Source organism: Pseudoalteromonas distincta (assembly GCF_000814675.1).
Classification (GTDB): domain Bacteria; phylum Pseudomonadota; class Gammaproteobacteria; order Enterobacterales; family Alteromonadaceae; genus Pseudoalteromonas; species Pseudoalteromonas distincta.
In genome coordinates this window covers 57,672-173,014 of record NZ_JWIG01000030.1, presented here as the reverse complement: position 1 = coordinate 173,014, position 115,343 = coordinate 57,672, and the positions used below count along the sequence as shown (strand labels likewise).

94 protein-coding genes and 3 pseudogenes (1 of these 97 only partly in view) are annotated in these 115,343 nt (G+C 39.7%); 27 read left to right on the top strand and 70 right to left on the bottom strand.

Features of this window, described 5'->3' with window-relative positions; all coding sequences use genetic code 11:
- Positions 1-785, top strand: the 3' portion of a protein-coding gene (locus tag QT16_RS19990) for a M20 metallopeptidase family protein (protein WP_039490437.1). Its footprint begins 526 nt before the window's first position; the window shows 785 of its 1,311 coding nt (coding positions 527-1,311); its start codon lies beyond the left edge, outside the window; the stop codon is at positions 783-785.
- Between the two features lie 67 nt (positions 786-852).
- Here the strand turns inward: QT16_RS19990 and QT16_RS19985 are convergent, their stop codons facing one another.
- The 4 genes from QT16_RS19985 to pomA all read right to left on the bottom strand — a co-directional run bounded on the left by QT16_RS19985 (position 853) and on the right by pomA (position 5,246).
- Complete coding sequence (locus tag QT16_RS19985) at positions 853-2,793, bottom strand: DNA topoisomerase III (protein ID WP_039490448.1); 1,941 nt, start codon at positions 2,791-2,793, stop codon at positions 853-855.
- A gap of 42 nt (positions 2,794-2,835) precedes the next feature.
- Complete coding sequence (locus QT16_RS19980) at positions 2,836-3,351, bottom strand: hypothetical protein (RefSeq protein WP_024603830.1); 516 nt, start codon at positions 3,349-3,351, stop codon at positions 2,836-2,838.
- 204 nt (positions 3,352-3,555) lie between these two features.
- Positions 3,556-4,476, bottom strand: a complete 921-nt coding sequence (locus QT16_RS19975; protein WP_024597196.1) for a flagellar motor protein MotB — start codon at positions 4,474-4,476, stop codon at positions 3,556-3,558.
- A gap of 2 nt (positions 4,477-4,478) precedes the next feature.
- The gene (gene pomA, locus QT16_RS19970; protein ID WP_024597197.1) at positions 4,479-5,246 is read right to left on the bottom strand and encodes a flagellar motor protein PomA; all 768 of its coding nucleotides are present in this window, start codon (positions 5,244-5,246) and stop codon (positions 4,479-4,481) included.
- Between the two features lie 321 nt (positions 5,247-5,567).
- Here pomA and QT16_RS19965 point away from each other — a divergent pair, with 321 nt between their 5' ends.
- The 3 genes from QT16_RS19965 to dxs all read left to right on the top strand — a co-directional run bounded on the left by QT16_RS19965 (position 5,568) and on the right by dxs (position 8,668).
- Positions 5,568-5,810, top strand: coding sequence for an exodeoxyribonuclease VII small subunit (locus QT16_RS19965; RefSeq protein ID WP_002961738.1), 243 nt, complete (start codon positions 5,568-5,570; stop codon positions 5,808-5,810).
- Positions 5,811-5,812: 2 nt separating this feature from the next.
- Entirely contained in the window at positions 5,813-6,700 is an 888-nt protein-coding gene (gene ispA / locus QT16_RS19960; RefSeq protein WP_039490432.1) for a (2E,6E)-farnesyl diphosphate synthase, read from the top strand.
- Between the two features lie 105 nt (positions 6,701-6,805).
- A complete protein-coding gene (gene dxs, locus QT16_RS19955) occupies positions 6,806-8,668 on the top strand; it encodes a 1-deoxy-D-xylulose-5-phosphate synthase (protein ID WP_039490430.1) in 1,863 nt (620 codons plus the stop codon).
- Between the two features lie 73 nt (positions 8,669-8,741).
- Here the strand turns inward: dxs and QT16_RS19950 are convergent, their stop codons facing one another.
- The 14 genes from QT16_RS19950 to QT16_RS19885 all read right to left on the bottom strand — a co-directional run bounded on the left by QT16_RS19950 (position 8,742) and on the right by QT16_RS19885 (position 25,117).
- Positions 8,742-11,828, bottom strand: coding sequence for a ligand-binding sensor domain-containing diguanylate cyclase (locus QT16_RS19950; RefSeq protein WP_002961745.1), 3,087 nt, complete (start codon positions 11,826-11,828; stop codon positions 8,742-8,744).
- Positions 11,829-11,865: 37 nt separating this feature from the next.
- On the bottom strand, positions 11,866-12,351 hold the full coding sequence (locus QT16_RS19945; RefSeq protein ID WP_024596288.1) for a phosphatidylglycerophosphatase A family protein: 486 nt from the start codon (positions 12,349-12,351) through the stop codon (positions 11,866-11,868).
- Complete coding sequence (gene thiL, locus QT16_RS19940) at positions 12,348-13,322, bottom strand: thiamine-phosphate kinase (protein WP_039490428.1); 975 nt, start codon at positions 13,320-13,322, stop codon at positions 12,348-12,350. Before thiL ends, QT16_RS19945 begins: the two co-directional genes overlap by 4 nt.
- A 46-nt stretch (positions 13,323-13,368) precedes the next feature.
- Entirely contained in the window at positions 13,369-13,779 is a 411-nt protein-coding gene (nusB, locus tag QT16_RS19935; RefSeq protein ID WP_002961751.1) for a transcription antitermination factor NusB, read from the bottom strand.
- Positions 13,780-13,794: 15 nt separating this feature from the next.
- Positions 13,795-14,259: a 6,7-dimethyl-8-ribityllumazine synthase gene (ribH, locus tag QT16_RS19930; protein WP_002961753.1), complete on the bottom strand. Its 465-nt coding sequence runs from the start codon at positions 14,257-14,259 to the stop codon at positions 13,795-13,797.
- 100 nt (positions 14,260-14,359) lie between these two features.
- Entirely contained in the window at positions 14,360-15,472 is a 1,113-nt protein-coding gene (gene ribBA, locus QT16_RS19925) for a bifunctional 3,4-dihydroxy-2-butanone-4-phosphate synthase/GTP cyclohydrolase II (RefSeq protein ID WP_039490426.1), read from the bottom strand.
- 29 nt (positions 15,473-15,501) lie between these two features.
- Positions 15,502-16,155: a riboflavin synthase gene (locus tag QT16_RS19920; RefSeq protein ID WP_002961757.1), complete on the bottom strand. Its 654-nt coding sequence runs from the start codon at positions 16,153-16,155 to the stop codon at positions 15,502-15,504.
- Positions 16,156-16,171: 16 nt separating this feature from the next.
- Positions 16,172-17,305, bottom strand: coding sequence for a bifunctional diaminohydroxyphosphoribosylaminopyrimidine deaminase/5-amino-6-(5-phosphoribosylamino)uracil reductase RibD (gene ribD / locus QT16_RS19915; protein WP_039490424.1), 1,134 nt, complete (start codon positions 17,303-17,305; stop codon positions 16,172-16,174).
- Positions 17,306-17,471: 166 nt separating this feature from the next.
- On the bottom strand, positions 17,472-17,921 hold the full coding sequence (gene nrdR, locus QT16_RS19910) for a transcriptional regulator NrdR (RefSeq protein ID WP_002961761.1): 450 nt from the start codon (positions 17,919-17,921) through the stop codon (positions 17,472-17,474).
- Positions 17,922-18,336: 415 nt separating this feature from the next.
- Positions 18,337-19,593, bottom strand: a complete 1,257-nt coding sequence (glyA, locus tag QT16_RS19905) for a serine hydroxymethyltransferase (RefSeq protein ID WP_002961763.1) — start codon at positions 19,591-19,593, stop codon at positions 18,337-18,339.
- Between the two features lie 269 nt (positions 19,594-19,862).
- Entirely contained in the window at positions 19,863-21,146 is a 1,284-nt protein-coding gene (gene thrC / locus QT16_RS19900; protein ID WP_039490421.1) for a threonine synthase, read from the bottom strand.
- Between the two features lie 11 nt (positions 21,147-21,157).
- On the bottom strand, positions 21,158-22,093 hold the full coding sequence (gene thrB / locus QT16_RS19895) for a homoserine kinase (RefSeq protein WP_039490420.1): 936 nt from the start codon (positions 22,091-22,093) through the stop codon (positions 21,158-21,160).
- 9 nt (positions 22,094-22,102) lie between these two features.
- Positions 22,103-24,520, bottom strand: a complete 2,418-nt coding sequence (gene thrA / locus QT16_RS19890; RefSeq protein ID WP_039490419.1) for a bifunctional aspartate kinase/homoserine dehydrogenase I — start codon at positions 24,518-24,520, stop codon at positions 22,103-22,105.
- Between the two features lie 228 nt (positions 24,521-24,748).
- Complete coding sequence (locus QT16_RS19885) at positions 24,749-25,117, bottom strand: response regulator (protein WP_039490418.1); 369 nt, start codon at positions 25,115-25,117, stop codon at positions 24,749-24,751.
- A 355-nt stretch (positions 25,118-25,472) separates the two neighbouring features.
- Between QT16_RS19885 and QT16_RS19880 the strand changes: the two genes are divergently transcribed.
- Positions 25,473-27,242, top strand: a complete 1,770-nt coding sequence (locus tag QT16_RS19880; RefSeq protein WP_039490417.1) for a sensor histidine kinase — start codon at positions 25,473-25,475, stop codon at positions 27,240-27,242.
- 462 nt (positions 27,243-27,704) lie between these two features.
- On the top strand, positions 27,705-28,622 hold the full coding sequence (rdgC, locus tag QT16_RS19875) for a recombination-associated protein RdgC (RefSeq protein ID WP_002962662.1): 918 nt from the start codon (positions 27,705-27,707) through the stop codon (positions 28,620-28,622).
- A 354-nt stretch (positions 28,623-28,976) separates the two neighbouring features.
- On the opposite strand, the gene QT16_RS19870 is transcribed toward rdgC, so the two are convergent.
- Positions 28,977-29,213, bottom strand: a complete 237-nt coding sequence (locus QT16_RS19870) for a YgjV family protein (RefSeq protein ID WP_002962663.1) — start codon at positions 29,211-29,213, stop codon at positions 28,977-28,979.
- 287 nt (positions 29,214-29,500) lie between these two features.
- Between QT16_RS19870 and QT16_RS19865 the strand changes: the two genes are divergently transcribed.
- On the top strand, positions 29,501-30,157 hold the full coding sequence (locus QT16_RS19865; RefSeq protein ID WP_039490414.1) for a Crp/Fnr family transcriptional regulator: 657 nt from the start codon (positions 29,501-29,503) through the stop codon (positions 30,155-30,157).
- 65 nt (positions 30,158-30,222) lie between these two features.
- On the opposite strand, the gene QT16_RS19860 is transcribed toward QT16_RS19865, so the two are convergent.
- Together QT16_RS19860 and pepB are read right to left on the bottom strand one after the other, a co-directional pair.
- A complete protein-coding gene (locus QT16_RS19860) occupies positions 30,223-30,789 on the bottom strand; it encodes a phosphoribosyltransferase (RefSeq protein ID WP_002962666.1) in 567 nt (188 codons plus the stop codon).
- Positions 30,790-30,972: 183 nt separating this feature from the next.
- Positions 30,973-32,268, bottom strand: a complete 1,296-nt coding sequence (pepB, locus tag QT16_RS19855; RefSeq protein WP_002962668.1) for an aminopeptidase PepB — start codon at positions 32,266-32,268, stop codon at positions 30,973-30,975.
- A gap of 123 nt (positions 32,269-32,391) precedes the next feature.
- Between pepB and sfsA the strand changes: the two genes are divergently transcribed.
- The 8 genes from sfsA to QT16_RS19815 all read left to right on the top strand — a co-directional run bounded on the left by sfsA (position 32,392) and on the right by QT16_RS19815 (position 38,820).
- Positions 32,392-33,111, top strand: coding sequence for a DNA/RNA nuclease SfsA (gene sfsA / locus QT16_RS19850; protein WP_039490412.1), 720 nt, complete (start codon positions 32,392-32,394; stop codon positions 33,109-33,111).
- 307 nt (positions 33,112-33,418) lie between these two features.
- Entirely contained in the window at positions 33,419-33,862 is a 444-nt protein-coding gene (dksA, locus tag QT16_RS19845) for an RNA polymerase-binding protein DksA (protein WP_002962671.1), read from the top strand.
- A 20-nt stretch (positions 33,863-33,882) separates the two neighbouring features.
- The gene (gluQRS, locus tag QT16_RS19840; protein WP_039490405.1) at positions 33,883-34,827 is read left to right on the top strand and encodes a tRNA glutamyl-Q(34) synthetase GluQRS; all 945 of its coding nucleotides are present in this window, start codon (positions 33,883-33,885) and stop codon (positions 34,825-34,827) included.
- Between the two features lie 78 nt (positions 34,828-34,905).
- Positions 34,906-36,387, top strand: a complete 1,482-nt coding sequence (gene pcnB, locus QT16_RS19835; protein ID WP_238719458.1) for a polynucleotide adenylyltransferase PcnB — start codon at positions 34,906-34,908, stop codon at positions 36,385-36,387.
- A 4-nt stretch (positions 36,388-36,391) separates the two neighbouring features.
- Complete coding sequence (gene folK / locus QT16_RS19830) at positions 36,392-36,877, top strand: 2-amino-4-hydroxy-6-hydroxymethyldihydropteridine diphosphokinase (protein ID WP_002962677.1); 486 nt, start codon at positions 36,392-36,394, stop codon at positions 36,875-36,877.
- A 30-nt stretch (positions 36,878-36,907) separates the two neighbouring features.
- On the top strand, positions 36,908-37,702 hold the full coding sequence (gene panB / locus QT16_RS19825) for a 3-methyl-2-oxobutanoate hydroxymethyltransferase (protein WP_002962679.1): 795 nt from the start codon (positions 36,908-36,910) through the stop codon (positions 37,700-37,702).
- Complete coding sequence (panC, locus tag QT16_RS19820) at positions 37,702-38,550, top strand: pantoate--beta-alanine ligase (RefSeq protein WP_024597167.1); 849 nt, start codon at positions 37,702-37,704, stop codon at positions 38,548-38,550. Before panB ends, panC begins: the two co-directional genes overlap by 1 nt.
- A 33-nt stretch (positions 38,551-38,583) precedes the next feature.
- The gene (locus QT16_RS19815; protein ID WP_024597166.1) at positions 38,584-38,820 is read left to right on the top strand and encodes a hypothetical protein; all 237 of its coding nucleotides are present in this window, start codon (positions 38,584-38,586) and stop codon (positions 38,818-38,820) included.
- 234 nt (positions 38,821-39,054) lie between these two features.
- On the opposite strand, the gene QT16_RS19810 is transcribed toward QT16_RS19815, so the two are convergent.
- The 14 genes from QT16_RS19810 to QT16_RS19745 form a co-directional block, all read right to left on the bottom strand.
- Complete coding sequence (locus QT16_RS19810; RefSeq protein ID WP_039490403.1) at positions 39,055-40,023, bottom strand: PstS family phosphate ABC transporter substrate-binding protein; 969 nt, start codon at positions 40,021-40,023, stop codon at positions 39,055-39,057.
- 115 nt (positions 40,024-40,138) lie between these two features.
- The gene (phoR, locus tag QT16_RS19805) at positions 40,139-41,446 is read right to left on the bottom strand and encodes a phosphate regulon sensor histidine kinase PhoR (protein ID WP_002962688.1); all 1,308 of its coding nucleotides are present in this window, start codon (positions 41,444-41,446) and stop codon (positions 40,139-40,141) included.
- 65 nt (positions 41,447-41,511) lie between these two features.
- Entirely contained in the window at positions 41,512-42,201 is a 690-nt protein-coding gene (phoB, locus tag QT16_RS19800) for a phosphate regulon transcriptional regulator PhoB (RefSeq protein WP_006791869.1), read from the bottom strand.
- Positions 42,202-43,239: 1,038 nt separating this feature from the next.
- Entirely contained in the window at positions 43,240-44,304 is a 1,065-nt protein-coding gene (gene fba, locus QT16_RS19795; RefSeq protein ID WP_002961523.1) for a class II fructose-bisphosphate aldolase, read from the bottom strand.
- A gap of 201 nt (positions 44,305-44,505) precedes the next feature.
- Positions 44,506-45,681, bottom strand: coding sequence for a phosphoglycerate kinase (locus QT16_RS19790; RefSeq protein ID WP_039490391.1), 1,176 nt, complete (start codon positions 45,679-45,681; stop codon positions 44,506-44,508).
- A gap of 64 nt (positions 45,682-45,745) precedes the next feature.
- Positions 45,746-46,762 carry an erythrose-4-phosphate dehydrogenase gene (gene epd, locus QT16_RS19785; RefSeq protein WP_002961528.1) on the bottom strand — a complete coding sequence of 339 codons (1,017 nt, stop codon included), beginning with the start codon at positions 46,760-46,762 and terminating at the stop codon, positions 45,746-45,748.
- 178 nt (positions 46,763-46,940) lie between these two features.
- Positions 46,941-47,603: a peroxiredoxin-like family protein gene (locus QT16_RS19780; protein ID WP_002961530.1), complete on the bottom strand. Its 663-nt coding sequence runs from the start codon at positions 47,601-47,603 to the stop codon at positions 46,941-46,943.
- A 74-nt stretch (positions 47,604-47,677) separates the two neighbouring features.
- Complete coding sequence (locus QT16_RS19775; RefSeq protein WP_039490390.1) at positions 47,678-48,406, bottom strand: SIMPL domain-containing protein; 729 nt, start codon at positions 48,404-48,406, stop codon at positions 47,678-47,680.
- Positions 48,407-48,550: 144 nt separating this feature from the next.
- On the bottom strand, positions 48,551-49,171 hold the full coding sequence (locus QT16_RS19770; protein WP_039490385.1) for an MAE_28990/MAE_18760 family HEPN-like nuclease: 621 nt from the start codon (positions 49,169-49,171) through the stop codon (positions 48,551-48,553).
- Positions 49,164-50,213, bottom strand: a complete 1,050-nt coding sequence (locus QT16_RS19765; RefSeq protein WP_039490382.1) for a DUF262 domain-containing protein — start codon at positions 50,211-50,213, stop codon at positions 49,164-49,166. Before QT16_RS19765 ends, QT16_RS19770 begins: the two co-directional genes overlap by 8 nt.
- A 135-nt stretch (positions 50,214-50,348) precedes the next feature.
- Positions 50,349-50,972 (bottom strand): 3'-5' exonuclease, encoded by a 624-nt coding sequence (locus QT16_RS19760; protein WP_039490380.1) that lies wholly within the window; start codon positions 50,970-50,972, stop codon positions 50,349-50,351.
- A gap of 15 nt (positions 50,973-50,987) precedes the next feature.
- The gene (locus QT16_RS19755) at positions 50,988-52,826 is read right to left on the bottom strand and encodes a DUF294 nucleotidyltransferase-like domain-containing protein (protein ID WP_039490378.1); all 1,839 of its coding nucleotides are present in this window, start codon (positions 52,824-52,826) and stop codon (positions 50,988-50,990) included.
- Between the two features lie 123 nt (positions 52,827-52,949).
- Positions 52,950-54,674: a sodium:solute symporter family protein gene (locus QT16_RS19750; RefSeq protein ID WP_002961534.1), complete on the bottom strand. Its 1,725-nt coding sequence runs from the start codon at positions 54,672-54,674 to the stop codon at positions 52,950-52,952.
- A gap of 10 nt (positions 54,675-54,684) precedes the next feature.
- Positions 54,685-54,948: a DUF4212 domain-containing protein gene (locus QT16_RS19745; protein ID WP_002961535.1), complete on the bottom strand. Its 264-nt coding sequence runs from the start codon at positions 54,946-54,948 to the stop codon at positions 54,685-54,687.
- Positions 54,949-55,362: 414 nt separating this feature from the next.
- Here QT16_RS19745 and QT16_RS19740 point away from each other — a divergent pair, with 414 nt between their 5' ends.
- Positions 55,363-58,803 (top strand): PAS domain-containing hybrid sensor histidine kinase/response regulator, encoded by a 3,441-nt coding sequence (locus QT16_RS19740; protein ID WP_039490375.1) that lies wholly within the window; start codon positions 55,363-55,365, stop codon positions 58,801-58,803.
- A 132-nt stretch (positions 58,804-58,935) separates the two neighbouring features.
- Here QT16_RS19740 and QT16_RS19735 read toward each other — a convergent pair whose 3' ends face one another.
- The 4 genes from QT16_RS19735 to QT16_RS19720 form a co-directional block, all read right to left on the bottom strand.
- Positions 58,936-61,566 carry a DUF2339 domain-containing protein gene (locus tag QT16_RS19735; RefSeq protein WP_039490373.1) on the bottom strand — a complete coding sequence of 877 codons (2,631 nt, stop codon included), beginning with the start codon at positions 61,564-61,566 and terminating at the stop codon, positions 58,936-58,938.
- 125 nt (positions 61,567-61,691) lie between these two features.
- On the bottom strand, positions 61,692-63,053 hold the full coding sequence (locus QT16_RS19730) for a hypothetical protein (RefSeq protein ID WP_039490370.1): 1,362 nt from the start codon (positions 63,051-63,053) through the stop codon (positions 61,692-61,694).
- Between the two features lie 163 nt (positions 63,054-63,216).
- Positions 63,217-64,122 carry a GGDEF domain-containing protein gene (locus QT16_RS19725; protein WP_039490368.1) on the bottom strand — a complete coding sequence of 302 codons (906 nt, stop codon included), beginning with the start codon at positions 64,120-64,122 and terminating at the stop codon, positions 63,217-63,219.
- A gap of 98 nt (positions 64,123-64,220) precedes the next feature.
- Positions 64,221-64,805, bottom strand: coding sequence for a YqaA family protein (locus QT16_RS19720; RefSeq protein WP_002961545.1), 585 nt, complete (start codon positions 64,803-64,805; stop codon positions 64,221-64,223).
- 556 nt (positions 64,806-65,361) lie between these two features.
- Here QT16_RS19720 and QT16_RS19715 point away from each other — a divergent pair.
- Together QT16_RS19715 and QT16_RS19710 are read left to right on the top strand one after the other, a co-directional pair.
- Positions 65,362-65,576 (top strand): annotated as a pseudogene (locus QT16_RS19715) (TMEM143 family protein); the annotation flags it as partial.
- A 632-nt stretch (positions 65,577-66,208) separates the two neighbouring features.
- Positions 66,209-67,463 (top strand): annotated as a pseudogene (locus QT16_RS19710) (IS4 family transposase).
- Between the two features lie 88 nt (positions 67,464-67,551).
- Here QT16_RS19710 and QT16_RS19705 read toward each other — a convergent pair.
- From QT16_RS19705 to urtA, 21 genes are all read right to left on the bottom strand, one after another.
- Entirely contained in the window at positions 67,552-68,586 is a 1,035-nt protein-coding gene (locus tag QT16_RS19705) for a HupE/UreJ family protein (protein ID WP_039490364.1), read from the bottom strand.
- Positions 68,561-69,343 carry a peptidylprolyl isomerase gene (locus tag QT16_RS19700; RefSeq protein WP_039490362.1) on the bottom strand — a complete coding sequence of 261 codons (783 nt, stop codon included), beginning with the start codon at positions 69,341-69,343 and terminating at the stop codon, positions 68,561-68,563. Before QT16_RS19700 ends, QT16_RS19705 begins: the two co-directional genes overlap by 26 nt.
- An 89-nt stretch (positions 69,344-69,432) precedes the next feature.
- Entirely contained in the window at positions 69,433-70,899 is a 1,467-nt protein-coding gene (locus QT16_RS19695; RefSeq protein WP_039490359.1) for an agmatinase family protein, read from the bottom strand.
- Between the two features lie 80 nt (positions 70,900-70,979).
- A complete protein-coding gene (locus QT16_RS19690; protein ID WP_039490357.1) occupies positions 70,980-73,451 on the bottom strand; it encodes a TonB-dependent receptor in 2,472 nt (823 codons plus the stop codon).
- A gap of 171 nt (positions 73,452-73,622) precedes the next feature.
- Positions 73,623-75,191, bottom strand: coding sequence for a tetratricopeptide repeat-containing sulfotransferase family protein (locus tag QT16_RS19685; protein WP_039490355.1), 1,569 nt, complete (start codon positions 75,189-75,191; stop codon positions 73,623-73,625).
- A gap of 16 nt (positions 75,192-75,207) precedes the next feature.
- Entirely contained in the window at positions 75,208-76,101 is an 894-nt protein-coding gene (locus tag QT16_RS19680) for a response regulator transcription factor (RefSeq protein WP_039490352.1), read from the bottom strand.
- Positions 76,102-76,266: 165 nt separating this feature from the next.
- The gene (locus tag QT16_RS19675; RefSeq protein WP_082007332.1) at positions 76,267-77,742 is read right to left on the bottom strand and encodes an agmatinase family protein; all 1,476 of its coding nucleotides are present in this window, start codon (positions 77,740-77,742) and stop codon (positions 76,267-76,269) included.
- Positions 77,739-79,247 carry an agmatinase family protein gene (locus QT16_RS19670; RefSeq protein WP_039490350.1) on the bottom strand — a complete coding sequence of 503 codons (1,509 nt, stop codon included), beginning with the start codon at positions 79,245-79,247 and terminating at the stop codon, positions 77,739-77,741. Before QT16_RS19670 ends, QT16_RS19675 begins: the two co-directional genes overlap by 4 nt.
- Positions 79,248-79,585: 338 nt before the next feature.
- Positions 79,586-79,759 (bottom strand): hypothetical protein, encoded by a 174-nt coding sequence (locus QT16_RS20925; RefSeq protein WP_167334962.1) that lies wholly within the window; start codon positions 79,757-79,759, stop codon positions 79,586-79,588.
- 13 nt (positions 79,760-79,772) lie between these two features.
- Positions 79,773-80,384: an urease accessory protein UreG gene (gene ureG / locus QT16_RS19665; RefSeq protein ID WP_039490347.1), complete on the bottom strand. Its 612-nt coding sequence runs from the start codon at positions 80,382-80,384 to the stop codon at positions 79,773-79,775.
- A gap of 11 nt (positions 80,385-80,395) precedes the next feature.
- Positions 80,396-81,079, bottom strand: coding sequence for an urease accessory protein UreF (locus tag QT16_RS19660; RefSeq protein WP_039490345.1), 684 nt, complete (start codon positions 81,077-81,079; stop codon positions 80,396-80,398).
- 14 nt (positions 81,080-81,093) lie between these two features.
- On the bottom strand, positions 81,094-81,555 hold the full coding sequence (gene ureE, locus QT16_RS19655; RefSeq protein ID WP_039490442.1) for an urease accessory protein UreE: 462 nt from the start codon (positions 81,553-81,555) through the stop codon (positions 81,094-81,096).
- Between the two features lie 11 nt (positions 81,556-81,566).
- The gene (gene ureC / locus QT16_RS19650) at positions 81,567-83,270 is read right to left on the bottom strand and encodes an urease subunit alpha (protein ID WP_039490342.1); all 1,704 of its coding nucleotides are present in this window, start codon (positions 83,268-83,270) and stop codon (positions 81,567-81,569) included.
- Positions 83,263-83,583 carry an urease subunit beta gene (locus QT16_RS19645; RefSeq protein WP_039490340.1) on the bottom strand — a complete coding sequence of 107 codons (321 nt, stop codon included), beginning with the start codon at positions 83,581-83,583 and terminating at the stop codon, positions 83,263-83,265. The genes ureC and QT16_RS19645 overlap by 8 nt, the downstream gene beginning before the upstream one ends.
- 8 nt (positions 83,584-83,591) lie before the next feature.
- Positions 83,592-83,894 (bottom strand): urease subunit gamma, encoded by a 303-nt coding sequence (gene ureA, locus QT16_RS19640; RefSeq protein WP_039490338.1) that lies wholly within the window; start codon positions 83,892-83,894, stop codon positions 83,592-83,594.
- A 25-nt stretch (positions 83,895-83,919) separates the two neighbouring features.
- The gene (locus tag QT16_RS19635) at positions 83,920-84,801 is read right to left on the bottom strand and encodes an urease accessory protein UreD (protein WP_039490335.1); all 882 of its coding nucleotides are present in this window, start codon (positions 84,799-84,801) and stop codon (positions 83,920-83,922) included.
- A gap of 10 nt (positions 84,802-84,811) precedes the next feature.
- The gene (urtE, locus tag QT16_RS19630) at positions 84,812-85,507 is read right to left on the bottom strand and encodes an urea ABC transporter ATP-binding subunit UrtE (protein WP_039490333.1); all 696 of its coding nucleotides are present in this window, start codon (positions 85,505-85,507) and stop codon (positions 84,812-84,814) included.
- Positions 85,504-86,277, bottom strand: a complete 774-nt coding sequence (urtD, locus tag QT16_RS19625; RefSeq protein WP_039490330.1) for an urea ABC transporter ATP-binding protein UrtD — start codon at positions 86,275-86,277, stop codon at positions 85,504-85,506. Before urtD ends, urtE begins: the two co-directional genes overlap by 4 nt.
- A 1-nt stretch (position 86,278) precedes the next feature.
- On the bottom strand, positions 86,279-87,400 hold the full coding sequence (urtC, locus tag QT16_RS19620) for an urea ABC transporter permease subunit UrtC (protein ID WP_152609355.1): 1,122 nt from the start codon (positions 87,398-87,400) through the stop codon (positions 86,279-86,281).
- 2 nt (positions 87,401-87,402) lie between these two features.
- A complete protein-coding gene (urtB, locus tag QT16_RS19615) occupies positions 87,403-89,007 on the bottom strand; it encodes an urea ABC transporter permease subunit UrtB (protein ID WP_039490328.1) in 1,605 nt (534 codons plus the stop codon).
- A gap of 68 nt (positions 89,008-89,075) precedes the next feature.
- The gene (urtA, locus tag QT16_RS19610; RefSeq protein WP_039490326.1) at positions 89,076-90,359 is read right to left on the bottom strand and encodes an urea ABC transporter substrate-binding protein; all 1,284 of its coding nucleotides are present in this window, start codon (positions 90,357-90,359) and stop codon (positions 89,076-89,078) included.
- Between the two features lie 354 nt (positions 90,360-90,713).
- Here urtA and QT16_RS19605 point away from each other — a divergent pair, with 354 nt between their 5' ends.
- Positions 90,714-94,037: an ATP-binding protein gene (locus QT16_RS19605; RefSeq protein WP_152609353.1), complete on the top strand. Its 3,324-nt coding sequence runs from the start codon at positions 90,714-90,716 to the stop codon at positions 94,035-94,037.
- Between the two features lie 401 nt (positions 94,038-94,438).
- On the opposite strand, the pseudogene QT16_RS20720 reads toward QT16_RS19605, so the two are convergent.
- The 6 genes and pseudogenes from QT16_RS20720 to QT16_RS19580 all read right to left on the bottom strand — a co-directional run bounded on the left by QT16_RS20720 (position 94,439) and on the right by QT16_RS19580 (position 102,085).
- Positions 94,439-94,991: pseudogene (locus QT16_RS20720) on the bottom strand (hypothetical protein).
- A 91-nt stretch (positions 94,992-95,082) separates the two neighbouring features.
- Positions 95,083-98,211: an efflux RND transporter permease subunit gene (locus QT16_RS19600; protein ID WP_039490322.1), complete on the bottom strand. Its 3,129-nt coding sequence runs from the start codon at positions 98,209-98,211 to the stop codon at positions 95,083-95,085.
- A gap of 8 nt (positions 98,212-98,219) precedes the next feature.
- Positions 98,220-99,467: an efflux RND transporter periplasmic adaptor subunit gene (locus QT16_RS19595; RefSeq protein ID WP_039490320.1), complete on the bottom strand. Its 1,248-nt coding sequence runs from the start codon at positions 99,465-99,467 to the stop codon at positions 98,220-98,222.
- Positions 99,464-100,726 carry a TolC family protein gene (locus QT16_RS19590; RefSeq protein ID WP_039490318.1) on the bottom strand — a complete coding sequence of 421 codons (1,263 nt, stop codon included), beginning with the start codon at positions 100,724-100,726 and terminating at the stop codon, positions 99,464-99,466. Before QT16_RS19590 ends, QT16_RS19595 begins: the two co-directional genes overlap by 4 nt.
- A gap of 150 nt (positions 100,727-100,876) precedes the next feature.
- Positions 100,877-101,185 (bottom strand): hypothetical protein, encoded by a 309-nt coding sequence (locus QT16_RS19585; RefSeq protein WP_039490315.1) that lies wholly within the window; start codon positions 101,183-101,185, stop codon positions 100,877-100,879.
- 81 nt (positions 101,186-101,266) lie between these two features.
- Positions 101,267-102,085, bottom strand: coding sequence for an AraC family transcriptional regulator (locus QT16_RS19580; protein WP_039490313.1), 819 nt, complete (start codon positions 102,083-102,085; stop codon positions 101,267-101,269).
- A 112-nt stretch (positions 102,086-102,197) separates the two neighbouring features.
- Here QT16_RS19580 and QT16_RS19575 point away from each other — a divergent pair, with 112 nt between their 5' ends.
- Positions 102,198-105,284: a beta-galactosidase gene (locus tag QT16_RS19575; protein WP_039490311.1), complete on the top strand. Its 3,087-nt coding sequence runs from the start codon at positions 102,198-102,200 to the stop codon at positions 105,282-105,284.
- A gap of 61 nt (positions 105,285-105,345) precedes the next feature.
- Here QT16_RS19575 and QT16_RS19570 read toward each other — a convergent pair whose 3' ends face one another.
- Both QT16_RS19570 and QT16_RS19565 read right to left on the bottom strand, forming a co-directional pair.
- Positions 105,346-105,792: a DoxX family protein gene (locus tag QT16_RS19570; protein ID WP_039490309.1), complete on the bottom strand. Its 447-nt coding sequence runs from the start codon at positions 105,790-105,792 to the stop codon at positions 105,346-105,348.
- A gap of 484 nt (positions 105,793-106,276) precedes the next feature.
- Positions 106,277-107,422 carry an iron-containing alcohol dehydrogenase gene (locus QT16_RS19565; RefSeq protein WP_002962851.1) on the bottom strand — a complete coding sequence of 382 codons (1,146 nt, stop codon included), beginning with the start codon at positions 107,420-107,422 and terminating at the stop codon, positions 106,277-106,279.
- A gap of 185 nt (positions 107,423-107,607) precedes the next feature.
- Here QT16_RS19565 and QT16_RS19560 point away from each other — a divergent pair, with 185 nt between their 5' ends.
- Positions 107,608-108,504: an AraC family transcriptional regulator gene (locus QT16_RS19560; protein WP_039490308.1), complete on the top strand. Its 897-nt coding sequence runs from the start codon at positions 107,608-107,610 to the stop codon at positions 108,502-108,504.
- Positions 108,505-108,554: 50 nt separating this feature from the next.
- Here QT16_RS19560 and QT16_RS19555 read toward each other — a convergent pair whose 3' ends face one another.
- Positions 108,555-108,974, bottom strand: coding sequence for a VOC family protein (locus QT16_RS19555; RefSeq protein WP_002962853.1), 420 nt, complete (start codon positions 108,972-108,974; stop codon positions 108,555-108,557).
- 273 nt (positions 108,975-109,247) lie between these two features.
- Between QT16_RS19555 and QT16_RS19550 the strand changes: the two genes are divergently transcribed.
- From QT16_RS19550 to QT16_RS19525, 6 genes are all read left to right on the top strand, one after another.
- Entirely contained in the window at positions 109,248-109,553 is a 306-nt protein-coding gene (locus QT16_RS19550; protein WP_039490439.1) for a hypothetical protein, read from the top strand.
- Complete coding sequence (locus QT16_RS19545; protein WP_002962855.1) at positions 109,550-109,939, top strand: hypothetical protein; 390 nt, start codon at positions 109,550-109,552, stop codon at positions 109,937-109,939. The genes QT16_RS19550 and QT16_RS19545 overlap by 4 nt, the downstream gene beginning before the upstream one ends.
- Positions 109,940-110,109: 170 nt before the next feature.
- On the top strand, positions 110,110-110,592 hold the full coding sequence (locus tag QT16_RS19540) for a DUF3015 domain-containing protein (RefSeq protein WP_002962856.1): 483 nt from the start codon (positions 110,110-110,112) through the stop codon (positions 110,590-110,592).
- Positions 110,593-110,671: 79 nt separating this feature from the next.
- A complete protein-coding gene (locus tag QT16_RS19535) occupies positions 110,672-112,510 on the top strand; it encodes an Lnb N-terminal periplasmic domain-containing protein (protein ID WP_039490307.1) in 1,839 nt (612 codons plus the stop codon).
- 206 nt (positions 112,511-112,716) lie between these two features.
- Entirely contained in the window at positions 112,717-113,481 is a 765-nt protein-coding gene (locus QT16_RS19530) for a substrate-binding periplasmic protein (RefSeq protein WP_039490306.1), read from the top strand.
- A gap of 252 nt (positions 113,482-113,733) precedes the next feature.
- Positions 113,734-114,831 carry a polysaccharide lyase family 7 protein gene (locus QT16_RS19525; RefSeq protein ID WP_039490305.1) on the top strand — a complete coding sequence of 366 codons (1,098 nt, stop codon included), beginning with the start codon at positions 113,734-113,736 and terminating at the stop codon, positions 114,829-114,831.
- Here QT16_RS19525 and QT16_RS19520 read toward each other — a convergent pair whose 3' ends face one another.
- Complete coding sequence (locus tag QT16_RS19520; RefSeq protein WP_024589726.1) at positions 114,832-115,233, bottom strand: nucleotide triphosphate diphosphatase NUDT15; 402 nt, start codon at positions 115,231-115,233, stop codon at positions 114,832-114,834.
- Positions 115,234-115,343 lie beyond the last annotated feature (110 nt).

The following is a 115,343-nucleotide window of genomic DNA, read 5'->3' as shown; positions in this document are numbered from 1 at the left end:
GACTATTTAGTAAATATGCAAAACCTGATCATATAATTGCTTTACATGTAAGCGCTAGCGTCCCCGCTGGTAAGGTATCAATGAAAAATGAATACACGATGGCAAGTGTAGATTCTGTCGATATTACAATTAAAGGTAAAGGTGGTCATGGTGCTTATCCGCATACAACTATAGACCCAGTGGTTATAGCTGCACGCACTGTACTTGCTTTGCAAACAATCACAAGCCGAGAGCTTTCACCGCTTGAGCCTTCTGTTATTACAGTGGGGTCTATTCATGGTGGTTCAAAACATAATGTGATTTCGGATGAAGTAAAACTACAACTTACTCTTAGAAGCTATAACCCCGATGTAAGAAGCGCTCAAATAGCAGCAATAAAACGAATCACCGCAGGTATTGCACAAAGTGCTGGCTTAAATGAATCTAACTACCCTGTAATATATGTACATGAAGATGAATCTATTCCATCTACTTATAATAACCCTGCACAAACAGACATTGTTAGAAACTCTATTGCCAGCGCAATTGGCGATACTAATGTACTTGAAACACAAGCTGTAATGGCGGGTGAAGATTTTGGCCTATACGGACGCACCGATGAAAATATCCCTATTACCCTCTTTTGGCTAGGAGGCGTAAACCAAGCACAATATGCAGATTCAATAAAAACAGGTGAGGTACTCCCTTCTCTACACTCTAGTAAATTTGCACCTGATTATAAAGTTGCTATCCCTACTGGAATAAAAGCAATGAGTAACGCTGCTGTTGCCTTATTTAATAAGTAATCTGAGTTTAGGTTAAGTAATACCAATTCAACATTAAGCAATATGGTTTAATAAAATGGCTCTGTTGCTAACTAGCAACAGAGCTTTTTTTATAACTCGACTTTTTAAAGGCCGCTTTTCCACCTCGTTTAGCAAAACGTTTTTTAGGTGAGGTTTTTGGTAACTTCGCAAATGCATTGCTATCGCAGTTTGCTGCTAATTGAACAAACCCATTTAGGTCAGCAAGTAAAGGCTGTAAAAATTGCTGATAACTCATTGCCTGCTGTGCAATATCACCTAAGCTCGACTCCCACTTTGCGGTTAAATCAGGACTCGCTAAACCTTGTGGTAATACGCTAATAAGAGCAAGTCCCGTTTCGGTCGCTCTAATTGACTTACCTTCACGTTTTAAAAAACGCCGCTTAAATAGCAACTCGATTATTCCCGCACGTGTTGCCTCCGTACCTAAACCATCAGTGTCTTTTAATACTTTTTTAATTTGTGGATCTTTAACATAACGGCTAATGCCCGTCATCGCAGCCAATAATGTGGCATCGGTAAAATAAGCTGGGGGTGATGTATGCTTTTCGACTACTTCCCCTTTATCGCAAAAAAGAGGCATACCTTTTGTTAAAGGAGGTAGCGAGGTTTCATCTTTTAATTCAGATTTACCCATTAACACCTTAAAACCCAAGCTTACATCTTGCTTTGCATTTGCCTTAAAAAGCCCACCAGCAATAATTACCTCAGCTTTAGTTTCGTTATATATATAGTCGGGATAAAACTGAATTAAGTAATGACGGCTTATTAATTGATATACCTTTGCTTCGTCACCGCTCAAACTCGCTGACTTTAACTGCTTAGCCGTAGGCACAATGGCATGATGGGCTGCTACTTTTGAATCGTTAAAACATTTACTACGCTTTTTTACATCAGCCCCGTTTACTAATTCACTGCTTTGCCCACCATTCTCACTTATAGCTTTAAAAATAGCAGATGCATCTTGATGGTGATCTTTAGGTAAATAACGATTATCTGAGCGTGGGTAAGTAATTAGTTTATGACGTTCGTAAAGTATTTGGCAAATATCCAATACTTTTTGAGCTGGCATACCAAATGCTTTAGCAGCATCTATTTGCAGAGCAGATAAATTATAAGGTAATGGAGCACTTTGCTTTTTTTGTTTTTGGTCGAGTGAAGTAAGCTCAGCACTTTGCTTTGTAATACGTGAAGCAACATTTTCTGCAAGAGCTTTGTTAAGTATTCGACCTTCTTCATCTTGATGTGGCTCACATGCTTTGCTTGGAACCCACTTAGCTATGAATGGTTGATTATCTGGAGTAAGCAAATGCGCCAATACATCGTAAAAAGGCTTAGATACAAAATTCGCTATTTCGTTATCTCTATTAACAACAAGACCTAAAATAGGGGTTTGTACTCGCCCTACCGAAAGCACATTACCAAACCCTGCTTTTTGCCCAGCTAGTGTGTATGCACGTGTTAAATTCATACCAAATAGCCAATCAGCACGAGAGCGCGCTAAAGCAGATACACTTAACGGAATAAAATCTCGATTAGAACGCATTGCGCCCAATGATTTCTTTACCGCCGATAAGTTTAAATCACTAATGAGTAAACGTTGCGTACTTTGCTTTTTAGCCTGACTTATTTTAGCTTCTTCTATTACTTGGTCGACCAGAAGCTGGCCTTCACGGTCTGGATCGCCAGCGTGAATAAGTTGCGAGGCTTGTTTAATTAATTTTTTTAAAACAGTGAGCTGTTTGCGAGTTTTGGTTTTGGCTTTTAATTTCCACTGCTCAGGTATTATAGGCAAGTGATCAAACTGCCACTTTTTAAAGCGCTCATCGTAATCATCGGGCTCTGCTTGTTCTAGTAAATGCCCTATACACCACGAGACACAATCTCCGTTAGCGACTTCTATATAGCCATCGTGTTTTTTATGTGGTTTTGGTAACGCATCAGCAATAGCGCGTCCTAGTGAAGGTTTTTCTGCAATGTAGAGTTTCATAGCTTGCTCACCACTGTTCATATAAACAGTAGTTTAGCACAGCTATTTTAAAGGAGGGGCTTTTTTATGATTATTACCAGTTACTGTCTTATTATTTTTAATTACAATATAAATTAGCGGAAGATAACACACCACTACGGTGAGCGTATTAATTAAAGGTAAAAGCGTTTTATACATTAACGTGCTATAAGATAAATCCCAAAGGTGGCGATCAACAACGCGAAAAAGTTGTAAAATTGGTGCCATTATAACAACCAACTGACCTAACACACATTGCCATAAATAAACTTTATCTTTTATCCCAAGATAGGCAATTAAAGCCATCCAAGCTATGTCATTAAACGCCCAGACAAGATATCTATATATATAAATATCTTTATCAAACTCTTTTAAAGAATCGTATATAAGTGCACCAAATAAGAAAAATACACCTGTGACACATACAAATCGTAATGCTAAAAAATCTTTACGCAAATAGAAAACAACAATAGCTGGGATTAAAAATAAAACCCAGCTAAGTTCAAGAAATGTAATTACCTTATCAACCCATAAAGGCATTGTTATTCTTTCGTCTTATCGTCATCTCCGCCAGTACCATTTCCAGGCATATCGCTATACTTATATTTTTTATTCACGGGCATTCCATTACATATGTTAAGGAAATGTACTGTAAGCTAAAATGATGAAATTGCCAAGATGCTTAGGCAATTAAGTACCCTAAATTAAAACAAAAAGTAGTGAGATATAATACCAAGCAATAGCTTAACGTACATCAATAGGCGCTGACTCTTTTGCTTTACCTTGTAATATAGATATTTCTACTCGGCGATTCCTGCGGCGATCTTCATTTGAATCGTTTGGAACAAGTGGACGGGTATCAGCCCGCCCCACTACCATCATGCGGTTTTTATCAAACCCTTGCACCGTTTGCAGCTCGCTTGCGACTGCTACGGCACGCTTTGATGATAAGTCCCAGTTGTTAATATATAACTCATTCGATACCTGAAAATCATCTGTATGGCCAGATACAGTTATTTCGCCAGGTACATCTTTTAACAGTACACCAATATCTTGAATTATGGGTTTAAACTTAGGTTGTAAAAATGCACTACCCGAAGGAAATGAACCATTCTCTCTAATACGAATAATTATTTGCTGCCCTAAAGATTCAAGCTCAATTGCACCATCTATTATTTGCTTTTCAAGCTGCTGCGCGATTTTTTTAACGAGCTCGTTAGTTTGTTCCTGATCGGCCGCTGAAGTTGCTTGCTCTGACGATTGCTCTTGAGAAGTACTACGAGATTCGCCACCACGTTTGTCCCCGCGTTGTTCTTGTCTGCCGCCAGCTGAGCTTTCATCTCCAGCCTGAAACTCTAACATTTGTTGAGTCATTTCTACTGTTTGTTGTTGAATAGTTTCTATTGGAGTGGGTTCTGGTTTGCCTGGGGTAAACTCCATAGCAATAACAGAGGTACCTTTAGGGATATCTTTTACTTCAATTTTATTCTGCACACCAAAAGCAAACTTCATAGAGCCCGCAATTTGTTTAAACTTAAGTACATCCATTTCTGAAAACGCAAGCAAGAGTACAAAAAAGCACATTAACAGTGACATTAAATCGGCAAATGTTCCCATCCATGCTGGTAGGCCTGGTGGTGGACATTTGCACTCTTGATCAGACATAATTACTCCTCGGTATCTACTTTGCGTTTAGATTCAGCTAAGTAATTTTTCAAAATACCTTCGATTACTTTTGGATTTTGGCCATCTTGTATACCTAAAATAGCATCTAAAATTAAACGCTGATTCATAGCCTCTTCGTCTTTACGCAGTTCAAGTTTTACCTGAATAGGAATTGCCACAACATTGGCTAAAAACGCACCATATAAAGTTGTTAAAAGCGCTACCGCCATTGCCGGGCCAATTGCTTTTGGGTCATCCATGTTAGATAACATTGCAACTAAGCCAATTAGAGTACCAATCATTCCCATTGCTGGTGCAATATCGGCTAATGACTTAAATAAGCCTGCGCCCATTTCATGTCGAGTAGTGGTTAAAGAGATATCTTTTTGAAGTGTGGCGCGAACAACATCTGCGTCATGGCCATCAACAAGCATGTCGACGCCTTTGCGCATAAATGGATTTGGGATTTCAGCTTCTTCGAGTGCTAAAAACCCCCCTTTACGAGCTGAATCAGCAAGTTCTACTGCTTTTTCAATAAGTTCTTCTGGCGTTTCTATTTTAAACATAAACGCTTTAGCAACAACTTTACCTATACCCAAAAACTGCGACATGGTGAAATTTGATAAAACAATGAAAAGTGAACCACCAAATACAATTACACTAGAAGGAGCATCGGCAAACATAGCCATTTCACCGCTACTACTCATAAACATAGACATGACAATTAAGCCAATTGCGCCTAGGATCCCGATTATGGTTGCTAAATCCACATTTCCTCCAGAAGTTTCATGCTTAATGGCCTTATCATAAACTTTTATTATTAACTGCTTATCGGCAACATATTGAATTGCTTAAGCCATTTTTATAAATAAACATAAAAAGCAGCCTTTAGCACTATTTTAGATCAAGTTATAAGGGCTACCTAATTATCAATTGATTTATTAAACTAACAGACCGCTATTAAGGCTTTATTAATACACTTGAAATATAATTTAACGTTATAAAGGTAAAAAACCAATATCATCCTTTGACCTAGTTTAGCATTCCCCCTAAAATTGACCCCTAAATTTATTATGTAAGCTGAAATAAAGATGGCGACTAAAAAACCTGAAAACTTAAGTTTCGAACAAGCACTAGAAGAATTATCTACAATCGTTAGTGACATGGAACAAGGTGACTTATCGCTTGAGCAATCGTTAAAGCAATTTGAGCGCGGAATTGCATTAGCAAGTGCTTCATCAGGTAAATTACAGCAAGCAGAACAAAAAGTATCAATTTTGATGGGGAATGGCGAAAAGTCAGTTCTTACGAATTTTGATAATGATATGGAATAGCTGTGAGCATAAATAATTATATCGAACGTGCTCAAAAAGATGTAGTAGCGACCTTACAGCAGCATTTTAAACAGCCTCTCGATACTGAAGAAACGGTAAAGAACGCCACCCAGTATGGATTATTTAATGGCGGTAAAAGATTACGTCCATTTTTAGTTTATGCCACAGGTAAAATGCTCGGTGCAAACCAGCAAGACTTACATGTACTTGCTGCTGCAATTGAGTGTATCCATAGCTATTCGCTAGTTCATGATGATTTGCCTGCTATGGACGATGACGACTTACGCCGTGGCCGCCCTACTTGCCATATAGAATTTGGCGAGGCAAATGCAATTTTAGCCGGTGATGCCCTACAAACACTCGCCTTTGAGCTTATTGCGAATCACAAATTTACATGCTCGTCGCAAACACAAGTAAAAATGATTGCTACGCTTGCCCACGCATCAGGCCTTGAGGGCATGGTAGGCGGACAAGGTCTTGACATAGCAGCAACAGATAAAGTAATTACCGTACAAGAGCTTGAGCGAATACATAAGCTAAAAACAGGAGCTTTAATTAATTGTGCAATTACACTTGGTGCACTGTGCAGTGAAAAGGCAGATCAACAAACCTTAGAAAATTTAAGCATTTTTGGGTATGCTATAGGGCTGGCGTTTCAAGTACACGACGACATTTTAGATGTTGAAGGCGATACGGTTACTTTAGGTAAACCACAAGGCTCCGATATTGCCGCGAATAAAGCGACATATCCGGCGTTATTAGGTATGCTAGGCGCTAAAGAAAAGGCGCAAAATTTAATACAACAAGCCCATGAAGCGTTGGCAAATATAGATGCTGACACAACACTTCTTGCGTCGCTAGCAAATTACCTAATTGAGCGTGACCACTAATTTTTGCTCATACGTATTGCAATTAGCACTGACATTATTACTCAACATTAATTATTCGTAAAAGCTTTGAATAAATTAATGTTAGCGAAGGATATATATAAAACCATGACACTTGATAGTAGCAAGTATCCATTACTTAATTTGGTTGACGAGCCAGCCCAATTGCGTGACTTAGCGCAAGACAAACTCCCTGCATTTAGCAATGAGCTGCGCGATTATTTACTCAACTCAGTGTCGCAAAGTAGCGGTCATCTAGCGTCTGGTTTAGGGACGGTTGAACTAACCGTTGCGCTACATTATGTTTATAACACTCCAGACGATCGCCTAGTTTGGGATGTGGGTCACCAAGCTTATCCACATAAAATCCTTACAGGTCGTCGCGACCAAATGCACACTATTCGCCAAAAAGACGGTTTGCACCCTTTTCCTTTTCGCGATGAAAGCCAATACGATACGTTTAGCGTAGGCCATTCAAGCACCTCTATTTCAGCTGCCTTAGGTATGTCTATTGCCGCCCAAAAAGAAGGCAAAGGTCGAAAATCTGTAGCCATTATTGGTGACGGAGCTATCACCGCAGGCATGGCATTTGAAGCGATGAATCATTTAGGTGATGTAAAATCAGACATGCTTATTATTTTAAATGATAACGAAATGTCGATTTCTGAAAATGTTGGCGCATTAACAAATCACTTTGCCCGAATTCTATCAGGTAGCTTTTATACTAACATTCGTGAAGGTAGTAAAAAGTTACTCTCAGGTGTGCCTCCGGTAAAACAACTTGCCAGTAAAATGGAAGAGCACATTAAGGGGATGATGATCCCGGGAACCTTCTTTGAAGAATTAGGCCTAAATTACATAGGCCCAATTGATGGTCACGATGTAAACATGCTTGTAGATACATTACGTAATATGCGTAATTTAAAAGGCCCACAGCTTTTACATATAAAAACGCAAAAAGGTAAGGGCTACAAACCGGCTGAAGCCGATCCTATTGGCTACCATGGTGTACCAAAATTCGATCCGAGCACAACTAGCCTGCCTAAATCTAAACCTAGCGCTGCTACTTTTTCAAAAGTTTTTGGCGATTGGTTATGCGACATGGCAAAGCAAGACAGCAAGTTAATGGCTATTACGCCAGCAATGCGCGAAGGCTCTGGCATGGTACGTTTTTCTAAAGAGTTTCCAGATCAATACTTTGATGTGGCCATTGCAGAGCAGCATGCTGTTACTTTAGCGGCTGGTTTTGCTTGTGAAGGTTTAAAACCTGTTGTTGCTATTTACTCGAGCTTTTTACAACGTGCGTATGACCAATTAATACATGATGTTGCACTGCAAAACTTACCTGTATTATTTGCCATTGACCGCGCTGGTATTGTTGGAGCCGATGGTGAAACTCACCAAGGAGCGTACGATTTAAGCTTTATGCGCTGTATTCCAAATATGGTAATTATGGCACCAAGCGACACCAACGAATGCCGCCAAATGCTATACACCGGTTATAAAGAAAACTGCCCTGTTGCAGTTCGTTACCCTCGAGGTAGCGCAGGTACTGCAGACATTGAAAGCACTATGCAACTGCTTGAAATAGGTAAGGCAGATACAATTAAGAAAGGCAGTAAAATTGCCATTTTATCGTTCGGTACATTACTTGAAAACGCCCAGCTTGCAGCTAACGAATTAGATGCAACGCTTGTTAATATGCGTTTTATTAAACCACTTGATACTGCACTTTTAAATGAGCTTGCTACTAGCCACGATACCTTTGTTACGCTTGAAGATAACGCGATTGCTGGCGGTGCCGGCTCTGCAGTTAATGAATACTTGGCAACGCAAAAAGCTGATATTAATATCCTTAACTTAGGTATTCCTGATGAGTTTATTAAACACGGCACGCAAGATGAAATGCACGATGAAATGGGATTAGGCGAGCAAGGAATTTTAAACGCTATTAAGGCGTTTATTAATTAACTTCTATACATTTAAATGTAGAGCACATTAAAAAAGGAGCCTAGGCTCCTTTTTTAATGTCAAATATTGCTCATTAGCGCATCCACACTTTAATATCAGCTAGGCCATTACTTTGCAAAATACCTAACTGTTGATCAACATTAGAGTTTTGTTCAAACTCGAATGCATCGAGCTGATCATCAAACGTAATATTAGCCACACCATCACCACCGCGCTTTTTAACTTGATGCAGTGCTATATCGGCCAAGTTAATAGAGGTTTCCCAGCTAATTACCTGTCCGCCTAATAAAGGTAATGGATAAAATGACCAACCAATTGATGCCGTGATATTAGTTGTTTTTCCATTTGGTAATTGGAACGAATTAGCCGCTATTACTTTACAAAGTTCTGAAGCATAGCTGTCTATTTTATTGCATTTAAAATCGCGTAATAATAATAAAAACTCATCTCCACTCCAACGTGCCACATAGTCAGAGCCCTGCGTACGCGAATTTAACAATGCAGCCATTTGCTGTAAGCAGCTATCACCTGCAATTGGGCCATACGCATCGTTAATACGGCTGAAGTTATCAAAGTTAATAATTACCAGCACCAGTGACTTACCTTGTGCCTGCAGCGACTGTGAATTACGTTGAAAGTGCTCAATATCTTTAGGGAGTTGATCAAACAAAAAGCGGCGGCTACGTAGCCCTGTTAGCTCATCTGAGTGACTCACTAATTTAAGCTGTGAATTCACTTGGCCTAATTTATCATTAGCTTGGCGAAGCTCTAAGGTACGCTCAGTGATTAAGCCCTCTAATGCTTCTTGTTTTCTGCGCTCTTGTGCTCTAAACACCCAAAAAATGAGATAAAAAAGCAAAATAAAACCACTGGTAATTAAAAGCCTAAAGTAAATTGTTTCGTCAAAGCGCTCAGGCACTACAAAACCGTATTCTACATCTTGCGCTTTAGCCCAGTCTTCACCTTGGCGCTTAGCTTCTAATTGAAACAAAAACGAGCCAGGAGGCAAGTTAGTATAAATAGCTTCACGTCGCGTATTTGCATAGCGCCAGTCACTATCTAAGCCACTTAGTTTATATCTAAATTCAATGCTGTTTGGTGCATAGTAATCAATAGCTGTGTAAGTTAGCGTTATATCACGCTCGTCTGTTTCTAATGATGGTTTTTTACCAAGCGCAGCGGTAGTTAAATGACGAAGTGGCGTTGTTATTGTCTCTATTGTTGGCTTTAATGCAAGCACGCCAAATAGCTCTACATTTTTAGGTATTTCAACAACACCTTGTAAGCTTGGGTACCAAATAGAATTTCCGGTGTCTGCCACCGCATCATGCCCAAGTCCGCTACAACATTGATTCGCTTTACCATCGAGTTGACGGTCAAAAGATGAAATTACTTCTTCAACTTTTAGGCTTTTTATTTCTGTTTTAAATTGCTCTACAGGCATTCTGTAAACACCTTTCATGGTGCTTACCCAAACATGCTTTAACTTTTCATCATATTCTAGGCTAAATATAGAACCATACGGTAAACCATTAGCTGCATCGAGCTGACGCCATTGCCCTTGCGTACTTCTGTAAAAAAGCCCGTCGTTAAGAGAGCCGATTAAAATACCCACGCCATCTATATGTAGCACGCTAGTAACGTATGCGCTTTCAAGTGTTGTTTGGTCGCCAATTTTTTCAATGCCACGGTCTGTAAAGTAATATGCGCCCTTACTAGTACCAATCACACCAAAGTTTGTTTTATCTAATACGTAGGTAATAAACTTACTACCTAAAAAAGCGTTATAGGCAAAAGGCGTTAAACCAGCATAATTTAATCGATATAAACCGCGTCCGGTACCAATCCAAAAGCCGCCTTTACTAGAGCGACTTATTGCAAATACCGGATTATCGCGAAGTGCTCGACCAGGGACGGTGTAAAGTGTCTTGTTTTCAAAAACAAATAAGCCGCGCCCTGTGGCTATATATAATCGCTCACCATCAAATTGTAGATCATGTACTGACGCGTACCCATATTTACTACTTGGGACTAAATTAATAAAACTTTTATCTAAATCGAAATAACCAATGCCGCTTTTATTCGCAACCCACAGTTTACCATCGGGTGCTTGGCTAATAGCCATAACAGATTCGGTCATGTTTGAAACTGCTGAATGCCTTTCGACTCGTCCTTCATGAGCAAGCCACAAGCCTTCACTAAAGCTTGCTAACCAAACGTTATTTTTATCATCTCTAAAAATATCAGCAAACCATATACTTTGATCAAGTTGGCTAGGCTCTACCCATTGCCACTCACCGGTTTTATCTCTGAATAATAAGCGCCCATAGGTCGATACCCACAAGCCACCATCGGTATCACTCATAAACTTATAAACGGCTGAGTTATTTGCATTAGGTAAAGGAAAAGGTCTTAGCTCGTCATCTAAATCTAAAAAGTATGCACCTAGCTCAGAAGCTATATACAGATTACCATTTAAAAATGATAAATCGTGCACTATGGTTTGCGCTAAGCGCTCTGGTAAAGATATTTTTGCGGTAAGCTCTAAACGTAGTTTAGAAAAATCTGATGAGTTTTTTGTAAGGCGTAATAAATGACGATCATTAACCAGCCAAATGCCTTCAGGAGAGAGTGCCATTTGGCTAACAGAGCCAACTATTTGTGTGATCACAGTAGCATTAACAATAGGTAGAGGACCATTTACTTCAGTGCGTAAATCAACTTGCCCTCTATCTACATAGTATAAGCCGTTGGCCGCAATCCATATGCTACCTTTAGAGTCCTCAAGAATATCCCGCACTGGACCTTTAATATTAAATTCTTGTGCTGCAAATGTGGCTGGGTTAATAACTACCAAGCCACTTTTAGTGCCTACCCATAACAAACCACTAGAATCGACTAAAAGCTTATTAACACCATTACTAGGCAAGAATGGACTATTTTGCGTGTTGTAATTTGTAAATGTTGTACCATCAAAACGGCTTAAACCAAATTGCGTACCAAGCCACATATAGCCTTGCTGATCTTGCACAACACTTTTAAGTGATTGCGACGGTAGGCCATCTTTTATATTCCATTGCTTAACTACGTAATCAGTAATTGAAGCCCAACTTGGCGTCGCGCACAACATAAGTACACAAACCAGTAAAAATCGCATCATATTGCTGCCACCTAGTTAAACAAATCAAATATAAAAATTAAAAGGGCAGTAAACCCACTTTTATTAACGCTTGTAAACATATAAGCGAAAAAATACCCGCAAGTATATCGTCGGCCATTATACCTAAACCGCCATGTACTCGTTTGTCTAGCATACGGATTGGGCCGGGTTTTGCTATATCAAAAAAGCGAAATAACAAAAAACCTACGAGTAATGTTTGCCAACTAAGTGCTGCGCCAATCATAGTGATGTAATAACCCGCCACTTCATCCCATACAATAGCAGGATGATCGTGTACGCCTAAATCATCAGCCGTTTTACCGCACGCCCATATACCAAATATACTGATCACAACGGCAAATACAATTTGCAGCCATAACGGATAATACATGGTCATAAAAATGAATGGCAAGGCAGCAAACGTACCAAATGTACCGGGCGCTTTAGGGGCAAGCCCTGTCCCAAAGCCCAGACCAAAAAACTGATGTGGACGCTTTAAATTAAACTTGCGGTTATTGTTCAAACCAGCTCCTTTGCAAAGTGCTCAAAACCCTGCGGTTCAAAATCAAACTTTTCACCGTTGTGTAAAAGCTCAATTTGGCCATCGCCACTTTTAACTTGGCCAATGCATGTTGCATCTACACCATACTGGCGTAGCTTTATTTCTAACATACTTTTATTGCTATCAGGGACCGTAAAAATTAATTCGTAATCATCACCGTAACTGAGAATAAATGGCAGCTGCTGATTAAAATCAAGGCTTGCTTGCATCGCATCTGAAGTTGGAATACTTTCAATATTCACCACTGCACTTACTTGTGACATATCTAGTATATGACTTAAATCAGCGATTAAGCCGTCCGACACATCAATAGCCGATGATGCTAGGCCTCGTAATACCTGCCCTGCAGCAACACGTGGGGTTGGAAAGTCAAAGCGTTTATTTACGTACTTTAAATGTTCTGGATCAATACTTATACCTTGTTTGCGAGACTCAATTGCAAGTCCAGCGTCACCTAGCGGACCCGTAACATAAATCCAATCACCCACTTTTGCGCCACTACGACGAAGTGCAGTACCTTCGGGTACAGTCCCTTTCGCACAAATAGTGATGGTTAATGGGCCCTGAGTTGTATCGCCACCTATAATCTGCACATTAAAATATTCAGCAATTTCATGCATGCCATCAGTAAACTCTTCAATCCACTGTGGGTCAATACTTGGCAAAGTTAACGCAACTGAAACCCAAGTTGGCTCAGCACCCATGGCCGCTAAATCACTTAAATTAACAGCAAGCGCTCTGTGACCTAATGCACGAGGGGAAATATCATCAAAAAAATGTACGCCAGCAACAAGAGTGTCTGTTGTAACGGCAAGTTGGCAGTTTTGTGGAACGGTTACTAAAGCGCAATCATCCCCTATACCTAGGTTTACATCACGACGGGTGATACCGCGACCTTTAAAGTAGCGGTTAATTAATTCAAATTCCTTCATACACAAAAAAGCCGGCCTATGCCGGCTCCCCTCTTTAACGGTTTACTTACTTGCGTAAATGCTTAACAGCTTTATCAAGTACACCGTTTACAAATTTATGGCTGTCTTCAGCGCCAAAAATTTTGGCCAGCTCAATACCTTCGTTAATAGCAACTTTATAAGGTACGTCTTCACGGAACTTAAGCTCATAGCTGCTTAAACGTAAAATTGCACGCTCAACCATATCTAAGTCATCAAACGGACGTGTTAAATGTGGTGATACAGCTTCGTCTAATTGCTTATAATTTACAGCAACACCCGTCGCTAGATCTTTAAAGTATTCAACATCAATTTTAGTAACGTCTGTTTCGATCAACATTTGTTGTTCGATATCGGCAATTAAATTGCCACTTATTTGCCAAGAATAAACGGCTTGGAGTGCTAAGATACGTGCTTTACGTCTTGCTGCTGGTTTCACAAAAATTCCTTAAACTTAAATTTTATCTAACACATTAACCATTTCAAGCGCGCCTAAAGCAGCTTCGCCGCCTTTATTGCCCATTTTGGTGCCAGCACGCTCAATTGCTTGTTCAATGCTTTCTGTGGTTAATACGCCAAATGCAACCGGGATATCATACTCAAGTGATACTTGCGCAAGACCTTTGTTTGATTCGCCAGCAACTAGGTCAAAGTGTGGTGTACCACCTCTGATCACTACGCCTAATGCGATGATTGCATCATACTCTTTTTTTGCCGCAACGCGTTTAGCCGCTAAAGGTAATTCTACCGCGCCTGGCACATAAATAACGGTAATGTCGTCATCTGATACGCCACCTGTGCGTTTTAGCTCATCAACAGCACCTGCAAGGAGGCTGCTACCAATAAAGTCATTAAAACGAGAAATGACAATGGCAAATTTTTTGCCTGGAGCGTACTTATTACCTTCAATAATTTTCATTTGATAACCCTAAAAATAAGTTCAAGCGGTTGCGATTGCGCAAAAATTGCTGCGCATCATACCATAAAAATAAAATAATAGCCTAGTTTAAGCGTGATGCTTATTGTGGCTCAACGTAATCAACAACTTCTAAATGAAAGCCCGAAAGTGCATGGTACTTTTTGGGGCGACTCATTAATCGCATTTGTTTAATTCCAAGATCGGCAAGTATTTGCGAACCTACGCCAACAGTACGAGATGTACCTTTGAATTTACGTGGCGTAACGCTTTCGCCAGCATCAGCTGCTGCAAATGCTTTCACAGTTGCCTCTAACTCTTCAGTGCTTTCTTGCTTACCTAAAATAACTAAAGCACCTCCATTTTTAGCGATATAAGCCATTGCTTCTGAAAGGCCCCAGCTACGGTCAGCACTTCTGTCTGAAAGTAGAATATCGTTAAAGGTACTTTGCAAATGTACACGTACATTTGTCGGCTCTTGAGCTTTTATATCGCCTTTGAGCAATACGTAATGTAATTGGCCGTCAATTGTGTCTTTGTAAGTAACTAAATCAAATTCACCATGAACAGTTGGTAACTTACATTTTGCTACTTGCTCAATTGTTGTTTCGTTTAAGTTGCGGTATTCGATTAAATCAGCAATGGTGCCAATTTTAATATCGTGCTCTTTCGCAAAAACTTCTAAATCAGGGCGACGTGCCATAGTGCCGTCAGCATTAAGTATTTCAACAATAACAGATGATGCTTCAAGTCCAGCTAAACGCGCTAAATCACAGCCAGCTTCAGTGTGTCCTGCGCGAGTTAATACGCCACCAGGTTGCGCCATAATAGGAAAAATATGTCCAGGCTGAACAATATCACTTGGGACTGCGCCTTTAGCTATAGCCGCTTGCACTGTACGCGCTCTATCTGCTGCTGAAATACCGGTTGTAACACCTTTTGATGCTTCTATCGACATTGTAAAGTTAGTCGAAAATGCTGCACCATTGTTTTTAACCATTAACGGTAAATCAAGTTGCTCGCAACGCTCTTGCGTCATGGTTAAACAAATTAAACCACGGCCATGGGTAGCCATGAAATTAATCGCTTCTGCGCTAATATGCTCAGCAGCTATTATTAAATCGCCTTCATTTTCTCTATCTTCATCATCCATTAAAATAACCATTTTACCGGCTTTAATATCGTCGATGATTTCTTGCGCACTGTGTAAATTCATAAATTTGCTCGTGTAAGTTGTCAGTTTCGTTATTTAATAAAACCCGCTTTAGCGAGTAAGCTCATCGAAATATCAGAGCCCGTTGGTTGCTCTGCACCCTTTATAAGGCGCTCTAAATAACGTGCAATTTGATCGACTTCTAAATTAACTTGAGTACCTACTTTAAAATGAGCAATTGTGGTTTGCTCACTCGTGTGTGGGACAATTGTTAATTTGAATTTATTACCCTCTACAGCGTTTACTGTCAGGCTTATACCATCAATACATACCGAACCTTTGTACGGAATGTATTTCATTAAATTTTCGTCAGTTGTAAGCCAATATTCTGTTGCTCTGGCGTTTGCTGTAATACTTGTAATTGTTGCGATACCATCAACATGGCCAGATACTAAATGACCGCCTAAACGAGAAACAGGTTGCATGGCTTTTTCAAGATTCACCGTTTGTCCTAAAGCATAGTGAGCAAAACCGGTCAAACTAATCGTCTCATTAGATAAATCCGCACTAAAACCATCAATATGTTTATCAACTACAGTTAAGCAAACACCATTAGTTGCAATGCTGTCACCTAACTTTACGTCTGTCATATCAAGATCAGCACTTTGGATACGAATGGCTAAGTCGCCTTGTTTTTTTTGTAATAAAGCAATTTTGCCTGTGGCTTCTATTATCCCAGTAAACATAGCACTACTCTTTTTATTAAGTGATTTTAATGAGTTTTGACGCGGTGATACGTAAATCGTCACCAATGCGCGCACATTCATTAAATGTTAAATCAACGGTGTTTTGCATACTCGTCAATTCAGGAAAATTAACTAAACTTTTTGCATCATGGCCCATTAGTTTAGGCGCTAAATAAAAAACAAACTCGTCAACTAAATTAAGCTCTGTCATTTTACCAGCAAGTGTTGCGCCAGCTTCAAGCCAAACATTATTAAACTGCAGTTGCCCAAGTTTTTCTAAAACGGCTTGTAAATCAACTTTACCGTTACTTTCACTGACTTCAATATGCTTTACAAAATGCGGCCATTGCAATGATTTATCAACCTTAGTCGTAAATATTATTACATCACTTTGGATTTCAAATAAAGCAAGGTCAGGTGTTAAACGGTTTTGAGAGTCAATTATAACACGCACGGGCTGGCGAAGCGGCAAATCAGTAGGCAGTGTGCAAGGCAGCTCACTTAGTCGCACATTAAGTTTAGCATCATCGACTAACACTGTATCGGCACCGGTTAAAATAGCGCAGCTTTTCGCTCGGTATAATTGTACGTCTTGTCGAGCAGCAGGACTTGTGATCCACTTACTTTGCCCATTTTTAAGCGCTGTTTTACCATCAATACTCGCTGCCATTTTGCAAATCACATAAGGTAAGCCTTGCTCCATACGCTTAAAAAAGCCAACGTTAAGTGCGCGAGCTTGTGATTCGAGTAACCCGTAAGCAACGTCAATACCCGCGTCGCTCAGTATTTTAAGGCCTTTGCCAGCAACTTGTGGATTTGTATCAACCATAGCAGCAATTACTTTTACCACACCGGCAGCTTTTAAGCCTTCGGCGCACGGTGGCGTACGGCCATAATGACTACACGGTTCAAGCGTTACATAAGCCGTTGCACCTTGTGCATTTTTTCCAGCGACAGCCAGTGCATTTACTTCTGCATGACCTTGACCAGCTAATTGATGGAACCCCTCACCAATTATTTGATTATTTTTAACTAAAACACAGCCAACATTAGGGTTAGGTGTGGTAGTAAACCGACCTTTTTTGGCAAGCTCTATGGCGCGTGCCATATACATTTCATCATGTTCAGTAAAAGTAATTTGGTTAAGCATTTATTATACCAATTGCGTTAAATAAGTGGTCCATTATAGCGCTAAGAAAATAGCGCAATAACAAGGCGAAAATTATGACATATAGTTGTTCTATATGAATAATTTTTAACGCAGTGAGTGCGCTATTTAATGCGATAGAATGATCATATTTTTAATAAAATTGGTATTACTCCCCTAAGCGGGCAATTTCTTCGCCAAATTCGCGTATATCTTCAAACGAGCGATAAACAGAGGCAAATCTTACGTACGCTACTTTATCGAGCTTCTTGAGGGCTTCCATAATGCATTCACCAACCAAATGGCTTGAAATTTCTCGCTCGCCTGTAGCACGCAACTGCGATTTTATTATATTCACTACTTCGTCTACTTGCTCTGTGCTCACTGGGCGTTTTTCGAGTGCGCGATTTAAGCCATTTAATAATTTATCTTCGTTAAATGGTTCGCGGCTGCCGTCTTGTTTAATAACACGAGGCATAACCAGTTCAGCGCCTTCAAATGTAGTAAAGCGCTCATGGCAGTCGTTGCACTCACGGCGCCTGCGAACTTGATGGCCTCCACCAACAAGGCGTGAGTCAATAACTTTAGTATCTTTTGCGGTACAAAATGGACAATGCATAGCTCGGTACTTCCGTTTTAAAACAAAAAAGGCCGCTATTTAGCGGCCTTTAATCTTAGCAAAAAAATAGGGTCTGTTGACCTTTCAGGATTAAATTTGTTCTATCTAGGGGCGATTTAATCGCGGCGCGAGGTTTGTAACCTAGTGGGCTAAGTAAAAACCGAGCAAAGCTTCCGCGTCCTGCTCACGCCCCTTACCTACATCCATGTAGGCAACAAAGAGTAAATCGCCCCTAGGACGAACCCGAGGGCAGTGCATGTTTGGCATTTATGCTGCGTTATCGCCTATTTGTGTGGAGTAACCACACTACATAGACTCTGCCTTGCCTAAAAACCAAACACACTACTGCAAATTAAACCTCGAAAGATAAACAGGCCCCTAGCCTATGTGATCTAAATTACTGCTGCTTATGCAATTAAGCGTAAACAGGTAATTTTGCACAAATTGCTTTTACTTTTTCTTTAACTTGCGCCTGTACAGATTCATCAGTGATATTATCTAGTACGTCACAAATCCAGCCAGCAAGCTCTTTTGATTCTTCTTCTTTGAAACCACGACGAGTGATTGCAGGAGAACCAATACGCAAACCAGATGTTACAAACGGAGAACGTGGATCGTTTGGCACTGAGTTTTTGTTAACTGTGATGTTAGCGTTACCAAGGGCTGCATCTGCATCTTTACCAGTAATATCTTTATCGATTAAATCGAGTAGGAATAAGTGGTTTTCAGTTTTGTCAGATACGATTTTGTAGCCGCGCTCTTGCATTACAGCAACCATTGCTTTTGCGTTTTTAACAACTTGTGTTTGGTATACTTTAAATTCTGGTTGAAGCGCTTCTTTAAATGCCACTGCTTTTGCTGCAATAACATGACATAAAGGACCACCTTGGCCACCAGGGAAAACTGCGCTGTTAAGCTTTTTATAGATTGCTTCGTCGCCACATGCAGAGATAATTAAACCACCACGAGGACCAGCAAGTGTTTTATGCGTAGTTGTAGTTACAACATGTGCATGAGGAACTGGGCTTGGGTAAACGCCTGCCGCAATTAAACCTGCAACGTGAGCCATATCAACAAACAGGTAAGCACCTACTTTGTCAGCAATTTCACGGAATTTAGCCCAATCAACAATACCTGAGTACGCTGAGAAACCACCAATAATCATTTTTGGTTTATGCTCAAGTGCTAGTGCTTCAACCTGTGCGTAATCAATTTCGCCCGTTGTTTCATCTAGTCCGTATTGAATTGCATTGTAAAGCTTACCAGAGAAGCTTACGTGTGATCCGTGAGTTAAGTGACCACCATGAGCTAAGCTCATACCAAGTACAGTGTCGCCTGCTTCTAATAGCGCTAGAAAAACAGCAGCATTAGCTTGCGAACCAGCATGTGGTTGTACGTTTGCGTAGTCAGAACCAAATAACTCGTTAGCACGGTCAATTGCTAATTGCTCAACAACATCAACGTGCTCACAACCGCCATAATAACGTTTGCCAGGGTAACCTTCTGCGTATTTATTTGTAAGCTGTGAACCCTGCGCTTCTAGTACGCGTGGGCTACAGTAGTTTTCTGAAGCGATTAGTTCAATGTGCTCTTCTTGGCGAGCAGTTTCTTTGTTTATCGCGTCAAATAACTCTGGATCAAAATCCGAAATATTCATGCTACGTTCTAACATTGGGGTCTCCTAGGGCAACGTGTATGGTGTTTTTTAGAGGCTTTATTGTACGCTTTAAACGACTCTTTGCCTACGCTCTTAAGTTGAGGATATTTAAACAGGGATTGAAACTATTTCACAGACTTTTTAAGATGATATTTTCTTATAAAACCATAACGATTTTAAATGAATGCTATTTCCTACATTTAATTAGTAAATGCAACTCACTAGATTTAAAAGCCTAAAGTTATAAAAAAAGGCGGCATAACCGCCTTTTTGAATTAATTAACTTAGCCAAGTTTAGCAAGTATTTCTGTACGTAATGCGTCGTAATCGGCCTTTATATCGCTTGCTAGGCATGGTTTTGCTAGTGCGTCGCTAAGTGGTTTTGGCATACCTAATTCAATATTTAAAATACCCTCTACGCTTTCTTTAAACTTAGCAGGGTGAGCTGTGGCTAAAAAGATACCCGCGGCCCCTGGCGCTCGATTTTCAACAAGACCTTGGTACGCAATAGCAGTGTGAGGCTCTGCAACATAACCCGTTTGTTGAATTTTTTTCATCACCGATTGCGTGTCTTCCTCGTTTACGCTAGTTGAATAAAAGTTATCGTAGCTAAACCAGTTATTATCTAACATTGTTTGCACACGCGGCCAGTTGTTTGGCTTACTTACATCCATTGCATTTGAAAGCGACTCAAGTGTTGCGTTTGGCGTCCAGGTTTTATCAAGCATAAAGCGCGGCACAGTATCATTTTGGTTGGTTGTTGCACTTAATTTACCTACAGGTAAGCCAATAACCGCACCAATCATTGCAGCACATACATTACCAAAGTTGCCACTTGGCACTGATATATGCGCTGTTGCGCGTTTTTCTTTTGGTAGTTGTGCAATGGCCTCAAAGTAATAACAAACCTGAGCAACTAAACGGCTAATATTAATTGAATTAGCAGAATTAAGCCCAAGTGTTGATTTAACTTCTTCATCTAAAAAGGCATTTTTAACCAACTCTTGGCAATCATCAAAACTGCCATCAACTGCGTAACAATGAATATTGTTACCTAACGTAGTAAATAGCTTTTGCTGAGCAAGTGAAATTTTGCCTTTAGGATATAAGATGACAACATCGATATTCGGCTTGTTATAAAAAGCATGTGCAACGGCTGCACCAGTATCGCCCGATGTTGCGGTTAAAATAGTTACTTTTTCATCTTTATTAAATTGCGCTAAACACTCAGCCATAAAGCGACCACCAAAGTCTTTAAACGCAAGCGTAGGACCATGAAACAACTCTAAGCAATATGTATTCTCTTCAACTTCCACCAGCTTAACTGGAAAGTTAAATGCATTTTTAACCATTTGTGCCACAGTGTCGCTTGGCAGCTCATCACCAATTAGGTGAGATAATATTTTGCCACTGCGTGTAACAAAGTCCATATCAAGCAATGCATCAACATCGGACAGTGGGGCAAGGGATTCTGGGAAAAACACACCTTGATTACGACCCAAACCTGTTTTTACGGCTTCAACGAACGACACTTTTTGTGAGCTATCTTTTAAATTATGTAATTGCATGACTACCTATCCTATAAAACTGTTAATTGACGCGTGCCGTCGTTATCTAATTTACAAATGTGGCAAAAGCCTTGCTCGTTAATGTAATTTGCCTCTAACCACTGTGCGCATTGCTGTGCAGCTTCAAGTGTTTTACATACACTAAACAAGGTGGGTCCTGCACCCGAAATACTCACTATTTCAGCGCCCAGCGCTGGTAAGCTTGCTTTGGCTTCACTAAAACCTTTAATAAGCGGTGCGCGGTAAGGTTCTGCTATTTCATCTTTCATTATGCTTAGCGCATCGTCAAAACGATTAGTCAACAGTAAGCTACTAAATGCCGATAAACGCTGTGCAAACTCAACACTTGCATGCATGCTCAACTCTTTTGGTAAAACCGAGCGCGCTTTTGCAGTGTTGAGTGAAAAACCAGGGAACGCAGCAACGTAGTACCAATTTTCATCAACAGGCAGTGCAATCGATTTATCAGGGATTAAATCACCTGTTAATTGCAAACCACCTAAATAGCATGGCGTGATGTTGTCGTAATGACGACCACCGCTCACTACTGCTTCAAAGTCAGCCATAAGCTCAATAAGCTCAACCTGACTTAAGTTAGTTTGTGCAAACTTATCAAGGGCAGCAAAGGTAGCCACGACCGAGCATGCACTAGAACCAAGTCCAGATCCAATTGGTAAATTCTTTTTAAGCTCGAGCTTTACGCTTGGCATATCAGGCGCAACATGCGCTCTAAAATGTACTAAACACTGGTACGCTAAGTTTTCATTCGCATCACTTGGTAACTTGTGAGCGTAGTCGCCAGTACAAATAAATTCGTCACTTGGTGCTGCACTTACAACAGCTACATCGCCTAATAAACTACCATCAATTGGCGCAAGCGCTGCGCCAAGAGCATCAAAACCTACTGCAAAATTACCAATAGACGCCGGAGCATATACTTCAATCATAACGAGCTCCTAGCGCGATAGTGTTTTTAAAATATCAGCAAATACACCCGCTGCTGTTACTTCAGAGCCGGCACCATAACCACGAATTACAAACGGACGTGGCTGGTAGTATTGGCTTAAAATAGCCAGCGCGTTTTCGCCATCGCGAATTACATTAAGCGCATGTTTTTCATCAACAGCCTCAATACCTACTTTACAGTGACCTTCTTTAATTGTACCTACATAACGAAGTACCTTTCCTTCGCTCGCAGCACTTTGAATGCGCTCATTAAAATCAGCATCTAGGCTTGGTAGTTTTGCCATAAACTCATCAACGCTATCACCTTGTGCAAAACCTTGTGGTAATACTGACTCAACTTCAATATCGCTTAGCTCCAACTTCATACCGGCTTCGCGAGCGATGATCAGTAACTTACGTGCTACATCGGTACCCGATAAATCATCACGAGGATCTGGCTCAGTAAAACCGCTTTCTTTGGCTTTAATAGTTGCCTCAGAAAGTGATAAACCATCTTGAAGTGCACCAAACATATACGAAAGTGAGCCTGATAAAATACCGCTAAACTCTAGTAACTCATCACCGGCACCAAATAATGACTGCAAGTTATCGATTACTGGTAAACCTGCACCAACGTTAGTCTCGTATAAAAATTTACGATTATTCTTTTGCGTAGCAGCTATTAAATCTTGGTAATACGTGTATGAGCTTGTTGTCGCTTTTTTATTAGCTGCAACCACATGAAAACCTGCATTTAAAAAGTCTACATACTGCGCAGCAAGTGCATCTGAAGATGTACAATCTACTAGTACCGGATTCACTAAGTGGTTTTGCTTAACAAATTGCTCTACTAATTTTAAATCAAATGCTTGCTCAGATGAGGCCAATTTTTGCTGCCAATCACTAAAAGCGATGCCTTCGTTATCAAGGTGTAATTGACGAGAGTTAGCAACACCATACAAGTTAAGTTTAATATTACGCTTTTCAAGCCAAGCTTGCTGACGTTCAAGCTGATTAATAAGCTCTTGCCCTACTAAGCCACAACCTAGTAAAAACACATCAATTGACGGCACATGCGTGAAAAAGTTTTCATGGCATATTTTTACAGCGTCATTACATAACTCACCATCAATTACCGCAGAAATAGCACTTTCTGTAGAATCCTGTGCAATTGCCACAATATTTACTTGCGCTTGTGCAAGCGATGCAAAAAACTTAGCCGCTAAGCCACGGTGTGCGCGCATGTTGTCGCCCACTAAAGTAACAATAGCTAAATTACGCTGTACTTGTACAGGCTCAATAAGCCCTGCTTGTAATTCAAGCTCAAATGCAGTTTGTAGCGCATCGAGTGCAAGTGCTAGGTCTGTTTCGTGCACACAAAAACTAATGCTAAATTCACATGATGATTGCGTGATCAATACAATTGATACGTTATCGTGAGCAAGCGCGTTAAATACCTTAGACGCCATGCCTACTTTACCTTTCATGCCAGGGCCTGAAACAGTTAACATTGCAAGGTCTTGTAAGCTAGAAAGCGCTTTTACGGGCTCATCAGATGAATAATCATTACCAATTAATGAGCCTTGTGCGTCTGGGTTATGCGTATTTTTAATTTCACATGGCACGCCTGCTTTAGCACACGGTAAAATTGTTTTTGGGTGAAGTACTTTTGCACCAAAGTAAGAAAGTTCCATCGCTTCTTTATAAGATAAAAAATCGACTTTAGTGGCTTTTTTAATATAACGAGGATCAGCGCTATATACGCCATCAACGTCAGTCCAAATTTGGCAAATCTCAGCTTCTAAACATGCCGCAGCAATAGCTGCTGAGTAATCTGAACCATTACGGCCAAGCGTTGTAAGCTCACCTTTATCATTACTCGCCGTAAAACCAGGCATAATATAAATAGTTGCAGGGTTTTCTTTAAGCACAGCTTGAAAGCGAGCTTTACTTGCCACTAAATCAGCTTCTGCATCAATGTAGCCACCAGTTGAAGCAATACAGCTTGTTGCTTCTAAGTACCTTGCATCTTGTGAGCTCAATAAAGCCTGCATTAAAGAAACGCTAACGCGCTCTCCAAAGCTAATTACAAATGCGCGAACTTGATCAGGGCAACACTGTATAAGCGACACGCCATCTAATTTATTTTTAAGCTCGCCTAGGTCTGGCCAGCTTGTAACTACTACGCCACTTTTTTCAACGTCAGCTTTTAAGCCTTCACAACGACTCGCTAATGCTTGCCATTGCTGCGAAAAATCTAAGCCTTGCTCTGCAGCACTTGCAAGTGCAACTAGCGAATCGGTCATTCCACCTGGAGCAGAAAGCACCAATAACATTTCATCTTTTAATTGTGCTTTAACTAACTGAGCTACCTGTTGTAAGCATGCATAATCGGCAAGTGAAGACCCACCAAATTTTAAAACTCGCATTGTTTATGTTCCTCATCCCATAAAACGAAAAAAGGCCTGTGTTCTAAGTGAACACAGGCCTTTAAATTTGTTGCACCGACCTATGCCACTATCCAGTAAGAATGATGGTTGTAATAATAATGGTCAGTACGCGATTAATTGTTTTCATATGTTAAGACTGCCTTAACAAAGGCTATGCTGTCAACCCTAAATTAAAAGATAAAACAGCCTTTTTTAACATGAAAAAACCTAATGAATGCCAAATTTATGCAATATTTCATTCAAGCTTGATTTATTAATAGGTTTATCAATAAAATCAATTGCGCCAAGTTGGGCGACTCGTTGCTTCATTTTTTCCTGTATATCAGCAGAAATAACCAACACAAAGCACTCTATTTTTTCTGTTTTTATAGTTTCAAGTACTTGTATACCATCAACCTCTGGCATGGTGAGGTCTAGGCACAGTAAATCAAAGTTTTGTGCTCTTAAAAGATCGAGGGCGTTTGCTCCATTTATAGCTTGTTGTATATCTGCGTCTATACACTCATTTAAACACCGCACGACTTGTTTACGAGCAACAGCAGAATCATCACAGACTAATACAGAAAATTTCATCATGTTTACTACTACACAACCATCAAAGTTATTAAAAGACCATCTTTCTTTGCACTCAGGACACTTTAACACGCATCTAAATACTTAGCGCATTAATAATTCAATGCAATGATAAATATAGAATTAACTCATTTAAATATGATTAACGAAACTAAATTCTAATCAAACTTACAAAACTTAACGTCTAACAAATTTACTAATTCATAGCTGAGTTTAATTACATTAATACTACATACCTACTTAATTAGATTTATCTTATTAAATTTTAACTTTTTTATTTATTTTTAGAGGTTTATTGACTAACTTTTAAATTACAATAGTAACGTTACAAAAATAACAAAGGATGAACAAGTCACTCATGTTACAAAAAAGCCTTTCTAAGAAGCTGCTAACAAGCGTTTTATCCGTTTATTTTTTGCTTACCTTCGTAGTGACTTGCGGACAGGTGCTTGCTGAATATCTCAATACTAAAGACTATATACGTGATGAATTAAGTACATTACAAAAAACCTTTAGTCGTAGCTTAACACGTGCAATTTGGGAGCTTAATACCAAGCAAACAATTACAACAGCAGAAGGTTTACTCGCCATTCCCATGATTGAAGGGATTATTGTTCGAGATGACAGCGGCGAAATTATTTCACAGTTAGGGCGCTCGCTCGACATACATAAGCTATATAACCAACAGTTAGTACAAGAAGAAGCTATTTTAGAAGACGCGAAATCCGGTCTGTTTGGTTACACCTTTCCACTTATTTTTGAATTTTCTGGCCGTGCTACCCAAGTGGGCGACGTTACCTTGTTCTCTAGCCGAGAAGTTGTTTTCAGCCGAATTATGGTATCAATCTACTTTTTGATTGGTAATGCGATGATTAAAACCACCTTTTTAATCATTTTATTTTTAATGGCATTTAGAAAGCTTCTTACAGATCCCTTAGCTGAGCTTACTGAGCAACTAGAAAACCTAGAATTAGATGAGCTAGAAGGACAGCACATAGAAATAGAAACAGAGGAGCATAACGAACTAAAAGTAATGGAGCAGTCGTTTAACAAACTAATAGATAAAGTGGTTCAGTACAGAAAAGAGCTTGAGCACACCCAAAAAGAACTCATTATTAGTAACGAAAAGCTCGATCATCACAACATACAACTAGAGCAAGACGTAGCCCGTAAAACATCAAACTTAAGCCAAGCAATGATGGAATTACAACAGCAAAAATACGAACTTGAAAAGCAAAAAATTGTGCTCACTGAAGAAATAGATTTACGCCGCAGCACAGAGCAAGAGCTAATTACAAAACAAACTGAATCTCAGCGTTATATAGAAGAGTTAAGCCTTGCACAGGAACGTTTATTGGGCACAGAGAAGATGGCCGCACTAGGCGGACTTGTGGCGGGTATTACACATGATATAAACACCCCTATTGGTATAGGTGTAACGGCAATATCGTTTTTGCAAGAACGCTTGAATAAACTCGAAATTGCTTACAGTGAAAAAACACTTTCACCAAAAGCACTAGAAGAATTTATTAACGAAGCAAAACAAAGTACAAGCTTGTTAACCACTAACTTAGATAGAGCCTCAGAGCTTATTGCTAGCTTTAAGCAAATAGCGGTCGATCAGGCCAGTGAAGCTGTAAGAACTATTAACTTTAAAGATTACACTAACGAAGTAATACGCTCACTGCATCCAAAACTAAAAAAGACATCCCATACAATAAAATTAGAATGCCCTGATGATTTAGTTTTAAATTTACCTGCAGGCGCCATCAGCCAAATTTTTACTAACTTAATTATGAATTCACTCATTCATGGCTTTGAAGGTAAAAGCAACGGTGTGATGGATATAAAAATAAGCGCAGATGACACTAACTTAACGATTGATTACAAAGATGACGGTAACGGAGTTACCAGTGAGCAATTGAAAAAATTGTTTGACCCATTCTTTACGACTAAACGCGATGAAGGCGGAAGCGGATTAGGTACCCATATAATGTTTAATTTAGTTAAACAAACTCTTAGTGGATCTATTGATGCAACGAGTGAACCAGGCAAAGGTCTGCGTTACTATATTCAATTTCCAAAGAACATGGCTAAGCCAATGCCTATTTTTGATAAATATGAATAAAAAAAGTATATGCATTAAATTATTAGGGCGTGTTGATCTTTGGTGGTTGAATTTGCAGCGACATGTTTGGTTTTTAGGCAAGGCAGAGCCTATGTAGTGTGGTTATTCCCCATAAATATTTGATAACGCAGCATAAATACCAAACATGCGCTGCCCTTTGAGCTCGATCTAGGGACGATTAACTCTTTGTTGCCTACATGGATGTAGGTAAGGGGCGTGAGCAGGACGCGGAAGTTTTGCTCGGTTTTTACTTATTCTTACATGGATGTAAGCCTGTAGGGTAACGCAGGAGCAGTTACCGAGCCCACTAGGTTACAAACCTCGCGCTGCGATTTAATCTTCCTTGGATTGAACAAATTTCAATCCATAAAGTTCAACACGCCCTAGTAACAAATCAGTCATTTCGAGATGCTGTTTTTATTGCTATGATTGGACAAATTTTTCAAATGGATCAATTCCCCTATGTGGTTTAGTAACCTTATTTGTTACCGCTTTAAGCAAGACGTTTCATACACCCAAGAAGATTTTGATAAAGCATTAGAGCAAGATTTATTTCGCCCATGTACTGGTCAAGAGCTTGCAACATTTGGTTGGACGAAAGCGTTTGGAAAGCATGGCGAAACACTATCGCATTTTTCTCAAAAAAGTATTTTAGTTTGCGCAAAACGTGAAGAAAAAGTACTCCCAGCTTCTGTTATAAACGAACTAGTTGCTGAGAAAATTGATCAGATAGAAGCCGAAGAAAACCGCCCTGTTAAAAAGAAAGAAAAAGACGAATTAAAAGAAAACATTCTTCATACTCTTCTACCCCAGGCATTTAAAAAGTCGAGCTTACAATTTGCCTTTATTGACCAAGAAAATGGCTGGGTGGTGGTAAATAGTGGCAGCTTTAATAAAGCTGAAGAGCTACTGGCACTACTTCGTAAATCGTTAGGAACGCTCCCAGTTGTACCTGCGTTTGCTAACTACGACCTAGATGTATTCTTAACTGATTGGTTAACTAACTTTAGTACACCAGAAGGCTTTGCTATTGGCTCTGACGCTGAGCTTGAAGAAGCTGACGACAGCGGTGCACAAGTAAAACTAAAAGGCCATGATCTGGCATGTGATGAGGTTAAATCGCACTTAGAAAGTGGTAAACGCGTAACTAAACTGGCACTTGATTGGCAAGAACGCCTCAAGTTTATGCTGCAAAACGATGGCTCTATCAAGCGTTTAAGCTACTCTGAAACTCTAAAAGAAGAGAACGCAGATATTCCTAAAGAAGATATGGCTTTAAAACTTGATGCTGACTTTATTTTAGCTTCTGAGGAAATAAAGCAATTACTTGAAGAACTAACTGCTGGCTTAGGTGACGTTGAAGATTTAGAAAAAGCGTAAATACCACAACCTACATAAATATTTAAGCGCTTTGAAGCATTAAATAGATTCATATATAAGCAGGTTGGTATAACAGATAAAAATCCGATAGCAGTTTACTGCTATCGGATTTTTTAATGGAATTTTTAGAAGCGCTTATTTATATATTTGTTATCCGCGAACAGAATTTAGCTAACGTTCGGCGTATTAAAACCTAAGGTAATCATCTTTTAAGTAAGAGCTTACAGCAAGGTTCAAAGAAAAGTTATGTAGAGTGATATGAGATTATTTGTATTCACTTCAAGCCGGAATGCACAAAAACTGAAGTTTTGATTTTAATTGAAATCACTAACTTATTTGTGCAGATAACTTATTTTAGCTTTTAGCGTCTTCAACTTTAGGTTGGCGATATATTTTTATAATGTGGTATAAATTTACAAGCGACAATAAGCCGTTGGTAAAAATAACAGGTACTGCGCCAATGGCAACACCGTATGCAGTAAATACAATACAACCAAACATGTTGTACCAACGCAGTTTTACTACATCTGTCATTGTTAACGATGCAACCAATAAAGCTGATGCAATATAGCCTAAATATTCCCAACTCAATTGTTCTCTCCTAGCCTTTAGGTTAGCATTACATGTACTGCTAACTTATGGCACTTATAAGTATTGCAAAGTTACAACAAAATAAAAAAGCTAACTTGCTTAAAAACCTGAAAAAGTTTGCCGGAAAATACCAGCAAATTCTTAAATCATTACACGGGAAATGAAGGTAAAATAATACTATTAGCAAAGCTAATAATATTAGTAGCAAGTTAGCGTAAATTCTTAGTGTCTTAATGCTAACGTCATTAAGATGTAATAAATAGGACAAATGTCCGAAGAGCACATTGATGTTTCAATACCATTTTCCTAGTTACCTTGTTGATCAGCTTTTAACCTTTGCCGGTAGTAGCTATCAACAATCAAAAAAAGAAGTTCTGATCCATCAAGATCAGCCTTTAAGCAAGCTTGTGCTTGTACGCAGTGGCACTGTGTCGTTTAGTTACGACGTAGGTAATGGACGACGCCTGCTGTTAGGACAATTGGATTGTAACAACACCCTTATTGGTGAAATAGAAGCGCTAAATAATAATCCGTGTATTTATACGGTAACGTGCTTTAGCGATGTAACTTATAATCTTATTGAATTAAGACATTGGCGTGCTCTGTTGCTGGAAAAACCAGAACTGAGTTTATACACCGCACAAACTATTGCGGCTAAATTTCAGGAAAACCAAAAAATCAATTTAGATAAGCTACTACTACCATTGAGCTACAACATAGCCAAAGATTGCTTACTAAGAGCCGAGAACAACAACCCTACGCTACTTAGAGCCTATCCAACTGTAAATGCTGAAGCCGAACGCTTTGCTACCACTGAGCGAGCTTACAGACGTGTTGTTACAGAACTTGTCGAAAAAGGCTTGGTACTTAGAAGTAACGATGGCTTACAAGCAGTCGATATACCAAAGCTAAGTGAATACGTAGATAGCTTTGCTCAACTTTAAGTTATTTAAAATTTACCCATAAAAAAAGGCCTTAACGGCCTTTTTCTATTTATACAAATTACTGATTACTTCTCTAGCAAAATGTCATGAATTTTCACAAGATCAGATTTACCTGCAATAATTTCATCCGGTGTTAAACCCGATAGTTCATGCGGGAACACTAACCACTCTTCAGACTCATGAATATAATAATCTGGAACAGTGTCTACTTTTGAGTTTTTTGGCTTGTAGTACGGACATGCAATACGAATATCACGTGGCAAGTTTAAGCGCATAAGCTCTGAAAGCTTTTCTTTTAATGCAACAATACTACGACCAGAGTCAAATACATCATCAACAATTAATAATGAGTCGCCTGCATTTGCGTTCTCAACGATGTAATGCAAACCGTGGACTTTAATTTCTTTAGATTGTTTACCAATACCGTAATAAGACGATGTACGTACTGCAATGTGGTCAGTCTCAATGCCTTTATAATCGTAATATTCTTGAACAGCAATACCGATCGGTGCACCACCTCGCCAAATACCAATAATAAAATCAGGACGAAAGCCATCTTGGTATACTTGTGCCGCTACGCGGAACGAATCTTCAAGCAGCTGTTGAGCTGTGATGTAGCACTTATCTGACATAATTAGAAACCCCAGTGGTGGATATAAGATTTGAGCGCAGCTTAGAGTTAAGCAAAAATTAAACTCAAACAGGTATTGGCGACGGATTTTACCGCAAATGAAATAAAATTGCTTGCCTGTAAATTAAAAAATAGGCACCCAAGGGTGCCTATTTTTAGTGTAAAAAGCATAATTTAGTAAATATTATGCTTTTTCTTGTAGGGTACGAGCAACCGTACGCATACCTTGAGTTGTTGCGCCCGCTGCCCATTGGCTTGTACTGCCCATGTTAAAAGCAGCAGCTAAATCTATGTGCACCCAGCCTTTGCCATCGTTTGGCACAAAGCGTGATAAAAAGCCTGCAGCATTCGATGCACCGCCGTAACCGCCACCCTTTTGTGCACGGCTATTTGCCGTATCAGCATATGGAGATGGGCAGTTTTGTTGATGCCATTTTTCAAGAGGCAGTGGCCAAGCAGCTTCCATTTCTTGAGATGCAAAACTTTCAACTTCACGTGCAAGTTCTTTATCAAGTGCAAATAATGCATTGTACTCTTGGCCAACAGCAACAAGCGCTGCTCCAGTTAGTGTTGCTGCATCAATGATAAGTGGAGCGCCAGTCTCTCCTGCTGCCATTAAGCCATCAGCAAGTACTAAGCGACCTTCAGCATCCGTGTTTACAATTTCAACTGTTGTGCCATTTTTATAAGTAAGAATGTCACCTAATTTGTATGCATGACCCGAAATTAAGTTCTCAGCACAACATAAAAACAGCTTAATACGTTTTTCAATACCACGGTTAATAGCCAATGCTAAACCTGCTGTTACTGTTGCAGCGCCGCCCATGTCGCACTTCATACCAAGCATACCTTCGCTTGATTTAATTGAGTAACCACCTGAGTCAAACGTAATACCTTTACCTACAAGCGCAGCACTTACTGGTGCATTTTCGTCGCCTGTTGGGTTGTAATCAAGCTCAAGCAATACTGGTGGGCGAACACTACCGCGACCAACTGCATGAATACCAATCCACTGTTGTTCTAGTAACGCATCACCTTTAATAATTTGGTAACTTACGTGTTCAGGCGCTAATGATTGAATAAACTCAGCTGCTTTTTCAGCTAGGCTTTCTGGGTAAATGTCATCGGCAGTACCGTTAACCATTTCACGTGCCCAAATTGCTGACGTTTTTAAGTGAGCAAGTTCTTTAATATCTGATTGTGCGTTATCAACAAACTCAACACCGTTTAATGATTTTGGTGTTACAAAGCCTTGGTAAAAAGCCCACTGGCTTTCTGTACACCAAGTATCACCTGCTAATTCAACATTTTTAACGCCTTGGCTTGCAATAGTACGGCCTGCTTTTTGAACATTTTTTAATGTGTCTTGCTCAGATAAATGAACAGTTGCACCACGCTCGTTAAAAGACAATGACGCATTATCGCCCCAATGACTCGCTGCTGCTTGTTCGCTTAGTTGAACAACAAATTTTTCACTCATGTTAGAATTCCCTTGCACTTAAATGTGCCACCGAGTTTACTATAGAGCGCTTAAGTTCCCAACAGCTTGAGATAAATAACATAAATCACACTGCTGAGCAGTGTTTACGCTTTGGAAGTTATTATGAAGTACACGCCAGCGCTGCAACCAGCCATATTATTAAAGCGCTACAAACGCTTTTTAGCTGATTTACAATTAAGTGATGGCAGCGAATTTACCGCCCACTGTGCAAATACAGGTAAAATGACGGGATGCGCTGAGCCAGGCTTCACTGCTTTTTATTCAACGAGCAATAACGCAAAACGAAAATACCCGCATTCATTAGAGCTTACGCAAAATAACTTATCGCAGCTTATTTGTGTAAATACAGCGGTGGCTAATAAAGTAGTAGAAGAAGCAATAAACAATAATGTGATAAGCGAGCTACTCGACTACAGTCAATTGCAAAGCGAAGTTAAGTACGGCAGCGAAAACAGTCGTATCGACTTTTTACTCACAGACGAAAATAAGCCCGATTGCTATGTAGAAGTTAAATCAGTCACATTATTAAGCGAAGATGCACCACAAAGCGGGCAAGGCTACTTTCCTGATGCGCAAACACTGCGTGGACAAAAGCATATTCGCGAACTAATAGAAATGATCGAACAAGGCCACCGAGCAGTATTACTGTTCGCTGTTTTGCATGAAGGAATAAATACCGTAAGTGCAGCTGCGCATATTGATAAAAAATACGCCACGTTATTAAACCAAGCAATAATAGCCGGTGTTGAAGTATTAGCATATAAAGCCAAAATTTCAGCTAATGGAGTCTTACTTCATAAAAAAATAGCATTTATAGAATAGTGTAATAAACCAACGGATTGAACTAAGCGTAATTTACAAAGCACTCTAATTATAGAAAGTGGTAAAAAGTGAATTATAAAAATTAACTTGTTTTTGAAGCTTTTGCCCATATAACAAGGCAAGTTTTAGAAAGCGAATATGTGAATTAATTAAAAGTGTAAATAAACTATTAATACACTTTTTACTCAGTAAGCATGGTTGAAGCTAATTCGATTAATTAAAAATAAATTTGCCTAGGGTATAAGATTCTGTTATTTATACCGCCGGCTAATGCTGAGGCATTAAATTAAGGATTTAGGAGAGAGTTATGCCAGACCAAAAGAAACATGGTTTATTGGCTCAAGCCGGTTTAGAACCATACCAAGAAAAACCAGGCGAAGAGTACATGAATGATGCACAACGTGCTCATTTTAGAGCAATTTTAGAGACTTGGCGTAACGATTTACGTAACGAAGTTGATCGTACTAAATCGCACATGCAAGACGAAGCTGCTAACTTTCCTGACCCAGTTGACCGCGCTGCACAAGAAGAAGAATTCTCTTTAGAACTTCGTACTCGTGACCGCGAACGTAAATTAATCAAAAAAATTGAAAAAACAATTAATTTGATTAAAGAAGATGATTTTGGCTTTTGTGAGTCTTGTGGCATCGAAATTGGCATACGTCGCTTAGAAGCACGTCCTACTGCCGATTTATGCGTAGACTGTAAAACACTTGCAGAAATCAAAGAAAAGCAATCTGGACGCGGCTAATTAAAACTTATTAGTTAGTTATGTCTCCTACAGCCGTTACTGCGCCTATGCGTAAATATCGCGGTCGTTTTGCACCGTCTCCTTCTGGGCCATTACATTTTGGCTCACTTGTAGCGGCTGTGGGTAGTTATCTAGATGCAAAAGCTAATCAAGGAAAATGGTTAGTTCGTATAGAAGACATTGACACTACGCGCGTGGTTAAAAACGCCGACTCCGATATTCTAAATACCTTACAAGCCTACGCCCTTTACTGGGATGAACCTGTTGTATACCAAACGCAGCGCCTGTCTTTATATCAAGATATTACCCACTCACTTTTAAAGCAAAACCTTGTTTATGGTTGCACCTGTACCCGAAAGCAAATAAAAGCCATTGGCGGTATTTATCAGGGGCATTGCAAAGCACTTAATCATCATACTCAATCCGGCGCGCTTCGTTTAGTTCAGCAACATCCAACGACCCAATTTAGTGATTTAATTCAAGGTGATATATCGGTAAATAGTGCATTATCCCACGAAGATTACTTAATTAAACGCAGTGACGGTTTATTTGCATATCAACTTGTTGTGGTCGTCGATGATATCGATCAAAGGATTAATCGAATCGTAAGAGGCGCAGATTTAATTGAACCAACAGCTCGGCAAATTAGTTTGTTTAAACAACTCGACAGCCCCGTACCTGAATTTGCTCATTTACCTTTAGCGGTTGCCAAGCCCGGTTTTAAACTATCTAAACAAAATTATGCCCCCGCCATTTGTAAGCAAAATCCAAAGCCTGCTTTACTTAGCGCTTTTGAATTTTTAGGGCTACCTGTTATAGCTGATTTAAGCGACTTAAATATAGAACAATTAATCGATTGGGGAATTAAAAACTTTAGCTTAAAACAGGTCCCCCAAGTATCCGAAATACAAATTTCTCAACATCCACATAGCCAGAAAGTCCAATTTACACATTTAAGTAAATAAAATAGCTAAAAACGGCTTAATTTCAACACATCAACTTAATTTTTAAACCCTGCTGGTATATGATAGCCGCCTAAATATATGCTAATTACGTCAAACAGCTTGTACTGGGTTATAACCGCCCTATTTGCTGTAACTTTTGATTGCGATGCAGAGTCAATCACACCTTCTAGGAGACAGACTATTATTTCCAAGCTTTTTCAATTTTGCCGACAAATAATCGGCCCGAATACCAGTGCCGAAAGCGCTTCTGTAAGCAGTGAACCTATTGTTGTCACTCGTGGTGAGCATGGTATTTCTCGCAAACAATTTAGCCCAAATGCAATCAAAGTATTATACCGCTTAAAAGACGGTGGCTACGATGCCTACCTTGTTGGTGGTTGTATTCGCGATATATTGTTAGGCCAACAGCCAAAAGATTTTGACGTAGTTACTAATGCAACTCCAGATCAGGTAAAAAAACTATTTAGAAACTGTCGCCTGATAGGTCGTCGCTTTCGTCTAGCACACATTGTATTTGGCCGTGAAATTATCGAAGTGGCAACAATGCGTGGCCACCACGAAGCACAAGAAGACAAAAATCAAATAAGCCAATCAAGCAATGAAGGTCAATTACTTCGTGACAACGTATTTGGCAGTATTGAAGAAGACGCAGAGCGCCGCGACTTTTCAATCAACGCACTTTATTACTCAATTAAAGATTTTAGTATTCACGATTACGCCAACGGCTTAGCGGCAATTAAAGCTAAACAAATCGAGCTTATTGGCGATCCTGAAACGCGTTACCGCGAAGACCCTGTTCGTATGTTACGTGCAGTACGTTTTGCCACTAAGCTTGATATGAGCATTGCGCCTAAAAGTGAAAAGCCAATTAGCGAGCTTGCAAGCTTGCTTGATAACATTCCGCCAGCTCGTTTATTTGAAGAAATTCTTAAACTGTTTTTAAACGGCAAGGCCGAAGCTAACTTTTTAATGCTGCGTAAATACGGCTTATTCCGCTCACTTTTTCCTGAACTTGATAAAATTTTAGATAAAAACCCAAGTGGCTTAGAGCACACGCTTATTCAGCAAATGTTTCAAAATACCGACAAGCGTATTAATGCCGATAAAAAAGTAACACCGGCGTTTATTTTTGCAGCCCTACTTTGGTTCCCACTGCTTGAGCGCACTAAAAAAATTCAAAGCCAAGAGCAATTATCTGAATACGATGCTTTCGCACAAGCAATGAATAAAGTACTAAGCGATAATTCACAGCATATAGCTGTTCCTAAGCGCTTTACTTTAGGTGCTCGCGATATTTGGCATATCCAGCACCGCTTGGATAAACGTGCTGGCCAACGTGCATACAGGCTAACGCAACAGCCTCGCTTTAAAGCCGCTTACGACTTTTTATTATTACGCGTAAATGCAGGCGAAACTCAGCATACAGAGCTTGCTCAGTGGTGGACACAATACTTAAGTAAAGATATAAACGGCCAAAAAGAGATGGTTAAAAGCTTAGGCCATCAAGGTGGTCCTAAGCCGCGAAAGCGCCGTCGTCCTACTAAAAAGCCAACTGAGTAATAACATGCATTGTGTTTATTTGGGTTTAGGTGCCAACCTAAACTCACCAAAAGAGCAGCTTGATAACGCGATAATTGCGCTTAAAAAGCTGCCTAATTGTGAATTTGTAAACGTATCGCATTACTATGCAAGTAAGCCTATGGGCCCACAAGATCAACCAGACTATATCAATGCCGTAGCCTGTATTAAAACGACCCTTGATCCAGAGCAATTACTTGATTTAACACAAAGCATTGAGCTTGAGCATGGTCGAGTAAGAAAAGCTGAGCGTTGGGGTCCACGCACACTTGATATCGATACCCTATTATTTGATGATCAAATCATAAATACGGCGCGCTTAACCGTGCCTCATTATGGTTTGAGTGATCGCGAGTTTGTGGTTTACCCACTATTAGAGCTTGCACCTGAACTTATTTTACCTAGCGGCATTGCATTAAAAACCATTGCAAATAACTTACCGCTCAACGACTTACAACAATTACCTCTGTAATTAACCTAGGCTTTTGCCTGCGAGGATATTATGTCTAAAATAACCGTTTCTACTTTAAATAAAATGAAAGCAGAAAATAACAAAATTACTGCATTAACAGCCTACGACGCTAGTTTTGCAAAGTTATTTCATGATAACGGCGTTGAAGTTATTTTAGTGGGCGACTCATTGGGCATGGTACTACAAGGCGGCGATGACACCCTTGGCGTAACAAATCAAGATATTGCATATCATACCCGCTGTGTACGCGCTGGTAGCCGCGAATTATTTGTAATTGCTGACTTACCTTTTATGACCTACTCAAGCGTTAGTGATACCTGTAAAAATGCAGCTGAGCTTATGCGCGCTGGCGCAAACATGATTAAACTTGAAGGCGGAGAGTGGCTTTACGAGAGCATTAAAGCACTCACTCAACAAGGTATCCCAGTTTGCGGGCATTTAGGCCTTACACCACAGTCAGTTCATGTATTTGGTGGCTTTAAAATACAAGGTCGCGAAGAAGATAAAGCACAAAAAATGATTGATGACGCGAAAGCACTTGAAGCCGCTGGCGCGCAATTATTAGTACTTGAGTGTATTCCAAGTGCCCTGGCAAAACGTATTACAGACGCTCTAAGTATCCCAACTATTGGTATTGGTGCAGGCAGCTTAACTGACGGCCAAATACTGGTAATGCATGACCTGGTTGGTATTTCGGCAGGTTACATTCCTAAATTTTCTAAAAACTTTTTGCTCGAAACAGGCAATATGCCTGCAGCCGTTCAAAAGTATTGTACAGATGTTAAAAGTGGCGCATTTCCAAGCGCTGAACATGAGTTTAAATAATGCAATCAATAACTGAAATCAGATCGTTACGTAGTCAAATTAAAGCATGGCGCCAAGCAGGTCTTAGCGTGGCGCTTGTGCCAACAATGGGCAACTTGCACCGTGGGCATTTTTCGCTAGTAGAAAAAGCAAAAAACTTGGCCGACAAAGTCGTTGTAAGTATTTTTGTAAACCCTATGCAATTTGGTGCTAACGAAGATTTAGATAACTATCCTCGTACGCTAAACGAAGACAAACAAGGCCTTGCTGAACTAGGCACTGATATTGTATTTACCCCAAGTGTAGAAACAATCTACCCTAACGGACTAGGTGCACAAAGCTTTGTAGATGTGCCTGACATTTCATTAGGCTATTGCGGCGGCTCACGTCCAGGTCACTTTAGAGGCGTTGCAACAATCGTGACTAAGTTATTTAACTTAGTGCAACCAGATTACGCCTGCTTTGGTGAAAAAGATTTTCAGCAACTGCAAGTAATCAAAACTATGGCACGCGACTTATCAATTCCGGTTGAAGTTATTGGTGTACCTACAATGCGAGAAGTTTCTGGCCTTGCTATGAGCTCACGTAATGGTTACTTATCAGATGATCAAAAAGCGACTGCAACCGTATTATTTAAGGCCCTTAATACGTGCGCTGAGCAACTTAAAAGTGGCGAGAAAGACTTCGTAAAACTTGAAAGCTTAGCTAAACAAAGTTTAGAGAAAGCAGGCCTAAAACCAGACTATTTTGAGATTGCTCAACGAGATACATTAAAAACTGCTACAATCGAAGATACTCAATTTGTTATTTTAGCCGCAGCCTATTTTGGTGGTGTTAGATTGATCGACAATATCCAAGTCGAAATTTAATATTATTGCGACTCCATTTTAAGGATAAGAAGCATGCACACTTTAATAAAAACAAGCGTAGTCGCCCTTACTTTTGCACTATTAGCAGGTTGTCAAAACCAAGTTGAAAACCCTGAAATGAATCAGTGTGCTCAACAAAACTACCAGTGTGAAAGTAGTTGTGAACAGCAAACAACTGCTGAGGGCTTAAAGCAACAAGTATGCTCTGGAAAATGTGTTGAGAGCTATAATCAATGTAAAGCACAAGCCGAAAAATTAGGTAATATTTAATTCCTTAAAGTTTTTAGTTTTAGGCACAAAAAAACCGCTCAATGAGCGGTTTTTTTATTGCCTATGGTTTATCATACCAATTTTATTAAAAACATGACCATTCTAGCGTATTAAATAACTCACTAACTACGTTAAAAATTATTTATATAGAACAACTATGTATCATAATTTTAGCCTTGTTATTGCGCTATTTTCTTATCGCTATAATAACTCACTAATTTAATGCAATTGGTATTAGTTCAAACCAAGCTTTTTAAGTTCTGTTTTTACTAGCTTTGCAGAAAGTGGTACATAACCATCTTTTTCTACAATTTGCTGACCATCTTTTGAAAGTACCATTTTTAAGAATTGCGCTTCCATTGGAGACAACGGCTTGTTTGGGTGCTTATTCACGTAAAGGTATAAAAAGCGAGATAATGGATATTTTCCTTGTGCAACGTTATCAAGTGTTGCATCAACAAAGTTATCGCCTTTTTTAGCTAGCGGTACTGTACGTACGCCTGATGTTTTATAACCTATACCTGAGTAACCAATTGCATTTAATGAAGATGAAATTGACTGTACTACTGATGCAGAACCCGGTTGCTCATTTACGTTATTACGGAAATCACCTTTACAAAGTGCTTTCTTTTTAAAGTAACCATACGTACCTGATACTGAGTTGCGTCCGTAAAGTTGCACATCTTTAGCTGCCCAATCACCTGTTAGACCAACATCGCTCCAACGGTTAACTTGCTCTGGTGCGCCACATTTACGAGTAGATGAAAAGATAGCATCTACTTGGTCAATACGAAGACCTTCAATTGGGTTATCTTTATGTACAAATACAGCAAGTGCATCAATAGCTACGCGAACTTCTGTTGGCTTGTAACCGTAACGTTTTTCGAACGCTTCGATTTCTTTAGATTTCATTTTACGGCTCATTGGACCTAGGTTAGCTGTACCTTCGGTAAGTGCCGGTGGAGCAGTAGAAGAACCTGCTGCTTGAATCTGAATATTTACATTTGGGTAAATACGTTTGTACTCTTCAGCCCAAAACGTCATCATGTTGGCTAAAGTGTCAGAACCTACTGATGAAAAGTTGCCTGAAACACCACTAATTTTTTGATACTCAGGAATATTTTGGTCTAGAGCAACTGCTTGTGCAGATACGAAAGTTGTAACAGCCACACCCATTGCGGCAACTAAGTTTTTAAATTTCATGTAGAGTTCTCCGGTTTGTTCGTTCCATTTTCTAACTGCTGCCCACTCTAAAGTGAGTACATGACAGTTACATTACTCTTAAATGACACTTTTATGACTTGACCTATTAGCTTAATTATTTAGTCAGCGAAACTATCTTATCTATTGAAAACTCAAAAGAAAAACACGATCCTTTGTTAACTTCACTACGAATATTTAATTTACTATCATGGCGAGTTAACACATGTTTTGTTATAGCGAGCCCTAAGCCTGAGCCACCTGTTGTTCTACTGCGAGCTTTATCAACACGATAAAAACGCTCAGTTAATCGGTTAATATGCTCAGGCGCAATACCATCACCATTATCGGTAACACTAAAACACGCTTTATTGTTTTTGCGCTGCCAGCATACTTCTACTTTACCGCCTGGTTTTGTGTAATGAATCGCGTTGAATACTAAATTAGAAAACGCACTACGCAGTTCATCCTCAGAGCCTTTAATATCAAGGGTTTTATCAATATCAAAAATAAGTTCGTGGCCTTTGTCTTGATTAATTGAGTTTGCTTCAGTGTGAATATAACCAAGTAATTGCGGTACATTTATAGCTTTATCATTGTCTTGGCGACGAGCACCTTCAATACGCGAAAGCGATAGTAATTGGCTGACTAAGCTATCCATGCGCTTGCATTGTTCAAGCATAGTATTTTGCGCTTTGTTCCACATTGCTGGCGGCGGCATCATGTCGCCATCCATCATCTCAAGATACCCTGTAACCACTGTAAGCGGTGTACGTAGTTCATGCGACACATTGGCTACAAAGTCTTTACGCATCTGTTCTAGCTGTTTTAAGCGCGTTACATCACGTACCACAACCATAAGTTGCGTACTTGCATATGGCATTACCCTAAACTCAAGCACCTGCTCAATACTGTGACCGTTATCCAGCTCAAGCGCATCGTCAAATTCGCCTTTGTGCATGTATTTAGCAAACTTAGGTTCGCGAATTAAATTATCAAGGCGCTGACCATGATCGGTAGGCCACTGCAAACCAAGCACTTTAAGGGCTAATTGATTACACCACACAATACTTAAATCGTTTTGTAATACCACAACCGCATCAGGTACCGCTTCAGCCCCATCGCGAAAGCGACGAATTAAATCTGCAAGCTCATTACGTTTTTTACGATTACGATGCTGGAGATGATAAATACCCTCGAACACTTGCTCCCATGCCCCCTCACCCTCTGGCGGATTAAAGCTGCGTTGATTAAGTAGCCAATCGCTCAAACGATAAAGTTGATGGTAGTGCCAAATAAGGAGAGAAAAAGATCCTAAAAATAAAAGCAAAAATGGCGCGCCAACCAGCACACCAATTAATAGTAAGGGTAAAAAATAGATAAACAGGCGTTTAACTAACGCCTGTTTATTAACAACTCGATACATACACTCACTTTACCTTAGAGTAGTAATACATGCGTATTTTACACATTAGCTAAGCTTTAAGCTGATCACAGCTTACTTGAAAAACGATACCCAGCGCCACGTACTGTTTGCACCAAACGGTCATGTCCAAGTGGGCCAATTGCTTTACGCAGGCGACGAATGTGCACATCAACCGTGCGATCTTCTACGTAAACGTTAGTTCCCCACACATGATCAAGCAGTTGTTCACGGCTATAAACACGCTCTGGGTGAGTCATAAAAAAGTGCAGTAATCTAAATTCGGTTGGCCCCATATCGAGCTCGTTACCTTCTGAGGTAACACGATGCGAAATAGGGTCTAAACGCAGGCCATGTACTTCAATAGCTTCTTCTAATGAGGTTGGCGATACACGGCGAATAACCGCTTTAATACGTGCCATAAGCTCTTTAGGAGAAAACGGCTTAGTGACGTAATCATCTGCACCTACTTCAAGGCCGCGTACTTTGTCTTCTTCTTCGCCGCGAGCTGTAAGCATAATAATTGGGATTTGGCGGGTGTGTTCGTTTTGCTTAAACTTTTTAGCAATTTGAATACCGCTTCCACCTGGTAACATCCAATCAAGTAAAACCATATCTGGGTAAGGTTCAACCATAGCTGCAATAGCAGAGTCGTAATCTTCTGCTTCAATTGCTTGAAATCCATTTTGCTCTAAAACAAAAACCAACATCTCCCTGATAGGAGCTTCGTCATCTACGACTAGTACTTTACGTGACATTCCAATTTATCTCTTACGCTATCGAATTAGTTTTCATTATTATGACTAAGTATGACATTTTTATGAAAGTGTAACGTGTAAATTAAAATGGTGGTAAAAAAAACACAAATTAGTGACAAAAAACCTCATTAACGTCATATTTTTAAAACCTTTTTAATATTTAACGTAATAAAAAGAGATTTACGATAAATTTATGTAATAGCTAACTTTTTGAAATTATCTTTTTTGTATCGCTATTTAAACTACTAAACAATATTAAACTAGCTGGGATCATTGTTTTACTAACCAAGACATTTTTACAGATCGATCGTTTAAAAGTAGCTTTAAAGCCATTTTAAAATCAACAAACCCGCCTGTGTAACAAACAATACGTTCAAAAATAGATCTAAATTTTACTAAGCCCCAAATAAAGGATCAGATTTTTACCAAGCCGATCACCCCTCAGATCAGAGTTGTACCTAGTCAAAGCCATAAGTTGTTGATTGTTTATACAAATAAATAACGATCAAATTATCTCAGAGCCCAAAATAGCATTAAAGTGTATTTGGCTTAGTAAAGTAATGATCCGAAAAAGCTGTGTTAGTAAATGCGTGATCCCAAAATTCCGCGTTGGTAATGCAGTGATCTGATCAAAAAACCGTAATCTGTAATATAAAAAGGGCTGACATTAAAAAAGCCAGCAACAAAGTTACTGGCTTAGGGCCTGTTGACCTTTCAGGATTAAAATTTGTTCAATCTAGGGGCGATTTAATCGCGGCGTGAGGTTTGTAACCTAGCGGGCTAAGTAAAAACCGAGCAAAGCTTCCGCGTCCTGCTCACGCCCCTTACCTACATCCATGTAGGCAACAAAGAGTAAATTGCCCCTAGGCAGAACCCTTCGGGCAGCGCATGTTTGGCATTTATTCCACGTTATCGCCTATTTAAGGGGAATAACCACACTGCATAGGCTCTGCCTTGCCTAAATACCAAACATACTGCTGCAAATTCAACCTCGAAAGATAAACAGGCCCTAATAATGATCAATTATAAATTGATCTATTATCTAATTTTAGGGTCTAGTTCGCCGCTTAAGTATTTAAGGTGCATTTCATCAAGTGAAATTGGCTTAATTTTACTAGCCTGGCCAGAAGTACCAAACGAGTTATAGCGTGCAACGCAAATCTCTGTCATTGCTTTAGTCGCTTCAGCTAGGTATTTACGTGGATCGAAGTTAGATGGGTTAAGCGCCATATGACGGCGAATTGCACCGGTAGATGCTAAACGTAAATCGGTATCAATATTTACCTTACGAACACCAAATTTAATGCCTTCAACAATCTGCTCAACTGGCACACCGTAAGTTTCTGGAATTTCGCCACCGTACTGATTAATAATTTCTAACCACTCTTGTGGAACCGAAGATGAGCCATGCATCACTAAGTGCGTGTTAGGAATACGGGCATGAATCGCTTTAATGCGATCAATCGCTAAAATGTCATCTGTTGGTGGGCGAGTAAATTTATAAGCACCGTGTGAAGTACCACAAGCAATTGCAAGTGCATCAACGTGTGTTTTATTTACAAAATCAGCCGCTTCTTCAGGGTCTGTTAGCATTTGATCCGTTGTTAATAACCCTTCTGCGCCAACGCCATCTTCTTCGCCAGCTTCACCTGTTTCAAGTGAACCAAGTACACCTAGCTCGCCTTCAACCGATACGCCACAGGCATGCGCCATAGCAACAGTTTCGCGCGTTACTTCTACATTGTATTCGTAGCTTGAAGGAGTTTTGCCGTCGCTCATTAACGAGCCATCCATCATTACTGATGAAAAACCAAGCTGAATTGAACGCTGACATACACCTGGCGATGTGCCGTGATCTTGGTGCATTACAACTGGGATATGTGGCCATTCTTCAACGGCTGCTAAAATCATATGACGAATAAATGGAGCACCAGCGTAAGCACGAGCGCCAGCTGATCCTTGAACAATTACTGGGCTGTTTGTTTTGTCAGCCGCTTCCATTATTGCGCGCATTTGCTCTTGGTTATTAACGTTAAAAGCAGGTACGCCGTAACCATGCTCTGCTGCATGATCTAAAAGTTGTCGCATACTGATTAAAGCCATTGGGTATTCTCCAATTTATCGACAGTAGTTCCCTACCATCTAGTTTGAACGGATGTGTTAGTTTGGCGTTACTACAACGCCACGAAAAACCACTGCTTTGCAGTAATATTCCGTCTAAATTAACTATTAAATTAGGGTGAGAGGTATTTAATAATTAATTGTCGGTGAGGGCTATTACCCCCTCACCTTACGCTACTAACATTACTTAGCGCGCGACTCTAGCATTTCAACTGCTGGAAGTTTTTTGCCTTCTAAAAACTCTAAGAACGCACCACCACCAGTAGAAATATAAGAAACTTTATCGGCAATGCCGTATTTATCAATTGCGGCTAAGGTATCACCACCACCGGCGATTGAAAACGCATTTGAGTTAGCAATTGCTTGTGCAATAGCACGAGTACCATTACCAAACTGGTCAAACTCGAACACGCCAACAGGGCCATTCCATACAACAGTGCCTGCATTTGCAATAATTTTTGCAAGCTTGCTCGCTGTATCAGGGCCAATATCAAAAATCATATCATTGCTTGTTACTTCGCTTACATCTTTAAGCGTAGCTACAGCAGATTCAGAAAACTCATTACCAACCACTACGTCAGTCGGTACCGGAATTTCACCATTATTAGCAATCGCTGCTGCACATAAACGGTTCGCTTCTTCCATTAAATCAGGTTCGTAAAGCGACTTACCAACTGGGCTACCTGATGCAGCAATAAAGGTATTTGCAATACCGCCGCCGGTAACTAATTGGTCAACAATTTTAGAAAGTGAATCTAAAACGGTTAGCTTAGTAGATACTTTAGAACCACCAACAATCGCGACTAATGGACGTGCTGGATTATCAAGTGCTTTGCCTAACGCTTCAAGCTCAGCCGATAACAGCGGACCTGCACATGCCACATCAGCAAATAAGCCAACGCCATGGGTAGACGCTTGTGCACGGTGAGCCGTACCAAATGCATCCATTACATATACATCACACAGTGCTGCTAGTTGCTTAGATAACGCTTCGTCGTTTTTCTTCTCGCCTTTGTTAAAGCGCACATTTTCAAAAACAACCACTTCGTTATCAGCAATATCAACACCGTTTAGGTAATCTTTTTCTAAACGTACAGTTTGCTCTAGAGCATCGTTTAAGTAATCAGCTACAGGTGCAAGCGAAAACGCTTCATCGTATTCCCCTTCCGTAGGACGGCCAAGGTGTGACATAACCATTACTTTAGCGCCTTTCTCAAGGGCTAGTTTAATAGTAGGTAGTGCTGCACGAATACGCGCATCTGACGTCACTTTACCTGCTTTAACTGGTACATTTAAATCTTCACGAATTAATACGCGTTTGCCGTTTAAATCTAAATCTGCCATTTTTATGACCGACATGAACATCTCCTTAGTTAACGATACTGAACCTGAAAAATACGTTTAAAATTATTATATTAATAAATTACTTATTCACTGCCATCATAGCACGCGCTGTGTCGAGCATACGATTAGCAAAACCCCATTCGTTATCACACCATACTAATAACTTTATCAGTCGTTTATGACTAACACGTGTTTGTGTGCCATCAATAATACAAGAATGTGGGTCGTGATTAAAATCAACCGATACAAGCGGCTCTTCGGTATAACTTAAAATACCTTCTAAGCGGTCTTTTGCTTGTGCTTTAAGTGCATTATTTACTGCATTTAAATCTACATCGGTATTAACCGTTACACTTAAATCCATTGCCGTGACATTTATAGTCGGTACACGTACAGCTATGGCTTCAAAACGGCCTTTAAATTTAGGTAAAATACGGTCTATACCACGGGCGAGCTTTGTATCAACTGGAATAATTGATTGGCTTGCAGCGCGAGTACGGCGTAAATCATGATGATAACCATCAATCACTTGTTGATCGTTCATCGACGCATGAATCGTTGTAATAGCGCCCGACTCAATACCAAATGCATCATCTAATACTTTAATAACCGGCACAACACAGTTAGTTGTACACGATCCGTTAGACACAATTGTGTGCTCGCTTTTAAGCTCATCGTCGTTAATGCCATACACAATCGTAGCATCAACATCGTTATCGGCAGGATGCGAAAACAACACCTTTTTAGCGCCTGCGGTAATATGTAACTGCGCATGTTCACGCGAGTGATAAACACCCGTACATTCAAGTACAACGTCTACATCGAGCGTTTGCCAAGGTAATTCAATTGGGTTTTCTTCACAAAAAAGTGCAATGGTATCGCCTGCAACACTAATGGTGTCTTCACCAAGTTTTACAGGAAAAGAAAAACGACCGTGGGATGTGTCGTATTTTAATAAATGAGCAATAGCTTCAGGATCAGCAAGTTCGTTAATCGCAACAATTTTTATATCGTCGCTCAAACCAGACTCGTATAACGCGCGGACAATATTTCGACCAATACGACCAAAACCATTAATTGCAAGTTTGATTGCCATGAAATATAAAATCCACTCTTTTAGCGTGCAGATAAAGGCAATACGCCTTTTAGATGTCTGTATTGTAATCGACCTTGCATCTGATTATAAGAGGGAAGCATTAGAAACTTTAAATTAAGGTTAAAGAGCTTAGGCATTGCAAGCTCTTCGAGGGGTCTGACTTTTAAAATTAAGTTTTTTATACTAAATTTTTCAAAGCGTTAATTATATCTTCTGGCTCAGAACGAGTACGATAATCAACATCAACATAACGCCAAGTCACTTTACCTTGTTTATCTAAAACAAAGGTGGCAGGGATCGGTAAAACACTACTATTGCCATTGTTAACCGACTCTAAATCTAGGCCTCGGTCTACTCGCATATGCTCTAGTAAAAATGTGGGCACTTGCCATGCTACGCCGTAGCTTGCTGCTACATCGGCATTTTGATCACTCAGCACTAAAAAATCCATGTTACTTATATCGCTTTCGTTCATTGAGCCATCGGGTACTTGCGGGCTAATAGCCACCAATTGTGCGCCTAATGCGTGAATTTCAGGTAAACGTGCTTGAAGCGCTTTGAGCTGTAAATTGCAGTACGGACACCAACTTCCACGATAAAAAGTAACAACCACAGGCCCTTTAGCAAGTAACTCAGTTAACTGCACCGATTGACCATGTTGATTTGGTAACTCAAAACTTGGTGCGATTTGGTTTAAATCAAGTGCATTAGCACCTTGTTGAAACGCTTTTGCTTGTGCAATCGTTTCATCAACACCTTTCATAAAATCAGGATTACCTTTACGCCCTGCTGCTATTTTTGCCTCAGTTTGTGCTTTTAATGTGTTGCTTTCATCGCTCATAGTATCGCTACCTTCAAATTAATCAAAAACTTAAAGCCAGCTTACATTATGAAAATGTATTTGAAATGAAAATTTTAGTTAGTTATTTCTAAATCAAACACCACGTTTATTGATGATTTAAAGCTTACCGTTTGTTGTAGATAATTTTTGCGAGCTTTAGGAAATGAATCGCTTATTGGATTTACTCTATCTATTTTTTTAACCGCTGCACCAAAGCCACTGTAAACGCTTTTTTGAGTTGAGCTAATAGTGCGTACTTCACCCACTTTTGTACCAAAGGAGTTAGCAAGCATATTTGCTTTTTCTTTTGCGTTATTAAGTGCTTGTTGTGTAGCTTGTGCTTGTAACAGCTCAGCTTTTGAAGATAAAAACTCAGTATTTTGAATCGCATTTACTTTTAAATTCAATAAAAAATCACTTAAATCATTCACTCTTTCAATATTTTTTAGTGTTACTTCAAAGGTCCTTATAGCTGCGTATTCAGCGGGAGCCTGATGCCCTGTTTCAATGTAATCCATACCCGTTTTTTCAACTTTAACACTTGAGGCGACTACATCATCGGCAGTTATTTCAAATTGACTTAGTCCGTCAATTAGTAAATTAACTTTATTATCAAGATCGTTCTTAGCTGCTAAAGGTTCGTTTTTAATACTTATAATTTGAAATAGTATTTTAGCTATATCAGGAATGGCAAGCACCTCTGCAGTCCCTTGAACCGAAATTTGACGGCTTGTAGGCAAGCTTGAATTGGCAAAAGTGATAAGTGGGAATAAGGTTAAGAAAATGGCAGTGATGAGTTTCATGTTCGTTCCTTGAAGTGGCTTTAGTGTGCATTTAATGATCTGGTGCACACTAAAGCTTATAAACTATTAATATATAAATATTATTACTAAAACATCTAAGCAGATCCCATATGCGTTAATACTTTAAGTAATGACCTTTTCAAATTATATATTTTTATTTAATAAATATTTTTCTTCTGACAAAAAATTATTTATTTCATTTAGAAATAAGTCCATTGCTGTATTTACATTATCAATATATAGCTGAATATTATCAGCGGTTATAACAAATGAATTTTCCCCATGAGCAATACTGTTTCGAACGTTAACAAGCCTATCGATCACACTAGTACAATGCTTGAATTTACTAAAATCAAAATCAAACATAGTACATAGCTCCTCAAGAACATTGCTTCTGAGATTAGATTTCGTATCAATTTTTTTATTAAATTTAATTACTTTTTCAAATAATTCTTTAAAAGTATTTGTGAATTTAATGCGTTGCTCAAATGACTGTTTCCCACTCAGTGTTTTATAAGTATCGCCCAAACCAATTACGACTAATTTTGACGGGATATCAGACGGTGTTAAATTTAATTTATTTAGATGTTCAATCAATATTTTTAAAGAGCTCGAAACATAGCCCTCCCAATGAGCATAAATCATAGGAACACACATTCGAAACCACAAACCATCTTCAACCTCTAAAGCGTTAACTTTAAACTTAGCAAACTCCCCATCACGCCATGCATTACTATCGTTAATCTCTTCAATAACTCTATGCACCTGTAAATATCTCCAGGGCTCTGTTCATTCTATTTTTTATACGTTTATTAGAGAACGTACTAGTACCAATACTGTTATACTGGCTATCTTCTAATAGAGTATCTATTAGCTCGAACATCTTTTCTTTATTCGCAGAATAATCAGTCAATACTTTCGGTAACGCATAAGCGATTGAATCAAATATATGTAAAGAAAAATTACCTTTAGGCCTAAACAATGTCCTGCCATATTTCTCATTTAATATAGTTATTAACTCTATAAAAGATTCTTTTTCCTTAATTAAATCAAACTCGATCTCACCTTTAGATACATCTCTCATAAATTCAGTTAAGAACTGCGGCACTGTTGTTCTAAATTCTTGATCTAAATTTTTAAAAGCAAAGAACCTAAGAACTAACTCTTCTAGAAACATTTGCTCTTTTTTAGTCTCTGTAGGGCTTATAAAATCTTGAAAAACTGGATACTCCGCAATATCACGCAATATTTGATTCAAATCGACAGAATATGCTCTGAAAATACAATTTCTAATTTCCTGTTCCGAAAGCGGACTAGCACCAGTGTTTAACCTATTAAATAACTCATACCTTATATCTTCTTGACTATCCCATTTAACTATTTCCACACGACAAACAGATCGCTTTATCGTTGTCTTTAACTTTATGGGTAATGTGTTAATCGTAATACCTTCGAGCTCTCGGACCATTTCACCTTCAGTCAAGGTTGAATTATTTTTTTCTGGCAAGCTTTCTAATAAACCGAAAAAGGAGAAAATAGTTGAAATTCGTTGAAGTCCATCAACAACTTCCCATTTTCCATCATCATCTTCTGCAACAAAAATAGGTGGGATAGGAATTCCTAGTAGGACAGATTCTATAAATCTTGTTTGTTGGAAGTCAGACCACCTAAATACTCTTTGATACTCAGGTGTAATGTAAAGCTCTTCATCTTCAAACATATTCATTAATTCACCGAATGACATATCTAAGCGATCTGTTTTAAGTGTATTTCTTTTTTGTGCAACTACTTCTTCTACTGCTGTCATTTCACAACTCCTTACGTGAATTTAATATGTTTCTATAATCACACCATGAAAATAAAAAGTAAACTGTCTATCATTAAACTTCGGTGTTAACCCTTAAGGCATTTTATCGTTGGGTGTCGCTGTCCTCTATCCAACCTACATCAACTCGCCTACTTTTAACTCTTTGCCACGGCTTATTTGATGGCACTGGGCTAGCAGTAACTCTGCGGTGGCTTGTGCATCGGTCAGTGCATGATGGCAATGATAGCTTGGTAACTCATAACGTGTGCGGCAAGCATTAAGGGTTAAATCATCTTGTTTTATTTCAGTTGAATGATGGAGTAAGCGCTTTTGCTCAATATGCAGTGTGTCGAGTATCAGTTTAGGCCGTATAGTTATATTGGCATTTTTAAGCGCTGTTTTTAAAAAGCCCCAATCGAGCATGGCATTATGAAACACTAAAATACAGTCGCTAAAATGGTTACTTAATTGCATTAATATACTGTTTAGGCTTAGCCCCTTTGCTATAGCATCATCGCTAATCCCATGAAAAACAGGACTTTGCTCAAGGTTTTTTACGTCTTTATTTATAAGGTGCTGCGACTCGCTCATTTTTATACATTGGTTATCTATTATCACCCACGCTACCGATACAATTTCGTGCTGTTTTGCATCAAGGCCAGTGAGCTCTAAATCAATCACCAAATAACGTTGTTGTAAGGCATTTTTGCCTAGTAATTTACGGCGCTTTAAATACCGAGTGAGCAGCTTTTTTACCATGTTAGTAATCCATCATTATAAACTGCCGCGAGCAAACTTAAACGCGGCGGCTTGCTGCGCTTGTTTAACAAGGTAAAACGCTTCTTTTAGTTGATGGCGCTCTAGTGAGTTTAATTTATTAGGATTAATACAATTACTCGGTAAGCCCTCTTCGTTTATTTGTGTACTCAAACGAAGCTGCGTTAAGAACCGCCAGCAGTCTTTTAGGTTGTATATATCTTCTTTGCTGATCAGTTTATGTTTTAGTAGTGCGTCCAACCGCTCTTGCGTGTTGGCGCGCCTAATACCCGCTTTTAAAGCGTATAACCGCACTATGTCATTTATAATTACAACACCGCGTTTTTTTAAATCTATGTATTTATTATTTTGATCTGTTTTTTCGGTTTTAAATTTATTAAATAAACCAATTGGCACGCTGTTGCTACTTATGTCGGTTGCCATTGCGGCATAGAATAAGTCGTTACGCGATATACGAATTAGTTGCTCGCAAAAAGCTGTGTATAAAGCGTTTGAACCTTCAATAAATCGCAGGTCAAAAAATATCTTACAGTTAAGCATCGCATTGGGTGTGGGGCTTTTTATCCATTTAAAAAAGCGCTCGCTCCAGTCGTTTACGCTCATACGGCACTCATCACTGCTTGCCATAATATTACCTGGGCAACGCCTAATGCCGCACTCAACTAAATTCTCGCATACAAACTCCCCCATACTTTTAAAGTAAGCGTGTTGCTCGGTGGTTAAGTCGTTAGGGAGTAATAAGCCGTTATCTTGATCTGAATGCAGGGTTTGTTCTTCGCGTGCTTGCGAGCCAAAGCAAATAAAACTAAAGCTGGTTGGCGCTGCGCCATGCTCTTCTTGAAATAAGTGAATCAGGCGCGATGTAAGCGCATCGGTTAAACCACTGAGTAATTTACCAATTAGCGATATGTCGTCAATGTTGTACGAAAAACTACGCAAAAGTTCGGGAATTTCTTTAGCGTAGCGTTTTAAATCAGTAACAGTGTGCGCTTTATATATGCGCCCAATAAGCTGTACGGGGTCACTTTTTTGTTGGCGCAGTAAATCGGTGCTGGTTATCATCCCTATCGGGTTATGGTTTTCGTCAAGCACAGGCAAATGGTGAATATTGTATTTAAGCATTAAGTGCAGCGCCGAAAACACCCGGTTATTTTCAAATATAAACTTAGGTTTGGCGGTCATAATACTGCTTACTGCGTCTTGTGGATCTACCTCGTCGGCAAGTACTCGGTTGCGTAAATCGCGGTCGGTCACCACCCCTACTAAGTGCGCGTGCTGCGTTATCATTATTGACGAGACGCCATGCTCTTTCATTTTTTTAGCGCTTTGCCTAATACTTGCATCGGGCGTAAGCGTAATTGCTGTGCGCGTCATCAGCTCTGATATTTTACGTTCCGACCAGCTATCGTTTTTACTTTTATAATGCGATGACAACAACCGGTTAGCATGAGCGCGTACAAAGTATTGCTCAAACGATTTATATTCTCTGCGTAAAAAATCAAAATGCGTTTGAGAGAGCATATACACTATGCCCTCTTTTTGTACTTCTAACCTATTTTGAATTGCCTCACCGGTTAACAGCGACGGAAAACCAAAATAGTCACCTTGCGCTAAGCGCGTAACAACATCGCCCTTGCCATCAACTAGGTCGTACAAACCAGAGCGAATTAAAAATAGTTTAGGGTTTTCACTTTGTAACCACTGAGTTTGGTTTTCGCGGGTAAGGTAAATAATATCAAGATGATTTACAAAGTATTCGCATGCGCTGCTATCAAGCATAGTAAAAGGCGCTTGCAAACAAACGTATTGGGCTATCTCTTGTTGTTCTACACTCATTGTATTCGCTCTTTAAATGGTGATGTACCAATCTAATGTACTTATTTATTAAACAAATAAAAAGCCCGACTAAAGTCGGGCTTTTGGTGCTTTATATTTTTTTACTATATCTGTAAATGTTGCCTAGTGATCGTGCGCTTCAGCTGACCCTTTAGGGTTACGAATACCTTCTACCATTTCTTGAATTTCAATAGGTGTAGCTTGAGTAAATTTAAGAACAACTGCAGCTACTACAAAGTTAATAATCATACCAATTAAGCCAATACCTTCAGGCGAAATACCTAAAAACCAATGTTCAGGATTGTTAAGCTCAGGGCTTACAAACTTGAAGAAGATAATATAAGCAGCGGTAAAGCCAATACCCGTTACCATGCCTGCAATTGCGCCCTCTCGGTTCATTGTTTTAGAGAATATACCCATAATAATTGCTGGGAAGAAACTCGCTGCCGCCAAGCCGAATGCAAATGCCACTACCGATGCCACAAATCCAGGCGGGTTAATACCAAAGTACGCGGAGATAACAATAGCGACCATGGCTGCCAACCTCGCTGCAAGTAACTCTTGCTTGTCGGTAATATCGGGCTTGAGGGTTCGCTTGAGTAAATCGTGCGAAACGGAGGTCGAAATAACCAGTAGTAAACCTGCTGTTGTAGACAATGCAGCGGCAATACCACCAGCAGCTACTAGTGCAATTACCCATGCTGGTAAATTAGCAATTTCTGGATTTGCTAATACCATAATGTCGCGGTCTACATTTACTTCGTTAGCACTGTTCGGATCGGTGATTTTACCCGCCGTGTAGAACATTTTGCCATCGCCGTTTTTATCATCAAATGTAATTAAACCTGTGCGTTCCCAGTTTTTAATCCATCCTGGTGCTTCTGCGTAAGCTGTACCGCTACCGTCTTTACCATTAATAGTATCAACCATGTTTACGCGAGCAAAGGCTGCAACCGCAGGTGCTGTTGTGTAAACAATCGCAATGAACACTAACGTCCATGCTGCAGAAATACGCGTGTCTTTTACGCGAGGTACAGTGAAAAAGCGTACAATTACATGTGGTAAACCAGCAGTACCTACCATTAACGCACCAGTAATAGCAAATACGTCAATCATGCTCTTAGAGCCTTCGGTATATTGTGCAAAACCAAGCTCAGCACTTAAGCCGTCTAGTTTATCAAGTACGTACACGCCATCGCTGCCAATCAATGTGGCACCAAAACCGGTTTGCGGGAAGAAATGACCCGTCATCATCATCGAGATAAAAATGGCTGGTACAAGGTAGGCAAATACAAGTACACAATACTGCGCTACTTGTGTGTAGGTAATGCCTTTCATGCCGCCAAGTACCGCATAAAAGAATACAATCACCATACCAATGTAAACACCGGTTTCAATTTCTACTTCTAAAAAGCGTGAAAATACAACGCCTACGCCACGCATTTGCCCTGCTATGTAAGTAAAACAAATGAATATGGCACAAAAAATAGCAACTAAACGCGCGGTACGTGAATAGTAACGGTCGCCAATAAAGTCTGGCACAGTAAACTTGCCGAATTTACGTAAGTAAGGCGCTAAACACATGGCTAATAGTACATAACCACCTGTCCACCCCATTAAGTAAACACTGCCATCGTAACCTGCAAACGAAATAATACCCGCCATTGAAATAAACGACGCGGCGCTCATCCAATCGGCAGCTGTTGCCATACCATTAGCAAGAGGAGGTACGCCGCCGCCCGCTACATAAAACTCTTTGGTTGAACCCGCTCGGGCCCATATTGCTATGCCGATATAAAGCGCAAAGCTTAAACCAACAATTAAAAACGTGAGTGTTTGAACATCCATTGCTTAGCTCCTATTCGTCTACGCCGTATTTTTTATCTAACGTATTCATTTTGAAAACGTACACAAAAATCAAAGCAACAAAGGTATAAATCGCGCCTTGCTGGGCGAACCAGAAGCCAAGTTTAAACCCAAAAAAACGTACTTCATTAAGTACATCAACCAGTAATATGCCAAAGCCAAAAGACACGACAAACCACACTGCTAACAGTTTAAATAACAGCGAAATGTTTTCTGCCCAATAAGCTTTTGCTTGTTCTTCATCTTTAAAAGCCATTTTTGTTTTCCCCTTTAAGCACCGCAATATCGCGATGAGTGGTTTTTTATCTTCGCTTACCAATTTAGCAACGCTGGTTACATATTGAATTGAGACCATAGTCGTAACAGCTTGTTAACGTTTACGTAAACTGTATTTATCATTCAAGCGTGTTTTATATATTTTTATATTATTTCAATTGCTTAGGCTGTTTTTGTAAGCTGGCTTTATGATTAAATTGATAAGTTGGTCATTAATGCGACATTAGTCTAATGCTCAAGGGTGTTTTATTTTTACTGTTAATATTCAATAAGATATAAATAAAATAAAAGTTTTATTTTAAATTCAACCCTCACACTTAACCCCAGTTCTGGTATTGTGTTAATCCCTCATAGGGATGAGGGACTATTTAAAATAATAAGGTTTAATAACAACATGACTGCCGTACTCATTATTGTTGCTTTAAGTTATATAGGTGTGCTGTTTTGGCTTGCCAATTGGGGCGATAAAACAACCCCTTTGGCAAAGCGTATTAGCCATCACCCATTTGTGTATTCACTCTCACTCGGGATTTACTGTACCTCTTGGACTTATTACGGTTCGGTGGGAACAGCCGCCACCAGCAGTTGGAGTTACTTGCCAATATTACTAGGCCCTGCGTTGCTGTTTTTATTCGGCCAAGGATTTTTACGTAAGCTGGTACTGGTAAGTAAAAAACAAAATATAACGACTATTGCTGACTTTATTTCAGCTCGTTACGGCAAACGTCAAACTACAGCAATAATGGTTACTGTAATCGCATTACTGGCAACCATTCCCTACATTGCACTGCAATTAAAAGCGCTTAGTACAAGCTTTTTACTTTTGCAAAACAGTAATAAAATATCCGGCGATATGCTCGCGCTTTCTGCCACACTAATTATGGCTTTATTTGCTATATTTTTTGGTACTCGCAAAGTTGATGTAACTGAATATCGCTCTGGCTTAATGCTCGCTGTTGCATTTGAATCTATGATCAAACTTATTGCTCTTATTGCCGTTGCGGGGCTTGCAGTATTTACACTTTTTAATTTACCCGAAGCCACCACGAACAAAGTAACTGAGTCGATTTGGGATCACTGGAGCGATTTTAACTTTTTTAGCTTTAACTTTATTGGTCAGTCTTTAATGGCTGCGGCAGCTATTATATGTTTGCCTCGCCAGTTTCATGTAACCGTGGTCGACAACCAAAACAAACGCCACTTACTTACCGCTCGCTGGGCTTTTCCGCTGTATTTACTACTAACAGCCGCAATGATTTTACCTATCGCAACTGCGGCCATTCATCCTGAAATTGGCAGCGGCTATTCACCCGACAGCTTTGTACTTGCCCTACCACTAATTAACGACAACGCCTTTTTAACTACCTTTGTATTTATAGGTGGACTATCGGCCGCCACCGCAATGATAGTGGTAGCAACGCTTACATTAAGCACGATGATTTCAAATGATGTGGTACTGCCGTTAATGCTGCGTAGAAAGTTTAAACGTAACTTAATTACCAGCAGTTATAAGTCTCGTATATTACTTGTAAGGCGCTTTGCTATTGCAGGCATATTAATTTTGGCCTATTTTTATCAGCAATGGTTTGGCCATAGTAGCGCACTGGCCAGTATGGGCTTGGTGGCGTTTTCACTTGTTACCCAATTACTGCCCTCTATTGTGGGTGGTTTATATTGGCGAAAAGGTCATGCTTATGGGGTGTATGCGGGTTTAGTAGCAGGCTTTATTTGCTGGATACTATTTTTAATGCTGCCAATACTCGATGCCGGCACAACCCTTGATAGCGAGCTGCAACAAACGCTTATAACGCGTGGAACCTTGATAGCTTTGTTTGCCAATATTGGTTGTTATATTAGTTTTTCACTTGGGGCTGAGGAGCGCTTAATTGATAAAATTCAGGCCGCTGCTTTTGTTAACCCTAAAGATCAGGCTATTTTATCAAGGCGCTTAAATAAAGACGTAAAAGCCACCGTTTACGACTTTAAAATACTACTGCAAACATTTCTAGGTATTCAGCGCAGCCAACAAGTATTGGCCCATTACGCACTCGCCCATCATTTAAGCGATAACAACGCACACCCAGAGCCTGAATTTATAGCCTACTGCGAACGCGCGTTAACAGGCGTGCTTGGTGCATCGTCAGCGCAAGCATTAATACATACGGTATCATCGGGTAAACGTATGGCGTTTGAAGAAGTAGTAAACTTTTTTGACGAAACCACACAAGCGCTGCAATTTAATCAAAACCTGTTATTTACCTCACTCGAAAATTTAAGCCACGGTATTTCAGTTGTTGATAAAGATTTAAAACTCGTTGCATGGAACAAACGCTACAATGAAATGTTTGGCTACCCTGAAGGCTTTTTAGAAGTAGGCCAACCCATAGAAGACATTATTAGATACAACGCTAACCGTGGTGAATGTGGCCCCGGTGAAATAGAACGCCAAGTAGAAAAACGTGTACAGCATTTAAAATATGGCAGCTCGCATCATTTTATTCGCCACCGTCGTAATGGCCAAGTATACGAAATGATTGGTAATCCGCTGCCCGATGGCGGATTTGTTACCAGCTTTTCAGATATTACAAACCACATAAGTACGCAAAATGCGCTTGAAGAAGTAAACATGGATCTTGAAAACCGCATAGAAGCACGTACTCAAGAAGTGCAAACTATTAATAAAGACTTACAAGCTCAAATAGATAGCCGTGTACAAACCGAGCAAGCACTTACCTTAGCTAAACGAGAAGCAGAGCAAGCCAACGACAGTAAAACGCGCTTTTTAGCACTGGCGAGCCACGACATTTTACAGCCGTTAAATGCAGCACGTTTATACCTTGCCGCTATTGACGAAAAACAGCTCGACAGCACTAACCAAAACAGCTTTGAAAAACTAGGCGACAGTCTCGATTCAACCGTGCATTTAATGTCGGCATTGCTTGAAATAGCTAAGCTTGAGCAAGGCGCTATGACCCCTACCCCTCGCCACTTTTATATTGAAGATATTTTAGCGCCACTACAAAGTGAATACGCTATTTTATCAAGTGATAAAGGCCTTAAGCTTAGTGTGCGTTCAAACCAACAAATTGTGCACAGCGATATAACCTATTTGCGCCGAATTATTCAAAACTTGGTCTCTAATGCAGTTAAATACACCGACAATGGCCGTGTATTAATTGCCTGCAGGAACCGAAAGCACAATTTACGAATAGAAGTATGGGATACAGGCCCAGGTATTAGCGAAGTAGAGCAAGCTAAAATATTTAACGACTTTTACCGTGTTGAGTCGGGCGATAACAAAGGCGTAGGCTTAGGCCTAGGTGTGGTAAAACGTATGGCTGACTTATTAAGTTTGCCGCTTGATGTGCATTCTGAGCCAAATAAAGGTAGCCGCTTTAGCATTGAAGTACCTTATGGCGAAGAGCAATTTGTACAACAAAAAAGTACTACAAACAGCTTAATAGAAAACCGTGCCGCAATTAATATTGTTGCCGTAGACGACGACCCTGAAAATTTAGCAGCAATGGCAAGCTTACTTAAAAAGTGGCAAGCTAATTACACCCTTTTTGATAACGTAGATAATGTACTGGCGCATGCTAAAGAAAACGGTGCACCCGATGTTATTTTAATGGACTATCAATTAGGTAGCGACTGCGATGGCATAACGCTAATTAAAACCCTGCGCGAAATTTGGCAAAGCCAAGTCCCTGCTATTTTAATTACCGCAGTGCGCGACACCGAGCTTAAACAAGAAACCAAAGCCGCTAATATTCATTATTTAAGTAAGCCAATTAAACCGGGCAAACTAAAGGCACTGCTTAATCACAGTACATAATAAGCTAGTAAAAAGTATTCTAGTTAAAAGTGTTCTAGTTAAAAGCTATCAAGTAATAGCGTAAAACAAAAAGCCCAGTATCTTCACTGGGCTTTGCTTTATAAAGTATTCATAAAGTTAAACTTGATTTACTCAGCTTCTAAGCTTTTGGAACAACCAACTTAACCCCACCAACGAAAGCCCTAATCCAATAAACGAAAGCGCTTTAAGTAAGCCCTCCAAGTTAGCCATATCAATTAAAAACACTTTAACAATAACTGCAGCTAGTATGCCTAGGCCTACTTTTTGTATTAATAATTGATTTTTTAAATGCCCAAAAATAACAGTACCCGCACCCAATACTAACCAAATAACAGAGTAGCTATAGAGCTCTGCATTGCTCGCCCCTTTTGATAAGTATATGTAAGGACCTTGCCAGTACTGACGAATAAAGCTGTTTATTGCCAATAATATAAAGCCACCCGCAACGGCCAATATAAATGGCGTAGCTTTAGCATTTATTGGTTTTACAAGCTTGGCCAGCCAAAGCGTTAATCCTGCAGGTACTAACCACAATAGTAATAACCAGTTAAATATTGGCAGCTCACCTATGAAAAGTGATTCAAATAATGGGTTATCGTCAAGCAGTGTTTTAATAGCAAAAAGCCCTGCTAACCCCGCAAGTGCAAAACCCGCCACTTTATATAACTTAGCTAAAGTACCGGCAAGTTTTGCTCTATGTAAATACACACACCCTAATGCCAGCCAGTTACAGGTAAGGAGTATTTGTTCGTAAAAGTTAAGTGAATCAAATTGCGGATAATGCCCTACTAGCTGATAACTTGTTTCGGTAGTAATAAAAAGCGCTAAACAATGAAGAGCTGCACCTTCGAGCCATATTTTAAGTTTTGATGAGTCAAAGCACTTAGCTGCGGCAAAAAATAACGCAATACATAACGGATAAACCACAATACTCCAATGCAAACCAAATACCGTTAACGCATCGTAGCTTGGTGTCCAAGGCGCAAGCGTTAAGCGCAGTAATAACGCAGCAACCAAGGCTTTTATAGGCCAATGTGGCATAGGCACGTTATAGCGCTTAATAAGTACGCTTATAAGTAATACTTGTACAGCAAGTGCAATGGTTAGGCCGCTGTCACTTAATAGCATGGTAATTGCTAACGTAATATTGGCATTAGCCCCTACCCAATAAGTAAAACGCTGAAATAGCGTTGTATTATGCTGCGCGAGATTTATTAAAATAGCTGCCACTATAAACAATACAACGGCCCAAAGCGGATACGCTGTACTTAACGCAGAATTAGGAATAAGCGTATATAAAGTCGCTATCATTACAAATGCACTAAATGCTCCCGTAATATGAAACGCTAAACGCTTAATCTGTTTTTTACCGTAATAGAGCCCAAAAGCGGTAAGTAACAATCCGAGTAATAAACCCAAACCGTATTCATTTTTGAATATAAAGAGGGCGTCATCAAATAGGTTTGGCGAAAGATGCGTGCTTTCAGCACTTATAACTAATAGCGTTGAAATAACTAACGCTACGCCCTGCCAAATATCCCAACGGCTATTTTTAAGGACTAAAAACAACACCAATACAATACTCAACACGCCGATTGTTTGCCACTGCATATCAAAGTGACTTATTAGCATTGTAAATATTAAGGGTGCTATAAAGGCGAGTAATAATGCATGATCTGGAAGCACTTTAAGTAAACGTTTTAAACTGTGCGGGCGATGTTCAATAACATTCAGTTTTAGACCTAAGCGCGGTATAGCAATTAACCCTACAATACTAAGTAAAGCAAATGCCCCCATTAACCAAACGGTATTAACTTCAAGTAGCGTAAAACCAACTAAATACCAACCAATATGCCCTGCCCATAATAAATACCACAACCAAGCTCGCTGCACTTTATGTGCAACTAACGCAGCCGACAAACTTACAAAGCCAACATACATAAATAATGCAAACAAGTTACCGCTGCCAGTGCTAACCCATATTGGTACACTATAAGCGCCAATAATACCCAATACAGCCAATAATGGGCCTAACCTAAGCGCCATAGCACTTGCGCTAATTGCAATAACTGCCAGTGTAAAAAATGCCACGGTAGGGCTCAGCATGTCGTAACTGCTGTAAGCTAAAAGCGTTAAAGCAAAACAAGTAATAAACCCGCCACTTGCAAGCGCTGCGGGTATGTAATTATTAAAGCCTTCAAATACAATGCGTTTATGGTGTAAATAAGCTGCGGCTGCAATTAAGCTAAGCCCAAATAATCCACCTAAACTCAGCCTCATTACAGGTGATAGTAATCCCGCTTCTAGGCTGTATTTAGCTAAAAATATGCCCCCAAACGCAAGCGCTATTGCGCCTATCCAGGTCATCCAGTTCTCTTCAAACCCTGCGCGTAATTTATTAAATAGTAATTCTATGGCTGATGCTTCAGCTGGTTTGGCTTTTTTAGGAGGCGCTGATGGCTGATTTATTAAAGGTGGTGACGCGTTTTGGGACGTTAAGCTTGGCTGTGCTTTATGAGCAATTGGCTCTGATCTTGAAAGCGCTGCCTGAGCCGTAGATGCTTCACTTTGAGGTTCACTTTGCGATATCGATTTATGTGTTTGTAGATGTGTTATTTTGGCCCTTAAAACAGCAACTTCTTGTTTTAATCCATTTAACTGCACTAGCGCTATTAAGCCGCAAATAGCACCCGCAACTACAACCAGTATTACTATGACGGCTAACCCAACTAAATCATCCATGGCACACTCTTATTAATTATTATGCCCTGAGTGTACCTAATTATTAATGAGTAGGTAAATTTTGTTCAATAAAAAGCCTAAGTACTTAAAGTGCTTAGGCTTTATGCTACTTAATATGCTTAGGTTTATTCAACACTATCAGTAATAGTGCGCTCTAGGGTCATCTTATAACCTGAGCTTGTTGTTTCATCATGCTCTAAAATCAATATGTAGTTACCCTCTTGTGTAAAGTCCATATCGCTTTGTTGAATAAGCACAATTTGCTGGCCGTTGTCTTCGTAAACAACATAAACTGTGTAAATTTCGTTATCTACAACCTGCTCTTCTTGGTCATACTTATCTAGGCCATCGACTACGTTACTGGTGTCGTCTACCGTTTCGCCGTTAAGTGTAAAGTACACATCTACATCTGAAACCGACTGCCCTGCGTAGCTTTCAATTAGGTTTACAACCGATACCGTATGGCTGTAACTGCTTGGTGTTAGATTTTCTTCAACGCTCATCATACGTAAACCGTTATCAACGTCGTTATAGAAAATACCCACCGCACTTTGCTCGCGCTCTAGCGTCATTAAAAAGTTATCAGCTAGTTTTGTACCTTCTTCGTCGTACATCGCTACGCTGTAACTATTAGGCGAAAGTTCAACATAATCGGTATAAGAGTCACTAGTGACTGTATTTGTTGTATTTACAGTTGTACCGCGTGTAGCAGAAAAGCTTACTGGCGAGTAGTCATCAACGGTATTTATAAAACGTAATTGCCCTAGGGCAGATTGATGTTTAAGCTCAGTAACGTAGTTATTATCGGTTACTACATCAAGCGTAATACCGCCCTCTTCTGTTGCATAACTTGGGCGGATCATTGCTACATAACTTGCTTCATCGTATAAATAAACAGATGACGACTCGTACACAACATCACTGCTGCCCGCTTCTGTTATGTAAATAGTGTAATAACCTTCATCAACGCTTTGCAGATCTAACTCACTTAAATATTGAGCCGATGAAAAAAGTGTCGCGCTTTCAAATACGCCATCATCAGTTGCTAAGTAAATATCGTAGTTAGTATCCTCACCTGCAATATTGTAAAACCCTAAGTTAAACTCACCCGTATCGCTTGAGATAGGTACGCTAAGCTCTGTAAATGTAGGCTCATCAAAGTTACCACTCATTACTACTAACTGTGTTTTATCACCCTTAATAGAAATTTCTTGATCGCTAATTGTTATATAGCTGTCGTTAGCATCTAGGTACTCAAAACTTACATCATAAGTGTCTGTGCTGTAGTTATGGCGAGTAGTTACATCAGCAAAATCAGCGCCTGAGCGCTCTGTTTCTTCAACAAACAAACGTGTGTATGGGCTATTGTAAGAGCCGTTATACAATTGGATGTAACCTGTAGAGCTTGAGCTATCGTCAGAGCCACAGCCCGACAAAATAGTAATTAGACTTAAAGGTAATGCAGCTTTTAAAAGGGAGTTGGTCATTAAGATTATTCCTTATTATTAATATCCCCATTATGACCCAAACATTCTATTTTAATTTCATGATTTACAAAGCATTACCCTCACTGACATTTCCTTACGAAAACGTTAAAAAGTGTAGTAAATGTGCAAACAATAAGGACGTGTTCTTATGTAATTAAAACGCTTACGGGGCAATTTCAAAACGATCTCGGCCACTCTTCTTAGCTAAATATAAAGCTTGATCAGCGCGCTTCATTACTTTATCTAAAGGCTCATTAGGCGTTTGCATTGCAACACCTATACTTACTGTTAGGTGACGAGAGTTTTGAATATTTATGGTGTGCGCAAGATCAATTAATTGCTGCGAAAAATCACACGCTTGCGTCATATTATTTGTAGGCAAGTAGCCACCAAATTCTTCACCACCGAGGCGAGCAAATTTGTTTTGGTGCGTAAAAGCATTGTCGTATTTAGTTGCTAGTTCTTTAAGCATTACATCACCAACATCATGACCAAACTCATCATTAATCATTTTAAAGTGGTCTATATCGATAATTAAAATAACGTAAGGTGAGTGTTGAGCATCTTTAGCGTGCTGATAAAAATAACGTCTATTATGTACCTTGGTTAAATCGTCAATAATGAGCTCACGCGCTAATCGGTTATTAATACTTTGTACAAAGCGCATAGTTTTAAATAAACCATAGGAAGTTAAAAGCATGCCGCTGGTTCTGCATAAGTCCTCAAAATAAATACTTATCCAATAAGGTTGCACAACTAACTCATCAAGCACGTCTGCCGTGGTGCCAATGCTCCATAGTAATAAACCAAAACTAGAAAAAATATATGCTTTTTTAGATAGCTCAGAGCATTGAACCATCCAAAACAGAAATATAATGACAATTAAATTAATAAAATCGGTAGTAAAACCGTACACATTGTTTTGAACTTGTAAGGGAGGAAAGTTAGTTAGGGAGTAGGCTGAAAAAATAGCAATATAGATCAATAAAGCTAAACTTAAAACTTTATTGATCAAAGGCATTTTATAAAAGTTAGAAAGTTTAACGGTAAGTTTTACTGTTTCAATCATATTAATTGCTAGGTTTTTCAGTACTTCATTTGAAAACTATAGCACAATAATAAAAACCATCACGAAGATGAAAACCGTAATCCCCCCCAAATTTAAACTTAAACTACGGTACTAAGTCCCCACAATCCTAACACTAAAATAGTAATGCCAATCATCGCTTTAGTTTTATGTTTACTAATGATTCGCTCAGCTTCATTACCGGCATAATAAACAATAATAGCCAGGCCAAAGTAACGAATAGAACGCGCAATACCCGAGGCCAATAAAAATAGCCAAATAGAGTACTTAGTCGCGCCTGCTGCAAGCATCGCTATTTGAAACGGAATGGGCACAATGCCCAGTGTTATTACAAACCAAAAACCTTGATCTTGCATTTTTTGTTTAACGTTTTCAAATTGCTCAGGGCTCGAAAGTGTATTAATAATCCAATCGCCTACTGCATCAAATAAATAATAACCTAACGCATAACCAAACAATGCCCCCACTATGCAGCCTAAGGTCGCCATTAATGCTATAAGCCATAGCTTTTCTCGACGAGCTTGCATAAGAGGCACAAGCACTGCTTCAAGTGGAATAGGAACTATGGTTGACTCTAAAAACGACGCCACTGTAATACCGCTAAGCATATGCTTAGAGTCAATAAAATTACGCGTTTTTTCTTTTAGCTTTTTTTGAATGGCCATAGTAAATCCTTTTCACTTATCAGTAAGAACAAGATTATTCAATGAGCTAATAATTACATATTTAGGTTAATACACGCTGAAAACAGTGTAGTAAATTTATCAGGTCCTAGGGCGTATTGATCTTTATGGATTGAAATTTGTTCAATCCAAGGAAGATTAAATCGCGGCGCGAGGTTTGTAACCTAGTGGGCTCGGTAACTGCTCCTGCGTTACCCTACTGGCTTACATCCATGTAAGAATAAGTAAAAATCGAGCAAAGCTTCCGCGTCCTGCTCACGCCCCTTACCTACATCCATGTAGGCAACAAAGAATTAATCGTCCCTAGAAAGAACCCAGAGGGCAGCGCATGTTTGGTATTTATGCTGCGTTATCGCCTTATTTATGAGGAATAACCACACTACATAGGCTCTGCCTAGCCTAAAAACCAAACACACAGCTGCAAATTCAACCACCAATGATCAATACGCCCCACTGCATTAACAAATTAGTAACATCTATAAGAATATTTTATTATGTGTCAATGCAGTTAAATGCCTACCAAAGCAGTTAAAAACTTATGCAAAGTGCGCGTTTTATTCCCTTTAGAAAACAAGATATTGTTGATATGTGTAGCGAAGAGCTTAAAAGCAGTACACAAAAAACATCGTTTAAACAATTTTGTGATTTACTAGCAAGCCTTATTCATTACGATTACCACCCAACACTTGAATCACTTAAAATAATTGCTCACCGCCTATTCCTATTAATGATACACATTCATTAACACCTATAGGCGACTAAAAGAAGCATAATGCCAGCATGATTTAGCGTCGGGTAACTGTAACGCAAGTGACCAGCAATAAACTTGAGACCCCCAAAAATCTTATAACCAATTTATTTTAATGAAAATCATGACAAAAATGAGATTTGTTGACTTTAATGACCATTAAATTATAGCGTAAAATAAAGACTTATTAATTTCATTGAGTTATTAAATTTAAGTAAGATTAGCTTTAGGAAATTACTTTATGAATTGGTAAATTGATCATACAAATATTGGATTTCAGGGAGGTATCTCTATTTCCAGTTTATGCTAGATACAGTCCTTGAATGTTTGGCAGAGGAGAACTGAAAGCTGCATAGATGCTGTTACATTATGCCGTTTGAGAATATATTAGCTCATGCGAGTACTTTACAAAATTACGCCTCAAGCTGCGAGGAATTAAACCCGGAGAAGATTAAAAATCTCTTGGGCAATATCACACTGATGATGAACTAGAAGCCAAATACAACTAAATTATATTGTTAAATAAAAGCCAGTCCCCCAGCCACTAATGCCGATCATTTAAGAATTAGTTAACAGCACTTGAACGATCTTCTAGGTATGTAAGAATCCGAATTCTTTTGTAGAATTCGGATTTTTTATGCAACTTTCTAATTCTCTCGATATTATTAACAACATCAAACCTAATGACGTTGAAACACTCGCAGACTTACTCCCTTTATCTCTTATCGAAGAAGCCTATGCACTGACCGAAACCGGTACACTACGAAAAAGAAAACTATCCCTAGAATCGATGGCTTGGTTGTTGATCGGGATGGTTATTTATAATGACAAATCGATGGCCGATATCGTTAATATGCTCGACATTGTTGACCGCGAGGGTAAGCCATTTGTTGCGCCAAGTGCTTTAACTCAGCGTCGTAAAAACCTAGGTGAAGCCGCTATGAAAGCCTTATTTGAATGCACCCAAAGGCATTGGAATAATGGCGCTAATCATCCTCATTGGAATGGGCTTACCTTGCTTGGTGTCGATGGTGTTGTTTGGCGTACGGATGACTCACCCCAAAACAATGAAGCCTTTACAAAACCGACCAATACACAATACCCACAGCTCAGAATGGTGTGTCAAATGGAGCTAAGTAGCCACCTAATCACGGGGAGTGCTTTTGATGATTACAAGGTCAATGAAATGGTGCTGGCTGAAAAGCTTATAGAAAACACACCCGATAACAGTCTCACTTTATTCGACAAAGGTTTCTATTCTTTAGGGCTTTTACATAAATGGCAAACGACTGGCAATAAACGCCACTGGCTAATCCCCCTCAAAAAAAATGTGCAATATGAAGTTATTCAAACATTAGGGCGTAATGATAAATTAGTCCAACTTAGCAGCAACCCAAGAGCAAGAAAGATGTGGCCAACGCTGCCTGACACCTTAATAGCGAGGTTAGTGACTCGAAAAATAAAGGGTAAATCATACAGTGTGATGACATCGATGACAGATCCGATGCAATATCCGTCAGCCGATATAGGCGATTTATATAGTCACCGCTGGTGAGATAGAGCTTGGTTATCGCGAACAAAAGCAATATATGCTGGGTCGCTTACCTGCGCTTGTAAAGCAAGAGCTGTGGGGAGTGTTGCTTACTTATAATATGGTGCGATATCAGATGGTAAAAATGTGCCACACATTAAAAGGTGATTATTTACCATACCAACTCAGTTTCAATGGTAGTTTAGCTCAAATAATGAGGTTGCTTGTTGGATTACCTTATTCAACACCTGGAGCCATACCACGTCAATTAAAATACTTTTATGCGATGGCAGAAAGCCTCATTCTAGAGCCACGAAGAGGGCGAAGTTTTCCTCGTTCAGTCAACCCAAAGCCGCAGTGATACGCTATAAATAAAAAAGCCGCTCACCTTAAGTGAACGACATTACTACCCCAGCCACTGGGTTACTGGTCATACATATTACAAAAAATTAAAACCCTGCCACCCTTTCAATTGACCAAAATGCACCTAAACTACCCACAAAAAACAATGCGGCAGTACGTGAGTAGCGCTTTATTTTTTCGTTATGAGTTAGCTGGCTTAATAATGCAATGGCTAAAATAAACATGACTTGCCCTGCTTCTACGCCGACATTAAAAAATAGCAACGCTAAGCCTATTTCGTTCTGCGGTACTCCCAACTCTTCAAGGGCGCTTGCGAAACCTAAACCATGGATAAGGCCAAACAATATAACAACTATTGTGGATGTTCCCAGTGCTCTACTACTTTGCTGGCTATTCGCTTTATTGGTTTGATGTAAAAATGCCTCTCTTGCCATCAAAACAATTGAAAACGCAATCAACACTTCTATCGGCGCAATAGCCACTGACACGACTTGGTAAAACGACAATGCCAACGTCACAGAGTGCCCAACCGTAAATGCGGTAACTAACTTAAGTAATTTATAACCCCTCGCGAGTAAACATAGACACATAACAAAAGCTAGATGATCCCAACCGAACCAAATATGCAAAATACCTTGCCAAAAATAGCGTTTAATTGTTTCAACTTTCGTCAGCTTATTATCACTTAATTCTAATAGAGGAATAACCATAGTATTCAGGCTGCGTTTGAGTGCGAGACTGGCTTTTCGCTCTTGTGTAATTAATTGAAATGTTGCGCCATCTAAATTCCACGGAGTAACAATCACGGCATCTTGGGAAAACTTTTCACTGCATATAAATTCATATTTTAACTGAGATTTATTACCAAACGCTTGATTGTTAATCATCTGCATTTTGCAACTATCAGGCAGCGTAAGCTCAGTGCTTTTTATAACAACTGTGGGTAACTGTGCTGTCAATATGTAACTATTCTCTTCTTCGCCTTGGGTCAAGCGAAACTCACCGGCATTAAAGATATCAGCACTTGCATGGGAACTTAACAATAAAGACAGTAACAGCAATAGCTTATGTATAAATAACGTTCTTAATATATGACTATTCAACATAGTGGATAATCTCATATTTATCTTCTAGGTCATCGACATAATCTCTAACAGAACCTTCAAGAATATCAACAGTATAATCGTTAGTAACTTGCATTTTGGCTTGTTCAAAAGTAAGTGGCTTTATCGGTTGATGGCTTAATACTTTTACAAAGTGCCAGCCCAACATTGATTGCTCAGGCCCTATCCACTCATTTTCTGGCGCGTTAACTATGCGCTCTAAAAATGGCTTACCAAACATACCTCTAATCATACTAATACCGTAATCAGGTAGCACTCGGCCACGCCAAAATTCATCACCGTCAACGCTTTCTCCTGCTTGTAACTGATTTAAAATTGAGGAGTCAGGTTGTTGAGTAAAATAAACATGTTGAAAGCTCACCGATGCTTCAATTTCATAACGTTTAATATGGGTAAGGTAATATTGAACTAACTTAGCTTCGTCTGGCTCGGGTAAAATACCTGTAATTTGATAGCGCATTTCTTCAATCAGTTTGGCGCGTACTTCTGGGTCAGTTAAATGCATTCCGGCTTCAATTGCTTCACGAAATAGCACTTCTTCTAAGATGTAATCGTTTTCAATTTTTTTTATTTCTGACTGCGATGCTTCTCGCCCTGTTAATAGCTCGTATTGCTCTACAAACATCTGCCGATTGTCTTCACTTAATGCCACCGGTGTGCTTGCCTGTAAAACAACCGCGTTATAAAAAGCAAATACGAGGGCACCCACTAATAAAAATAACACTAAAGGGTCTTGATACAATTTTTTAAACATATATTACTCAACATTGACCATACAAATAAGAGCCCTACTTAATTAGGTAGTGGCTCTTCTGTTCAAATACATTCTATTTATTCTGCGCTTTATTTAATGTAATCAGGATCAACAACGACCTGTTTGCCCTCTTTTTTACCTTTAATCCCGGCAGAAGGCTGCATGTGTTCTGTCGTTAATTCAGACCAGTAATCACCTTCTGTAATGCCTTCATGCCTCATTGCAATACCTGTTAAACACGCATGCATAATAAAGTTAGCGTTAAGTGCTGAGCGGTAAGTCGGATCGAGCAGTGGGTCTAGTTCTACAATTTCGAATCCAACCATTTCATTTTCAGTACAAAGCCCACGAATAATTGGGATCGCTTCACGCATTGTTAAACCACCAGGCACCGGCGTGCCTGTTCCTGGAACAAAAGCCGGATCTAATACATCAACATCAAAAGAAATAAATAGCTTTTTGCCTCCGGCTTTGGCTTCACTTAATGCTGTTTCCATTACGCTTTTCCAGCCTTTTTTCTCCACTTCGGCCATGGTGTGATAACGCATTCCATTATTGCGCATCCACTCAAAACCTTCAGCGCCAGGCCACGGCCCGCGTAAACCCACTTGAATAAAGTTTTCAGCTTTTACATGCCCTTCTTTTACCGCTCTATAAACGGGTTGACCATGGGTTATCCAGTGAGTGCGCCCTTTACCTGCATCATAATGTGCATCAAAGTGCACTACACCAAAACTTTCTTTACCATGAACGTCAGCCAATCCGGCGATATCTGGGTATTCCAAGCTATGATCCCCACCAACAATAAAGGGAATAGCCCCCGTTTCAGCTATTTCTCTGACTCGCTCTCGTACATGATGCACTGAAATTTCGGTACTCATGTTGTCAATAGCGATATCGCCATAATCAACAATGCTCAGCACGTCACTAGGGTTAACCATCGTATTCATGTCAACACCGCCTGCGCCATATTCATTTCGCATAGCTTGCGGACCAAACCGCTGGCCTCGATAATAGCTTCCCATATCTAATGGTGCGCCCACAATGGCTACATCCACGTTACCCGCAATCAGATCTTCTGGGTAAATAGCTAACGGAGCCCCGGCAAAAGTACGAACACCTGAACGGCTATTTTCCATGTACCTGCTTAAATGAATAGGTCCAGGTTCACGTTTTGGATTTAAATTTTGCGGGCGCTCTGCTTTCCAGCCATTAAACGAGGCTGCTTTGGTATTTAAAGGAATGCTCGCCATATCGGTTTCAGGATTAAACTTATTCGCTTGTTGCACCTCAATCATAGCGTCAAGGTAGGCTTCAATTTCAGTCGTGGATTTAGTTTTCATTGCTTGATAAAAACGATCCATAGTTCCGAGTAACTGAGTCGGTATGGAGGAATCGAGTATCTGTAGTTTATCTTGTGGTATGGTTTTTACTTTTTGTTCAAATTCACTAGGCATATTTAGTTTTTTTAGATCGAACGTTTCTTTTGCCCAACTAACGCTCGTCACTAAACTGATGGCTAACATCAGCATAATTTTGGTTTTGTAACGTGACATTGATATCCCCTAATTACAATAATATGGTTATCTAACTAAAAAAAGAGTTAGCCAATTAAAGGGCTAACTCTTTTTTACCATTAAAGTTCAAAGTTATATCTAAACTTTAAACCTGCTGTTCTTGGGGTGTTAACATAATGGCCATAGCCACGGGTTAGATCTGAACGATTTTGGTTAACTTCTTGTCCCATACCAACTTGGCTTAAATCACCTCGTACAGATAAGTTAGTATATTTATCAAATAGGTTATTAACATAAAAAGTAACAGCCCATGCTTCGTCTGAGAACTTAGCGGTAATATTACTTAATGCATAGCCTGGTAATACTTCACCATCCGCTTTTAATCCCACGGTTGAATACGTATCACTTTGACCGGTAAGGCCATAAGCTAAATCAAGCATTTTCCCCATCATCTCTGTACTGTAAACAAGACCTAAAGAGAATGAACTTTCCGGTGAACCCGGTAAGCGGTCGCCATCGGCACCGTCATACCAATATTGTGATTCGTCGTCATACACGCCAAATAGGAATGGCGCAGAAGCAGTCAGTTCCGCTTTTGCATAAGAGTAAGTTGCATACGCTGAGAAATTATCAGTAAATATCGCCCGTGATGATAACTCAATACCCTTGGAGTTCGCACCTTCTGAGTTGGCAGTATAACCAACCGCACCATTTACGGTGGCACCATTTACTTGTGCATCTTTCCACTCAACATTAAATAACGCAGCGTTTAAGTGGAGACGGTTTTTAAGCCAAGTTGTTTTAAAGCCCAGCTCATAGTTTACTGTCGTATCAGGCAAATACAGTTGCTCATTTGGGAGCGCACAAATAATTTGATTTTCAATTTCGTCAATATTACTTGGGCAAGCGGCTACATCATTGGCACCACCAATTCTAAACCCTTCACTTATTGTTACGTAAGCTAACGTATCATCAGTGAATTTATAGCTGGTATTAAATTTAAATAGTTCGCCATCGTTTTTGTTACTTACGGTATCAAAATCAAAAACAAACGAATCAGGATCTCGGCCATTAAATACAGTTTGATACAGCGGTAAATCAACCGCAGATGAAGCACTCACCTCATACCAGTATTTACGTACGCCAACAGTAACATCCCATTGTTCGCTAAATGCGTAACTAATTTCACCAAAAAGCGCTTTTTCTGTGGTTTCATTTTCACTGCGAGAATAATACTCAATGGAGTCAGGTCGTAAAAAACCTTCTGCGCCAAATTCATCAATCGCGAATTGGTCAAACCCAGGTGTAAACTCTTTACTATAACCTTCACCTTCGTCTTTATTATAATATCCACCTACAATCCAAGTTAGGGGGCTATCGGCGGTTGATACCAATCTCAACTCTTGAGTAAAGGTGTCATCTGATGAAACGTCTTCTGTTGAAGCAGCAAATGCAGGAAACTCTTCATAACCGTAATTTAGGCGGATAAGTAAATCAGTTTGATCTCGGCTTCCTTCACCCTCTGTGCTTGTAATACCGGTGGATGAAACGAGTTCTGCAAAGCCTAAATCAATATTCATTTCTAGGCTAAGTAAGTCATTGGTTCGCTCATAAGGTTCAAGGTAACGATAAGCGGATTCATACTTGCCAACTTCACCTGATAATTCACTCTCAGGTGATAACGAGTTATATTGCGAAATTTGACGACCACCCAACTCTTGTTTTTGGTAAAAATAAGTTAAGGTACTATCAAACCAATCCGTCGGCTGCCAACGCAATGCAACTCGCCCTGTTACGGTTTGTTCGTCATTTACATCTTCTACTGAATACAGGTTCTCGCTAACGGCATTAGGATCGCTCCAATCAGGATCGGGTAATGAAACACCGGGCTCACGTACCAAGTAGTTATAATCAATAAAGCCAGGATCATCGACATAGTTTAATGACACGCGCATACCTAGCGTATCGTCAATGAGCGGCGCATTAAATATAAATCCACCTTCAGTTCCGAGACTACCGCTTTCTTGGGTTTGCGAAACATCAGCAAAAACAGACCCTTCGGTATACTCAAGATTTACAGGATTAGGGATATAACGAATCGCGCCCCCTAATGTGCCGGCACCATATAAAGTCCCTTGTGGGCCAATTAATACTTCAACACGCTGCATATCAATTAAACGCATATTAACAAATAAGGGGGTTTCACCTACGTAGGTGGCAACAGTTCCACTGTTTGAACCCGGGCCTGATGAATTGGTATTTAAGCCCCTAACAATTATCGGTGCGTCATAACGCCCGCCTTGATCTGTAATTGTTAAACCAGGAACCCACTTAGCAACATCTTCCAATTCGTTAATATCTTGCTGCTCAAGTAAATCGGGTGAGATTGCCGAGATATTGATAGGGACATCTTGAACCGTACCAGCACGGCGAGTAGCCGTTACTTGAATTTTTTCCATGCCCTCATTAACTTCTGGTTCGGCTTCTTGTGCCATGGCAAGTTGGCTGGTAAATATTCCACTTATTGGCAGTAGAGCAATACTTATAGCGCTGGCGACTTTACTTCGTTTGGTGCGACTTTTCTTATTCATATGTAGTCTCTTTTTATGCTATTAAATGTTTCATCGGCTTGGCAGAAAACGTTCTAAGTAAGTGCTTGTAATAGGTGTTCGACTACTTACTGCTTTATTTTTCTACAATTACAGTATGGATTGAAGGTATGACCATGGGTACTCGCACTTTTGCGGTATCAACTACGTCATTTAACTTAGATCACGAACACTTTCTGGGAATAACGCTTCAATTTCTGATGTATAAGGACGATAACGTTGCCACCTTCCTATAGACGATTGGTTTATCGGCTCTCTTACTTGCATTTTGCTCGCTGTTGATACTGGGGCATCGTTGCTCTGTATAGACACACAGTTTGGTTCCCACTGAAGATCACAGAACTTTAATAACGCCCGGACCTCATTGTCAGGATCTTTTGTAAGCTGTTCATAATTAACAATTTTGGTAAACTGGTTATCGTATTTTTCCCACGCAGTAACCCACGTCAAAAACTGTTGATAAAACCAACCGCAATCAGTTAAGTTTTGCGTGTATTTATAATGAGGGTTATTTAGTGAAAATAGCTGTCTAAAATTACCAATACATGTGTCTAACGGGTTTCGGACTAAACAGATAATCTTTGCATTAGGAAATGCACTTCTAATAAAAGGTAGGTAAAAAAAGTTAAAGGGCAATTTATCAACAAAGCGTCCTTTGTTGTCTCCAATATGGGCGGTGCGAGATAAGTACGCCTGTGCCAATGTAGTAAAATCAATATCTTGAGTTGATGTAAAGATAATAGGATCAAGTACCGAGCTACCCGATGCTTTACTAGCTCGCTTTAAAAGCACCCCAAAGTCTTCAAGTTCCCCCCCAGAGGCAACTTCACTGTGCCCTGATAATATCCGCTCTACAAGCGTCGTGCCAGAACGAGGCATACCCACTACAAAAATAGGACGATGACTTTGTACATCTGAAGCCGGTAATCTGTCTTGTAGCATCTGATGTAAGTTTTCAAATAATGTAAGGTCTAGTTTTCGTTCATACGGGCTCTGTAAAGCCCGTTTATTCTTTGCACTAATCAGTGTTTGAATTGAGGCGGTGTAGTCTTTGGTTTTATCATACTCTTTAGCCAACGCATGGCTTAGGTGCATAATTGCTTCAATACTTTGGTTTTCAATGGCGAGTTGAGCATTAAGTGCTTTAATATGCGCCTGTATGGCTTCATCTTTAGTCAGCTCTGAGATTGCAAAATGTGCCTGATAATAATCCGGTTTTACATTTAATACCTGCGATAAGGCTTTATAGGCATCATCTAATTTACCGCAAAATTTCGCAGAAACAGCAAAGTTATAAAGTAATTCTGGTGTGGTATTTTTTTTAATGGCTAATTTAAAACACCGTAATGCTTTTTGATGTAAGCCAACCAAGCTAAAGGTCACGCCTAACTTGTCTAGTTCAGCAGCAGAAACTAGCTGTTCGGGGTCCACTGTATTGCCAATAGCGACCACAGCGTCTGATATACCAAGTAAAGCGTATGTTCTGGCTAATTCAATGCGGTATTTCGCTGTATCTTTGATACTAATTGCATTTTTTAGTAATTCTGCGGCTTTGTTATATTGATGAATTTGAATATTAATCAATGCCAATAAATAATAAGCGTCGGTATAAGTGGGCTGCTGTTTAATTATCGATACACTTAAGGCGTGCGCGGTTTGTAAGTCTTTATTGTTAAATGCACCAACTGCATTTTTATATTGCTTATTGTAATCCACTAACATTTAATACCTGCTGACATTATGCTTCTGACAAGGTTCTAATAGCGATACCCGCAGCGGTTGTTCTATTTTCCACTCCAAGTTTTACAAACACTTGCTCTAAATGCTTATTAACGGTGCGTGATCCTATGTTTAGGATCATGGCAATTTCTTTATTGGTTTTTCCGTTTGATAACCAATACAGCACTTCAGATTCACGGCTGGTAATATTAAGTTTAACTTTAAGCTTTTCTTCGTTGGATGGGGCCGCGGTGTAATGACAAATACGAAAAGTGCAATCACCGGTGGCTTGGCGGCTGACCAAGGTTAATTCGCAGCTGCCACCTTGGTACGCTATTTTATTAACAGCGCCAACGGCTTGACCGCTTTGATTTATTTGCGCGACAAATGGCAATAAACTCTCGTTAAGCCAATCATCACTCTGGGGAATATTAGATAAAAAATCATGTGTTTGTGGTGTGGCCCACAATAATTCGCCTTGAGGACTGATAGCAAAAATTGTTTGCCCAATACTGTCTAGCGCTTTTTGTGCGCTGGTGGTTAGGTGCGCGTTTGTGACGTGCGTTTTAATACGTGCAATTAACTCCTCTGGGTTTACCGGCTTTGTCACATAATCTACCCCCCCGGCATTCAAACCTTTAAGGATATTTTCAGGCTCTTTTAGACCTGTCATGAACACCACGGGTATATGGCTTAATGCTCTATTTTGCTTTAACCGTATACATGTCTCAAAGCCATTCATTTTCGGCATAACTGCATCAAGCAAAATAATATCGGGTTCGATTTGCTCTGCAATGGTAATTGCTTGGCTGCCTTCAAGCGCAACTAACGTACTAATGCCTTCTTTTTCCAAAATGTCATTAATAAGGCTTAGACAGTCAGGGGAATCATCTACAACAAGAACAGTATACATATGTAATCACCCACACTCCGTTAAGCTAATTGTATAGGCCTTATTAGGCTCTCTAATAAGGTCTATACAAAAGTTAACAGACTCAGTTTACTACTGATTTTTTTTAGTTATATGCAAGCTGTGCAATTTACATTCCAATAAATTAACAAGCTATCAATAATAAAGTTACTTTTGACTATTATTTAGTGCTAAAGGGTCTGTGTAGTCTGACTCTGTGATCCCTGCTTTGCGCATTGCGATCCCTGTTAGGCAGGCATGCATTATATAATTTGCATTTAATGCCGTTTTATAACTGAGATCTAAATAAGGGGCAACATCAAGCATTTCAAATCCAACGACTTGTGTTTCAGCGCACATGCGACGCACCATTCTAACGCTTTGATGTATCGTTAAGCCCCCAGGAATAGGCCTTCCGGCACCTGGAGCATAAGCAGGATCAAGTACACTCATATCAAATGAGATGAATGTTTTTTGCGTTGAAAGTTTTTTAATACTCGCGTCCAGCACGACCTCAAAACCACTTTTCTCTATTTCAACCATGGTGTGGTATTGAATAGCTTGCTCATTTAACCACTCGAGAGACTCTTTATCTTGTGAAGGTCCTCGCAAGCCAACTTGGAGTAAATTTGAGCCGACAAGCACCTTATCTTCAAGCAACCGTGATACACTTTGTGCATCAGAATAGTAATGATCTTGTTCGAGTGCACCATTATAGTGAGCATCAAGCTGAACGACATTAATATTCCCATTGCCATAATTATCAACCATTGCTGCAACGGTTGGGTACATGATCGAATGATCCCCCCCAACTATAAATGGAATAGTTTTTGCTTTAACCATTTCACCAACTTGCTCACGAATGTGATCAATATTCAACTCTGTACTTAAATAGGCTGTTGCGATATTCCCAAAATCAGCAATGTTTAATAATTTAGTAGGGTCTACACCACCAGCAATATCATAGCCACTTAAGCCATACATTCCCCGTAATACAGTCGGTGCATTTTGCGAGTCTCTCCAACCAGAACCTAACGCCAACGGCACACCCACAAATGCAACTTCCACTTTCCCAGCAATTAAGTCCTCAATACGAATAGCTACAGGAGCATTAGCAAATGTTGGGATACCATCTTGTTCATGAACGTACCGCTGTAAATTAATCGGGCCTGGCGTACGCTTGTATTCATCTAACATAGCAGGAAGCAATGTTGTGCTGCGGTTAAAACCTTCTGCTTTTGTATTTAAAGGAATTGAAGCACTATTTGATAGCGGTGATAAAGGCTCTAAAATACCATTTTTAACATTATTAACGTTGTCTTGGCCTTGCTGGAAAGTTGCTAGCGCCATTGTTTTTTGCATGTCTGATACGTACTGCTTTACACCTTTAGCATCTCGTGTCGCAATTTGGTTAAATACTTTCTCTTGGGTTAAGTCAAACCATGCTAATTTTTTTGAATCTCGTAAAAATGCTAGTTCATCATCAGTAAGCAAGCTTAATTTATCTGACTCTGTAGGCGGTAAAACAACCTCTTGCTTAGCCCTTTTATCAATGGTGGATGTACAGGCAACTAATAAACTAGTTGCTAATAAACATGAAACTATTGCGGTCGAATTAGGTGAAAACTTAATTAGTTTGTTCATTTTTTATCTCCGTAATAATTATCTTGTCCATGTTCAGAAGACAACTCGCTGATAAAGCCTTTTTCTGTTATGCCTTTTTTCTTCATCGCGATCCCAGTCATACACGCATACATTAAGCTGTTCGCATTTAGCGCACTGACATAAGTCGTATCCAAAGCGGGCGCAAGTTCAACGATATCAAAACCAACGAGCTTAGTTTCAGCACAAAGCCTGCGTAAAATGGGGATCGCCTCACGCATTGTTAAACCACCCGAAACCGGGGTGCCAGTGCCGGGTTGAAAGGCAGGATCAAGTACATCAACATCAAAAGATACATATAAGTATTCGGTGTTTTCAGTGGCCTCTTTTATCACTCTGTTCATCACAGCATCCCACCCTCGGCGTTCAACTTCAGCCATTGTGTGGTATTTCATACCGATTTCTTTTTCCCATTCATAGTAACTTTTACTGTAATGAGCACGTAAGCCTACCTGAATAAAGTTTTCAGGTTTGATATGTGCTTCTTTCATTAATCTATAAATAGGTTGCCCGTGACTCAGTAAGTGAACACGTCCTCTGCCGGTATCTAAGTGGGCATCAAAATGCACAACTGACACTTTACCTTTACCATAAACATCCGCGATAGCGGCGACATTTGGATACTCCAATGAGTGATCACCCCCAATAATGATTGGTATCGCACCGGTTTGGGCTATTTCGCGCACCACACTACGCACCTCTTGAACACTACGTTCAGTACTTAATTGATCAATGGCAACATTGCCGTAATCAACCATATTAAGCTCTGCTCCTGGGGTTACCATTGTTGAAACATCTGTTCCGCCAGTGCCTCTTCTGAGCATACGCATAGCACGAGGTCCATGAATCGCATCACGCCAACCAGAACCCATGTCTAATGGCGCTCCGACTATCGCAACATCGACTTTACCAGCAGTCAGATCTTCAGGCGTTAGCGCCACTGGCGCATTAGCAAATGTAGGTATACCTGAACGTCCGCCCCCGATATAACGCCCTAACGAGATTGGGCCTGGCTCTCTTTGTGGATTCATTGATTGAGGACGCTTTAGTCGCCAAGTATTAAAATCGGCAGAATCTTTATTAAGTTCTATCGTGGCAGTATCACGGCCCGCTTTAAATTCTATTTGATCATAGACCGAGATAATCGTATCAACATAATTCTGCACTTCATCTTCTGGTGCATCTAATAGCAAATCAAACAAACGCTCTTTACTCAAAACCGCATTTGTTTTACCACTTTTAATAAACGCTTGTTTTTGCTCTGGGAGCTTATCGATAATTTCTAGAACATTTTGTGGGATTTCTAATGGTTTTAACGGGATCATACCCGGTGTTGCGGAGTCAATATTCGCGGGGACTTGACCTGCAACATTAGCAACAAATGGCGTGTCTTTTTCTGCATCAACGTCGGCTTTTGCATGCACTTTAGTTGCTGTAATACATGCAGTAATTGCTAAACCTATAGCAGTAAACTGGGTGAGATTCATAACATCATCTTATTTTTTATTATGGTGTATTTTATTATTACCTTTTAAGATAAGTTCTCAATGCGTCATATGACGCAGATAAAACATAAACGGTTAAAATTAGCTTAGGCATATTCCTTAGCGTAGGGAAGTATTGCTATTTAATTAGTAAGTTAATTAAGTATGTGCAGCGTGTTTGAAACACTCATGAAGGCAGGCGTAGAGCGCTTATTTAACAATAAAACTGTTCTTCAAAGGGCGGCTTAAAGGCAGCCCTTTGAGTAAAATATAACGTAAAGCTAGAATGGGTTACCTAAAGCAAAAAATTAATTCCGCTTAAAGTGGTCAGTTCGCATTTGTTATTTTTTCTTTTTACGTTGTAGATAACGATAAACGAATGTCAGCACAATCGAGGCAACCAAGGTCCAAAATACAATATGATATGCAATATGCACATTATCAGCTAACATGTGATCTTCATGGGCATTTGCAATTGACGCAAAAAATGAAAGTGCAATTAATAAAAATTTCATTATTTTCTCCTCACTACTTAAGTAGCATTCCTTCAGTTTCTATAAAGTTGATGATTTCATCCAGTCCTTGTTCTGTTTTTAAATTACTAAAAACAAAAGGTTTACTCCCGCGCATTTTAAGAGAGTCTTCTTGCATGACATCAAGCGATGCCCCCACATAGGGCGCTAAATCTATTTTATTAATAATTAACAGATCTGATTTTGTAATGCCGGGCCCGCCTTTACGCGGAATTTTATCTCCTGCTGAAACATCAATTACGTAGAGCGTGAGGTCTGAAAGCTCAGGACTAAACGTTGCGCTTAGATTATCACCACCACTTTCAACGAGCACAAAATCTAAATTTTCATGGCGCTGTTGGAGTTCATCAATTGCCGCTAAATTCATCGATGCGTCTTCACGTATCGCAGTATGTGGGCAACCTCCTGTTTCAACACCAATAATACGATCTTCATCCAGTACGCCGTGACGCGTTAAGAACTGCGCGTCTTCATGTGTATAAATATCATTAGTGACAACAGCCATATTATATTTTTTGCTCATTTTTTGGCATAGCGCTTTTAGCAATGCGGTTTTACCTGAACCTACAGGACCACCTACTCCAACACGGAGCGTTTGTTTTGTCATAATTTTTTTCCTTAAGAACGAAATAATCTTGAATATTGTTGTTCGTGCCAACTACTTGCAATAGCAAGCCCAGGCAATGATTGACCTATACAATCCCATTGCACAGATTGTGATTGAGTCACGCAATCAGGTATTTTTTTAGCTATTTCAAAGAGTAGGTTTTGCCCATCCGTTTGCCCCAACGGAATTAACTTTACCGCCGCTGCAATTTGAAAATCAACGAACGTCCATGCATAACCAGTCAGCGTTGTATCGATATCTAGCTGAAAATGGTGACTAGCAATAGCAAAACTACTTATAAAACTCAATTTATTAAATTCAGTTAACCATAACGGGGATTCTGTATGGTTAACTCCCTTTAAATTTTTTAAAAGCCTAAGCATTGCTGTACCCATAGCTTGCTCTGCCATAAGAATTTCACTTGTTTCGCGAGTAGCACATATTAACTGTTCGTTTTTTTCAAACTGTTCGTAGTTATTGCTTTGTATCGCGTTACGCTGGTGCGCGAGTAAGGGTAAGTCAGTATTGCCTAGAGATTCAAACAGCATCGTAGATACCCACTCGTTTAAGTCTGTTGGATTAGTTACCCACCCCTTTTCTATTGCAGATTCCAACCCTTGTGAAAACGAAAAGCCACCAATAGGTAAATTAGGATTACAAAGCTGTAATAAGCGAGTCAGTGCAAGGTTATTCATTAGCAATGGACTTATTATTCATGATGATGATGAGCTGAATGCCCATCTGATTGTTTAGCGTACGCACCACTTTCTGGCTCAAAAATAGCGGGGGTCTCATCGACATTAAGCTGGTATTTTGTTACCAGCTCGGTAAGTACATGATCAGGCTGAAAACGTAACCATCGATCACCTACTTGCAACCGAGTATGGCGGTTCCCTAGGTGATAACAAACTTTAGAAAATGTAAGCCAATCCTCTGTAGAGGCAGTAATAACGGGTTCTAGCTCCCCATTTACGCGGATCTTTTTACCGCAATCTGAAATTAATATTTCATCAATATGTAAGGGTTTTCCTCGTTCAAGAAATATACCAACATCCAACCCTTTATCAGTTTGTACTTTAATTCTTGATTTTTGCCTGGTATTAAAATCCAACGTGATTGTGTCATCTATCTCAGTTGTTGGAACATGTGTTCTTATATGTACTTCAATCATATTCATCTCATTTAAAACAAACTATATAACTGCGCTAAAGGCAGAATGGCTAATGGTTCACAGGTTAATAACTCTCCATTTGCGCGCACTTCATAGGTTTGGGAGTCAACTTCTATGGTGGGCTGCCAACTGTTCAAGCGCATATCATTTTTTGAAATGGTTCGGGTATGTTTACAGGCAGATGTTAGACGGCTTAAACCAATTTTATTCGGTATATCATTATCCATAGCAGCTTGAGAAAGAAAAGTCATCGATAACTGACTTGCTGCGCTGCCATAACTACCAAACATAGGTCGATAATACACTGGTTGAGGCGTAGGAATGGACGCATTTGGATCACCCATTGGCGCAGCTGCAATAAAGCCTGACTTTAAAATTAGGCTGGGTTTGATACCAAAAAATGCGGGTTTCCAAAGCACAATATCTGCTAGCTTACCTACTTCAATGGAGCCAACTTCATGGCTGATACCATGGCTAATCGCTGGGTTGATCGTATATTTGCTAATATAACGTTTAACACGATGATTATCGTTACGTTCACTGTCTTCTTTTAGTGGACCACGCTGTACTTTCATTTTATGAGCGCTTTGCCAAGTTCGACAAATCATTTCACCAACTCGGCCCATCGCTTGAGAGTCAGAGGCAATCATACTAATCGCTCCTAAATCCTGAAGTATATCTTCTGCAGCGATGCTTTCTTTACGAATTCGAGAGTCAGCAAAAGCAACATCTTCAGGAATTGATGGATCTAAATGATGGCATACCATCAACATATCAAGGTGCTCATCAATCGTGTTAACTGTATAAGGTCGTGTCGGGTTAGTTGATGACGGCAACACATTCGACTCGCCACACGCACGAATAATATCCGGAGAATGGCCTCCCCCAGCTCCTTCCGTATGATAGGTATGTATTGTTCTTGAATTAAAAGCCTTCATGGTATCTTCCATGAAACCCGCTTCGTTGAGTGTGTCGGTATGAATGGCTACTTGTACGTCATAGTTATCGGCTACGGTTAAGCAGTTATCAATTGCAGCTGGAGTCGTACCCCAATCTTCATGAAGCTTTAAGCCACACACGCCTGCTTGGATTTGCTCTTCTAATGCGATAGGAAGACTAGCGTTACCTTTACCTAAAAAGCCGAAGTTCATTGGCATATTTTCAGTTGCTTGGAGCATTTTAGTGATGTTCCACGGACCAGGTGTGCAGGTTGTTGCATTACTACCTGTTGCCGGCCCTGTGCCACCGCCAATCATAGTAGTAACACCTGACATCAATGCTTCATCTATCTGCTGTGGGCAAATAAAATGAATATGTGCATCAATCCCACCAGCGGTTAATATTTTACCCTCACCTGCAATAATCTCAGTACCTGGGCCAATCGCGATAGTGACATTATCTTGTATATCAGGATTACCCGCTTTACCAATTGCTACAATTCGTCCGTCTTTAATACCAACATCAGCTTTAATGATCCCCCAATAGTCAATAATCAAAGCATTAGTGATAACCAAATCAGGTGTCAGGGTGCACGATAGCTGCCCTTGCCCCATGCCATCACGAATAACTTTCCCTCCCCCAAATTTTACTTCTTCACCATAATTTGTGTAATCTTTTTCGACTTCGATTATAAGAGCTGTATCTGCTAATCTAAGTCTATCTCCCGTTGTTGGGCCAAACATATGTGCATAAGCGCGTCTATCAATTTTAGCCATTATTATTCTCCAATTGACCCATCACTTGTGCTCTAAATCCGTAAATAGTGCCAGTGCCTGCAAACTTAACGAGCTCGATAGTTCGTCGCTGCCCTGGTTCAAATCGCACAGCTGTACCTGCGGTAATATTCAAACGCCAGCCTTTAGCTAACTCACGCTCAAACAGTAATGCCTGATTCACTTCATAAAAATGATAATGAGATCCAACTTGAATGGGTCTGTCCCCTTCATTTATCACTTCAATCTCAATGGTTGGACGATTCTGGTTGAGATGGATGTCACCGTCAGCTGGAAATAGCTCACCTGGGATCATATTACCTCCTACACAATTGGATTGTGAACAGTTACAAGTTTAGTACCATCAGGGAAGGTTGCTTCCACTTGCACATCTTCAATTAAGTCAGCAACCCCTTCCATCACCATATCAACACTAAGTAATGTTCTGCCATAATCCATTAATTCTGCAACCGTTTTACCTTCACGCGCGCCTTCTAGGATCTCTAATGAGATAAAAGCGATCGACTCTGGATAATTAAGCTTTAATCCTCGCCCAAGCCGCCGCTCAGCTAATAAACCCGCGGTAAATAGGAGTAATTTATCTCTTTCTCTGGGTAATAATTCCATAATAATGCTCTTTATTAAATTTATTTTAGGTGAACCATATTCTCGGTGTTGTCACTTCTTGTGTTAATAAAAAAGGTCGTGTAACTTGCCAAATTGCATTAAAAATTTTACGACACTGCTCACTGCAATCTCCTAAGTAACGAACGATCACCACTTTCTGTAACTGGGTTACTCCAATATGCAAGTCACTTTCAAACAGAGCCACGGCCTGTCGACATAATACAACCAATTCATCCGTTTGTTTTTGCTCTTTTATTGCCCCGCTGAATAACAGCATATTACCCACTACGTGATTGCCACCCAATGCTATTTTTTGCGACGTTATCGCGTCATTAGCCACGAGCGACATACGATCATGAAAAATACATTTCTCATCATGGAATAACGTCGTTGACTGGCGTAAATAGCCGCCATTAAAAGCTTGATCTACGTGCGGTAGGCCTAAACAAATAATTTCCCAACCAATATAAGTTGCGTTTCCTTTAAGGTGAATATCAAGGCCGTTAATAGCATTGGCTTTAGTGTAGACCAATGTTTCCATAGGCAAATATTCAGCGATTGCATTATTTTCAATATAGAAGGTGACATTTTGGGTTTGCTCAGCCGCACAAGGCGATGCTTCCCTTGCTCGATAAAAACGCGCAGCACCTGGTGTAGTAATAAGCGCATGACTATTTTCACCCATGTTAAGGGTTAAATCTAGCGTATCACCAGAGACGATACCTGCCGGTGGGTGTAAAATATAAACATGTGCACACCCATTTTTTTCTGGATAAAAGGCACGTTGGATCCCTAAAGGGCCCTTTCTTATTGTATTTTTTAATATTGTTTTATCTGCTCGTGCTTCAAAGCTAAGTGATAAACTGGCCAACCAACTTCTATCATCAATGGATACGGCTTTATTCATCGAATAATCCTTATACTGATAAATACTTGTTTACTAGTTCATCAGATAAATCATCAATATGCCCAGATGAAACAATACGCCCTCGCTCAATTAAGTTAAATTGCTCTGCTACTGCACGCGCAAAAGGTAATTTTTGCTCCACAAGAATAATCGTCATATTTTTTTCCTTATTTAGAGTAAGCAGTACATCACGGATCAATTGTACAATGTTCGGCTGTATACCTTCATTAGGCTCATCAAGGATAAGCGTATTCGGGTTTAAAACCAGCGCTCTGGCTATTGCAAGCTGCTGTTGCTGACCTCCTGATAAGTCCCCTCCACGCCGTGTCAGCATTTCTTTTAAAACAGGAAAGTAATCAAATACTTCGGTTGGAATGCTTTTAGCTGTTTGTCTTTTACAATTAAGACTTACTTTTAGGTTTTCTTCCACTGTTAATTGAGAAAAAATATGTCGTCCTTGTGGTACATAACCAATTCCGATATTAGGCCGTTTTTCAATATTGGCTTTTGATACATTCGTACCTTCTATTAAAATATCGCCACTAGAGATAGGTAGTAACCCCATTAAGCATTTCAGTAATGTGGTTTTACCTACGCCATTTCGTCCCATAATACAGGTACGCGAACCCGTAGAGATTTGCATGTTTATGTCCCATAAAATTTGGCTTCCCCCGTATTTTTGGTTAAGGTTTGTTGTTTCAATCATACTCCTTCCTCACCTAAATAAACTCGCTTTACTTCTGGATGGCTTTGTACATAATCCATACTCCCCTCAGCTAGAACACTGCCTTGATGTAAGACTGTAACGGTTTTAGCAATCGAGCGTACAAAACTCATATCATGTTCAACCACAACAACCGAATGCTCTCCTGCTAAAGATGTTAACAACTCAGCCGTTCTTTCAACTTCTTGAACGGTTAAGCCTGCAGCTGGCTCATCAACCAAAAGTAATCGAGGTTTAGCCGCTAATAACATTCCAATTTCTAACCATTGCTTTTGTCCATGAGAAAGCTCTCCAGCGTAACGATTTCGCATGGAAACAAGACCTATTGTTTCTAATACCTGATCGATATCATCGCGCTGTTCACCACTAAGTTTATGCAAAAGTGTTGCCCATAACCGCTTATCCATATGCAGGCTTAAGTATAAGTTTTCATACACGGTGAGTGCTTCAAATACGGTGGGCTTTTGAAACTTTCGCCCGATACCGTAACGTGCTATTTGCTCTTGGTTGAGCTTTAGTAAATCAATATTTTGACCAAAGTTCACGGTTCCAGCATCAGGCCGTGTCATACCCGTGATCACGTCCATCAAGGTGGTTTTTCCTGCACCATTCGCTCCAATTAAACAACGTAATTCACCATCATTAATATACAGATTAAGATTATTAAGCGCTTTAAAGCCATCAAAACTTACACTGACATCTTCCATATATAAGATGACGCCATGAGTTGTATCTGGTTTTGGGTAGTTCATCTTACGCTCCTTTTTTACGAGCTAAACGCAGTGATAATTTATTGATAAGTGCTTGCCTCGCCTCAGGATTATTAATTAATCCTACAATCCCTTTTGGCATAAATAGAGTCACTAAGACAAACAACCCACCTAAAGCAAATAACCACGCTTCTGGCATCAGGCCTGTTAATTTCGACTTTGCAAAACTAACCACTAACGCCCCAACAATTGCGCCATAAAGAGTGCCACGCCCACCAATTGCAACCCAAATAACAATCTCGATAGAGTTTATAGGTGAAAATTCACCGGGATTAATAATACCCACTTGAGGCACGTACAATGCACCTGCAATGCCTGCTAATATGGCTGAAAAGGTAAATAAAAATACTTTAAAGCTTACCGTATTGTAACCAACAAAGCTGACCCTTCGCTCAGAATCACGAATACCTAAAACCACTTTACCGGCTTTACAAGTGACAATTTTGTCGCAAACATAATAAGCTACTAATAAAGTGATCACCGTCAGCATAAACAAGACGAGTCGGGTATTATTTGATTGCAATGAAAATCCTAAAATATCTTTAAAATCAGTGAGTCCATTATTGCCACCAAATCCCATCTCATTTCTAAAAAAAGCAAGCATCAGGGCATAGGTCATCGCTTGGGTCATGATTGATAAATATACACCGCTGACTTTTGAGCGAAATGCCATTACCCCAAATATGAACGCAAGGACCCCCGGCACCGCCATGACCAAAAATAACGTCCAAATAAAACTATCGGTCCCTGACCAAAACCATGGTAATGAGCTCCAATCTAAAAAGACCATAAAATCCGGTAAAATTGGGTTACCGTACACACCTCGGTCGCCGATTTGACGCATTAAATACATTCCCATGGCATAGCCACCTAATGCAAAGAATGCCCCGTGCCCTAAGCTCATTATGCCGCAATAGCCCCAGACTAAATCCAGCGATAATGCCAAAAGCGCATAACAAAGGTATTTACCTAATAAGTTTACGGTATAACTACTTACATGAAATATTGACCCCTCTGGAAATACTACATTGGCAATAACGACATAAACGCCCGTTAGTATTAATGTTAGGCATACACGTCGTAGTGAAGTGGAGAACCAATTCATCATCATTCTGCTCTCCCTTTTTTAGGAAATAACCCTTGAGGGCGTTTTTGAATAAAAAAGACTAAGCCCACTAGTACTAAAATACTCGCCATCACCGGCCCCGTAAGAGGCTCTAAAAATTTATTAAGTATACCCAAGCTCATAGCGGAAACTAATGCGCCCCATAAGTTGCCCACGCCACCAAATACCACAACCAAAAATGAATCAATAATATAGGCTTGACCAAGGTTAGGGCCGACATTGGTCAATTGACTCAGTACCACCCCTGCAATACCTGCAATTCCCGAGCCTAAGCCAAATGTAGCGGCATCAACCCAATTACTTTTTATACTTAATGCTTTTGCCATTTCTCTATTTTGTGCAACAGCACGCACATGCAATCCTAATGATGATTTTTTTAGAAAAACTAATAGTGCAAAAAACACCGAAAGTGAAAATAAAATAATATATAAGCGGTTAAAAGTGACGGATAGCGCAGGGTTAATTTGCCATGAGCCGCTCATCCACTCTGGTGAAGCAACTTGACGGTTTAAAGGAGAAAACACTGTACGGACTAATTGCTGCAAAATTAAACTTACACCAAAGGTTGCAAGTAATGTCTCTAAAGGGCGTCCTTTTAAAAATTGAATAACACATCGTTCAATAATGATCCCCACTAAACCTGACACTAAAAATGCAGCGGGAACGGCTATGAATAAAGAGTAAGTGAGTAAATCAGGAAAAAGCTGTTGCACAACGTAAGTAGTATAAGCGCCTAACATGATCATTTCGCCGTGTGCCATATTAATAACACCCATTACACCAAATGTGATTGCTAAGCCAATTGCGGCGAGTAATAACACTGAACCTAAACTCAAACCAAAAAATATATTTTCGACGTAGCCATACCATTTTCTTTTTCTATCAATGGTATCTAGCACACGTTGAATATCTTTGATTGAGGAAGCCGAATGCTTATCTATTGCATTTAACTCATTCATCAATGTAGCTCTGACATCAGGTTCCAAACTTCCTTTTAGTACAGTTAATGAATCATCAAGCTGATTTTCATCACCGCTTTTAAGCTGTTTTAAAGCAACGATTACATCAAGTATGTCTATTATTTCCTCATCATCTTCTTTAGCGAGCCGTTTGTTGAGCGTTTCTGTGTATATGCTATCAACGTCTCGGAGTATCTCTTTTGCTGCGGATAATCGAATGACTTTGTCTGGATTATTTAAATTTTGCTGCGCTTGGAGTTGCTGGATCAAAGTGCGTATATAGTTATTAACTCTTACTTTTTTTAACCTTCCTTGAGGTGTATCAATTGCTTGCGTTGTGATCACATCTGTATAAGTACGTGTCCCTTGAGCATCTTTAGCCATATAAAGTACTTGCTTTGAGCTTGGTACAAAATAAACATCGCCTTGCGATAAACGTCCTAAAAGCTCCGAACTTCTGGGGTCATCTGATAACGCTATTTTATCCAAAAGTGGCGCAAGGCTTTTAAAGTTTGAAGTTGGTAGCTTTGCTACCAGCTTATCAAACTGCGCATCACTTTTCGCACTGACTAATGACGACCAAGTAAAACAGATAAGAATAACGATTCTTAAAATATTAAAGTTCATAATCTATCTCATTCCCTATCTATTGCATAACAAGGTTATGCCAAACTCAAAGTAAAACACGCTAAATATTATTTTGCTCCTGAGCACTTGCCTGCTACTACGTCATAATTTCCGCATGACATTGGCGCACTCCAATCTGACATAATATTTTTAGAGCTTTCTAGGTAGTCTGACCATGCATCACCGCGCACAGTACCAGGAGTTTCCCAAACAACTTCAACTTGACCGTCATCTTGGATTTCACCAATAAAGACTGGTTTTGAGAGATGATGATTAGGATTCATAACTGCCACTCCACCAGTTAAATTAGGCACGGTAACGCCGATAAGTGCATCAGAGACTTTATCGACGTCCGTTGTTCCAGCTGCTGCAACAGCTTTAGCCCACATGTTAAAACCTATATAAGTCGCTTCCATAGGATCGTTAGTAACGCGTTTGTCATCACCGATATACGTTTTCCATTTAGCGATAAATGCTTCATTTTCAGGGGTATATATACTTTGAAAGTAATTCCATGCGGCTAGGTGACCCACTAATGGTGAGGTATCAAAACCTGAAAGTTCTTCTTCACCAACTGAAAAAGCAACCACTGGAATATCTTGTGCAGAAATACCCTGATTACCTAGTTCTTTATAAAAAGGAATGTTCGCATCACCATTTATGGTAGATACCACTGCGGTCTTTTTGCCAGTAGAGCCAAACTTCTTAACCTGCGATACAATATTTTGCCAATCAGAATGACCAAATGGCGTATAGCTAACCATTATATCTTCAGGTTTAACACCGTTTTGCTTTAGGTATGACTCTAAAATTTTATTAGTTGTACGTGGATATACATAATCAGTGCCAAGCAAAATCCAGCGCTTAGCGCCGATATCATTCATCAAATAATCAACGGCAGGAATAGCTTGCTGATTTGGCGACGCGCCAGTGTAAAATACATTTTTAGATGACTCTTCTCCTTCATACTGTACTGGATAAAAAAGCATTCCGTTGAGTTCTTCAATTACCGGTAATACTGATTTTCTAGAAACTGAAGTCCATCCTCCAAAAATCACATCAACCTTTTCTTTAACTAAAAGCTCACGTGCTTTTTCTGCAAATAATGGCCAATTTGACGCAGGATCTACAACCACAGCCTCTAGTTTTTTCCCAAGCAGCCCCCCTTTTTTATTTTGCTCATCTACCATCATTAAAACTGTATCTTTGAGTGTAGTTTCACTGATCGCCATTGTTCCTGTTAAAGAGTGTAATACGCCAACTTTTATTATTTCTTCTTCGGCTATACTCATGCTTGAAAAAGCAGTACTTAAAACAAGGGAACTTCTGATAATTAACGTACGTAACTTCATAATAATTCTCTCATGGTCATTTATTTATCTATGTTTTTGCAATATTTAATGAGGTCTTTAAAGGACCGTATTCGTTACTGCAAACTATGAACTGATTATTACGGGATCAACGCAGAAAAAATATGAGTCAAATTACGTAGGTAGTTTTTGCATCACTCTATTGTCCTTGTGCAGCAATGATTCTATACTGAGTTAAGTGGTAATGATTCTCCAGCCCTTGCCACACTTAGGGTTCAGTGGTGGTCAATTTTCATAGGCAAAAATATTATCAATAACAAAAATAAAACAGAGATACAAAAAGATCGTCCATCACCTTTTAGCCGCCGCACCTATACTGCACTCGTTGCAAATGAAATGATGGAAGATTTTGCATTAAGATATACCTCAAAACGAGCACGTAAGTCGTCCTTTTCTCGCATAGCAATAACCTCTTTAGGTATTGTCTCTTTTATGGTGCTAGAAGCCATAGGCGGAGCAATTACACTCAGTTACGGGTATATTAACGCTGTTTACGCTATTTTAGCGCTTGTTGCCGTTGTTTTTATTTCTGGTTTACCGATTAGTTATTATGCAGCCAAATATGGTGTTGATGTGGATTTACTCAGTCGTGGGGCTGGCTTTGGATATATGGGCTCCACGATCACCTCATTAATTTACGCCTCATTTACCTTTATCTTTTTTGCTTTAGAAGCTGCAATTATGGCGATGGCGCTACAAGTGTGGCTTCAGATACCATTAAGTATCGGCTATGCAATTAGCGCCTTAGTAGTGATCCCATTAGTTTCTCATGGAATTACTAACATCAGTCGCTTCCAATTGTGGACTCAACCTATCTGGTTTGTGCTACAGATGTTTCCATTAATTTATATATTTAACCACTCAGATGTAAATTTAACGGGCTGGATGAACTTTAACGGCGATGCAGGTGAGTCAGCAGAGCATTTTGATATTCTATTATTTGGCGCAGCCTCGGCGGTTTTATTATCGTTAGTGGCACAAATAGGAGAGCAAGTTGATTTTTTACGGTTTTTACCCGTAGCCACTAACAGTAAAAACAAGAAAAAGTGGTGGTTGGCAGTGATATTTGCTGGGCCTGGTTGGGTTATCTTTGGCGCAGCAAAACTGCTTTTAGGATCTTTTTTAGCCTACTTTGCATTGATGCACAATGTCGATAGAGAAATGGCAAATGATCCTGTTCACATGTACCAAACTATATTCTCATTTATGTTTAATGATACAACTTTAAGTATAGCCTTGGCGGCAATTTTCGTCATTTTATCTCAACTGAAAATTAATGTTGCTAATGCCTATGCAGGCTCGCTTGCATGGTCTAACTTTTTCAGCCGGCTTACACATAATCATCCAGGGCGAGTTGTCTGGATGATATTTAATATTTTAATTGCATTATTATTAATGGAATTAGGGGTTTATCATACAATTGAAAGCATGCTTCAAGTTTATTCAGTATTGGTACTAGCTTGGCTTAGCTCAGTAGTGGCTGATTTGATTATTAATAAACCATTAGGTATTGGTCCTGCACATATCGAATTTAGGCGTTCTAAACTCTATGATATTAACCCTGTAGGGGTTGGTTCGATGATTATAGCCTCTACAGTTGGCTTTTTAGCTCATTCAGGTTTACTAGGCCCTATTGCTAAAGCTCTTGGATCTTATATTGCGTTTATTATCCCTTTTATCAGTGTGCCAATAATTGGCTTATTAACCAAAGGGAAGTATTACCTCAATAGCACCCCCCATGATGAGCTCCCTATTAGTAACACCTGTTGTATTTGTGAAAACTCCTTTGATAAAGAAGATATGGCATATTGCCCGGCTTATCAGCAAACTATTTGTTCGCTGTGTTGCTCCCTTGATGCTCGATGTGCAGATAAATGCCGTGACCAAGCAACTTTTTCGGCCCAAATAAAGTCGATTTTAAAGCGCTATTTTAATAGTAAAAGTACTATTTTAGCTTCCACAGCTATTACCCAATGGGTTATTGTCACTACAGTTTTAAGTTGTATTATTGCCGCAGTTCTCTTTTTGATTTACAAGCAAATCCCCAAAAACAGCCCTGAACTAGATGCACTTTTCACCTCACTTTTATTTAAAATATTCTTCTTTTTATTGATTATTGTCGGTGTTGTAAGTTGGCTATTTACCTTAGCAAGGGAAAGTAGCCGTACAACTTTAACAGAACTTAGAGAGCAAACGTCTGCTTTAGCGAGCGAAATAAGTGCTCATGAAAAGACCAGTAAAGCATTTCAATTAGCAGTAACAACGGCTGAATCAGCGAACCAAGCAAAGAGTCGCTATTTAGCTGGGTTGAGTCATGAACTTAGAACGCCACTAAATGTGCTTTTAGGCTACGCCCAGTTACTTTCAAAAGACACTGAACTTAAACAGGAAACACGCCAATCTATTAATACCATGAAACGAAATGGGGAACACTTGGCTGATTTAATTGAAGGCTTGCTTGAGGTATCAAAAATAGAAGCTGGACGACTTTCTATACATCGTGATGAGGTACATCTTAGACCATTATTAGAGCAGCTAGTTAATATGTTTGAGCTACAAGCGTCATCTAAAGGATTAGAATTTAAATATAATTTCCCTGCTTACTTACCAGAATTTGTAACAGTAGACAAACAACGTTTTAGGCAAATACTCATCAATTTAATTTCAAACGCTATCAAGTTTACCCAGTACGGGACTGTGAGTTTCACCGTCGTATACAGAAATGAAGTAGGGCACTTTGAAATAACGGATACAGGTCCAGGAATTTCAGAGGCCGACAAAGAAATAATATTTAAACCTTTTGAAAGAGTTACAGATAACGCCACGCTACCCGGCACAGGTTTAGGCCTAACAATCTCCAGAGCCCTTTCAGATCTTATGGGCGGCGACATATCATTGAACAGTGAAATAGGCAAAGGAAGTTGTTTTAAACTAAGTTTACTACTACCAAAAATAAAAAAAGAACATGCAGAAAACATCTCTGAAAATACTATCAAAGGTTACGAGGGTGTACGAAAAATAGTGCTTGTCGTGGATGATGAAATAGGACAACGAGAGCTCATAAGCGACATTATGACCCCAATTGGGTTTAACCTAATTAGCGCGGACTCTGCGTTTAGCGCCATGACTGAGTTAAATAACAAGAATATAGATATCATTTTGATGGACTTAAAAATGCCTGGTGTGAATGGTTGGCAAGCAGCAAAGCAAATACGGAACTCCGGATTTTTACAACCCATCATAATTGTCTCTGCTAATGTTCGAGATTTAGAGGTGTCTAATACTGCTAACGGACAACATAACGATTATTTAGTAAAACCATTTGATATTAACACTTTACTAGAGAAAGTGGGCTATTGGCTAAACCTAACTTGGCAACACCACATCCCCGCAAAAACGTCTCATGAAACGGAAGGCCATAATCTTACTTTAGTAGGAAAAAACCAATATCAAACTCTTAAGGTGACCGCAGAAATAGGATATTTATCGGGTTTTATCAATAAGTTAAATAAAATAAATGAAGAGTATGCATTTCCTGATGATACTTATCGTCAATTACGTGATTACGCACAACAGTGTCAATTTCAAAAAATAATAAAGCGTCTTGAAGACTTGATTGAAGTATCTAATGACAATGCGCGCGATACGATTAAAGAATAGAGCGCAAGTAATCAAGTTTAAAAGTAGCGCTACATAGCAGATATTTTATCACTACTGCTGCGCGTTATAACACGCAAACAATTCAATACCTCGGTGAACAAAACAATTATTTATCGCGCTCAGCAAAAATTAGCGCAAGTAAAAAAGCAATCGTCCAGGGGGAAATACATTAGATTTTAAAAGCTTTATAATAGCTACAGCGGCTCACGGATAAAATCTGACTATGGTGGCGAAAAATAATGCAGATCATTAATCAAGAGGAAGCAACATACACTCAATAAACGGGTGAAAAAAGAATCAAATGCCACCTTAAAACCTTACAAAAAGCTGAGCCGTCAATATGTCCCTGTGAGTTAGATACAGATAAAATATTGGATGTATGATTGAAATCTCATAAAGGGCTACTTATCAGTGTTCGCGAACTCCTCAAGCACACAATGCTCAGCGATAGCTAATGCGTTAAGCTCTATGCCAGTTAAATTAATGTGTGGTAGTATCAAGAGGCCAATGCAACATGGCTTATTTTCTTTAAAGCAATAAGCCACCAATCCAGCTACTAAATTTAACATAAAGCTGTTGATACTCCGATGTCTCGAATATTCGATGAAGGATATATTCTTGAGTTAGTCATTAATTGTTTACCTTTAAGTGAAGTGAAATAGGCGCACATAGGCACAATTATCCTCGGCATAACGACTAGAAATCGAGTGTAACTGTGTAAGTTAGGAAATTCACTTTTTACATGAGTGACACATAGCTAAGGTAGTAATTTTTAAAATTACGATGATGTGACATATGTAAACTAATAACAATAGTCGTAATTTTACTGGTCGTCATATGTCCTGTCCGCTGATGTTTTTGCATACCATCTTCGAGTAATTATTTTTCCCATCGGGGTATAAATACTTTGCAAAAATCATCGACAACGCAAAACAATCCAACTAATTTAATAATGCCTGGTCCTAGTTTATCCAATTGTTTTTGGTCGAAAGATCGGATCTCTGAACAGGTATTTAGTGCAATTTCTTAAACGAGACTCAGCCTCTTATTGCCTATTAAACTTTGCATGCACTAGCTTATAAAGTGCCGGTAATATTAATAGCGTAAGTAAGGTTGATGAAATAATCCCGCCAACCACAACCGTAGCCAGCGGCCTTTGTAGCTCAGCGCCGGTGCCAGTATTTAGCGCCATAGGAATAAACCCTAAGCTTGCCACTAAAGCGGTCATTAATACTGGACGCAAGCGCGAAAGTGCACCGGTTTGTATCGCATCAATTAAACTAAGCCCATCGGCTCTTAATTGTTTAATAAACGACAGCATAACCACACCGTTTAATACGGCTACGCCACTTAGCGCGATAAAGCCAACGCCTGCCGATATTGATAACGGCATATCGCGTAATAGTAACGCAAGTACACCACCGGTCAGTGCAAGTGGTACGCCGCTAAATATAATTAACGAATCACGAAGTGAATTAAACGCACTGTAAAGCAGGCCAAATATAAGCAATAAAGTAACTGGCACCACCAGCGATAACCGCTTACTTGCCGATTCTAATTGCTCAAATGTGCCGCCGTATTCAATCCAATAACCACTTGGTAAATTAAGATCTGAATTTAAAGCGGCTTGTGCATCACTTACAAAGCTTGCTAAATCACGCCCTTCTACATTTGCAGTAACAACAACATTACGCTTACCGCTTTCACGGTTAATTTGATTAGGCCCTTTATCAATACTAATATTTGCAACTTCCCCTAGCGGTACAAATGCAAGGTCGGGGTTAGCGCTTTTGGGCACCGCTACAGGCAAACGCGCAAGCTGTGATACATCGCTTGACCAGCGCTCATCTAAACGCACTAATAACGAAAAGCGTTTATCGCCTTCATAAATAAGCCCGGTTTGTACACCGCCTACCGCAGCACTTACACTTTGCTGTATATCAGTTACTGTTAAACCTAACAGCGCCATATGATCGCGAAGCGGCGTTACCGAAAGTGTAGGCAAACCTTGTATTTGCTCAAGGCGTACATCAGTTGCGCCAGTAATGTTTTGCACCAAGGCTGTGGCTTTTTCGCCATACTGTTTTAATGTTGATAAATCATCGCCATAAATACGCACCGCAACGTCGGCGCGCACGCCTGCTATTAACTCGTTAAAACGCATTTCTATAGGTTGTGTAAACTCATAGTTGTTACCTGGTACTTCATTTACTAAATGGCGAATTTGCTTAACCAGCTCTTCTTTACTTAAAGCGGGATTAGGCCATTGTTCGCGCGGCTTTAACATTAAAAAGGTATCGGCAACGTTAGGTGGCATAGGATCGTTTGCTACATCTGGGGTGCCAATTTTTGAAAATACTTTTTCAACTTCAGGTATGTCTAAAATGGCTTGCTCTAGCTCTTTTTGCATTTTTACCGATTGTTCAATACCGGTGCCGGTAATGCGCAGTGCGTGCATCGCTATATCGCCTTCATCAAGCTGCGGTAAAAATTCAGCGCCCATATTTTTAACTTTAAAACCAAGTACAATTACAAGCACAGCAGCAATGCTTAACATTACCCATGGCAACTTAAGCGATAAACCAAGCAGTGGTTTGTAGCCTTTTTTAATACCGCGCATAACGGCATTTTCGCTCTCGCTTACTTTACCTCGCACAAATACCGCAATAGCGGCAGGTACAAAGGTAACAGCAAAAATAAGTGCGCCAACTAGTGCGGCTACAACCGTAAATGCCATTGGCTGAAACATTTTTCCCTCAACCCCACTAAGTGCAAACAGCGGCAAATACACCAGCATAATAATTAAAATGCCAAATACCGCAGGGCTAAACACTTCTTTAGTAGCGGCGGTTACAACACTTAAACGCTCATTTAATGTAAGTAGCCGGCCATGTTTATGCTGCGCAAGGCCAAGTTGTCTTAAACAGTTTTCAACCACAATTACAGCGCCATCAACTATTAAACCAAAGTCGATTGCGCCTAGGCTCATTAGGTTACCCGACACACGATTACCTACCATACCGGTAATGGCAAATAACATGCTAAGCGGAATAACCATTGCCGTAATAAGCGCGCCGGTTACATTACCTAATAACAGCAGCAAAATAACAATCACTAATACAGCGCCTTCAAACAGGTTAGTTTTTACAGTGTCTATGGTTTTATCAACAAGGGTTGTGCGGTCATAAACTGCTTCTACCACAACACCTTCAGGCAAGCTTAGCTGTACGTCTTTGAGTTTATCAGCCATGGCTTTTGCCACTACGCGGCTGTTTTCGCCAATTAGCATCATGGCGGTGCCGAGCACGGTTTCTTTACCATTATAAGTAGCAGCGCCGGTTCTGAGCTCTTTACCTAAACGCACATTTGCTACATCTTTAATCCGTACTGGTGCATCATCGCGCTTAGCAACTACAGTATTGGCTATACCATCAATGGTTTTTAATTGCCCTGGTGAGCGCACTAAATATTGTCCGTCAAAGCGTTCTATAAACCCTGCGCCTTGGTTGCTGTTATTTAATTTAAGTGCAGTAATTACATCGCTTAGCGTGAGCTTATAAGCGAGTAGTTTTTCAGGCACGGGGGCTACTTGGTACTGGCGCTCAAATCCACCTTGGCTGTTTATTTCGGTAACACCTTTTACTTTTAATAGCTGCGGGCGAATAACCCAATCTTGCAGGGTACGTAAATCCTCTGCGTTAAATGGCGTGCCATCATCTTTTAATGCACCGTTATTTGCATGCACAGAGTAAGTAAAAATCTCCCCTAGCCCGCTGGCAATTGGCCCTAAGTTTGGCTCAATATTGGCTGGCAAGTCTGAGCGAATACTTTGGATGCGCTCTGATATTTGCTGGCGCGCCCAGTAAATATCAGTGCCTTCGTTAAAAATAACGGTAACTTGCGAAAGCCCATAACGCGAAATAGAACGAGTGTAATCAAGCTTTGGTATGCCCGCCATAGCGGTTTCAATTAAATAGGTAATGCGCTGCTCTGCTTCAAGCGGGGTAAACCCAGGCGCTTTTGTATTTATTTGTACTTGCACATTAGTTATATCGGGTACGGCATCCACGGCTAAATTTTGTGTGTTGTATACACCAAACCCAGCAAATAAAAGCGTGAGCGCAAGCACCATCATGCGGCGTTTAACCGCAAAAGAAACGATCCAATCAATCATGCTGCCTCCTAGTGTGAGTGGCTTGCGCCGCTTTTTAATATATCGGCTTTAATTACATAACTATTTTGCGTTACGTACTCACTATTTGGCGAAAGCCCCTCAAGTACCTCTACCCACTCGCTGTTTTTAGCACCAAGCTTTACAGGGCGGACTTCAAATACATTGCCGCTTTTAATAAACACACTAGGTTTGCCGTTAAATTCCTGCACAGCTGTAGCCTTTACTCGCACTGCAGCATCTACTTTTGCAGTACTAATGTCGCTATTAACATGCATACCAGGACGCCAATGACCATCAGGGTTTGTAAGCTCGATTCGCGCACGCGCAATATGCCCGCCGCTCATCATCGGGGCTATGTAAAACACCTCACCTTGCGCATTTAAATGATGATGTAAATCGTACACTTTTGCGCTTTGTCCTATGGCGAGCTTTTCAATATTTTCAGGAAAAGCCGAGAGCTCGACCCATACGGTTTCAAGGTTTACTATTTGCATTAATGCGCTGTTGGCAAGCTCACCGCGCTTTAAATATTGCTCGGTAATAACGCCTGTAATTGGGCTTTTTATGGTGTAATTTTGTAGGGTTTCGCGGTTGGTAATGCTGGCAAGTTTATCGCCTTTTTTAACGTTTTGACCAATGCTTACAAAGATATCGTTAACTAAGCCGGTATAAGGCGCCATTACTTCAACGGTGCCGTGCGCGGTGGATGCTATAACACCAAATAAAGTATCTGTTAGCTCAACCGTGCCTGCTTTTGCAATGTCGGTTTTAATTCCTGCGCGTTCAATTGCTTGGGAGCTTAGCGTTGTACGCCCTTCTTCTTGCTCATGGTGGTAGTTAATTTTTTGCCCTTTATAACTTGCCATTACATCGAGCTTAAACGAGTGCGGCTCGTTTACGCTCACGGTACTTACTAAATAGTCATCTTCAGCTTTAAAACGAATAAGCTGTGGCTCTTCACTTAAACGCTGCACATTTATGGTTACGTCTAACTGGTTTATATCCACAGCTTTATCGTTATTAAAGCCATATATTCGCAGCTCGGTATTACCTGCAAACTGAGTTAACTTGAGCTCTAAATCAAGCGCGTTATTGGTTAGTAAAAATCCGCCGTGTGGGCCTTTTTGTGTGTGTTCGTCTTTGTGGCCTTCTTCGTGACCTTTTTCGTGATGGCTATCAGATGCCATAGCCGTGCTACTTAATAATGGGAGTGCAAATAATTGCGTTATAAATAATGCGATAAGAGTGTTATTCATGATTGATGAGTCTCAATTAAAGGTTGGCCAGTTAAACGCTCAAGGGTAAGCAGCACTTGATATAGCTCGCTATGGATGTTGATAAGTGCGCGTTTAGAATCAAATAGAGCTTGCTGTGCGTCTAGCAATTGCAATACCGATATTTGCCCTTGTTGGTAGCTCTTTAAACTTTGTTTTATAAGCGTTTGTGCTTGTGGAATAACTTGATGTGTTAATAGCTGTGCCTGCGCAGTTTTACCTTGGTAATACGCATACAAAGTGCGTATTTGCTGGCGTAGCTGAATACGTAATTGCCCTTGTTGCTCATTAAGTAGCGTAAGTTGACTTTGAGCCGCTTCAATATTACCGCTATTAGAATTGCTTAATTGCAGCGGCATTGAAAAAGAAAACACCAACGAGCTGGCATCAGTTTGCTGGTTATATCGCACGCCACCACCAAGGGTTAAATCGCTTTGCCCGCTTGAGCGCTGCAGCGATAAATTAGCCGTTTGCTGCATATATTGCTGTTGTAGCAGTGCAAATTCAGGTGCTGTATTTACCGCATCAAGTAGCGCTGCTTCACTTTTAATAGCAGCTATTTGTGATAAATCGCCAGCATAGTAATCACTCACTTGCGGCTCTTGCCAAAGCTCGGTTAGAGCTAAGCGCGCACGCTCAAATTCGCTATTTAGCATCAGCGTATTTAAATCTACTTGGCTTAATGCATAACGCATGCGGGTTACATCAGCACTTGAGGCTGCACCCGCTTTAGCGCGTTTTTCAATTGCGTTAAGTGCCTGCTTAACGGTGTTTTTACGCTCACTATTTAAAGCAATTAACGCCTGAAATTTAAGTATTTGGTAATAGCGCTCAGCGGTGGTTGCTAAAAGTGCTAACCGAGTATTTTTATACTCAATTGTTTGCGCTTTTATATTTGCCGTGGCGTAGTTAATGCGGTTTTGGCGTTTATCACCCAGCTCTATTAATTGGCTTAAAGCCAGCGTGTACTGCGCCCCCGAAAACGCATGGGAGCCATGGGTTCCTAAAAAGTTTTCAGCTTCAAAACTCAGCTCAGGATTAGGTGAAAGCGCAGCTTGGGTTTTAAGCGCCGTTAATATTTTTTGATGATACGGGTAGCGTTTAAGCTCAGCATTTTGCTGCTCGGTATTTTTAAGCGCTTGCTTTAGCGTTAATACGTTTTGAGGCTCATTTTTTGCCAAAACGCTCATTGCAGGTAATGCGCACAGTAGCGCCACCAGCATAAGTGGTTTTTTGTTCATATAGCATGTCCGTTTTTTAACAAACAGAGTTGACTTAATCACTACGCCTATTTTAAAAACAAGCGCAATTAAGCAACCTAAATATGTACATAACTAGCCTTATAGCGCACAGGCGCAGGCAGTTATTTACAAAGTGTTTAAAATTAAAAACTAGCTATAAAAATTTGGTGGCGGAACATCTGGTGGATAGTTTAAACCGCTATAGCACGCAGGCAGTGTAGCTTGGCTTTGCTCAGGGCTTATAGAGTGATTTAGCGTACTGTAGTAACCACAGTGGCAATGCTGATGGGCATGTATTTCAGTAGGTGATTGCGCATCTTCATCGTTTGCATTTGTTTGAGAATGAACATGCGTAACGTGATCAACTTCTTCTTGCAGGTGATACGCCGCCGCATCACAGCTAATAAAGCTGTGCACAAGCACTAAAAGTATCACGACTAAAAAGTAGTTTGAGCGCATTACCTACCTAAAAACTCTAAAATGCAATTTAAGAAATCGCACAATACCTTAAATTTATTCAAATGTAGAGAGCCGCTTACGTTATTTTCTAAATTCACTTGGTGATACACCCACTGATTTTTTAAACCGTTTAGAAAAATTAAATATATTAGGATACCCCACGTAAGCGGCAATATGGGCAACAGGCCAGCGGGTATTTAGTAGTAAGCTTTTAGCTCGTTTAATGCGTAAATAAATAAGCTGCTGCATAGGGCTTTTACCAAATTGAGCTTGGCATAACCTATGTAAATGTGGTGCTGAGTAATGCACGTGCTCGCACATAACCTCTATAGTCCAATCAAACTGTAAGCGCTCTTCTACCTCTAAAAACAAGCTGGTTAATCTGTTTTGCCCACCTATTTGCGGCTCGCTTTGCAACGTAGTGTTTAAATAGTGGCTTAAAATAGGCATAACACCTTCGCGCAAAGTAGCGTTACTTTCGCTATATAAAAGTTCCATAGCTAAATGTAATGGCGCTAATTGCTGATTAGTTAATACCTTAGCCTGTGCTAAATTTAAATGTTGCCAACGTTTAGTGTTTGCAAGGTTTAGCCAAATCACATCCCACTTTTCGCTTGCTATTTTAACCTCAAAACTTTGCCTTGCAGGCAATATAGCTAAGCTATTTTCAGTTAATGAGTATTGGTTATTAACTGTTTTAAGTGTGCCCTGACCAGCCAAAGTATAAAAAAGAGTGTGTTCAAGCGGGTTAGTACGTGCAACACAATAGTCACCCAATAAATTAGAGCAACCTGCCAGCTCTATTTCAAGGTTTGGCATTTGCGAAAGCGTGGTTAAATCAATAAACCGCTCTGTACACTCTGGGCCAATATCGAGTACATCTACAATAGTGTTGCGCATAATTTAAAATGATAGCTTTGGATAAATAAAAGAGAGCTTTAAGCATAACCTCAACGCATTATTTTAGCTATATTTAAGCCACTATAATTGCCATACATGCAATAGGACACTAATGAACTCACTACAGCACATAATTAACCGCCGTGATTGGGAAAACCCAATTTCAGTACAAGTTAATCAAGTAAAAGCGCACAGCCCACTCAATGGATTTAAAAGCGTTGACCATGCCCGCTCTAACACACAATCACAAAAACAAAGTTTAAACGGCCAATGGGATTTTAAATTATTTGATAAACCCGAAGCGGTTGATGAATCACTGCTAAGTGAAACACTAAGCAAAAATTGGCAAAGTATTCCTGTGCCTTCTAACTGGCAGTTACACGGCTTTGATAAACCTATTTACTGTAATGTTAAATACCCATTTGCAGTTAACCCGCCATTTGTACCAAGCGATAACCCAACAGGTTGCTACCGCACTGAGTTTACTATTACGGCGGATCAATTAGCGCAACGAAACCATATTATTTTTGAAGGCGTAAACTCGGCGTTTCACCTTTGGTGTAACGGTCAATGGGTGGGTTATTCGCAAGATAGTCGCTTACCGAGCGAGTTTGATTTAAGCGAGCTGTTAGTGGCAGGTACTAACCACATTGCGGTTATGGTTATTCGCTGGAGCGATGGCAGTTACCTAGAAGATCAAGACATGTGGTGGCTAAGCGGTATATTCCGCGATGTTAACTTACTTACCAAACCGCAAAGCCAAATTCGCGATGTATTTATTACTCCCGATTTAGACGCCTGCTACCGCGATGCGACGCTACATATAAAAACCGCGATAAATGCGCCAAATAACTACCAAGTAGCAGTACAGGTTTTTGATAATGAGCAAGCACTCTGCGAGCCACACATACAAAGCACTAACAATAAACGCGTTGATGAAAAAGGCGGCTGGAGCGATGTAGTATTTCAAACCATTGATATACAAAGCCCTAAAAAGTGGACCGCCGAAACCCCATACTTATACCGCTGCGTTGTAAGCCTGCTAGATGAGCAAGGCAACACAGTAGATGTTGAAGCCTATAACATTGGTTTTAGAAAAGTGGAAATGCTTAACGGGCAGCTTTGCTTAAACGGCAAACCGCTACTTATTCGCGGTGTTAACCGCCACGAACACCACCCAGAAAACGGCCACACAGTAAGCACCGCCGACATGATTGAAGATATTAAGCTGATGAAGCAAAATAACTTTAATGCTGTACGTACTGCTCACTATCCTAACCACCCGCGTTTTTACGAGCTGTGCGACGAGCTAGGTTTATACGTAGTGGACGAAGCAAACATAGAAACCCATGGCATGTTCCCAATGGGTAGGCTTGCCAGCGATCCACAGTGGGCTGGTGCATTTATGTCGCGCTATACACAAATGGTTGAGCGCGATAAAAACCACGCCTCTATTATTATTTGGTCATTAGGTAACGAATGCGGACACGGCGCCAACCACGATGCTATGTACGGATGGTCAAAAAGCTTTGACCCTTCTCGCCCAGTGCAATACGAAGGTGGCGGCGCAAATACCACAGCAACCGACATTATTTGCCCAATGTATGCCCGTGTAGATACGCATGTTGCCGACGACGCCGTACCAAAATATTCAATAAAAAAATGGCTAAGCCTACCGGGTGAAACGCGCCCACTTATTTTATGTGAGTACGCCCATGCAATGGGTAACAGCCTAGGTAGCTTTGACGATTACTGGCAAGCATTTAGAGAATACCCTCGCCTGCAAGGTGGCTTTATTTGGGATTGGGTAGACCAAGGTTTATCTAAAACTGATGAAAACGGTGAGCATTATTGGGCTTACGGCGGCGATTTTGGTGATGAACTAAACGATCGCCAATTTTGTATTAACGGCTTATTATTCCCTGACCGTACCCCGCACCCTAGCCTATTTGAAGCAAAATACAGCCAACAGCATTTACAATTTACGCTGCGCGAGCAAACTAAAAATCAATACACTATTGATGTATTTAGCGATTACGTATTTAGACACACAGATAACGAAAAGCTCGTTTGGCAGTTAATGCAAAATGGCATCTGTGTTGAACAAGGCGAGCATGTACTTAATATTGCTCCGCAAAGTACACACACGTTAACAATTAAAACTAAAACAGCGTTTGAGCAAGGTGCGCAATATCACCTTAATTTAGATGTAGCACTAATTAACAACTGCAGCTTTGCAAGTGCCGAGCATGTATTAAACACCGAGCAGTTTAAGCTTATAAATAGTAATAATTTAAACAGTGAATCATTTACATCAACTACAGAGCAAAGTGCTATAAGTGTTAGTGAAACCGACTCTCAACTAAGTATTGAAAACGATAAGTTTAAACTTGTTTTTAGTAAGCAATCAGGGCTTATAGAGCAGTGGTTACAAAACGATACTCAGGTTATTAGTAGCCCACTGGTTGATAACTTTTATCGCGCCCCGCTTGATAACGACATAGGCGTAAGCGAAGTAGATAACCTAGACCCTAATGCATGGGAGGCACGTTGGTTACGTGCAGGTATAGGGCAATGGCAGCGCACATGCAGCTCAATTCACGCAGTGCAATCAAGTGTTGATATACGTATTACATGTGTATTTAATTATGAGTTTAATGGCGTGCTACAAGCTCAAACACAGTGGCTATATACACTAAATAATACCGGCAATATTAGCTTAAATGTTGATGTGCACTTAAACGATACACTTCCGCCAATGCCGCGTATAGGGCTAAGTACAACGCTTAACAAGCAAAGCGATACAAAAGTAAACTGGCGTGGTTTAGGGCCTTTTGAAAACTACCCAGATCGCAAAGCCGCAGCACGTTTAGGTTATTACAGCTTGAGCTTAAATGAGCTACATACATCGTATATATTCCCAACCGATAACGGCGTACGTAGTGATTGCCAATTACTGAGTATTAATAACTTAACCGTGACTGGCGCGTTTTTATTTGCAGCCAGTGAGTATTCGCAAAGTATGTTAACGCAAGCGAAACACACTAACGAACTCATTGCTGATGATTGCGTACATGTACACATTGATCATCAACATATGGGGGTTGGTGGCGATGATTCATGGAGCCCAAGTACCCATAAAGAATATTTACTTGAGCAAAAGCAGTACAGCTATTCTTTAACTTTTTCAGCTAAATAATTTAGTAGTTAACCTACAAAAATAGCGGCCAAATTGGCCGCTATTCTTCAATTAATAAACTCTATTTATTAGCTAGTTTTTTAGCTAATACGTTATCAAGAGAAAAGCTTCCCGCTCCTTGAATTGCTAAAACTACAGTTACTACAAGTAACGTTAATGCGTATTCATAGCCATTGTTTGCCATAAATAAGCCATTACTAATATGTACGCTAAAAATAGCAATCAGCATAGTAAAGCCGGCAACTACAGCTGCTGGGCGAGTTAACAAACCAATTGCTAATGCAATGCCACCAAAAAACTCAGCGCTACCTGCCATCATTGCTAACCAATAGCCAGGCTCTAAACCAATACTCGCCATCCATTGGCCTGTACCTTCAAGCCCGTAACCGCCAAACCAAGCAAATAGTTTTTGTGCACCATGCGCCGCTAAAATAAGGCCAACTGGTACTCGTAAAATTAATGCTGCTACGCCTGCTTTTGAGCTAAGTAATGTGTTTAGTAATTTCATGAGTTTTAGTCCTGTTTTAATTTATTTAATCGTTAGGTTTTTCCTAACCGTTGAACACAGTTTACTATCATCATTAAAAAACATTAATACGGAACTCATTGGTTAATTAGCAACGCAGTATTTATAATAATCCATAAAAAAACCGCCAACCCAAAGGTTGACGGTTTTTTATTAACGTATTACTTAGGGCGATTTAATCTTCCTTGGATTGAAATTTGTTCAATCCAAGGAAGATTAAATCGCGGCGCGAGGTTTGTAACCTAGTGGGCTAAGTAAAAACCGAGCAACAAAGAGTTAATCGTCCCTAGAAAGAACCCAAAGGGCAGCGCATGTTTGGTATTTATGCTGCGTTATCGCCTATTCATGGGGAATAACCACACTACATAGGCTCCGCCTTGCCTAAAAACCAAACATACTGTTGCAAATTCACCCACCAAAGATCAACACGCCCTAGTATATTTAAGTAAGCGCTTAGCTTTGAAAATTAAGCAACCGCTTGCTCTAAAATTTCGCGGCTTTCTTTTAGCGTAATAGCTTGGTTTTCGCCAAGAGCAACCATGCCGTGAGCTTCAAGTTTACCAATAATATTGTCAATAGCAGCGGCTTTATCATCGCCATGTTCAGTAAGCTGGGTCGCTACGTCAAGGCTGTGGTAAAACGCTTCAATTGCTGCAATTGTTTTCTCTGCTAAGTCTTCAGATTGCTCAAGACCAAATACGTTTTTACCCATTTGCTCAAGCTTTGCTTTTTTAACTGCAAATTGGTTACGTAATAAAGAAGGCTGAACAATAGCAAGTGAACGTGCATGATCAACACCGTAAGCGGCTGTAAGCTCGTGGCCAATCATGTGTGTTGCCCAATCTTGCGATACACCAGAACCAATTAAACCATTAAGTGCTTGGTTAGCTGCCCACATAAGGTTTGCACGCCATGCATCATCTTGATTTTCAAAGTTGTCGCCTAATGTTTTAAGCGTTCTTAAAAGTGCCTCTGCGTAACCTTCTTGAACCAATGCTGTTTCAGGGAATGTTAGGTACTGCTCACAGGTGTGAACCCATGCATCTACTAATCCATTCACAAGTTGGCGCTGCGGTAATGTTTTCATTACATCAGGGTCCATAATCGCAAATTTAGGAAGTACTTCTGGTGATGCAAACGGTAGTTTTTGCTTCGTTGCTTCTTTGCTCACAACTGAGTTTTGGTTAGATTCAGAACCCGTTGCTGGCAATGTTAATATTGCACCAATTGGTAAAGCGCTAGTAATAGTATGCTTACCAGTAGGAATATCCCAACCTTCGCCATCATAAACGGCTGATGCGGCAATGTATTTAACGCCGTCAATTACTGAACCGCCGCCTACGCCTAATACGAAGTCGATATCTTGTTCTTTACAAATTTTTACTGCTTGGTCTAGCACTTCAATTGTTGGGTTAGCGCCAACGCCCGAAAACTCAACCCAGTCAAAGCCTTCAAGTGCTGCTGCAACTTGGTCGTACACGCCGTTCTTTTTTATTGAACCGCCGCCGTACACTACAAGTACTTTTTGATCTTTTGCGATCAAATCAGATAGTGCCGCAATTTGTTGCTGACCGAATTGGATAAGAGTTGGATTTACGTAGCTAAATTTCATTATTTTGCTCCTAGGTGACGGTTAAATACTAAATAGAATGCTTAGTTACTAGCTAAGCCAAATTTCAATGAGTGCATATTAGTAGCAAAACAAACATAAAAAAAGCCCAATAACTCGCAAAAGCTTGCCTAAAACTACCAACGTTGTTATTTTACGCAAAATACACTCAATTAAAGATGCCTTTTATGCCCACCATAGCCAATATGTTGCAACAATACGCCGAGCATAATCAATTACTCAGCTTTGAAGGCACCATGGAAACTATCATTCCAGGCGTGTATTTTCATCGAGCAACTAAAAGCTCGCCGCGCCAGCCGCTTATATATAACTCAGGTATTATTATTGTTGGGCAAGGTCATAAAATAATTCACTTTCCTGAACATCAAATAAAATACGGCGCAGGCGACTACTTAGTCCTTGGTGTACCGGTGCCATTAGAGTGTGAAGCATTTACTGATAACGACTTACCCGTTATGGGCATTGCCATAGATATAAACCCTGCAATGCTACACAAACTCGTTAATCAAATAATGCAGCATAAGCCTCTTTCAGCGTCATCGTCGTCAGCACAAATTGGCGCAGTACAGTCGGCAACTCTAGATACAGCAATGGAGCTCGTTACTCATCGGTTATTAACTGTTTTAAATAACCCCATTGAGGCTGACATTTTTGGCGAGGATATAGTAAAAGAATTGGTATATCGCGTACTTTGTGGTCCACAAGGACATACTTTAATAGGGCTTGCTATGCATGATGGGCATTATGCACGTATCGCCCGCACGCTCTCAACTATGCACAGTAGTTATGCCAATCAAATTACGGTTGAAGGGTTAGCTGAAGATGTAAACATGAGCGTATCGTCGTTTCATCGTGCTTTTAGGCAAGTTACGTTTGAATCCCCTCTACAGTATTTAAAAAAAGTACGCTTAGCTAAGGCTAAAGAACTCATAACCACTAGTGGAAGTAAAGCCAACGAAGCTGCATTAAAGGTTGGCTATACCAGCCCATCGCAATTTAGCCGCGAATTTAAACGCCACTTTAATAAAACACCTAGCGAAGTATTAACTCAGTTACATAGCTAGCCCACAAAAAAGCCACTATAAAAGTGGCTTTAAATAGCACGAGTGAAAAACTATACTTTTTTAAACAAAACCTCTGGGTTTACCATGGTTTTCATTTCAAGCACATTGCCATTTGGATCTTCAATAAAAAACGTTTCTTGCTCAAACTCATCACCAATAAAACGGCGGTATGGTTTATCTAGGTATTCAATACCCGCATCTTCAATACGCTTTTTTAACCCGTTAAACTCATCTTCAGATAAGTGAATACCAAAGTGAGGTACTGCCACAGCTCCCATATCTACATCATGGCGAACTGTTGGTAGGCGCTCAACACTTTGGTGCAAGGTAAGTTCATTACCCCAAAAATCTATATCTACCCAGCGACCTTCTTCACTGTTACCCGTTTTACAGCCTAGTACGTCACAATAAAACGCTTTAGCCACTTTTAAATCGCCAGCCGGAATAGCCAGATGCAAACAGTTAGACATAAATAACCCTTGGTTAACACTTTAATACATTAAATTATCGCCATTATACATAGTTTGTGATTTATAGAACATTAACAGCAACGCTATTAAGCATATTTAATACCTAAAAGTCGTTTAAAAAACACGCTTTTTAAATGTGTAATTACTTATAACATTTATTTGTTAGAGAGTATTAGAAAGCGCAAAAGGATTAGTTTAAAATGCGCCGCTATGATTAAATTCTTACTTTTAAAATTCATCACTTTCTTTTTAGGCTTTGTAGCTTGCTTTGCTATGCACACTACTTTTGCACTGCCTTTAGTAATTTCTGCCGCGCTAACGGGGCTTACTGGCTCTTTTATTCCTTTTCCTGCGCGTTATAAAAACCATCCTTATGCTGCAATTTATGCTGGTAGCTTTGCCGGTATGTGCTCAACCCATTTAATTACCAGTTACTGGGAAATTGCTATTATTTCGCTTATTGGCTCAAGTTTGTATGTGCTTACTATGAATATGTTTACAGGCTTTGGTGGCAAACTTGGCAGTGTCGCTTTTGCAAGCGTGGCACTTTTTGTATTAGCTAAAGGAATCGTACTATGAGTATTGAATACCCATTACTTGTACTGCTTGGTGCTTTTTTAACGTTTTACTTAGCTAAACATAGTCGCTTTGATGGTATAAGAGCATCCTCTTCACTTTCTATTATTGCTTACTTAATTTTTAGCGCATTGAATTTAAACCCCGATTTATACGCGATTATATTTTTTGGCGGTACATTTATTGGCATGAGCGCCCCGCATCGTTTTGGTATTTATACCGTAGCAAGCTCATCTGTTTTGTTTTCAATATTATTTGAATTTCTTGTACCAAAACTTGACGGCTACGGTGGTGCACTAGGTATTAGTGCATTTTTATCTGTATGTATTTGCCATACCTGTATTTTGTTAGGTGCCCCAAGAAGTAAAAAACCACCGCCAGTTCAATAAAAAATTATTGAGCTGGTCTAGTTTCTCCCAGCATTCGCTTCAATATAATAGAGAAATTAGAATGTAAAATATTCATGTTTTAAGCTGTTCTTTTTCTCTGCAAGTCTGTTAGAATCTTTCGCGAACTTTATTTACCCTAAATAAAGACAATCATATATGGATTTATGAAAATGAAAAAACTAATCGCAGTAGCTGCACTATCTTTACTACCTTTCTCAAATGCTATGGCTGACCAAGATATTGGTTGTGGTCTTGGTTCTATGTTATTTGCAGGTCAGCAAGGTAAAGGCGTTAAAATTTTAGGCGCTACAACAAACGGTACTTCTGGTAACCAAACTTTTGGTATCACTTTTGGTACTTTAGGTTGTGATGGTACTGGTACAGTAACGTCTTCAGAAAAAATTGCTTTATTCATCGACGGTAACATGGAGCAACTTGCTCGTGATATGTCAAAAGGTGAAGGCGAAACTTTAGCTACTCTAGCTGAAGCTTGGGGTGTTGCAGATCAAGATAAAGCAGCATTCAACGCGCTTGCTCAAGCACAGTTTTCTTCAGTATTTACTTCTGAAAACGTAACTTCGCAAACAGTTTTAGAAAACCTAAACACTGTTCTTGCAAGTAACGCACAACTTGCTTCTTATACTCTTTCTTAATCAGCTAAATTAGCCGGTTTTATACGTATAAATAAAGCCGCTGGAGTATTTCTCTAGCGGCTTTTATTGTTTAGTGATTATGAAAAAAATATTCTTTGTTTTATCAATTGCGCTGTTTAGTACTTACGTAAACGCTCAAAGTTTTAAAAATGACACCTTAGCAACCGACCCTTACTGGCTCAAATTAGGTCATTACCGTGGGGCCACATTAGGTGGTTGGAAAAGTGAAGTAGATAGTGCTGAGTTTTTTTTATCTCCTATAGGTAAAACAAGTCCACTGGACGAACTTGAAGCCACTATAGCCGCATTTAGTGGTAAAAATACTGACCCAAAAACAACACAATCTCGCTGTCGGTTTCCAGCGCGCTATAAATGGCTAAAAACAAAAATTAAAAATAACTGGCCCGCGCTTAATTGCCCAGAGCTTCAGGCGTGGCAAAAAATAATAAACCCAAAAGGGGTTACGTTAGTTTTTCCTACTGCATTTATGAATAGCCCATCATCAATGTTTGGTCACACCTTACTTCGTATTGATGCAAAAGATCAGACCCGCCATAAAGAGTTGCTCGCATTCGCAGTTAATTTTGCAGCAGAACCAAACGGCTCAGACAATGCAGCTATGTACGCACTAAAAGGCCTGATTGGCAGCTATCCTGGTAAATTTTCGCTTATGCCGTACTATAAAAAAGTACGCGAATATAATGATTTAGAATCTCGTGATATTTGGGAATACAAACTTAATTTATCTGAGCCACAAGTAGAGCTTATTTTATTGCACTTATGGGAGCTACAATCAGCTACATTTGATTACTTTTTTATTGATGAAAACTGCTCTTACCAATTACTTGCATTATTACAACTCGCACAAGAGGACCTTGATTTAACATCGTCATTTAATATGCAAGCTATTCCATCTGATACCGTTGCAGTCCTAAGAAATAACAACTTACTACAAACACCTAATTACCGCCCTGCTTTTGGCACTAAGCTTTACCATTACTCTACTCAAATGACTAACGAGCAACTTGATGATGCAAGAGAGTTAATGCAAGGTGGCTCCCTCAATACTCGTAATTACTCACAGTCGCAATTAGTCGCAATATTAGAAATGGCGTATGAATGGTTAAATTTTGAATTTTACGATAAAGCATTAAAGCGTGAAGAAATTGCACCGCGACTAACTAAGCTACTACTAATGCGCAGCAAATATAAAGTAGCTTCGCCATTTACTAAGCCAAGTCGTCCTATTGCTTCTCCAGAGCAAGGTCATGGCTCTTCTAAAGTAACGCTTGGAAGAACTGAGTATGCCCATCAAAGTGACTTAACAAGCTTTGCGTATCGCCTTGCATACCATGATTTATTAGATAGCTCAGCTGGATTTATTCCTGGTGCTCAAATTAGCTTTTTTGATATTGAAGGTGCCATAAGCGACAAGGGTAACACGCGACTTGAGCATTTTTATTTATTAGATGCTATGTCACTTGCACCCGATAACCGCGTGTTTGATAGCTGGTCTTGGAACTTTAAAATGGGCTTTGATCGTCAGCCTAATAATAATATTCAACAAGGTCGTTGGTTTGCTAAAGGTGGATACGGAAAATCAATCGGTAACCCAAACACGTTACACGGCTATTTACTTGGCCAAGTTGAATTTAATAATGGTGACATAACAGACAAACTAACAACAGGCATTGGTAGTGAAGCTGGTGCAATATGGCAAATAAATAACAGTCATAAACTCGCTCTTACGGCAAACATAACATGGTTAATAGATGGCCAAGCAGATAAACACAGTGACTTTGCAATAAAGTGGAATTACTCCTTATCACGTAATTTATCTATACGTACTGAGCTTAAAAACCAACATTGGTATACAAGTAGTACATCGGCTAAATTTGCAATTCAATACTACTTTTAATCATTGCATATACCCACAAGGGCTTAATTATTTTTACAGCGCTTGTGGGTATATAAAACTTTACTCAATACTCGTTCAATTTTCACTTCTTTAACTATGCAATAGACTCTCTACATACCTATTCATTTACTTATTTTATACATTTGAGTATATATTTCAGACAAGATCCTTTAAAATCAAAGTATTGTAGTTAGAAAGATTCTCTTATGTATCTGCGTGTTGTAGTTTTCATTTTCGTTTTTATTTTTTGCAGTAATGTAGGGGCAGTAAGCTCTCTTACTTTTATTGCCGAAGATTTACACCCTTACCATTTTAAAAACAAAAGCGGTGAAGCTGACGGAGCTTCCGTTGATATTGCTAAGGCTGTTTTAAAAGAAGCAAAGCTACAAGCTAAATTTGAAATAATGCCAATGGCACGAGCCTTTCATCAGCTAGCAGCTAATCCAAACACAATTATGCTCTCTTTATTAAAAACTCCCGCTAGGCAAAGTCAGTTTAAATGGTTAGGAGCGGTATATTTTACTGATGCCTACCTAGTTAGTTTAAAAAGCCACAAAGACGAAGTAACTCATTTAAATCATGCAAAATTTTATAAAGTAGGCACTATTCGTGGATATTTGAGTGCCAAATATTTAATAAAAATGGGGTTTGAAGAAGATAAAAATTTAATACTAGCTAGTTATTATCAGCAGGCATGGCAAATGCTTTATAAGGGTAGAACTGACTTTGTCCTTATGAATACACTTACCTTAGATAATGAACTAAAAATGTCAGGGCTCGACCCAGACTTAATAACTAAACGACTTCATTTAGCTGATTTTCCTTCAATACTCTATTTTGCTGCTAATAATCAGCTTGACGATAAAACAGCAAACTTAATCTCGCAGGCATTAAAAACTATAAAAGTAAGTGGCGAATACCAAGCCATTTTAAAAAAGTGGCAACTCCCTCTTCCTCCTTCTATAAATTAAACCTATTTAAATAAGTATATTAGCAAACATCAAGCCCTATCAAATATGATGAAAAACACCTCTGTTTAACAATTTCAAATAACATAATAACGTTAACCAGCCCTATTGGTTAACCAAAACGCCATCATTGAAATAACAATTAATTATAAAAAACTACAAATTGGTAAGTTTTAATTTTTAAATTGGTATGTTAGATTGAAGTTAAGCGACGCCTGTACCGCGCAATTTTTACTTCATCACACAGAGACAATAATGATAAAAAATACATCCACATTTAAACTTACGGCTTTAGCCGTTATCACACCTCTACTTTTTACGGCTTGTTCAAGTACCCAAAGCACTAATCAGCAAAGCGATGCGCCGGTACCAGCAACAAAGTTTGATTTATCACACTGGAAAATAAATGTACCAGTTGATTTAAACAACGACGGTAAAATTGATGAAATAGATGTAGAAGAAATTCAGACTTACGCACACCCTGATTTTTTCTATCTTGATGATAAAGGCTATATGGTATTTACCTCGCCTAATAAAGCGCTTACAAGTGCTAACTCTACTAATACCCGTAGTGAACTTAGACAAATGATCCGTGGATCAAATACTAAAATTAAAACTAAACACTCTAAAAACAACTTTGCTTTAGCTGTTCACCCGCTATCTGACCGATTTGGTTCTGTTGGTGGAAAAATGGAAGCAACGTTAAAAGTAGATCACGTTGCGCTACGTGCAACTGATCCTGATAAAAAAGCGGCTTACTCGGTTGTTGTAGGGCAAATTCACGCAGGTAAAGATCAGGCACTTATTGATACCAAGCTTGGTTATGGCTGGGGGAATGAACCACTTAAAATATATTACAAAAAATGGCCAGGGCATAAAACAGGCTCAGTTTTTTGGAACTACGAACGTAACTTACCTAAAACCAATCCTGACCGTAAAGACATTACTTACCCAGTTTGGGGTAATACATGGGAAAACCCTAACGAGCCTGGCAGTGCCGGTATTGCACTAGGTGAAGAATTTAGCTACACGGTCAATGTGTATAAAAATGTTATGCACCTTACATTTAGCGCACAAGGCAAAGAAGACGTTAACTACTCTATTAACTTAGGTAATAACGTAGATGCTTATGGCAAAGTGGACGAAAAAGACCATCCACATGGTTACGCTGCAGATTGGCATTACTTTAAAGCCGGCGCTTATAACCAATGTAGTACTAAAAGCGCGAAAGGTATTTGGTACCCAGGTTGTTTAGGTACTGGCGATTGGTCTACAGATAAACAAAATGGCGATTACGCTCAAGTAAGCTTTAGTAAACTAGAGTTAAGCCCAGCGACACCGCCAACAAAATAACTAGGCTAGTACAGCCTCAGATAAGTAATTTTTTAGTGATGTAAACAGTGGCGTTGGTAGATTATTAATATCGCACCAGCGCCACTTTAAACATTTATTAGGCTCTTTAAGCTCAGGCTCTCCGCCTTCAAAATCAGCTTTTACATACAGCGTAATATAGTGCTTGTTCTCTGCTGTAAAAATATCATTGGTAAAATCAAGCTTAGTAATTTTACTTACCTTTAAACCTGTTTCTTCAAACACTTCTCGTATTGCACATTGCTCAACACTTTCACCAAACTCTAAATGCCCACCAGGTGTTGCCCATGTATTAGCACCATGCGCGCCAATGCGCTCACCTAGTAAAATTGTGTTTTGGTGCTTTATGATAACCGCAACCCCTACTCTTACTACGTTACTCATATCGTATTTTCTCTTATTTTTACTGCCCGCCATGCTGAACCACACGCTTTGTATTGTCAATTTTGTATTTTTAAAACCAGTGTATTGATTAACTTTTAGCCGACCAAGGT

Bases quoted from the DNA above. Each gene is read 5' to 3' on its own strand.
- dxs (WP_039490430.1), top strand. From the start codon at position 6,806: ATGACACTTGATAGTAGCAAGTATCCATTACTTAATTTGGTTGACGAG.
- QT16_RS19600 (WP_039490322.1), bottom strand. From the start codon at position 98,211: ATGATTGATTGGATCGTTTCTTTTGCGGTTAAACGCCGCATGATGGTG.
- QT16_RS19920 (WP_002961757.1), bottom strand. From the start codon at position 16,155: ATGTTTACTGGGATAATAGAAGCCACAGGCAAAATTGCTTTATTACAA.
- gluQRS (WP_039490405.1), top strand. From the start codon at position 33,883: ATGTCTCCTACAGCCGTTACTGCGCCTATGCGTAAATATCGCGGTCGT.
- QT16_RS19595 (WP_039490320.1), bottom strand. From the start codon at position 99,467: ATGAATAACACTCTTATCGCATTATTTATAACGCAATTATTTGCACTC.
- QT16_RS19880 (WP_039490417.1), top strand. From the start codon at position 25,473: ATGTTACAAAAAAGCCTTTCTAAGAAGCTGCTAACAAGCGTTTTATCC.
- thiL (WP_039490428.1), bottom strand. From the start codon at position 13,322: ATGAAGGAATTTGAATTAATTAACCGCTACTTTAAAGGTCGCGGTATC.
- ribD (WP_039490424.1), bottom strand. From the start codon at position 17,305: ATGCTTAACCAAATTACTTTTACTGAACATGATGAAATGTATATGGCA.
- urtD (WP_039490330.1), bottom strand. From the start codon at position 86,277: ATGAACTACCCAAAACCAGATACAACTCATGGCGTCATCTTATATATG.
- QT16_RS19735 (WP_039490373.1), bottom strand. From the start codon at position 61,566: ATGGATGATTTAGTTGGGTTAGCCGTCATAGTAATACTGGTTGTAGTT.
- QT16_RS19980 (WP_024603830.1), bottom strand. From the start codon at position 3,351: ATGCCTTTATGGGTTGATAAGGTAATTACATTTCTTGAACTTAGCTGG.
- QT16_RS19555 (WP_002962853.1), bottom strand. From the start codon at position 108,974: ATGTCTAACTGTTTGCATCTGGCTATTCCGGCTGGCGATTTAAAAGTG.
- epd (WP_002961528.1), bottom strand. From the start codon at position 46,762: ATGGCAATCAAACTTGCAATTAATGGTTTTGGTCGTATTGGTCGAAAT.
- QT16_RS19565 (WP_002962851.1), bottom strand. From the start codon at position 107,422: ATGAAATTTAGCTACGTAAATCCAACTCTTATCCAATTCGGTCAGCAA.
- ribBA (WP_039490426.1), bottom strand. From the start codon at position 15,472: ATGAATTTACACAGTGCGCAAGAAATCATCGACGATATTAAAGCCGGT.
- QT16_RS19760 (WP_039490380.1), bottom strand. From the start codon at position 50,972: ATGGTAAAAAAGCTGCTCACTCGGTATTTAAAGCGCCGTAAATTACTA.
- nrdR (WP_002961761.1), bottom strand. From the start codon at position 17,921: ATGCATTGTCCATTTTGTACCGCAAAAGATACTAAAGTTATTGACTCA.
- QT16_RS19585 (WP_039490315.1), bottom strand. From the start codon at position 101,185: ATGCGCTCAAACTACTTTTTAGTCGTGATACTTTTAGTGCTTGTGCAC.
- QT16_RS19575 (WP_039490311.1), top strand. From the start codon at position 102,198: ATGAACTCACTACAGCACATAATTAACCGCCGTGATTGGGAAAACCCA.
- QT16_RS19660 (WP_039490345.1), bottom strand. From the start codon at position 81,079: ATGAATAACCTTGCACTGACTCGCTTATTACAGCTTTGTAATCCTAAT.
- QT16_RS19810 (WP_039490403.1), bottom strand. From the start codon at position 40,023: ATGAAATTTAAAAACTTAGTTGCCGCAATGGGTGTGGCTGTTACAACT.
- QT16_RS19675 (WP_082007332.1), bottom strand. From the start codon at position 77,742: ATGAACAAACTAATTAAGTTTTCACCTAATTCGACCGCAATAGTTTCA.
- QT16_RS19540 (WP_002962856.1), top strand. From the start codon at position 110,110: ATGAAAAAACTAATCGCAGTAGCTGCACTATCTTTACTACCTTTCTCA.
- panC (WP_024597167.1), top strand. From the start codon at position 37,702: ATGCAATCAATAACTGAAATCAGATCGTTACGTAGTCAAATTAAAGCA.
- QT16_RS19745 (WP_002961535.1), bottom strand. From the start codon at position 54,948: ATGGCTTTTAAAGATGAAGAACAAGCAAAAGCTTATTGGGCAGAAAAC.
- ureC (WP_039490342.1), bottom strand. From the start codon at position 83,270: ATGGCTAAAATTGATAGACGCGCTTATGCACATATGTTTGGCCCAACA.
- QT16_RS19780 (WP_002961530.1), bottom strand. From the start codon at position 47,603: ATGAGCGATGAAAGCAACACATTAAAAGCACAAACTGAGGCAAAAATA.
- folK (WP_002962677.1), top strand. From the start codon at position 36,392: ATGCATTGTGTTTATTTGGGTTTAGGTGCCAACCTAAACTCACCAAAA.
- QT16_RS19740 (WP_039490375.1), top strand. From the start codon at position 55,363: ATGACTGCCGTACTCATTATTGTTGCTTTAAGTTATATAGGTGTGCTG.
- QT16_RS19750 (WP_002961534.1), bottom strand. From the start codon at position 54,674: ATGGATGTTCAAACACTCACGTTTTTAATTGTTGGTTTAAGCTTTGCG.
- ribH (WP_002961753.1), bottom strand. From the start codon at position 14,259: ATGAAAATTATTGAAGGTAATAAGTACGCTCCAGGCAAAAAATTTGCC.
- QT16_RS19775 (WP_039490390.1), bottom strand. From the start codon at position 48,406: ATGAAACTCATCACTGCCATTTTCTTAACCTTATTCCCACTTATCACT.
- urtE (WP_039490333.1), bottom strand. From the start codon at position 85,507: ATGATTGAAACAACAAACCTTAACCAAAAATACGGGGGAAGCCAAATT.
- QT16_RS19635 (WP_039490335.1), bottom strand. From the start codon at position 84,801: ATGAATAAAGCCGTATCCATTGATGATAGAAGTTGGTTGGCCAGTTTA.
- ureG (WP_039490347.1), bottom strand. From the start codon at position 80,384: ATGACAAAACAAACGCTCCGTGTTGGAGTAGGTGGTCCTGTAGGTTCA.
- QT16_RS19590 (WP_039490318.1), bottom strand. From the start codon at position 100,726: ATGAACAAAAAACCACTTATGCTGGTGGCGCTACTGTGCGCATTACCT.
- thrA (WP_039490419.1), bottom strand. From the start codon at position 24,520: ATGCGAGTTTTAAAATTTGGTGGGTCTTCACTTGCCGATTATGCATGC.
- QT16_RS19550 (WP_039490439.1), top strand. From the start codon at position 109,248: ATGCACACTACTTTTGCACTGCCTTTAGTAATTTCTGCCGCGCTAACG.
- urtC (WP_152609355.1), bottom strand. From the start codon at position 87,400: ATGAATTGGTTCTCCACTTCACTACGACGTGTATGCCTAACATTAATA.
- QT16_RS19530 (WP_039490306.1), top strand. From the start codon at position 112,717: ATGTATCTGCGTGTTGTAGTTTTCATTTTCGTTTTTATTTTTTGCAGT.
- QT16_RS19695 (WP_039490359.1), bottom strand. From the start codon at position 70,899: ATGTCACGTTACAAAACCAAAATTATGCTGATGTTAGCCATCAGTTTA.
- fba (WP_002961523.1), bottom strand. From the start codon at position 44,304: ATGGCTTTAATCAGTATGCGACAACTTTTAGATCATGCAGCAGAGCAT.
- QT16_RS19560 (WP_039490308.1), top strand. From the start codon at position 107,608: ATGCCCACCATAGCCAATATGTTGCAACAATACGCCGAGCATAATCAA.
- phoR (WP_002962688.1), bottom strand. From the start codon at position 41,446: ATGTATCGAGTTGTTAATAAACAGGCGTTAGTTAAACGCCTGTTTATC.
- rdgC (WP_002962662.1), top strand. From the start codon at position 27,705: ATGTGGTTTAGTAACCTTATTTGTTACCGCTTTAAGCAAGACGTTTCA.
- QT16_RS19985 (WP_039490448.1), bottom strand. From the start codon at position 2,793: ATGAAACTCTACATTGCAGAAAAACCTTCACTAGGACGCGCTATTGCT.
- QT16_RS19755 (WP_039490378.1), bottom strand. From the start codon at position 52,826: ATGAGTGTAGAACAACAAGAGATAGCCCAATACGTTTGTTTGCAAGCG.
- QT16_RS19815 (WP_024597166.1), top strand. From the start codon at position 38,584: ATGCACACTTTAATAAAAACAAGCGTAGTCGCCCTTACTTTTGCACTA.
- QT16_RS19605 (WP_152609353.1), top strand. From the start codon at position 90,714: ATGATGGAAGATTTTGCATTAAGATATACCTCAAAACGAGCACGTAAG.
- QT16_RS19685 (WP_039490355.1), bottom strand. From the start codon at position 75,191: ATGTTAGTGGATTACAATAAGCAATATAAAAATGCAGTTGGTGCATTT.
- QT16_RS19570 (WP_039490309.1), bottom strand. From the start codon at position 105,792: ATGAAATTACTAAACACATTACTTAGCTCAAAAGCAGGCGTAGCAGCA.
- pepB (WP_002962668.1), bottom strand. From the start codon at position 32,268: ATGAGTGAAAAATTTGTTGTTCAACTAAGCGAACAAGCAGCAGCGAGT.
- QT16_RS19545 (WP_002962855.1), top strand. From the start codon at position 109,550: ATGAGTATTGAATACCCATTACTTGTACTGCTTGGTGCTTTTTTAACG.
- pcnB (WP_238719458.1), top strand. From the start codon at position 34,906: ATGCTAATTACGTCAAACAGCTTGTACTGGGTTATAACCGCCCTATTT.
- thrB (WP_039490420.1), bottom strand. From the start codon at position 22,093: ATGATTGAAGTATATGCTCCGGCGTCTATTGGTAATTTTGCAGTAGGT.
- QT16_RS19645 (WP_039490340.1), bottom strand. From the start codon at position 83,583: ATGATCCCAGGTGAGCTATTTCCAGCTGACGGTGACATCCATCTCAAC.
- sfsA (WP_039490412.1), top strand. From the start codon at position 32,392: ATGAAGTACACGCCAGCGCTGCAACCAGCCATATTATTAAAGCGCTAC.
- QT16_RS19725 (WP_039490368.1), bottom strand. From the start codon at position 64,122: ATGATTGAAACAGTAAAACTTACCGTTAAACTTTCTAACTTTTATAAA.
- QT16_RS19670 (WP_039490350.1), bottom strand. From the start codon at position 79,247: ATGAATCTCACCCAGTTTACTGCTATAGGTTTAGCAATTACTGCATGT.
- QT16_RS19865 (WP_039490414.1), top strand. From the start codon at position 29,501: ATGTTTCAATACCATTTTCCTAGTTACCTTGTTGATCAGCTTTTAACC.
- urtA (WP_039490326.1), bottom strand. From the start codon at position 90,359: ATGAAGTTACGTACGTTAATTATCAGAAGTTCCCTTGTTTTAAGTACT.
- QT16_RS19950 (WP_002961745.1), bottom strand. From the start codon at position 11,828: ATGATGCGATTTTTACTGGTTTGTGTACTTATGTTGTGCGCGACGCCA.
- QT16_RS19535 (WP_039490307.1), top strand. From the start codon at position 110,672: ATGAAAAAAATATTCTTTGTTTTATCAATTGCGCTGTTTAGTACTTAC.
- QT16_RS19975 (WP_024597196.1), bottom strand. From the start codon at position 4,476: ATGTCTGATCAAGAGTGCAAATGTCCACCACCAGGCCTACCAGCATGG.
- QT16_RS19965 (WP_002961738.1), top strand. From the start codon at position 5,568: ATGGCGACTAAAAAACCTGAAAACTTAAGTTTCGAACAAGCACTAGAA.
- QT16_RS19690 (WP_039490357.1), bottom strand. From the start codon at position 73,451: ATGAATAAGAAAAGTCGCACCAAACGAAGTAAAGTCGCCAGCGCTATA.
- thrC (WP_039490421.1), bottom strand. From the start codon at position 21,146: ATGCAATTACATAATTTAAAAGATAGCTCACAAAAAGTGTCGTTCGTT.
- QT16_RS20925 (WP_167334962.1), bottom strand. From the start codon at position 79,759: ATGAAATTTTTATTAATTGCACTTTCATTTTTTGCGTCAATTGCAAAT.
- phoB (WP_006791869.1), bottom strand. From the start codon at position 42,201: ATGTCACGTAAAGTACTAGTCGTAGATGACGAAGCTCCTATCAGGGAG.
- QT16_RS19720 (WP_002961545.1), bottom strand. From the start codon at position 64,805: ATGGCCATTCAAAAAAAGCTAAAAGAAAAAACGCGTAATTTTATTGAC.
- QT16_RS19705 (WP_039490364.1), bottom strand. From the start codon at position 68,586: ATGAGATTATCCACTATGTTGAATAGTCATATATTAAGAACGTTATTT.
- QT16_RS19580 (WP_039490313.1), bottom strand. From the start codon at position 102,085: ATGCGCAACACTATTGTAGATGTACTCGATATTGGCCCAGAGTGTACA.
- QT16_RS19680 (WP_039490352.1), bottom strand. From the start codon at position 76,101: ATGTATACTGTTCTTGTTGTAGATGATTCCCCTGACTGTCTAAGCCTT.
- QT16_RS19520 (WP_024589726.1), bottom strand. From the start codon at position 115,233: ATGAGTAACGTAGTAAGAGTAGGGGTTGCGGTTATCATAAAGCACCAA.
- ureE (WP_039490442.1), bottom strand. From the start codon at position 81,555: ATGATTGAAGTACATATAAGAACACATGTTCCAACAACTGAGATAGAT.
- QT16_RS19730 (WP_039490370.1), bottom strand. From the start codon at position 63,053: ATGACCAACTCCCTTTTAAAAGCTGCATTACCTTTAAGTCTAATTACT.
- QT16_RS19765 (WP_039490382.1), bottom strand. From the start codon at position 50,213: ATGACAGCAGTAGAAGAAGTAGTTGCACAAAAAAGAAATACACTTAAA.
- glyA (WP_002961763.1), bottom strand. From the start codon at position 19,593: ATGTTAGAACGTAGCATGAATATTTCGGATTTTGATCCAGAGTTATTT.
- QT16_RS19860 (WP_002962666.1), bottom strand. From the start codon at position 30,789: ATGTCAGATAAGTGCTACATCACAGCTCAACAGCTGCTTGAAGATTCG.
- QT16_RS19790 (WP_039490391.1), bottom strand. From the start codon at position 45,681: ATGTCGGTCATAAAAATGGCAGATTTAGATTTAAACGGCAAACGCGTA.
- panB (WP_002962679.1), top strand. From the start codon at position 36,908: ATGTCTAAAATAACCGTTTCTACTTTAAATAAAATGAAAGCAGAAAAT.
- urtB (WP_039490328.1), bottom strand. From the start codon at position 89,007: ATGAACTTTAATATTTTAAGAATCGTTATTCTTATCTGTTTTACTTGG.
- dksA (WP_002962671.1), top strand. From the start codon at position 33,419: ATGCCAGACCAAAAGAAACATGGTTTATTGGCTCAAGCCGGTTTAGAA.
- ureA (WP_039490338.1), bottom strand. From the start codon at position 83,894: ATGGAATTATTACCCAGAGAAAGAGATAAATTACTCCTATTTACCGCG.
- QT16_RS19885 (WP_039490418.1), bottom strand. From the start codon at position 25,117: ATGATGAAATTTTCTGTATTAGTCTGTGATGATTCTGCTGTTGCTCGT.
- QT16_RS19525 (WP_039490305.1), top strand. From the start codon at position 113,734: ATGATAAAAAATACATCCACATTTAAACTTACGGCTTTAGCCGTTATC.
- QT16_RS19700 (WP_039490362.1), bottom strand. From the start codon at position 69,343: ATGTTTAAAAAATTGTATCAAGACCCTTTAGTGTTATTTTTATTAGTG.